Annotated in this window: 79 protein-coding genes and 6 pseudogenes; 36 read left to right on the top strand and 49 right to left on the bottom strand. The window is 56.5% G+C overall.

Translation table 11 applies throughout. From position 1 onward, the window contains the following. The 4 genes from AB1E33_RS07440 to AB1E33_RS07425 all read left to right on the top strand — a co-directional run. The coding region (locus AB1E33_RS07440) for a cadherin-like domain-containing protein (protein WP_372576613.1) at positions 1-1,531 on the top strand (1,531 nt) is incomplete at its 5' end. 476 nt (positions 1,532-2,007) lie between these two features. Beyond that, positions 2,008-3,003: an HlyD family secretion protein gene (locus AB1E33_RS07435; protein ID WP_372576612.1), complete on the top strand. Its 996-nt coding sequence runs from the start codon at positions 2,008-2,010 to the stop codon at positions 3,001-3,003. Then, positions 3,000-5,696 (top strand): ribosome-associated ATPase/putative transporter RbbA, encoded by a 2,697-nt coding sequence (gene rbbA / locus AB1E33_RS07430; RefSeq protein WP_372576611.1) that lies wholly within the window; start codon positions 3,000-3,002, stop codon positions 5,694-5,696. Before AB1E33_RS07435 ends, rbbA begins: the two co-directional genes overlap by 4 nt. Next, positions 5,697-6,821 carry an ABC transporter permease gene (locus tag AB1E33_RS07425; RefSeq protein WP_372576610.1) on the top strand — a complete coding sequence of 375 codons (1,125 nt, stop codon included), beginning with the start codon at positions 5,697-5,699 and terminating at the stop codon, positions 6,819-6,821. It abuts the gene before it with no gap. 64 nt (positions 6,822-6,885) lie between these two features. On the opposite strand, the gene AB1E33_RS07420 is transcribed toward AB1E33_RS07425, so the two are convergent. From AB1E33_RS07420 to AB1E33_RS07380, 9 genes are all read right to left on the bottom strand, one after another. Next, a complete protein-coding gene (locus AB1E33_RS07420) occupies positions 6,886-7,206 on the bottom strand; it encodes a c-type cytochrome (RefSeq protein ID WP_372576609.1) in 321 nt (106 codons plus the stop codon). Between the two features lie 108 nt (positions 7,207-7,314). Continuing rightward, positions 7,315-8,025 (bottom strand): VIT1/CCC1 transporter family protein, encoded by a 711-nt coding sequence (locus AB1E33_RS07415; protein WP_372576636.1) that lies wholly within the window; start codon positions 8,023-8,025, stop codon positions 7,315-7,317. Between the two features lie 618 nt (positions 8,026-8,643). Continuing rightward, positions 8,644-8,910: a DUF2478 domain-containing protein gene (locus AB1E33_RS07410; RefSeq protein ID WP_372576608.1), complete on the bottom strand. Its 267-nt coding sequence runs from the start codon at positions 8,908-8,910 to the stop codon at positions 8,644-8,646. After that, positions 8,876-10,717 (bottom strand): WD40/YVTN/BNR-like repeat-containing protein, encoded by a 1,842-nt coding sequence (locus AB1E33_RS07405; RefSeq protein WP_372576607.1) that lies wholly within the window; start codon positions 10,715-10,717, stop codon positions 8,876-8,878. Before AB1E33_RS07405 ends, AB1E33_RS07410 begins: the two co-directional genes overlap by 35 nt. Next, positions 10,717-11,829, bottom strand: a complete 1,113-nt coding sequence (locus AB1E33_RS07400) for a P-loop NTPase (RefSeq protein WP_372576606.1) — start codon at positions 11,827-11,829, stop codon at positions 10,717-10,719. The genes AB1E33_RS07405 and AB1E33_RS07400 overlap by 1 nt, the downstream gene beginning before the upstream one ends. A gap of 3 nt (positions 11,830-11,832) precedes the next feature. Further along, positions 11,833-12,597, bottom strand: a complete 765-nt coding sequence (locus AB1E33_RS07395) for an ethylbenzene dehydrogenase-related protein (protein WP_372576605.1) — start codon at positions 12,595-12,597, stop codon at positions 11,833-11,835. An 11-nt stretch (positions 12,598-12,608) separates the two neighbouring features. Beyond that, complete coding sequence (locus AB1E33_RS07390; RefSeq protein WP_372576604.1) at positions 12,609-13,334, bottom strand: molecular chaperone TorD family protein; 726 nt, start codon at positions 13,332-13,334, stop codon at positions 12,609-12,611. A gap of 29 nt (positions 13,335-13,363) precedes the next feature. Next, the gene (gene clrB, locus AB1E33_RS07385; RefSeq protein ID WP_372576603.1) at positions 13,364-14,344 is read right to left on the bottom strand and encodes a chlorate reductase subunit beta; all 981 of its coding nucleotides are present in this window, start codon (positions 14,342-14,344) and stop codon (positions 13,364-13,366) included. Positions 14,345-14,369: 25 nt separating this feature from the next. Continuing rightward, entirely contained in the window at positions 14,370-17,102 is a 2,733-nt protein-coding gene (locus AB1E33_RS07380) for a molybdopterin-dependent oxidoreductase (protein ID WP_372576602.1), read from the bottom strand. A gap of 207 nt (positions 17,103-17,309) precedes the next feature. On the opposite strand from AB1E33_RS07380, the gene AB1E33_RS07375 reads away from it, so the two are divergent. After that, complete coding sequence (locus tag AB1E33_RS07375) at positions 17,310-19,691, top strand: ATP-binding protein (RefSeq protein ID WP_372576601.1); 2,382 nt, start codon at positions 17,310-17,312, stop codon at positions 19,689-19,691. Next, positions 19,688-20,425 (top strand): response regulator transcription factor, encoded by a 738-nt coding sequence (locus tag AB1E33_RS07370; protein WP_372576600.1) that lies wholly within the window; start codon positions 19,688-19,690, stop codon positions 20,423-20,425. The genes AB1E33_RS07375 and AB1E33_RS07370 overlap by 4 nt, the downstream gene beginning before the upstream one ends. A gap of 347 nt (positions 20,426-20,772) precedes the next feature. Here the strand turns inward: AB1E33_RS07370 and AB1E33_RS07365 are convergent. Then, positions 20,773-21,411: pseudogene (locus tag AB1E33_RS07365) on the bottom strand (IS6 family transposase). Positions 21,412-21,451: 40 nt separating this feature from the next. Then, positions 21,452-22,402: an alpha/beta hydrolase family protein gene (locus tag AB1E33_RS07360; RefSeq protein ID WP_372576599.1), complete on the bottom strand. Its 951-nt coding sequence runs from the start codon at positions 22,400-22,402 to the stop codon at positions 21,452-21,454. A gap of 209 nt (positions 22,403-22,611) precedes the next feature. On the opposite strand from AB1E33_RS07360, the gene AB1E33_RS07355 reads away from it, so the two are divergent. Beyond that, the gene (locus tag AB1E33_RS07355) at positions 22,612-23,679 is read left to right on the top strand and encodes a helix-turn-helix transcriptional regulator (RefSeq protein WP_372576598.1); all 1,068 of its coding nucleotides are present in this window, start codon (positions 22,612-22,614) and stop codon (positions 23,677-23,679) included. 38 nt (positions 23,680-23,717) lie between these two features. Beyond that, positions 23,718-24,062 carry a transposase gene (locus AB1E33_RS07350; RefSeq protein ID WP_372576597.1) on the top strand — a complete coding sequence of 115 codons (345 nt, stop codon included), beginning with the start codon at positions 23,718-23,720 and terminating at the stop codon, positions 24,060-24,062. Positions 24,063-24,323: 261 nt separating this feature from the next. Here the strand turns inward: AB1E33_RS07350 and AB1E33_RS07345 are convergent, their stop codons facing one another. The 5 genes from AB1E33_RS07345 to AB1E33_RS07325 form a co-directional block, all read right to left on the bottom strand. After that, complete coding sequence (locus AB1E33_RS07345) at positions 24,324-25,316, bottom strand: nuclear transport factor 2 family protein (RefSeq protein WP_372576596.1); 993 nt, start codon at positions 25,314-25,316, stop codon at positions 24,324-24,326. 60 nt (positions 25,317-25,376) lie between these two features. Further along, the gene (locus AB1E33_RS07340) at positions 25,377-26,513 is read right to left on the bottom strand and encodes a nuclear transport factor 2 family protein (protein WP_372576595.1); all 1,137 of its coding nucleotides are present in this window, start codon (positions 26,511-26,513) and stop codon (positions 25,377-25,379) included. A 47-nt stretch (positions 26,514-26,560) separates the two neighbouring features. After that, entirely contained in the window at positions 26,561-27,445 is an 885-nt protein-coding gene (locus AB1E33_RS07335; RefSeq protein WP_372576594.1) for a carbohydrate ABC transporter permease, read from the bottom strand. A gap of 2 nt (positions 27,446-27,447) precedes the next feature. Next, positions 27,448-28,479, bottom strand: coding sequence for a carbohydrate ABC transporter permease (locus AB1E33_RS07330; protein ID WP_372576593.1), 1,032 nt, complete (start codon positions 28,477-28,479; stop codon positions 27,448-27,450). Positions 28,480-28,556: 77 nt separating this feature from the next. Next, positions 28,557-29,789, bottom strand: coding sequence for an ABC transporter substrate-binding protein (locus tag AB1E33_RS07325; RefSeq protein WP_372576592.1), 1,233 nt, complete (start codon positions 29,787-29,789; stop codon positions 28,557-28,559). 284 nt (positions 29,790-30,073) lie between these two features. Here AB1E33_RS07325 and AB1E33_RS07320 point away from each other — a divergent pair, with 284 nt between their 5' ends. From AB1E33_RS07320 to AB1E33_RS07275, 10 genes are all read left to right on the top strand, one after another. Next, positions 30,074-31,120: an ABC transporter ATP-binding protein gene (locus tag AB1E33_RS07320; protein ID WP_372576591.1), complete on the top strand. Its 1,047-nt coding sequence runs from the start codon at positions 30,074-30,076 to the stop codon at positions 31,118-31,120. A 107-nt stretch (positions 31,121-31,227) separates the two neighbouring features. Further along, complete coding sequence (locus tag AB1E33_RS07315; RefSeq protein WP_372576590.1) at positions 31,228-31,764, top strand: ester cyclase; 537 nt, start codon at positions 31,228-31,230, stop codon at positions 31,762-31,764. Further along, positions 31,764-32,711 (top strand): ester cyclase, encoded by a 948-nt coding sequence (locus tag AB1E33_RS07310; protein ID WP_372576589.1) that lies wholly within the window; start codon positions 31,764-31,766, stop codon positions 32,709-32,711. The genes AB1E33_RS07315 and AB1E33_RS07310 overlap by 1 nt, the downstream gene beginning before the upstream one ends. 9 nt (positions 32,712-32,720) lie before the next feature. Next, positions 32,721-34,049, top strand: coding sequence for a histidinol dehydrogenase (hisD, locus tag AB1E33_RS07305; RefSeq protein WP_372576588.1), 1,329 nt, complete (start codon positions 32,721-32,723; stop codon positions 34,047-34,049). 6 nt (positions 34,050-34,055) lie between these two features. Beyond that, positions 34,056-35,108, top strand: coding sequence for an ester cyclase (locus AB1E33_RS07300; protein ID WP_372576587.1), 1,053 nt, complete (start codon positions 34,056-34,058; stop codon positions 35,106-35,108). Then, positions 35,108-35,872, top strand: coding sequence for an SDR family NAD(P)-dependent oxidoreductase (locus tag AB1E33_RS07295; protein WP_372576586.1), 765 nt, complete (start codon positions 35,108-35,110; stop codon positions 35,870-35,872). The genes AB1E33_RS07300 and AB1E33_RS07295 overlap by 1 nt, the downstream gene beginning before the upstream one ends. Beyond that, positions 35,869-36,885 carry a LacI family DNA-binding transcriptional regulator gene (locus AB1E33_RS07290; protein ID WP_372576635.1) on the top strand — a complete coding sequence of 339 codons (1,017 nt, stop codon included), beginning with the start codon at positions 35,869-35,871 and terminating at the stop codon, positions 36,883-36,885. The genes AB1E33_RS07295 and AB1E33_RS07290 overlap by 4 nt, the downstream gene beginning before the upstream one ends. Further along, positions 36,882-37,853, top strand: coding sequence for an ester cyclase (locus AB1E33_RS07285; RefSeq protein WP_372576585.1), 972 nt, complete (start codon positions 36,882-36,884; stop codon positions 37,851-37,853). The genes AB1E33_RS07290 and AB1E33_RS07285 overlap by 4 nt, the downstream gene beginning before the upstream one ends. 152 nt (positions 37,854-38,005) lie before the next feature. Continuing rightward, a complete protein-coding gene (locus AB1E33_RS07280) occupies positions 38,006-38,968 on the top strand; it encodes a cupin domain-containing protein (protein ID WP_372576584.1) in 963 nt (320 codons plus the stop codon). Positions 38,969-39,039: 71 nt separating this feature from the next. Beyond that, positions 39,040-40,170, top strand: a complete 1,131-nt coding sequence (locus AB1E33_RS07275; protein WP_372576583.1) for a cobalamin-independent methionine synthase II family protein — start codon at positions 39,040-39,042, stop codon at positions 40,168-40,170. Between the two features lie 147 nt (positions 40,171-40,317). Here the strand turns inward: AB1E33_RS07275 and AB1E33_RS07270 are convergent. The 10 genes and pseudogenes from AB1E33_RS07270 to AB1E33_RS07225 all read right to left on the bottom strand — a co-directional run. After that, positions 40,318-40,841 (bottom strand): annotated as a pseudogene (locus AB1E33_RS07270) (ATP-binding protein); the annotation flags it as partial. A gap of 279 nt (positions 40,842-41,120) precedes the next feature. After that, on the bottom strand, positions 41,121-41,321 hold the full coding sequence (gene rpsU, locus AB1E33_RS07265) for a 30S ribosomal protein S21 (protein WP_040700433.1): 201 nt from the start codon (positions 41,319-41,321) through the stop codon (positions 41,121-41,123). Positions 41,322-41,625: 304 nt separating this feature from the next. Next, positions 41,626-42,333 carry a methyltransferase gene (locus AB1E33_RS07260; protein ID WP_372576582.1) on the bottom strand — a complete coding sequence of 236 codons (708 nt, stop codon included), beginning with the start codon at positions 42,331-42,333 and terminating at the stop codon, positions 41,626-41,628. Between the two features lie 278 nt (positions 42,334-42,611). Then, positions 42,612-43,451 (bottom strand): SDR family NAD(P)-dependent oxidoreductase, encoded by an 840-nt coding sequence (locus tag AB1E33_RS07255; RefSeq protein WP_372576581.1) that lies wholly within the window; start codon positions 43,449-43,451, stop codon positions 42,612-42,614. A 218-nt stretch (positions 43,452-43,669) separates the two neighbouring features. Beyond that, a pseudogene (locus AB1E33_RS07250) lies at positions 43,670-43,903 on the bottom strand (SDR family oxidoreductase); the annotation flags it as partial. Between the two features lie 248 nt (positions 43,904-44,151). Then, positions 44,152-45,144 (bottom strand): aldo/keto reductase, encoded by a 993-nt coding sequence (locus tag AB1E33_RS07245; protein WP_372576580.1) that lies wholly within the window; start codon positions 45,142-45,144, stop codon positions 44,152-44,154. A 612-nt stretch (positions 45,145-45,756) separates the two neighbouring features. Continuing rightward, positions 45,757-46,461 (bottom strand): SDR family NAD(P)-dependent oxidoreductase, encoded by a 705-nt coding sequence (locus AB1E33_RS07240; protein ID WP_372576579.1) that lies wholly within the window; start codon positions 46,459-46,461, stop codon positions 45,757-45,759. Between the two features lie 42 nt (positions 46,462-46,503). Then, the gene (locus AB1E33_RS07235; RefSeq protein WP_372576578.1) at positions 46,504-47,898 is read right to left on the bottom strand and encodes a dihydrolipoyl dehydrogenase family protein; all 1,395 of its coding nucleotides are present in this window, start codon (positions 47,896-47,898) and stop codon (positions 46,504-46,506) included. 6 nt (positions 47,899-47,904) lie between these two features. Next, entirely contained in the window at positions 47,905-49,560 is a 1,656-nt protein-coding gene (locus AB1E33_RS07230; protein WP_372576577.1) for an FAD-binding oxidoreductase, read from the bottom strand. Between the two features lie 88 nt (positions 49,561-49,648). Then, positions 49,649-50,269 (bottom strand): glutathione S-transferase family protein, encoded by a 621-nt coding sequence (locus AB1E33_RS07225; protein WP_372576576.1) that lies wholly within the window; start codon positions 50,267-50,269, stop codon positions 49,649-49,651. Between the two features lie 169 nt (positions 50,270-50,438). On the opposite strand from AB1E33_RS07225, the gene AB1E33_RS07220 reads away from it, so the two are divergent. Next, entirely contained in the window at positions 50,439-51,326 is an 888-nt protein-coding gene (locus AB1E33_RS07220) for a LysR family transcriptional regulator (RefSeq protein WP_372576575.1), read from the top strand. 302 nt (positions 51,327-51,628) lie between these two features. Here the strand turns inward: AB1E33_RS07220 and AB1E33_RS07215 are convergent, their stop codons facing one another. After that, a complete protein-coding gene (locus AB1E33_RS07215) occupies positions 51,629-52,045 on the bottom strand; it encodes a DUF4345 family protein (protein ID WP_372576574.1) in 417 nt (138 codons plus the stop codon). A gap of 140 nt (positions 52,046-52,185) precedes the next feature. Here AB1E33_RS07215 and AB1E33_RS07210 point away from each other — a divergent pair, with 140 nt between their 5' ends. Next, a complete protein-coding gene (locus AB1E33_RS07210) occupies positions 52,186-52,821 on the top strand; it encodes a TetR/AcrR family transcriptional regulator (protein ID WP_372576573.1) in 636 nt (211 codons plus the stop codon). A 322-nt stretch (positions 52,822-53,143) separates the two neighbouring features. Here the strand turns inward: AB1E33_RS07210 and AB1E33_RS07205 are convergent, their stop codons facing one another. Then, entirely contained in the window at positions 53,144-54,112 is a 969-nt protein-coding gene (locus AB1E33_RS07205) for a LysR family transcriptional regulator (protein ID WP_372576572.1), read from the bottom strand. Between the two features lie 128 nt (positions 54,113-54,240). Here AB1E33_RS07205 and AB1E33_RS07200 point away from each other — a divergent pair, with 128 nt between their 5' ends. The 6 genes from AB1E33_RS07200 to AB1E33_RS07175 all read left to right on the top strand — a co-directional run bounded on the left by AB1E33_RS07200 (position 54,241) and on the right by AB1E33_RS07175 (position 61,492). After that, a complete protein-coding gene (locus AB1E33_RS07200; protein WP_372576571.1) occupies positions 54,241-55,248 on the top strand; it encodes a TAXI family TRAP transporter solute-binding subunit in 1,008 nt (335 codons plus the stop codon). Positions 55,249-55,329: 81 nt separating this feature from the next. Then, on the top strand, positions 55,330-57,543 hold the full coding sequence (locus AB1E33_RS07195; RefSeq protein WP_372576570.1) for a TRAP transporter permease: 2,214 nt from the start codon (positions 55,330-55,332) through the stop codon (positions 57,541-57,543). 4 nt (positions 57,544-57,547) lie between these two features. Next, complete coding sequence (locus AB1E33_RS07190) at positions 57,548-58,786, top strand: NAD(P)/FAD-dependent oxidoreductase (RefSeq protein WP_372576569.1); 1,239 nt, start codon at positions 57,548-57,550, stop codon at positions 58,784-58,786. Between the two features lie 48 nt (positions 58,787-58,834). Next, positions 58,835-59,575 (top strand): aspartate/glutamate racemase family protein, encoded by a 741-nt coding sequence (locus tag AB1E33_RS07185; protein WP_372576568.1) that lies wholly within the window; start codon positions 58,835-58,837, stop codon positions 59,573-59,575. A gap of 131 nt (positions 59,576-59,706) precedes the next feature. After that, positions 59,707-60,429: a hypothetical protein gene (locus AB1E33_RS07180; RefSeq protein ID WP_372576567.1), complete on the top strand. Its 723-nt coding sequence runs from the start codon at positions 59,707-59,709 to the stop codon at positions 60,427-60,429. A gap of 16 nt (positions 60,430-60,445) precedes the next feature. Next, positions 60,446-61,492, top strand: a complete 1,047-nt coding sequence (locus AB1E33_RS07175; RefSeq protein ID WP_372576566.1) for a D-cysteine desulfhydrase family protein — start codon at positions 60,446-60,448, stop codon at positions 61,490-61,492. 343 nt (positions 61,493-61,835) lie between these two features. Here the strand turns inward: AB1E33_RS07175 and AB1E33_RS07170 are convergent, their stop codons facing one another. From AB1E33_RS07170 to AB1E33_RS07130, 9 genes are all read right to left on the bottom strand, one after another. Continuing rightward, a complete protein-coding gene (locus tag AB1E33_RS07170) occupies positions 61,836-62,954 on the bottom strand; it encodes a Gfo/Idh/MocA family protein (RefSeq protein WP_372576565.1) in 1,119 nt (372 codons plus the stop codon). Next, complete coding sequence (locus tag AB1E33_RS07165) at positions 62,951-64,027, bottom strand: Gfo/Idh/MocA family protein (RefSeq protein WP_372576564.1); 1,077 nt, start codon at positions 64,025-64,027, stop codon at positions 62,951-62,953. Before AB1E33_RS07165 ends, AB1E33_RS07170 begins: the two co-directional genes overlap by 4 nt. Positions 64,028-64,039: 12 nt before the next feature. After that, entirely contained in the window at positions 64,040-65,047 is a 1,008-nt protein-coding gene (locus AB1E33_RS07160) for an ABC transporter permease (protein WP_372576563.1), read from the bottom strand. Then, the gene (locus AB1E33_RS07155) at positions 65,044-65,985 is read right to left on the bottom strand and encodes an ABC transporter permease (protein ID WP_372576562.1); all 942 of its coding nucleotides are present in this window, start codon (positions 65,983-65,985) and stop codon (positions 65,044-65,046) included. Before AB1E33_RS07155 ends, AB1E33_RS07160 begins: the two co-directional genes overlap by 4 nt. Continuing rightward, complete coding sequence (locus AB1E33_RS07150; RefSeq protein ID WP_372576561.1) at positions 65,982-67,466, bottom strand: sugar ABC transporter ATP-binding protein; 1,485 nt, start codon at positions 67,464-67,466, stop codon at positions 65,982-65,984. Before AB1E33_RS07150 ends, AB1E33_RS07155 begins: the two co-directional genes overlap by 4 nt. Before the next feature lie 71 nt (positions 67,467-67,537). Then, positions 67,538-68,575, bottom strand: a complete 1,038-nt coding sequence (locus AB1E33_RS07145; protein ID WP_372576560.1) for an ABC transporter substrate-binding protein — start codon at positions 68,573-68,575, stop codon at positions 67,538-67,540. 51 nt (positions 68,576-68,626) lie between these two features. Continuing rightward, positions 68,627-69,541, bottom strand: coding sequence for a sugar phosphate isomerase/epimerase family protein (locus tag AB1E33_RS07140; RefSeq protein ID WP_372576559.1), 915 nt, complete (start codon positions 69,539-69,541; stop codon positions 68,627-68,629). Further along, entirely contained in the window at positions 69,538-70,701 is a 1,164-nt protein-coding gene (locus AB1E33_RS07135) for a Gfo/Idh/MocA family protein (RefSeq protein ID WP_372576558.1), read from the bottom strand. Before AB1E33_RS07135 ends, AB1E33_RS07140 begins: the two co-directional genes overlap by 4 nt. 12 nt (positions 70,702-70,713) lie before the next feature. Beyond that, positions 70,714-71,442, bottom strand: a complete 729-nt coding sequence (locus AB1E33_RS07130) for an SDR family NAD(P)-dependent oxidoreductase (RefSeq protein ID WP_372576557.1) — start codon at positions 71,440-71,442, stop codon at positions 70,714-70,716. Between the two features lie 185 nt (positions 71,443-71,627). Here AB1E33_RS07130 and AB1E33_RS07125 point away from each other — a divergent pair, with 185 nt between their 5' ends. Then, on the top strand, positions 71,628-72,653 hold the full coding sequence (locus AB1E33_RS07125) for a LacI family DNA-binding transcriptional regulator (protein WP_372576556.1): 1,026 nt from the start codon (positions 71,628-71,630) through the stop codon (positions 72,651-72,653). Here the strand turns inward: AB1E33_RS07125 and AB1E33_RS07120 are convergent. From AB1E33_RS07120 to AB1E33_RS07080, 9 genes are all read right to left on the bottom strand, one after another. Beyond that, on the bottom strand, positions 72,650-72,859 hold the full coding sequence (locus AB1E33_RS07120; RefSeq protein ID WP_372576555.1) for an SDR family oxidoreductase: 210 nt from the start codon (positions 72,857-72,859) through the stop codon (positions 72,650-72,652). The genes AB1E33_RS07125 and AB1E33_RS07120 overlap by 4 nt on opposite strands. A gap of 55 nt (positions 72,860-72,914) precedes the next feature. Beyond that, positions 72,915-73,682, bottom strand: a complete 768-nt coding sequence (locus AB1E33_RS07115; protein WP_372576634.1) for an NAD(P)-dependent oxidoreductase — start codon at positions 73,680-73,682, stop codon at positions 72,915-72,917. Positions 73,683-73,942: 260 nt separating this feature from the next. Continuing rightward, positions 73,943-75,001 carry a hypothetical protein gene (locus AB1E33_RS07110; RefSeq protein WP_372576554.1) on the bottom strand — a complete coding sequence of 353 codons (1,059 nt, stop codon included), beginning with the start codon at positions 74,999-75,001 and terminating at the stop codon, positions 73,943-73,945. Then, positions 75,001-75,765 (bottom strand): ATP-binding cassette domain-containing protein, encoded by a 765-nt coding sequence (locus tag AB1E33_RS07105; protein ID WP_372576553.1) that lies wholly within the window; start codon positions 75,763-75,765, stop codon positions 75,001-75,003. Before AB1E33_RS07105 ends, AB1E33_RS07110 begins: the two co-directional genes overlap by 1 nt. A gap of 1 nt (position 75,766) precedes the next feature. Then, the gene (locus AB1E33_RS07100; protein ID WP_372576552.1) at positions 75,767-76,792 is read right to left on the bottom strand and encodes an ABC transporter permease; all 1,026 of its coding nucleotides are present in this window, start codon (positions 76,790-76,792) and stop codon (positions 75,767-75,769) included. A gap of 66 nt (positions 76,793-76,858) precedes the next feature. Next, a complete protein-coding gene (locus AB1E33_RS07095; RefSeq protein ID WP_372576551.1) occupies positions 76,859-77,794 on the bottom strand; it encodes a substrate-binding domain-containing protein in 936 nt (311 codons plus the stop codon). Between the two features lie 84 nt (positions 77,795-77,878). After that, positions 77,879-78,697, bottom strand: a complete 819-nt coding sequence (locus AB1E33_RS07090) for a 3-methyl-2-oxobutanoate hydroxymethyltransferase (protein ID WP_372576550.1) — start codon at positions 78,695-78,697, stop codon at positions 77,879-77,881. Further along, entirely contained in the window at positions 78,694-79,005 is a 312-nt protein-coding gene (locus AB1E33_RS07085; protein WP_372576549.1) for a MocE family 2Fe-2S type ferredoxin, read from the bottom strand. Before AB1E33_RS07085 ends, AB1E33_RS07090 begins: the two co-directional genes overlap by 4 nt. Before the next feature lie 40 nt (positions 79,006-79,045). Next, positions 79,046-80,182: a fatty acid desaturase family protein gene (locus AB1E33_RS07080; RefSeq protein WP_372576548.1), complete on the bottom strand. Its 1,137-nt coding sequence runs from the start codon at positions 80,180-80,182 to the stop codon at positions 79,046-79,048. Between the two features lie 323 nt (positions 80,183-80,505). On the opposite strand from AB1E33_RS07080, the gene AB1E33_RS07075 reads away from it, so the two are divergent. Further along, the gene (locus AB1E33_RS07075; protein ID WP_372576547.1) at positions 80,506-81,543 is read left to right on the top strand and encodes a LacI family DNA-binding transcriptional regulator; all 1,038 of its coding nucleotides are present in this window, start codon (positions 80,506-80,508) and stop codon (positions 81,541-81,543) included. Positions 81,544-81,584: 41 nt separating this feature from the next. Here the strand turns inward: AB1E33_RS07075 and AB1E33_RS07070 are convergent. Further along, positions 81,585-82,657, bottom strand: a pseudogene (locus tag AB1E33_RS07070) (IS110 family RNA-guided transposase). 265 nt (positions 82,658-82,922) lie between these two features. Between AB1E33_RS07070 and AB1E33_RS07065 the strand changes: the two are divergent. The 8 genes from AB1E33_RS07065 (at position 82,923) to AB1E33_RS07030 (ending at position 91,547) form a co-directional block, all read left to right on the top strand. After that, positions 82,923-84,200 carry a flavin-containing monooxygenase gene (locus AB1E33_RS07065; protein ID WP_372576546.1) on the top strand — a complete coding sequence of 426 codons (1,278 nt, stop codon included), beginning with the start codon at positions 82,923-82,925 and terminating at the stop codon, positions 84,198-84,200. 23 nt (positions 84,201-84,223) lie between these two features. Continuing rightward, entirely contained in the window at positions 84,224-84,640 is a 417-nt protein-coding gene (locus AB1E33_RS07060) for a RidA family protein (protein ID WP_372576545.1), read from the top strand. Between the two features lie 84 nt (positions 84,641-84,724). Then, positions 84,725-85,399 (top strand): DUF1028 domain-containing protein, encoded by a 675-nt coding sequence (locus AB1E33_RS07055; RefSeq protein ID WP_372576544.1) that lies wholly within the window; start codon positions 84,725-84,727, stop codon positions 85,397-85,399. Positions 85,400-85,416: 17 nt separating this feature from the next. Continuing rightward, positions 85,417-86,913 (top strand): aldehyde dehydrogenase, encoded by a 1,497-nt coding sequence (locus tag AB1E33_RS07050; protein WP_372576543.1) that lies wholly within the window; start codon positions 85,417-85,419, stop codon positions 86,911-86,913. A gap of 26 nt (positions 86,914-86,939) precedes the next feature. Further along, complete coding sequence (locus tag AB1E33_RS07045; RefSeq protein ID WP_372576542.1) at positions 86,940-87,875, top strand: LysR substrate-binding domain-containing protein; 936 nt, start codon at positions 86,940-86,942, stop codon at positions 87,873-87,875. Between the two features lie 108 nt (positions 87,876-87,983). After that, positions 87,984-90,053: an oxidoreductase gene (locus AB1E33_RS07040; RefSeq protein WP_372576541.1), complete on the top strand. Its 2,070-nt coding sequence runs from the start codon at positions 87,984-87,986 to the stop codon at positions 90,051-90,053. Next, positions 90,007-91,206 carry an acetylornithine deacetylase gene (argE, locus tag AB1E33_RS07035; RefSeq protein ID WP_372576540.1) on the top strand — a complete coding sequence of 400 codons (1,200 nt, stop codon included), beginning with the start codon at positions 90,007-90,009 and terminating at the stop codon, positions 91,204-91,206. The genes AB1E33_RS07040 and argE overlap by 47 nt, the downstream gene beginning before the upstream one ends. Before the next feature lie 110 nt (positions 91,207-91,316). Beyond that, a complete protein-coding gene (locus AB1E33_RS07030; protein ID WP_372576539.1) occupies positions 91,317-91,547 on the top strand; it encodes a cupin domain-containing protein in 231 nt (76 codons plus the stop codon). Between the two features lie 199 nt (positions 91,548-91,746). On the opposite strand, the pseudogene AB1E33_RS07025 reads toward AB1E33_RS07030, so the two are convergent. Together AB1E33_RS07025 and AB1E33_RS07020 are read right to left on the bottom strand one after the other, a co-directional pair. Then, positions 91,747-92,834 (bottom strand): annotated as a pseudogene (locus tag AB1E33_RS07025) (IS3 family transposase); the annotation flags it as partial. Positions 92,835-93,129: 295 nt separating this feature from the next. After that, positions 93,130-93,309 (bottom strand): annotated as a pseudogene (locus AB1E33_RS07020) (electron transfer flavoprotein subunit alpha/FixB family protein); the annotation flags it as partial. Between the last annotated feature and the right edge of the window lie 43 nt (positions 93,310-93,352).

Raw genomic sequence — 93,352 nt, 5'->3', positions numbered from 1 at the left:
GTTCAAGGATTCAGAACTGCAGCAATACAAGGTCGCAGGCTTCACGCCTCCGTCCAACGAGATCAAACATTATTACCAGGGCGGGATCGACTCCATCGACCAGGACTTCGGCACCGGTGGCACAGGCCACGGCGGAGATGACAGCGATGGCGATGGGCACGGCGATGGCGACGGGCACGGCGGAGAGGACACACCCCCGGTTATCTCGGCAATTACGGCGGGCTTTGGCGAGGATCAAACCGGCCGAACGGTCGATCTTCTGGCAACAGCAAATGACCCGGATGGCGACGACCTCGATGTTGAGAACGTCACCGTCACCACGGCCGATGGCCGCGTCCTGACTAGCTCTACCGATCCTGAGACCGGGCTGTTTTCGCTCGGCGACGGCCAGTTCGAAGACCTAGCTGCCGGCGTGCCTCTCGATGTGACGATCAAATACGAGGTCACTGACGGGATCGTCTTGGTCGCTAATACGGCGACCGTGACCATCACTGGAGCAAACGACGTGCCTGTCGCGGGTGACGATTTTGGGGCTGGGTTCGAGACCAGCGAGGACACCGCCTTCACCACGGCAAATGTGCTAGGCAACGACACGGATGTAGATGGCGACACTCTCATCGTCTCGGCGCTCGACACCGCGGGTACACTGGGCCTGGTCACCGATAACGGCGACGGCACCTTCGACTACGATCCGAACGGGGCTTTCGAGAGCCTGGGCGTCGGTGAGAATTCGTCCGACAGCTTCAGCTACACCGTCTCGGACGGCAAGGGCGGCACCGATACCGCGACCGTTACCCTGATCGTCAACGGAGTGAACGACGATCTTGAAGATCCGACGGATCCCGTCGATTATGCCGTTATTGGTTTGTGGCAATTCTCTTCAACCGCACCGAGCACCGACGAAGCATCAGGAACCGACAATCCAGCTCAGTTCCGAAACGGCGCAGCTGCGGCTGATGGCGTTGTTAAACTGGATGGCGGCAACGATTATGTCTTGATCGACAACATTCCCGATTATGAGGTTGCTGAAGGTGGTGTGCGAATGTCGTTCTCTGTGAATGAGCTTTCTGGCAGATCATCCGGTAGCAACTTTTCATCAAAAAATCTGCAGGCCCTGTTCTCGCGCGATTCCTCTGGTTTTGATGACGGTGGGCATGTCACGGCTTTTGTCGACGGGGATGGCTCCATTGTTTTGCGTCACCAAACACAAACAGAGAGCTACGTCATCCGCAGCGATGCAAATCTGTTCGCAGCTGGAGATGAAATCGATTTGCAGTATCAGTTTGCTGCGACGGACGGTATGGAACTTTATGTCGGCGTGAACGGTGGCGACCTGGCGCTTGTAGGGGCCAACGCTCGGCCCGTTATTGAGGGAGACGCGGTAGCCTTGGTTGGAAACTCGGAGCCGTGGACGCTAGGCGCGTCCCAAGTCAGAAGCCAGGACGGCACCGCAGATCGGCTGCGTAGTTTCCTCGAGGGCGAAATCGAAAGCTTCGAAGTGTTTAACGGAGATGATGTATTTGGCTTATGATCACCGTGTTGCATGGATCTAGATCGGAAGAAGAGGTCCCCTTTCTCCATGTAGCTATGAACCGCGCGTTTAGACCGCACGACCGAGAGCCGTCATGTGGCGTACGAGCGTGTCTTCTGAAACAAATGGATATGAGGCCAGTCTGTCTCAAACCTGATCCCCGCAACGTGATTGTTCAATCGCTGACCCGTGCAACAATGTGGATCAAGAGTTGATAGACGCACCAGCGGTCAGACGTCCAAGTGTTTGGTCCTGGGGTTTGATAATGTGATCGATTCAGCATCCATTAATCTGCGCTGTTTGCCGTGGCGGGACACAGGGTTTTGACGGCACTCCTGTGGTTTTCTCGACGTTAGTTGTTCTGAACACCTTCAGAACCTCAGCCTATTGAGTGAACCAATTTGATCCAACGCAAGGCGTGTCATCCGTTTTCAGATTAGGCACCGGAACAGTGGCAAACTGCCAGGTTTCGGATCATGACAAAAAGCGTGCGCATATTTATTGCTATGGCGGCGCTCCTGCTCACGGGGGTGGCGGTCTTTCTGCTGACCTCGGAGAATGGTGACGAGTTGCCCGCAGGTTTCGCGCGGGGCAATGGTCGGATTGAGGCGGAGCAGGTAGAGATCGCACCAACCATTGCGGGACGCGTTGCTAAAGTCATGGCAGCCGAAGGTAGCCTTGTTAAAGCAGGCGATGCTCTGGTCGAAATGGACACTGATGAACTCGCCGCAGCACTTGACCGCGCGAAGGCCCAGGTCGCGCTGGCACGCCAAACAAAGGCGGAATCCGAAGCGGTGGTCGTTCAGCGACAAAGCGAACAGCGCCGCGCCGAACACGAATATGACCGCGCGGCGGCGTTGCTGGCTGGTCAGAATATCTCGGAAGCAGTCTTTGAAGAACGCGAAACCAGCCACCAAGTTGCCGAGGCCGTGTTGGGGGCCGCCAAAGCCCGGGTCGCAACTGCTGACAGCCAAATCGCTGCTGCAGAGGCGGGCGTGCGCGTGATTGAAGCGCAGATCGAGGATAGCTCGCTTTTTGCGCCGGTGTCGGGTCGCGTGCTGTATCGACTGGCGGAGCCCGCCGAGGTCGTCGAGGCTGGCGGGCCGATCCTGACGCTGCTCAGCCTCGAGAACGTGTATATGGAAGTTTTCCTCCCGGCGCGCGAGGCCGGGCTACTGCCCATCGGTGCCGAGGCGCGTATCGTACTCGATGCGCTGCCGGACTATGCCATCCCTGCCACCGTTACGTTTATTTCGCCAGAAGCACAGTTCACTCCGAAGCAGGTCGAGACCATGGATGAACGGGAGCAACTGGTCTTTCGCGTCCGAGTCCGCATCCCTGAAGAACTGATCGCGAGCCGGATAGAGCACGTGAAGACCGGTTTGCGCGGTATCGCTGTGATCCGAATTAACGCAAGCACCGAATGGCCAGAAGCGCTGGAACGCCGCATTCCACCCGAGTTGTTCGAATGATTGCCGATGCGACCGCGCCTGCCCTCCGTATAGCAGGCGTCACGCATCGATATCGTAAGCACATCGCGTTGGATAACGTTTCGCTGGATTTGCCAACCGGCCAGCTCATTGGGTTCATAGGGCCAGATGGTGTTGGCAAGTCGACGCTGCTAAGTCTGATCACCGGTGCAAAGAAACTGCAATCCGGATCGATAGATGTACTTGGCGGGTTAATCGACAACCCCGCTCATCGACACCGCATATGTCCTGCCATCGCGTTCATGCCGCAGGGGTTGGGTCGGAATCTCTATGCGGAACTTTCGGTTCGTGAAAACCTTGAGTTCTTCTCTCGCCTCTTTGGACAGGGTCGGGAAGAACGCCAAATTCGGATTGCAGCCTTGCTGGCGGCAACGGGGCTCCTGCCCTTTGAAGACCGTCTCATGGGCAAGCTCTCTGGCGGAATGAAGCAGAAGCTTGGGCTGTGCTGTGCGCTGATCCATGATCCTAAGTTCTTAGTCTTGGATGAACCCACAACCGGCGTTGACCCACTGTCACGCCGTCAGTTCTGGGCGCTGATCGATGGGATTCGACAAGACAACCCTAAGCTATCCGTCCTCGTTTCGACCGCTTACATGGAAGAGGCGCAAAGTTTCGACCGGATCGTTGCGATGGATGCTGGCCGGGTGATTTTCGTGGGCAAGCCAGTTGAGTTGAGGGGCGAAGACATCGACCTCGAAACCGCCTACAGGCGGCTCCGAAAACATGAAGAACCGCGGCCAAGGCTAAACCAAGCAGCAGCTCGGCAGATCGATGCATCACCTGTCATCGTCGCGCGCGAACTGACCCGCCGATTTGGCGACTTCACGGCTGTCGACAGCGTCGATTTTGCAATCAATCGCGGAGAGATCTTCGGTTTCCTAGGGTCGAATGGCTGCGGCAAATCGACAACCATGAAGATGCTGACGGGACTTCTTCCCGTGAGCTCCGGAGAGGCGTTGCTGTTTGGCAATCCAGTGGACGCTCACAACCGCGAGATGCGGCGTGAGATCGGGTATATGAGCCAGGCATTCTCGCTCTACGAAGAGCTGACGGTTCAGCAAAACCTCCAACTGCATGCCCGAATATTTGCGATCGCTGACCCTGAGGCGCGGATCGAGGAACTAAAGGAACGCTTTGGCCTAAAAGCCCATAGCAAGAAGCTGGCCGTCGCGCTGCCACTGGGCATCAAGCAGCGCTTGTCTTTGGCTGTTGCAGTGATCCACCGGCCGCGCGTGCTGATTTTGGACGAGCCAACTTCGGGCGTGGACCCCGAGGCGCGCGACTCGTTCTGGGCCCTTTTGCTCGAGCTATCGCGCAAGGAAAGTGTGACGATTTTTGTTTCAACCCATTTCATGGCCGAAGCAGAGCGCTGCGACCGAGTTTCACTCATGCATGCTGGCCGTGTTCTGGCTGAAGGCAAGCCAGACGAATTGATTGCAGTCGAAAATGCAGACTGCCTGGAAGAGGCCTTTATTTCGATTCTTGAAGCTGCAGAACAACCAACACCCGTTGAGACGCCCGAAGTGGATTTGCCTGCGACCAGCAATGGGTCTGGCGGCAGTGTCGAACGCGCTTTGGCTTATGCGCGGCGCGAGACAGTCGAGGTGTTGCGCGATCCTGTTAGGCTTGCCTTCGCCTTCCTCGGGTCGGCAATTCTGATGCTCGTCTTCTGTTTCGGGATTACTCTCGATATCGATGAGCTTGAATTCGCGGTGCTGGACTTGTCGCAAGGACCAGAAAGCCGCGCATTTATTGCCGAGATATCAGGTTCGCGATACTTTGAGCCAACAGCACCTTTGGCCAGCGCGGTTGAGGGCCGTAATCGATTGATCGCGGGCGACGTCTCACTGGTGGTCGAACTGCCGTCTGATTTCGGGCGCAAGCTGCGTGCGGGCGAGTCGACTGAAGTGCTAGCGACGGTGGATGGCGCGATTCCATTCAAGGGGGAGACGGTCGAGGGGTATGTCGCGGGCCTGCACCAGACATTTATGGATGCAATAGCGCGCGACAGCGGGTCCCGTCAGGCCGAGATAGCTCGGATCGAACCCCGGTTTCGCTACAACCAGAGCTTCGAGAGCATTGCTGCGATGGCTCCGGCCATGCCCGCGATCCTGCTGATCATGCTGCCCGCGGTTCTAACGGCTGTCAGCGTCGCCCGGGAAAGAGAATTGGGGTCGATCATCAATTTCTACGTGACCCCGACGACACGGCTGGAGTTTCTGATCGGTAAGCAAGTTCCATATATCGTGATTGCCTACGCGAACTTCCTGTTGCTGGCCTGGATGACAATCGTTGTCTTCGGAGTACCGCTCAAGGGCAATCCTGTGCCCCTTGCGATCGGCGCACTTTTGTATGTTTGGGCGACCACCTCCTACGGGCTGCTGATAGCGACGATGACATCCAGTCAGGTTGCCGCCACCTTCGCAACCGCCATCGCCTCGGTTGTTCCGACGATCCAGTTTTCGGGCCTGTTACAGCCAGTCTCGACATTGGAAGGCGGCGCGCAGACAATTGGCTCACTCTGGCCGTCCTCCTACTTTTTGCACCTGAACGTCGGCGCATTCACCAAGGGGCTGAGTTGGGAGGCGCTCGCACCTGACCTTCTGGCACTTGCCTGTTTCGGGCCGGTTCTGACTGTGATCGCCGCACTCTCGCTCCGTTCGCAGGAGAAGTGAATGCAACGGCTGTCATGCATCTTCTGGCTCGGTCTTAAGGAAATGATGAGCCTGCGCCGCGACTGGGTGATGATGGCGCTGCTGGTGTGGTCTTTCACTTTGGCTCCGATCATGGAGGCCACCGGAGTCGCAAGTTCGGTGAACAATGCGTCCATTGCATTTGCGGATGAAGACAACTCGCCGCTATCTCGCGCACTGGCCACCGCATTCTTTCCGCCAGAGTTCCAGCCCGTTGTCCAGATCGTGCCGGGGTCCGGCGCTGCCCATATGGACGCGGGGCGGTTCCTTTTCGTCATCGCTGTACCGCCCGGCTTTGAAAAGGACGTGCGTGGGGGGCGCACGCCGGAAATCCAGGTTCTGATCGACGCGACGGCGATGGAGCAGGCCGGAATCGGTGCAAGCTATATCACCAACATTCTGGGCAGCGAGATCCGGCGCTTTGCAATCGGGGCAGATCTGCTGGACGCATCCACAGTCGACATCATCTTGCGCAGCGCATTCAACCCGAACCGCGACACCGTGCGATTTGCCGGCATTGTCGCGCTAATTGGCCAGATCATGTGGCTGACAACAATTCTCACCGGGGCGGCCATGATCCGGGAACGTGAGCACGGCACGATTGAGCACCTGCTGGCCATGCCGATTGCCCCTTTCGACATCGCGATAGCCAAGATATGGGCGAATGCAGCAGTGGTGCTGGTTGCCGCAGGCCTGTCCTTAACCTTCGTGATGCAGGGCTCGTTGGGGATCAGCATCGCGGGGTCCAAGGCGCTGTTTCTGTTTGGTACCGCGCTCTTTCTCTTTACCGCGACGGCGCTCGGGGTTTTTCTGGCAACGCTCGCGCGCTCTATGGCACAATTCGCGCTATTGGTGATGCTCGTCGTTTTGCCGATGCTGATGCTGTCGGGAGGTGAAACACCCATCGAGAGCCAGCCCGATTGGTTGCAGGCAGGAACGCTCATCCTTCCGTCACGCCACTATATGTCTGCCAGCCAGGCGATTGTCTTCAAAGGCGCGGGCGTTGAGACAGTTTGGCCGGAATTCGTATGGATGACATTTCTGGGCATCGCCCTACTGGCCACCAGCCTAATGCTTTTCAGACGATCTGTTGTGCACTCTGCGTAGATCAAGAAGAGAATGATCTCGTAAGGCAAACAGCTTTGTTCCAAGCTATCAACGTCGGTCCAAATCATTCTTCCAATGAAATGATATATGCCACCATGTCGCCGATGTTTCCGCCAATCATGTAGTCGGAATACCGGGGCATGTCAGAGTGTACAGGCATTTCAATTCGCTGCATGATCTGCATTCTCGACCGGAATTTTGCGATCGCTGCAAAGCTGGGTGGGTCCATTTTGAATGACCCACTTTCACTTATGTCATGGCATTGAACGCAGTATTCCTCTGCAATATCGCGCCCCATCTCGACGTTACCGTCTTCGGCGGCAAGCATGGTGGAGCTAGACCACCAAAAAACAAATGGCAAAGCCAGATAGTACAAGATTTTCATGCTACTTTTTCCTCCTGACAACACGAGGTTTTGGTTCGACGAGATTTCGGCATTGGAAATGCAATTCCTCAGAGAAAAGCCGCTCAAGCCACTTGCTGGGCTTGGCCTTCAGATATGGAACATGGTGCCAACTCCAAATGCAATTGCGGCAGCCGTCCCACCTATGAGCGATGTCTCAAGCCCCGATCGCCACCAGGCACTGAGCGACCATAAGCTTTTGAGCGCACCAATGAGGAAGAAGGTTGCCATGGTCATCCACGCGGATATCACGAACGCATTTGGCCCACCGATGAGAAACGGTAGTAATGGGACCATTCCCGCAACGAGGAACGATAGAAATGTGACAGCGGCGGCGCGCAGCGGACGCGGTTCAATCCCACCCAACCCGTACTCGCCTTCCATCATCAGCGCGATCCAATTGTTTTGATTCCTGGTTATGGCCTCAGTTGCCTGATCCAGAACGTGCCCCTCTAGTCCTTTTCGCGATAGGATTTCCCGAACCTCAAGCCTCTCTCCGTCGGGATAATTCCGAATGTGACGCTCTTCGATCTTTCGGATGCGTAAAGTGTTGTCATGCTCGGCTTTGACACCCGAGTAATTGGCCGCCGCCATTGAAAATCCGTCGGCCAGCACGTTTGCCAGGCCCAGTACAACGATGACATAGGGTGACAGACCCGCCCCTGTGACGCCCGCGACAATGGCGAATGTCGTAACCGTCCCATCAATCGCGCCATACACCGCATCACGCAGTACGCCCCTTCCAGGTGGCGTTCCAATGCGCGCGGCGATCTCCGCCGGGGTATGACCGTGATCGGATATAACCATTCTCCCCTACGGCGCTAAACTAAAAGCCCTACCGAATTTCGCCTTGAGCCAGATCAAACGAACATTGCTGACATCGAATGGGGGGGTGCGGCGAAAGGTTCAACCGACCGGCTGGCGATTTGGAGGCCCGCGCCCCAATGGCCGGACCACTCAAGGCTACTGACTCGCTGTGCAGAAAAAGGTCTTCGGCTCAAGCAAAAGGCCGACGCCTAACGATCAAGGCTTTTCAGAAAACAGCGCCAGTGAAACGCTTTGCCCATAGACACCGCCCAAACCCCCGCGGCTTTCTCCTTGTCGGCGTTTTCGAGCGCGGGCCACACTCAGTGCCCGCTGAAATCTTGCTCCATGGCCGGCATCGAAAATCCTTAAACTTTGTGGGCATTCGCCAATTCGAACACATAGTCCGCTTTGCAGCGCGGAGTTCCGGTAAAGCGATCTGGCGTAGACAGTCGGTTCTCGTTGTTGGCCCTCGTAATTTCGGACGTTGCGCATTTTCTGCGTTCAGTTCTTTCAGTTTGGTTTCGAACTGAGCGCGGCCACCCGGTCGGTCTTTTTTCTGGTGTCCCAGAACAAGTCAGTCAGCAAGCTCTCTCATGCTTTCAGCCGCATTTTCTATCCGGCTGAGAGCTGGCAAAAGGCCTCAAGATTGAGGACGCTCACGCCTGTAAGAACGAGAACAACAAGTGTGGTTGCCTCGCCAATCAGGGCACGAACGCAGGCGTTGTACGCTTCTTGTTTTCCGAATTTGTTGGCGGTCAGCAGATCCGCATGTGGACCAAACGACGCCGCGACGATGCCCAATTGGCAACCGCGCGCGCGAGCTCTGGCCTTTTCCGCAGCGCGTTTATTTGGATTCGCGGTAAAAAATCGCTCCACCATCTCCCGAAGCGAAATATTGGCCCGCACCATCCACAGTGATCGCCCGCAGGCCGGCAGTTGTGCCAGTTGGGTCCATATGCCAGCGATGACCGTCGTATCTGACTGCGGCACCTGCGGCACCAACCGCCACGACGTCGTCCTTCGTTCCGACAAGCGCAAGCAGGTCGTTTCGCGCTCGGGCCGGTGTGATGTTCCAACGCGCACCATCAAAATGTCCAATCGTTCCGGACAGTCCGACGACGAAAACATCGTTCAGCGAGCGTCCCCAAACATCGAACAGGAAATGTTCGGTTCCAGCATTGAATTCATCCCAGCGCGACCCGTTCCATCGCATAACTTGGCCAAAGTCACCCACGGCCAGCAAGTGTTCTGCGTCCATGCCCCATAGACCGTAAAGTGCGCTTTTTGTGCCTGAAGGCATGCGCTCCCAGTCAGAACCGCTCCAATGCAATACGAGGCCTTCATCTCCGGCGGCAAAGATCTGACCGGTTCCGTCCGACCAGAGTGACAACAACGTGACATCCATGAAGAGATCGAAGTGCTTGCGCCAGGTTGTGCCGTCAAAATGATGGATTTCGCCCAGCTGCCCGGCGGCCAGCAACCCGCCATCGGGCGCGCGGGCCAGATCGTGGATGCCAAGATCGCCCGCGGGCGGCAAGGCCTGCCATTTGCCGCGGTCGTGGCAAAGAACCGTGCCTTCTTCGCCGCACGCATAAAGCGCGTTCTTCACAGGGTCGTGCCACATACCCCAAAGCTGGCGGTCCGTGCCGCTGTCCATCGCGGCCCAATTCACCGCGTCCTGGCCGGATAAAACTGCGGGTGCAAAGCAAGTCAGCGCGTCGCTGTCGCCCACTAGGATAGTACCAAAGTCTCCAACGGTCATGGCCTCGCCGGACGGCAGGTCTATCAGACCCAGAAGGTCGTGCCCCGTACCGCTTTGAACCCGGTCGATACGGCCACTGCGGATCAGATGGATTTGCCCGGCATCTCCAATGGAGAGCATGCCCTGGGTTGTTCTCCCGACCGCGCGGAACCGGCTGACTTCCATGTCGGAAAAGAACCGCTCGAACCTTTCACCATCCCAAATGGCGAGATCGCCGCGAAACCCGTTCGCGCCGACGAAATAGCGCCCTCCGGCCAGTAGAGCACCATTGCTGCCGATTGCAAGCGAGGCTGTGAAATTGGACGAAACCGGGCAATCGAGCACTTGCCACCGGCCATCGGCGCCCCGCAACAAGACCGTGCTATCGCTGCCCGAGGCCATCACGCACCCGTTGCCCAGAACAATCACGGAACGCAAATGCGCGCGTGTGCCGGCGTCCTCCGCCTCCCAGTCGACGCCATCGTAATGCAGGATCGTTCCGCGGTCGCCTACGGCCCAGACCTGTCCGTCATCGAAGCCGCAAATATCAAAAAGCGGGATGTTTTCAGGAACCGAAGGGTATTTTCCGCCCGCATCGACAACGCAGCCGCGAATCTGGTGCCACGTCTCCCCGTCAAAACGCAGGATCAGGCCCATCCATCCAACAGCCCACAAATTAGTCCGGTCCGAGCCCCAAATCGCGTGGATGGGCACCGGGGCCGGGCACGGCATCCGGTCCCAGTTCTTTCCGTCGAAGTGATTGATCACGCCGTCATCACCGACCACGAAAATGCCAGCATCGTCGGCCCAGCCGTCCCAGAACACGTCACCCGGACCGGCCGAGATGCCGTCGACAGAGAACCACCCCGGCGCGGCCTCGGGCTTGGCTCCGAACTGGCCGCGGAACAATCCGCGGCGTGAAACCGTTTCGGCTGCTATGTTCATTACGGTCCGTCCTTGGTGGTTTGCGATGCCTGTATTAGTCGGGCGATTTCGAGATCCAGCATGTCCGCAACTTCAGCTCTCAGTTCGCCACCCTCGGGCAGTTCCGCCAACGCTTCCAGCATGTCTACGTCGCTCAGGTTCTCGGCAAACACGCCTTGCATCGTTTCGGCTACGGCCTCGTGAAAATCCTCTCGGCCCAGCATGGCAACCGCCTTGATCATTGGCGCAAAGGCACGGGCCACCACGCCGTCGGGCATAGACGTGACAACCGGCGCCCCGTTGTCGGACCCCAACGCAATGTCAGGCGAAAGCGGGATCTCGGCGATTTTCGCGATATCGAGATCGGCCAGCGCCTCTGCGACGCCCGCGTCTGGAAAGAGATGATATTCCTCGTGGCAATTTGGGCACTGCACCCCGGCCATGTTCACGGCGGCTCCGATCACTGGCAGGCCCCGTTCGCGGCAGAAGCGCCCGGCCTTGAGACTGTCCATCTGTGCCACCGCCTGCGGCGAAGTCACAAGAACCGAGGACACGTTGCTGCCCTCAAGCATGTCGCAAAGCGTTATCAACTCGTTCCCGGTGCCTGGTGGCATGTCGACAACCAGAAAGTCCAGAGAGCCCCAATCGAAGCTACCGATCAGGTGGTGGATGAAGTCGTGCTTATAGGCATCACGCCAGACAATCGGAGTGGTGTCGTCTTCCAGCATGAAGGCCAGCGACCCGACATTGACCGGGTGCGTGATACCTTCGGCAACGAACCCGAGGGTTTGCAGCCCCGACCGGGTGGTACGGATCTTGGCACCGGCAAAACCAAAAAAGCGGCTTTGGTTCGGTCCATGTATATCGGCGTCTGCCACACCTACGCGAAACCCGTCTTTGGCCAACCCGGCAGCCAGATTGGCACTGACCGTGCTCTTTCCGACGCCGCCCTTGTTGGCGAGCACGACGATGATCTGGTCGATTTCCTGCAGCCGGTTTTCGATCAGAACCTTGTTGTGGTGCGACTTGTCAAGCGTACAGGCCGATTCCTGCGGGCAGAACTGGCATGCGTGGCCCAGACCGCAATCGGTCTTTTCCACACTTGCCTTTTCCTCGGGGGTCAGGAAATCCATGCGTCAGTTCGGCGTCATGTCAAGCAGGATCCAGCCGTCCGAGACGCTTTTCAGCCCGTCGCGCTGCCGCTCGGATCCCTGCCAGAGCGCAAATGCCATCGGCACCACGTCCTGGCTCAGCGAAACGTTGTGATCGCCTTCGAGCGCAATGGGACGGGACATCACCACCGTCCACTCGTTCGGGTCACCGTCATTGGCCGAATACATGCTGTCGCCGCTGACCGCTTGTTGCTCCAGCGTTGTCGTGCTGCCGGGACCGCCGGCTGCAAGGTTCTGCACCGAATTGCTGTCAGAGCGCCAATACCAGATGTTGACCGCGCTATCGGGTCCGTCGCCCATGATGTAAGATGTATCGTCATCCCCCAGTGAAAACTGCACTGCGGCACCATCGCGGAACTGGTCGAAAGCGGACGCCGTGTTTGGGGTGTCGTCTATCCAGCGCAAACGCACATAGAACCGCTCGGATGTTTTGGCGAGCGTCATGTTGAGAAAGGTCGCCTCGGCGTCGTAGTTGATCCGGAGTTCGACGGAGTCATGCACAGCTGGCGCCGGTGACATGGCCACACGATACTCGGGCAGACGTTCCCAGATGACGTCATCCGGATCGTTGATGCTGCGCAGATAGATCCCGTCGGGAATGGTCGAGACCTGGACAGTGTCAAAGACCTCGATCAGTTTGACATTCGCTTCTGCCAAGGTCTGGGCGGCGGAAAGGGTCGGAGCCGCGAGAATGGCCAGGGCAGTCAGGGTCGCGATCGTTCTTTGCATATTGGATCTCCTTATCCCCAAAGGTTCTGTTCTGCCGGCTCTGCGGGGACGGTGCTGGCTTTGGGCGCATCGGGGTCGCGAAACGGACCGACACGTATCTCTAACTCATTCATTTGGACCTCTGCCCAGGCGCTGATGTCCTGAACAAGATGGGCAATCGTCGGGTCCAGCAATTCGACTGGATGGTGCCGCAACAATCCCGCGACAGTCTCTAACGTTTGCCCAAGATAGCGGCCCAGGAAATCGCGCTGTGCGCGACGATACCCGGATGCATCCTTGTCCTCGGCCAGCGCCCCCGCCTCGAGATGGCAAAGCACCGACATCAATTCCAGCATGCTGGCCAGATGGTCAGGTTCGTCGTTCTTGCCTTCATCCCCGGTGGCGGCTTTCAGCCCGAAATGCCTGTAGAAAGCGGCGATATTCAGCATGAAAACCGGGCGGGTCAGCCCGGCGAGGATGTGATCATGGTCACCGGCCAATAGCGCAGCCGTGGGTTTGCCGCCGCGGCCGTGCAAAAAGGCGCTGATATAACCCGCCTCAAAGCTCTCGTAATCATGCGAGGCCGGCATTCTGGGCCAGGCCGATCCGGTCGCATCTGCCCAGGAATGGTTCAACGCCGCATGAAACTGACCCGAGGCGACGGCCTCAAAAAACTCCTCTGAGGGATATCCAACAGCCAGCGCCGACAATAGCCAGATCGTTTCCTTTGCCCGTGCCCGTTGAGGACTGTCTCCCATAGGCGGCCGTGATGACATTGCGACAGACATCAGCTTAGCTTGAACATCTCGGCGTGGCGGTAGCCGATCAGCGTGTCCATCAATTCACTTGCCTCACCGGCGGCCTTTTTGGCGCGCTCTGCGGTGATGGTATCGAGCGCGGCGCTAACCCCGTCGCCAAAGAGGCTTTCGAGATAATCCAGTGGCACCCGGCTTTCCGCCGTCGCCCCGCCATTGGCGTCGATCTTCGGCGGCGACAGGGGCGGCACATAGAACACGTTCGGTTTGGTACCCATCTCAGGGTGCAACGGCAAAGCAACCTTGTACTTGTCGACCAGAGTATGGATGGGTCCGTCTTCGTCGTCGCGATAACCGATCCAGCGGATCCGGCCGACGCATTGCTTGGCGCAGGCCGTAGGCAGGCCCTTCTCGATGCGCGGGTAGCAGAAGATGCATTTCTCGGACTTCGAGATTTCCTCGTTGAAATAGACCTTCTTATAGGGGCATGCCGAAACGCAGTAGCGATAGCCACGGCAGCGTTCCTGGTCGATCAGAACGATACCGTCTTCCTGCCTTTTATAGATCGCGTTGCGCGAACAGGCAGCTAGGCAGGCGGGATTGTCGCAATGATTACACAGCCGCGGAAGGTAGAAGTAGTATGAGTTTGGGTATTCGCCTTCGCCTTGGTCTTCGTCCCAATTCGCACCCCAGGTCGGTTTGACGTTGGGCCTGAGCCACGGGTCAGTGCCGGTCATCAGCGCTTCTTCGTAGTTGTAATCCCACGGTACTCCGTAGTCCTCGGCGCTGGGTTCGATACCGAGTTTCAGGGCACCATCCGCATCGAACCCGCCACCCATGTCGGCGTAGTTCTTTGGGTAGCCTGTGCCGGGCATCGTCTCGACGTTGTTCCAGTACATGTATTCACGCCCGTTGCGGTTGGTCCACTGCAGCTTGCAGGCGGATGTGCAAGTGTGGCACCCGATGCATTTGTTCAGGTCCAGAACCATGCTTAGCTGACGTTTCACGGCCATGTCTTAACCTCCCTCTCAACTCGGCTCACGCCGGTTCCACGTCGACACCACTTTCATGCGCCAGCTGGTTTGCGTTCCATTTAAAGAGCTTGAAGCCCAGATGACCCCAGCCACCGGCCAGCTCCAATGGCTGGATCAGGGTGGCCATGGCGTTGTTCATCGGCTTCATCTGTTCGTATTGATGCGGTTCCCAGCCGTGTTCCATCATGATTGATGCCTCAGGCATGCTCGGATAAAACTTGGCCTGAGCAAAGAACTCTCCGGCGCTGTTGAAAATCCGCACCTTGGACCCGTCTTTGATGTTCTTTTGCGCGGCAAGCTTCGGGCTGATGTAGATGTTTGGCTCGCCTCGCTGCAGACGCAGCATGAACTTGTTCGAACGCCAGTTCGAGTGAATGCCCCAGCGGGTGTGCGGCGAATAGAACGAAAGCGGATAGTTCGATGCTTCGCTACCGGCGTGATGGCGTGCTGTGGGCACGGTGGCGCCCATCTTCTCAAAGGTCGGATGGTCGCAGTAGAAGGTCACCCGGCCGGTCAGCGTTTCATAGGGCTTCTTGTCCTCGGTCTGTGCCACGAAGGGGTTGTACGGCTCGTCCGGCGGGATCGGCTGATTGTTGCCACCTTCGGCATTCATCACGATAAAGCCCTGTTCCGCCGCCTCTTCCAGTGTGATGCCTCCCATTTCCGGGCTGTTGTCCACGAGCCATTTGGTGGCGTCATAGTCGGTCATCAGCGCGCCGTTCATAGTGAAATCGTCGTAGATCGTGTGCAGGTCGCGGCTCACATCGCCGTCTTCGAAACCTTCCACGCCCCGTGCAACGGCGCGTTCCTGGATCTTCCTGGACAGGAGCACCATGATGTCCCAGTCGGGCTTGGCCTCGCCGATCGGATCAACCGGGCGCGAGAAGACGTTGATGAAACGATGATAACCGACCGAACGCAGATCCCAGGCCTCGTAGTGGCTGGCAGCAGGAAGAAGGTAATCAGCCCATTGCGCAGTGCTGTCCATGCGCACGTTGATGTCGACGAACAGTTCCTCAACCTCGTGCAGAATGCGATCGCGGTACTTGTCGGCAAATTTGTTGCGGCGGAACTTGTTGTCGGCGATCGAGATCAGCCCTTTGACGTCGCCACTATACGGCATCCAGCCTGCCTGGATGCTTTCGTTGATGGCCTCCTCCATCTCGTCGACATTGAATCCGACACGCTCTTTCAGCTTGTCATTGTCAAAGTACTCGCGCGCGTGCTCGATCATATGGCCGCGCTGGAATTCGCCCAACCCGCCCGGCTCGAGTCGCGGAAATTTTTCGAAGCCGAATAGAGCAAGTTGCAGCCACGGGATGTGCTTCCAGTCGATCCACGAGGTATCCAGCCCACCGGTCTTGCCGCCATGGCCGGTCAGCGCCAGCATCAACGCCTGGGCCCAGCCGGTGTAGATGCCGTTGGAATAGCGCCCGACATTGAAGCCCAGCATCAGGATGGCCTTCTTTGCATTTGCGAAGGCCCGCGCCTCGGCGCGAACGGTGTCGGCCGCAATGCCGGTCGTTTCTGCAGAACTCTCGGGCGTGTACTTTGCCGCTTCCCTGCGTACGTTTTCAAAGACCGTGGTGACCTCGATCCCCTCGACCGTGAAAGTGCCCTCGAGCGCCGGGTCAACACCCTCCAGCGCGAGCGTCTTATCCTCGGACCCCATCGTGCCCTTCAGCATCACCGCTGTGCCCGAGTTCAGGTCCCAGTGATAGAAGTTCTGATCGGAACCACCGTCCTTGATATCGGCCTCTCGCAGCATCTTGCCATTGTCGGTGCGCACCAGCACCGGCAGGTCGGTTTGTTCCTTGACGAAATCCGCCTTGTAGAGCCCTTCTTCGATGATCACATTGATCATGGCCATCGCCAAGAACGGATCAGCGCCCTGCTTGATCGGCATCCACAGATCGGCGTGGATCGAAGATGGGTTATAGTCTGGCGCCACCGACACGACGCGCGCGCCGTTCCACTTGGCCTCCCACAGGTAATGCGCGTCCGGGATCCGTGTCGCGTTGGGGTTAAAGAGTGACATCATGATGTAATCGGCGTCGAACCAGGCATCCGACGTAAAGCTTTCCAACGGGTTGCCATAGGCCAGATGCGCGCCAGTGTTCAGGTCGCCCACATCTGTGAAGATATCGAGCTGCACCCCGCCGACCAGCGAGGCGAACCGATAGGGCGCAGCAAACCGGACCATTGAAAGGTTGCCGGATCCGGTATGGGTCATCAGCTTGCCGGGGCCGTGTTTTTCGAAGATGTCGATCACCTTGTCGGCAATCTCTTCGGCGATTTCGTCCCATTCCATGCGCTGCCACTTGCCTTCGCCGCGCTCGCCCACGCGTTTCATCGGGTAACGCAGGCGATCGCCTTCATACATGGCGGCGGAGTGGATCGAACCCTTCTGGCAGCCACGCGGGTTGGCGTCGGGCACATTGGGGTTGATCTGCGGATATTTCGCCAGTTGTTCCTCGCGAATGACGATGCCGTCTTTGACATAGACGTCAAAGGCGCAGTTGCCGACGCAATTGATGCAATGCGCAGCTTTGCCAATTTTGTCCCAAGTGAATTCGCGGCGATAGAGATCCTCCCAATCGCGATAAGGATATTCCTCGTCCAGCGTGTCGGCTATGGGCTCGAGCCGGTTCAAAGACCAGGCTTTGTCCGCAGCCAGAACTCCGGCACCAACAAGTGATGAATTTCGCAGGAACTCACGACGCTTCATGCGCAGCATGTTCTTCCTCCCTATCGCAACGCGCCCAATTCGTTGGGTCGACCCATTGAATCACAAGATAGAGATGAACAGCCGCCCAAAGGCTGCAAAGTTGTTGCGAGATGTAAATGAGTTGTAAACAAACCTGACCCTAGGGTTTGCGTTGGCATGATATGATGGTTTTATTGCGGTTAAGAGATGCTCCGATGGACCACCCAACGGACCGAGATGCAGATGCCAACCGATACAGATCAAGCCAACTCGTCCGCTTTCGGGCGAAATAGCCAGATCAGTGCGCTGACCGATTTTCTGGAGCAGCGCCTTGACCCCTTGGTCGATCAATCAATCGAAATCGCTAAATCAAATGGTTACGCGCCGTTTACCACGACGATCCGCGCCGCCTGGGTCGAGGCGATCGTCAGCGTAACGGATTCACTTGCCAAGTATCTTGGTAGCAGCGATGGCGTGCCGAATGGCCCTCTCGCGACACTTGATTATGCTTCCGATCCGCGGTTCTTGCGCATGCGCCAGATTGCCCGCCAGCACAGATCGCTGGGCATTACACTTCAGATGTATGTGGGTTTGTTCAAGCACTTTCGGAACCTTTACCTGTCTGAACTCGCCCAACTTCCTGGCGGCATAAGCACGGAAGAAGCATCGCGCGTACGCGATTTCTTTGACGAGACCGAGCTCAGCATCGGCGCAGACTGGAACGACAAAAGCGACAACCTTCGCCTTCGCGAGCTGCAAGAAAGATCGCGCGCCATAACGCTGGACAAGGACCGGTATTTTGCGGTTTTCGAAAGCCTTCAGAATGCCGCTTTCCTTCTGGATCGCGGTGGCAACCTGGTGAATGCCAACCAAGCTTCGGCCGAACAGTTTCTGGGGCGCGACGCGCAGGCTGGCGATATCATCTATCTGCGGTCGATGCGACTTCGGAAAAAATCTCTCCAAGCTGTCGTCGACCAGATAATGGAATGCGCGCAGACGTCAGAAGAGCCGATCTGGTTGGACACACTCAACGGCCGTCGCTGTTTCGATATTTGCACCCGTGTCCTACACGACGCGGTGGAAAATATGGCGCTTGGCCATGTGGTCCTACTGAACGATGTGACGGCTCACCAGCTCAGAGCGGACGAAGCCAAACAATCGGAACGAGGCATGTCGCGATTTCTGGCTACCATGAGTCACGAAATCCGAACCCCCCTGCACAGCGTTCTTGGTGCGGCGGAGCTCTTGCGTACCGCCGACCAAGCCAACTCGGAAACGTATCTCGACGTCATCGAGGGGGCAGGCAAAGCATTGTTGCAGACCCTCAGCAATGTGTTGGATTATTCCAAATTAGAAAACGAGCCTCCCGTACCCCGGCCAACAAACACGGACTTGTCCGAAGAGATTCGAGCCTTTGGGCGTATTGCCATCATCGGCCGAAACGTAGCCCGGACACCGCTTGATTTCACTATCGACGCCAGTGTCCCGAAATCGGCGCATATTGACTGGGGTATGACGCAACAGGTTCTGAGCAATCTGGTGTCGAATGCGCAAAAGGCAGACAGCGGTGATGGCGTTTCCGTTTCCATCAAGTGCATCAGTACGCAAGGAGGGTCTCAATCATTGCGCTTTGAAGTGTGTGACCATGGTCCCGGCATCCCCCAAAACGCTGCTGCGGCCCTTTTTTGCCCCTTCGAGCGAACGATAGCGCGGGACACAGGCAATGGCGGATCGGGCCTGGGTCTGGCAATTTCACATTACCTGGTTGAGGCCATGGACGGTCAGATCGGCTATGAGAACCGGGCGACGGGCGCAACGGTTTGGTTCGAGGTTCCGTTGCGGCATCCAAAATTGAAAGATCTGGCGAACCAGAGCATACCGAACCGAACTGCACGCAAATCTCCGGCCGCCCGTTTCTGCCTATTGGTGGACGATGATCCCATTGGTGCCATCGTCACCTACCGACAGTTGGAACGTATTGGCCTCGTGGTCACTCTGGCCGCTTCCGTCGAACAGGCAAGACGGATTTCCCAAGAAGCGGAGTTTGACGTTTATGTAATCGACTACCTGTTGCCTGATGGCGACGGACCAACGCTGGTCAAGGATCTCAAGCAACGATCAGGCAACCGGGCGAAATTCCTGGCTCTGACAGCAAATGTCGATGCCTTGCTCGGCCGGTCTGAAAACTTTGACGAGGTTCTTGCCAAGCCTGCGGGTCAGGTCAGCCTGGCATCTGCTATTTTCGGATCGGGAATACGAGAATTCCCCGTTGCAACGGCGGTCCGGGACGAATTCAAGGGCCTTCAAGGCCTCGCCCCCGAGACTATAGCCGCGATGATCAATACGTTCGCGTCGAACTGGTCTGATTTTCGCAGTCAACTAAGGGACTGGGAGCCTGATACGTCGAGTCACATGCTGGCACTGGCTGCACACCGACTGGCTGGCAGCTGTGCGATCATGGGGTTGTCCGAGCTGGAGCCTGCGCTCCGAAAATTGGAAGCTGAGTGCAACGAAGAAGAACGCCCTGGAAATCTAGCGGCATTCCTGCCAGCGCTTGACAGAGATCTGGCAGAGATTTCGTCCTGGCGCCGCCTGAAAACGGTATGGGCCACGGAATGACCGGGTGGAATCATCAGGCCGCATGTAGATCCGCTTCCAGCAAGAGTAAAGTCCTTTGCATTGAAGATGACCCGATTGTCCAATTGATGCTTGAGGACATCGTAACGGGAGCGGGTGCTGAATACATCATCGTAGGAACCGCACGCGAGGCCGAGGACCAGATTGCTGAAGGCCAGTTCGATCTTGTCCTCCTGGACCGCAGGCTGCCCGATAGCGACGGTCTTTTGCTACTGCAGTCGATAAAGAGCAGAAACGACTGCCCGGTCTGGATCCTCAGCGCAATGGATGAAACCAGAGACAAGCTTCTTGGTATTGGTCTCGGGGCGGCAGAATACGTGACCAAGCCGTTCAATCCCATAGAACTGAGTAGCCGGATACGGCAACTTCTGGGCACCATTTCTGACGTGAACAACCCCGCCGATAGCAACGCATTTGAGGTCGAGGGTATGACGTTCGACCCGCGTAGCCGCCGCCTCGATATGGATGGTCATTTGGTTATTCTGGCGCCTGCCGAAGCGCGACTGTTGCATGTCCTTCTATTGAACGAAGGGGAAGTACAGACAAGGGATCAACTCTCACAATTCGCCTGTGGGCGGGAATGGTCCCCGGGCGACAGAACTGTTGATGTGTTAATAAACCGGCTTCGGGGTCGAATGCGCTCCTTCCCTGTCGAAATCGTGACGGTGCATCGTACGGGTTATCTGCTCGTTCTTGGCGCAAAAGCGAACCCATAGGAGTAACCGAATTTCGGTGAGATCACGCAAGACCAACGCCAGAGCTCAGTCAAAGCGGCCAATTGCGGGTAGCGCAGCATGATGCAACAAGGGCTCGGAGAGTGAGTTCGCCACGACTATTGCGAACGACGGCATCTCCTAAGAGCGTAGAATGTTGTGTCGCTTCGTCCTGCAGATCACTCCTAATTGATGATCCGGCCTGCTTCGGGGTCGTCCGAACTGTAGGGCAGGGCGTAGAGCATGTCCCAAGTAGGTTATTCGCAAACTCTGTCGTGGGGCGAGAGGGAGGCTTCAGGTGGGCACAATTATCCCGTGAACGCTGCAAACTGCTCGGAGCCGAACTTTCCTTACCGGTCGATATGTCCTTTGCGGATCATGTGAGCTACTTCGATGCCAGCCAGGGTGGCTTCTGCTGATTTGAAGGCCTGAATCGGGCGGGTGATCTTCTTTGAGCAACGGTGATCCTGTTCGATTATTTTATTGAGGTATTTCACCTGCGGGACATCGAACAACCAACACCAGTAACGCATCACCAGCAGGCAATTCATGTTGAACAGACCGGCTGCGTTCGATCCGCTCTTGTCGATGACGACCTTATCCGGCCATCCGTTGCCAGCGATGACCTTGGCGAAGAATGGGGTCGCTGCCGCTTCATCACGTCGCTCGGACAGCATGAAATCAAGGGTTATTCCGCATTTGTCTATCGCTCGACAGAGATACGTCCAGCGACCTCTAACCTTCACGTCGGTCTCATCCATCCGCCAAGATTGACCGGTCGGCACTTTCCGACTGGGCGTCTCACTGGCAACGGCGACAAAGTATGTCTCTACCCAACGATTGAGCGTTGAATGATCGACTGCGACACCTCGTTCGGCCATGATCTCTTCGAGATCTCAGTACGAGACACCAAAGCGAACGTAGGATTAGACCGTGTAGAGGATCACAGATTTCGGGTTTCTTAACTGCGCCAGTTGGACAAGGCGGATACCAGGCGCAACAGCAATCAGAAAGTTTGCGACACTACCATCATGAAGTCGAAAAGAAACGCCTGACTCTCTCGATTATCATCTCATGCTTGGCGGCACGCACTGCGCCACCATTTGAACAGATGATCTCATCACCAGGTTCCTCTTTTGCCAGGAGCTCATAACCTCCGGGCTTGCAGCGGCCTAGAAAATCAAAATGCGAAAGTGTTTCCGGCTCGAGATAGTGTGTATTGCTCTCTGGCAGGGCTGCAACCAGCGCCCGGGATTCGATGTCGAGCGTCAGACCCGAATTCATGATCGGTGCCCCAAAGACCAGCACAGGTCGGTCAATTTGACGAAGGCTTGTCTCGGAAAAGCTCTGTGTTCCACCAAGATCAAAAACTGCAAATGCCTTGATCCGGAGATCCGACAGATCAGACTCCATTTGAACGCGATCTTCGGGTGTTTGCGCGATTTTCCAGTCTGAAAGAATACCACAGGCCAGCTCGTCTGGCTGAGTATCACAAAACCGCTTCAGCCCAGCCGTGTCATACCGTGCACCGGCTAGCGCCACAGCCGTGAACCCACCCAATGAATGTCCCGCCATATAGATCCTGTCTGGATCGACATGTCGCGCAAATTCCGACGACCCGACCGCATGATCTATGACACGGGAAATGTCCTTTGGCCGCTCCCACAATTGCCGAGTTTGATCGGGGTCGCGGGACCAGGTTGAAGTTCCAGGGTGGCTGATGGCGGCCACAATGAAGCCGTGCTGCGCCAGCGCACTGGCGAGCCAAGCCTGATTGTATGCATTGCCAAACATACCATGCGATAAGACAACAAGCGGGAACCGGTTCGTTGCCGGAACAGCATCCTTTACAACTTTTGTCCCCACCCACACCTCACTTTCAAAGTCGAAGGTTAATGGCCCGGTCGCATCCGTCGGATACCAAAGAAACCCGGAAAGATCTCGCGTCCCTTCTGCGTCTACAATTTCCAGTTCGGTCATTGCAGGCTGATAAGGCTGGGCTTGGGTCCCAACTCCACACGCGGCTAAGACCCCGGCAAGAAGATATGAAATGTGTCTCATATAAAGCTCCGATCATCGTTCAGAATAGGGTCAAATCTGGGTCATAGGTCCATTTGAAACAACGAGTTGCACTGTCTATATCTGTCCTTGATCTTGATTGAGGACAGGTCGCGAAAAAAAGAGGACAAATGGACAGCCCCGGGTTGATCAGTTTCCCTTTGCCACTGGCGACTGCGTTGCTTTGCGGTGTGCTTGCCCTTCTGGCTTGGCGGTCGAATCTGGGTCTTCGGCGCGCCAGCATATTGTTCTCGGCCTTTTTTGGCTTGGGTGCGGTCTCGTCTCTGTTGGTCGGTTTGCGATTTGGGTATGGAGTCGAGAAATTGATCCCGCTACAACGCACGCTACCCTTGTTCCTCGGCCCGCTAATGTACCTGGGCTTCGCCTCTATGGCCGTCGACAAGCGAGCTATTGCTAGAAACATTCTACTGCATCTGGGCGCGCCTTTCTTTTTGATCGGGTTGTTTCTGCTCTTTGCCACAGATCTGAGAAATCTGGATTGGGTTATCAGTGGCAGCTATCTGTTCTATAGCTTTGCGCTCTATATGCTTTGGCGAAAGGGCCCCGACGCATTGAGTGATGCGCGGGTTGATGCAACCCGTGGCCTCTCCAACTGGCTTCTACGCGGCATTGGATTTCTCATTTTCTTACTGGTTTTGGACAGCGCGATCGCATTCGACTTTGCGATCAATGAGGGAGCCAATGCCTCAAAGCTAATCTCTTATGGTACAGTTCCCTTGATCCTGCTTCTTCTTGTGGCGTTAGTCACGCTCCCGTTGATGTTCTCCAAGGAGCACTTTGTGACAACGACAGTGCCAGAAGCCAACACCGAAGACATCGAAATCACGGCTCGGCTACAGAGATTGATGGATGAGCAGCAGCTTTATCTGGACCCTGATATTACTGTCCAGCGACTTGCCAAACGCCTGAGCCTTCCGGCCCGCAACGTGTCGTCTGCCATCAACAAAACTCAGGGAACCAACATGTCGCAATATGTGAACAGGTTTCGATTGACACATGCAGCACAATTGCTTGCAGACACTGATACAAGTGTTGCAAAAATCGCAGCTAAATCTGGGTTCCTGGCGCGATCAAATTTTTATCGTGAGTTCCAGCGGGTCTACGGGCAATCACCAATCGAGTATCGGACTCAAAGTAAATCGAAGAAGAATTCACCGACAACGATCAAAAAACGCTGAACTTAAAATGGTCCAGTTCAGCGTTAATATCCGTTCCCATGTCAAACATCGGTGACCTCGGACCAAAGGAGACATTCCGCGGGACCGTGTTGCAGAGACCGGTTGCACAAAGTATTCCCGGCGGTTTCAGTGACGCAAGCGGCCGTCGATGTTCCACAAAATTCAACGATGACCGCCGGGACAAGTTTGAAAAAAGCCAGTATCGGGTAACGAATGGAGCAAAGTACATCGAGAGCTTTTGGCAATGTGGTGATTTGACGGTTTGGGTTTCAGATGACGTGGCTAAGAATTGGACATCGCCACGCCGCAAGACTCGCGGTGGTCAGGCGCGATACTCCGATTTTGCAATCGAGATGTGCCTCAATCTGCGGGTCGTATTTTGATTTCCGCTTAGGCAAACTCAGGCCTTCATGCGATCGCTTGCAAGCGGGTGAATTCGACAATCAAATAGCTGAAGCGCAAATTGCCTCACAAGCGCTCAACCGCATGACAGCTCCCGGTCGTGCGGCAAATGAGCGAGTCTCCTGAAACAGAGGGGTATGGGGCAATTCCGTCTCAATCCTGATCCCTGCGACACGGACATCAGATGAGAGATCACGGGTTGTCCATTCCATCACTGCCTGTCCAATTCGTCCGTACCCCTCTTAGCTGCGCAAATGCGGAACGCGTGAAAGCAGATCTACACCTTGTTGGTTCCAGAAATGCAGTAGATCGATAAATATCCAGTTTTCCGTTAGCTTGTCGCCGGAACGCCGATACATATCGATCACCCGCATGTCACTGAGTCTGTCAGTGGCAGGCATACCCATAAATCCCCCTGATGGTCTAAGGGTCAGGTTTGGCCAGCCAAAAAATCCACCGAATTCACCTTCGGCAATGCGCGCGATGTGGCCGTTGAAAGTTCGGTCAGCCAGTCCATCGCGGAAGGGTCCTGAATGCTGCTTGATGTATCGTTCGATCGTATAGGTCGCACCTATTCCGGTGGGCCCCCACCAGATCATGTCGTCATTCCAGCTGCGAGGCAGTTCTTCTTCCAGACCTAGTTCCTCACGGCCTTTCCAGTCACGGATGTCATCGATCATGAACTCGATCGCGGCGAGTGTTTTACGCCCCTCTTCAGAATCTTGAGCATCGAACATGACGCCCGTATGAGTCATCGGGCCGGGTTGCACCAATTGCGCACCTGTCTGCGAGGGAAACAGCTTAAGTCCTGCCTGAGCCATTAGATGCGGAATATCGAAGAACATTGCCGTATCTGTGATCTTGTCTCCTTCTACACGATGAAATTCCGCATAACGCAGCATGGCAATTTTGTTGGTGTGGGGGATGTTCAGCCAAGGTGCGTCGAACAGGCCCATCAGGTGGCCCATCGAAGCAACCCAAACACCACCCGCCTCAAGTTGGTTGTTGCCCGCCATGAAGATATCCAGCCGGCGCTGCATTCTGCGTAGCCCGCTCTGCAGTGGTTTCCAGAACCGTTCAGCTACCTCGACCGGGTCTTGGATTTCATGAAACGGATGATAGCCGCGCCAGATGGCATCCGGGGCGAAATAGTGCTTGGCCGCGGCCACTGGATCGTCGTTGAGCGCCTCAAAGTAAGCCCGCACGAGGTTCTTTGCAGATTGTAAATCCGACATGTATATTCTTTCACGTTTCAGATTATGCCGCCGGTTGCGTCCGCCGGAGCGTGGTGTGTTTCAGACTGTCTCCCGGCGCGCCCTGGCGATCTGCATCATCAGATCCAATTCGTTGAAGAGCTGCCATTCCTGCTCAACCCGCCCATCCTTGACGCGCCATTGAGTGATGCCCCAGATTTGACAGGACGCGCCGCTTGCGGCGCGATATACTTCGGTGTCACCGCAATGCGTGGCCTCGGCGCTCCAACGGGTCGAGACCAGCCATCCGTCGTCGTCATTGCCCATCCAATACACTTCATCTACCTGAAGCGAGAGGTCGAGAAAGGCGCGGCGCAGGCTGTTGATATAGTCCTTGTAGGCAGCGCTGCCGGTGAACCGGCGTTCGGTCGTTCCTTCAAAGGGCAGGTCGGGGACATAGTTAGCATCGACCATGCTCATATCGCCGTTCCAGATATTGTCATGCAATTCCCGCGCAAAGGCATCGGGGTCGAAGCCATCGACCGGTTCAGCAAGAGAGATCAGCTGCGCGGGGGCGGCGGACTGACGCAGGTCGTCCCAGATTTGCGGGCTGCGCGGCCATCCCGGAGGCGGATCGGCCGCAAGCCGGTCGGCCTCGTCCCACAGGTCAATGCCAAGCTGTTGCAACATGGCCGAAGTGTTGTAGAGCACATGTTCGAGGAAGATGTCATTCTCCAGCGCCACGCAATTGGCAATAACCATGACGCTGAGCTTCTTGCCGGTTGCCGACCCATAGCGGCTGTCACCGGTGTTGGTCCCGATGATCCGTGTGAGGTGTGAGGTGTGAAAGCCAACTGTGTCATCCCCGGCCCAGATCACCTCTTCTGCATACAGGATGATATCTGGAAAGGCGCCGGTTGTATGATGGGTATCGGCAATGATCTTCGTGCTACCCGTCTGTAGTCCATAGTCGTCGTAGATCAGAGACGTCGGAGCATAGCAGGCCTTGATATAGTCGACCTCGCGCGCATCGGTTTCCCAGATGCGGTGGGTAATGCGGACGATATAATCGACAATATTGTTGTATTCGGGGTCAAACCCGCGAAGGCTTTGCTTCGGTCCGAAGTCATCGGGAATGCGAATGGTGCGGTTGTTCGTATAGCTGCGCAATGACACATCAAAGCGCGTGGGCATATGTCGGCGCTCAAGCGGTTGCGCCGATCCATAGTCGCGTAACATTTTTTCTCCTGTTCAGAACGAGGGGGTCAAATCAACTCGGCTCGCTGTTACCCTTTTACCGCACCGGCGGTCAGTCCGCTGACAATCTGGCGCTGGAAGAAAAGCACAAGGAAGAACAGCGGGATCAGCGCGCTTACTGCTGCACCGACCGCGAACATGACGTCGCCGGTTTCGCGCACGGTACCGAGGAAGCTGGCAATTTTTGGAACCATTGTCTGGTTTTCCGAATTCAGAAGCACCGCACCGATGGTAAAGTCATTATAGGCCAGCAGGAAGCTGAACAGCCCCGTGGTAATCACACCCGGCCACATCACCGGAATGATTACGTGCCGAAAGGCCTGAAATCGTGTGCAGCCATCGACCATGGCGCTTTCATCCATGTCTTTTGGGATATTCAGGAAAAACGAGTGCAGCATCCAAAGTGTAAAGGGTTGATTTATTGCGACCATTACGATGATTGTCGTTCCCAGTTTGCCCCAAATGTTCCACTCAAAGAACGGTAGCAAATAGCCCGAGACAAGTGTGATATGCGGCATCGCGCGGAACACTAGCGCCAGCATCAACAACCAGAATGCGTAACGATACCCTGACCGCGCAAGAGCGTAGCCGCCCAATGTACCCAAGGTCAGCGAAATGATGACCGTAAAGAACACCACGATTGCTGTGTTTATAGAGTTCCTCCAGAATTCCTGCTCAACCCAAGCGCCGTAGTATCCGGCATTTGTAAAGGCACTGCCGGTTTCGGCTTTCGTCGCGACGCCATAGAGCGCATTGGTCCAGTCCGACTTTGAGAAGAAATCAGGCTGAACCTTGAATGAGCCCCAAACCGTCCAAAAGAATGGCCCGGCAGCGATCAATACCCAAAGGAACACAAAGCTGGTGGTAAACCAGATCAACCCCTTGGAGCGTCTGTTTGCGACGGATGTTGACATGATCAGGCCCTCTTCCGGTTAAAATCGCGCCAGGTACGGATCAGCACCGGAGTCAGCAGGATTGAAATCCCGATAATCGTCAGGATCGACGTAGCTCCGGCGGATCCGAATTGTGGGATGTCGCCGCCGCGTAGGTCGTTATAGATGATCGAAGACAGCGATGTTGCTTTTGCCGAAGCTTGGAAGCTGATGATGGGTTCGAGCACCCGGAAGTTATCCATCAGCTGCATCAAGGTGATGAACACCACCAGCGGCATCATGTAAGGCACTACCACATAACGAATGGCCTGCCATCGCGAGGCGCCGTCGATCTTTGCAGCCTCAAGCGTCTCGGACGGGACGGTCTGCAGCCCTGCATAAAAAACAATGAAGCTAAATGGGGTTGAACTCCAGATGCCGTATACGATCAACATGATCCATGTCAGCGGTGTTGACGCTTTAAGCGACAGGTTGGGATCGTTGAATATTCTTTGCAAAGTCGCGCCAATGATTCCGTCTGCATCAACCATCCAAAACAGGATCAGTGCGCCGATCAGCGGTGTTACGATCATCGGCAGAAGTGATACGAAGATTGTCGGCCCTTTCAGCAAGCGCGGCACCGTATTTACGGCAAGCGCAACACCGAGACCTAACACGATCACGAAGGGCGTAACGACAAAGGTAAATGTCAGGGTGAAGATAAGCGCTTTGTAGAATGGTAGATTCAGCAACTCGGACAGGAACTCGCCAATACTCTCGGTTTCGTTCCAGGTGACACCGACCTGCTCAAACGCAAGGTGTTTACGGTTCGTATATGTCCCCAATCCGTTGAACCGGCCCAGAGGCGCTTCTTCCTGCAGGGCTGCGGTGGCCTCGGTATCGACCTGCAACACCGTTTCACACTTGAACGGCCCGCAGTTTTCAACTTCGACCATGATCTGCTCGTGTTCCACGAACAGCGACTGCAAGGCAACTGACACGATGGGCAGCGCAATGAAAAAGATCATCGCAGCCAGGGACGGCAGGATAAACCAGAAGAAAGTGCGGTGTTTCATTGCCCAATTCCTACGTCAGCTTAGCGATCTGGGTGGAATTCTCCGGGGCGGCGTGTGGGCGACCCCGGAGTTGACCTTTAGAGGTAACCGGCCTCTTGCGCCGCGGCGACATATGCGGCCTCGATGTCTGCAAGAGTCTTCTCTGCGCTTTCATTGCCTTGCAGGAAATCGGGCAATTCCTCAAAGACAGCCTGATGCAACAGCCCCATATAAGGCAACATCGGATAAGGCTCTGCCCCCGCTCCGGCCGTCTGCGCAACGCCTGCTGCCGCCGGTCCCGGAGTGTAGGATTCCATCAACCAGACTGCGGCATCGTTGTTTGCCTCGACCATCTTGTCCGAAATGCCATGCAACATTGCCAGAAAGGTCGCCTCGGCATCCTCATCCGAGATGTTCTTTGCGATGGTGAAACCATCCCACCAAAGCGAAGATGCGGGTGTGGAACCCCCTGCAACCGTCGGGGCGCCGACAAGAACAGTGTTTTCGGCCACGCCCTCTTCTGCGCCTTCACCGCTCAAGAGTTCACCGCCGCTTGACCCCCAAAGTTGCGCGATCGCCAAATCGCCCGATTTCCAGATCGGCACGACGGTCGCTGTGTTGTAGGTCAGGAAGTCCGGGTTGGAGAGCGCCACCAACTCCTTCATCATATTCAGAGTGGCGACGCCCAACTCGTTGTTTATCGCGGGTTCAGCCGTACCCGGTTTGAAGAATTCGCCGCCATGCCCGAGATACATGTTCACGAATTCCTCGCCTAGGTTCCAGTCAGACATGCTGAGGAACGCGAAGGGGTGATCCATGATGCCCGCGTCTTTGATCGCCTGGGCGGTTTCGGCAACCTCTTCCCAGGTCGCAGGCGCTGGCTTCCCGATCTGGTCCAGAATGTCCTGACGGAGGAACAGATGTTGGGCATTGGCCATGAAGGCGATCGCCATGATCTTTCCATCAATGGTGATCAGCTGGTTTTTAGGAATGCTTTGACCGTGCTTGGCAACCAGATCGTCAAGCGGGCGCAGCAGTCCTTCGTTCAGCAACGGAACAATGGAGGAATTCGCGACGATAACGGAGGTGTATTCAGCCGGATTTGGTGTCAGCGCCTGAACGGTGATGTTGCGGAAATCCTTGTTATGGTTGGCCGATACAGTTGCGCCACCACTTGCACATTCGGCGGCAGTTTCCGTGATCGCCTTTAGCGCCGGAAAGTCGTTCGCTAGAACGTTAACATTACCGCTGCTTATTTCGCACTCGGCATAGGCCGCAGTAGCCATAAGCGCCGCAACCGCCCCGGTCGCAAAACATTTTATTAGAGACATATTGGTTTCCTCCGGTTGGACCCTGTTACGCAGGCGTCTGCCTGCACAGTCATGAGAATCGCCGTTTTTGACTTTTTATGCATTCGCAGTCATCATTATGCTGAATTTTCTCATCATGACAAGAAAATCCTAAAAGAGGGACCTGCGCCCATATATTTATGGAAACTAGGCCCCCCCAGTTCGCCCCGCTTGGCTGCCCTCGATTGCAATGAGCATTTTCTTCTTGCCAAATTTTGCATTCACTGACAGTTTTATTGGGAACGCATGCAAAAGGTGGGACTCGGATGGCCGAGATTGAACTGAAGAACATTTCCAAGCGTTGGGGATCGTTTGTCGGGGTCCAGAATTTCGACCTGACGATCGCCGATAAAGAGTTTCTGGTCCTGCTGGGTCCGTCAGGCTGCGGCAAGACCACGACCATGCGCATGATCGCAGGTTTGGAAGACGTCACCGAAGGTGAAATCACCATCGACGGCCAGGTGGTCAATGATTTGGACCCAAAGGACCGGGACGTAGCGATGGTGTTCCAGAGTTATGCGCTTTACCCCAATCTGGACGTCTACGAGAACATCCGCTTTCCGCTGAAGGTGCGCAAATCCGATCCATCTACTCATGACGAACGTGTCAGACGTGCGGCAGAGATGGTTGAGTTGACCGACTTCATGCATCGCCGCCCCGCCGAATTGTCGGGCGGTCAGCGGCAACGCGTTGCACTCGCCCGCGCCATTGTGCGGGAACCCAACGTGTTCCTGATGGACGAGCCGTTGTCGAATCTGGATGCCAAGCTGCGTGTGTCGACGCGACACCAGATCAAGAACCTCAGCCACGAGTTGCAGGTGACCACGATTTACGTGACCCACGACCAGATCGAAGCAATGACGCTCGCGGATCGTGTGGTGGTAATGAGCAAAGGTGTGGTGCAGCAAGTCGGTACCCCGACCGACATCTATGACACCCCCGCCAATACCTTTGTTGCCAGCTTTATCGGCAGCCCTGCCATGAACCTTCTGGAAGGCGAGATTTCGGGTGGCACATTCACTGGCCAGAACGTCTCGATCAGCGGGCTTGCAACAAGGCATGAAGGTGAAATCACCCTCGGTTTTCGAGCGGAAGACGCCGAGCTTGATCCTGATGGAGCATCTTCGGCCCCGCTTTATTCGCTTGAGTTGCTTGGCGATGCCACAATTGCCACGTTGAAAATGGGCGGAACCATAGCCTCAATCCGGGCGGCCAAAGACTACCGGGCTGAAATTGGCGACCACACCGCGGTAAATATCCCTCCCGAGATCTGCCATCTCTTTGACGCCAAGACCGGCGAACGTCTGGGATGACTCATTGCGGCGATATGGTCGACGAATGCGCCCGACTTTTTTGATGGCGAGGCACTGTGCTGACCACGCAGAGCATCAACTGTTTATGTAGGCATGGAGGAAACGGCATGAAAGGGTCCCGACCGGAGCAGGCCGTGCTGAGCCGCGATACAGATCTCGGCAGAACCGAAGATACGCGCAAGGTCATCGAAACCATGGTGGACGGTCTGAACGATCACCGCATCGACGACATCGGCGACTTTTTTGCCGAGGGATTCCGGTGGATGGGCAATTTTGGTTGCGGCACCAAGACGGGACTGAAAGAGTTTCAGGACAATTGGCAACGCCCGTTCCAAGCGGCGTTTTCCGACAAGGTTTGCGTGGATGAGGCGCGGCTTTACATGGGCGAATGGGCCGCCGCTTTTGGCCGTCAAGAGGTCACCCATTCCGGCGAATTCATGGGGCTGGCCCCCACCGGAAAACGCATCGAAATCAGATATATGGACTTCTGGAAAGTGGTCGACGGCAAGATCGCCGACAATTGGGTCATGGTCGATTTCCCGCATGTGCTGTCACAGCTCGGCCATGACGTGTTCAACGGCCAGGGTTGGGAAGCGTTTGATCGCGGCGAGGCCACGCCGCCCATGCCGCAGGAGGTCGCGTGATGGGCGCGGTTCTCGATCTGGTGCAGGACATGGAGCGGGCATTGGGGCGGTCCGAGCCAGACTTGTCGCCCTGGTTCCACGCGGACTTCATATGGGACGGCAATGAAGGCTGTGGCCGCAAGACCAGCCTGCCGGATTTCGAAGAAAATTGGCGGCGGCCCTTCCATGCCGCCTTTGGCGACTGTCGCTTCGACACAAAGCTCTGGCTTGAGGATGGCGACTGGGCAGCCTGCATCGGCACCTGCCATGCGACCCATGCGGGAGAATTCATGGGGATCGCCTCCACCGGCCGGCCGCTTCGTGTTCCCTACATCGACTTCTGGCAAGTCCGCGATGGGCGCATTGCCCATAACAAGGTCAATGTGGATTTGGCCTCGGTCGCAGCCCAGCTCGGTTGGGACGTCTTCGAAGGCCAGGGTTGGGACCGTCTCGATCCGCCCACACCTCGGTTATGGCGTGGCAAGCAGGGGCAGGGCGCTTCTGCCGAGCCACTGGATGTCGTTCACGCAATGGAGGCCGCGTTGCAACGCTCGGATGTTGACGTATCGGAGTATTTTCACGACGACTTCGTCTGGGACGCCAATTATGGCTGTGGGCTAAAACACGGTTTGCAAGAATTCGAGGGGGGTTGGTATTTGCCGTTCCGCGACTTCTTCGGCAATCGGGATTTCCGAACCGAGCACTTCATGCAGGACGGGGATTGGGCCGCCTGTTTCGGGGCGTGCCACGCGACCCTGGAAACCGACTTCATGGGCATCCCGGCCACCGGTCAGACCATCCGTATCCCCTACATCGACTTCTGGCGCATCGAAGACACGAAAATCGCCGAGAACATCGTGCGCGTCGATTTTGCGAGTATTGTTAAGCAATTGGGTGGTGATGTCTTTCGCGGCATGGGTTGGGAAAACGCCATCCCAGCCGATCGAAACGCGCATCCTGCCAATTAGGAGACGAACATGTCGATCCAGTACCTCAAGACCAACAAAACTGCCGAGGCGCGCGCTGAAGACGACGCAAAGGTGCGCAAGGTTGTCGAGGCGACCCTTGCAGATATCGAAATCCGAGGTGACACGGCGGTCCGCGACTTGAGCGAGAAATTCGACGGCTACAGCCCGGCATCGTTTCGCCTCGATGCGTCCGAGATTGAAGCCGCTATGCAAAAGGTCTCGACCCGCGATATGGCAGACATCAAGTTCGCCCAGTCGCAGATCCGCCGCTTCGCCGAAGCGCAGCGCGCCTCGATGACGGATATCGAGACCGAAACAATGCCCGGCGTCCTTCTGGGCCATAAGAACATACCAGTGCAGTCGGTTGGCTGTTACGTGCCCGGTGGCAAGTTTCCGATGGTGGCATCGGCCCATATGTCGGTGCTGACCGCGCAGGTCGCAGGCGTGCCTCGGATCATCGCGTCGGCGCCCCCGATGGACGGCGCTCCACATCCCGCGATTGTTGCTGCGATGCATTTGGGCGGCGCCCATGAGATCTATGCTTTGGGCGGCATTCAGGCCGTTGGCGCAATGGCGATCGGGACCGAAACCATCGACCCCGTTCACATGATCGTCGGGCCCGGCAACGCCTTCGTGGCAGAAGCCAAGCGGCAGCTGTTTGGCCGCGTGGGTATTGACCTGTTCGCGGGTCCGACCGAGACGATGGTCATCGCCGATGACACCGTGGATGCCGAGATGTGTGCAACAGATCTGGTGGGTCAGGCCGAGCATGGGTACAACTCGCCTGCCTGTCTGATCACCAACTCGCACCGCCTCGCCGAAGGCACTTTGTCTGAAATCGACAGGCTGCTCAACATCCTTCCCACGCGCGAAACCGCAGCAGCGTCATGGGAGGATTACGGTGACGTGATCCTGTGTGACACCCATGAAGAGATGCTCGAAATAGCCAATGAGATGGCCTATGAACACGTGCAGATCATGACCGACCGTGACGATTGGTATCTTGAGAACATGCACTCCTACGGCGCGCTGTTCCTGGGCCCGCGCACCAACGTTGCCAATGGCGACAAGGTCATTGGTACCAATCACACGCTGCCGACCAAAAAGGCCGGCCGCTATACCGGCGGTCTTTGGGTTGGGAAATTTCTGAAGACACACAGCTACCAGAAAGTGACGACGGATGAAGCCGCAGCGCTTATCGGCGAATACGGGTCGCGCCTTTGCATGCTTGAGGGTTTTGTGGGCCATGCCGAGCAGTGCAACATTCGCGTGCGGCGCTATGGTGGCCGCAATATCCCCTATGGCGAACGCGCGGTGCCGGCTGAGACCGTCGAGTAACGCAGCATGTCAACGCCTCACGACGCCAATCGCAAATTGCTGACGCCGCTGCGTGCTGCGCTTTACGACTGGGACGAGACAGCGCTTTTGCGCCTGTTCGGGTCGCTTTGCGCCCCTGACGCGGTGTTCCATTGCTGCCACCCCTTTGGGGATCAGATTGGCCCCAAGGCGTTTTTTCAGAACGTACTGACTCCGCTGCGCGCTGCGTGGCCGGACGCGGAACGACGCGACTGGCTGGTTGTGGCCGGACAGGACGAACATGGCGGCGACTGGGTCGGGTGCGGTGGGCATTACGTTGGCGCATTTGCAGGCCCGCTGCTGGATGTTCCTCCGTCCGGGCACCTCGCGCATATGCGTTTCCATGAGTATTACCGGATCGTGGACGGCAAGATTGTTGAGATGCAGATGATCTGGGATCTACCCGAGGTCATGATGCAGGTCGGCGCGTGGCCGATGGCGCCATCTCTCGGGGTCGAGATTTTCGTCCCGGGTCCGGCGTCCAGTGATGGCCTTTCACGCCAGCCGCGCGACGAGGTCCAAAGCGATGCAAGCCGCGATCTGATCGTGGATATGCTTACCCATATGAAGCGGCATCCATCGCAGGGCGGGCCCGAAGTCATGGAGATGTCGCGGTTCTGGCACGAGAACATGAACTGGTACGGGCCAGCGGGTATCGGCACTTGCCGGGGCATTCGCGGGTTCCGCAATTGGCATCAGATCCCATTCTTGTCGGGCATGCCCGACAGGGGGCAATATCTGGATGAAATCACCTATCATTTTTTTGGCGACGGGCCTTATGTGGCGGTTACCGGCTGGCCCGACATGATCCAAACCGTCACGCATGATGGCTGGATGGGTATCGCTCCGTCGAACAAGCGGATCTCAATGCGCAGTCTGGATTTCTGGCGCGTTGTGCAGGGCCGAATTCGAGAGAATTGGGTGATGGTTGATCTTCTGGACGCCTACCGGCAGTTGGGGGTGGACGTCTTCGCCAGACTGCGCGAATTCAACAAGGCCCGTGTCCCGGGACGTGTGCCCTATCCCGTTGGAGATCCCTGATGAACCTGCCTCCTGCTCCATCTTTCCGCCTTGACGGCAAGCGCGCCCTTGTCGCCGGGGCATCCTCGGGGATTGGCCTGGCTTGCGCGACAGCGTTGGCCAGCCACGGGGCCGAGGTTACACTGACCGCACGTTCCGAGGACAAACTGAACGACATTGCCGAAGCTTTTGCGGCAAAGGGCTGGGCGGCTCGGAGTCTAGCAATGAATGTTGCGGACGTTGCTGCGACCGAGGCTGCGGTGGATGCCTGCGATCCGTTCGACATCCTGATCAACTCTGCTGGTATGGCGCGACATTCCCCAGCGCTGGAAACCACAGAGGTTAATTTCGACGCCGTGAGCGATCTCAACTTCAAGGGGGCCTACTTTCTGACGCGCGCCGTTGCGCGCGGCCTGATCACAGCAGGAAAGCCAGGCAGCCTGGTCAACATCACCAGCCAGATGAGTCAGGTCGGCGGTATAGACCGGGCGGTTTATTGCGGGACCAAGCATGCGGTCGAGGGATTCACCAAGTCGATGGCGATTGAATGGGGGCCGCTCGGCATCCGCGTCAACACGATTGCCCCGACCTTCATCCGGACGCCTCTGGCCGAGCAGACCTTGGCCATTCCAGAACGCCGCGCCTGGATTGAAGAGAAGATCAAGCTGGGGCGTGTGGGCGAACTGAGCGATATCACAGGTGCTGCGGTTTACCTTGCCTCGGACGCCGCAAACCTTGTCACCGGCACAGCCTTGCTGGTCGATGGGGGATGGACGGCGGACTGATGGCGGACAAAGTCACATCCTTCGATGTTGCCCGCCGCGCGGGTGTGAGCCAGTCGGCGGTCAGCCGGGTGTTTACGCCAGGCGCGTCGGCCTCAGCGGCCACCCGCGATAAGGTGACCAAGGCCGCCGAAGAACTGGGCTATCGTCCCAACACGCTGGCGCGTGCAATGATCACCGGCAAGAGCCGGGTGATCGGAGTGGTTGTGGCCTATCTGGAAAACCAGTTCTATCCGATGGCGCTGGAATATCTTGACCGCGCATTGAAGGAGCGTGGCTATCACATTCTGCTCTTCATGGCCCAAAATGACGACAATGTCGGCCAGATCGTCGAAGAACTTATGTCCTATCAGGTGGATGGGATCATTACGGCCTCTGTCGACATGTCCAACGACATAGCCAAGCGCTGCGACAATGCGGGCATTCCCGTGGTGATGTTCAATCGGGGGCAGGAAAGCGGCACTCTGGCGCAGGTAACCTCGAACAATATCGAAGGCGGGCGCACGGTTGCACATTTTCTTGCCTCTGGCGGCCATCGGAAAATCGGACATATTTCGGGCTGGCAAGGCTCCTCGACCGGGCTTGATCGCATGCGCGGTTTTGTAGACGGGCTCAAAGATCACGGGATCGAACCCGTCGCGATAGAGGATGGCAGGTACAGTCAGGACGACGCTGCGACGATTACTCGGAAACTATGCGGGGCCTCGGACCGGCCAGACGCGCTTTTTGTGGGAAACGACCACATGGCCTTTGCAGTGATGGACTGCCTACGTTTCGAACTTGGCCTGTCCGTTCCCGAGGATGTCAGTATAGTAGGCTATGACGATGTCCCGATCTCGGCTTGGCCCGCCTATGACCTGACAACCATTCGCCAACCAATCAACAAAATGGTCACCGCCACCGTAGAAATTCTGCTTGCCCGGATCGAACAGGGCGCGGCCTCTGAGCGCATTCAGATACCTGGCCCTCTCAAGATCAGGGGCTCGGCCAGAAAACCAAAGGGCTTCAGCACATGACCTATGCCGAGAAGTGGAAAGACTTCCCTGACTATATCCTCGGGATTACCAAAGAGATCTGGGAGAACCGGGGGACCGAAACGCTTAACCGCTATTACGCAGCCGACATCCCTGTGCGCACCCCGATGGGTGTCAGCCGCGGCAATCAGGGCGTCATCGCGGCGACCATGGCAACTTGCCATGAATTTCCCGACCGGCAGCTTTATGGCGAAGACATTATCTGGTCTCAGTCCGAAGAACATGGGGCTTTGTCCTCTCACCGGCTGCTTACGACGGCCACACATTTGCAGGATGGTCAGTTTGGCAAGGCCAGCGGCAAAAAATGGATAGTGCGCGTCATCGCTGATTGTGCCGCCAGAGGCGAAACGATTTATGACGAGTGGCTGGTTCGCGACTACGGCGGCCTTGTACGCCAGTTGGGATTTGAACCAGAGAGCTATGCCCGAGACCTGATTGGTGCAGAGGGTGGCCCGGAAAAGGCCGGGCGTCCCTTCACGCCCGAAATCGATGTCGATGGCGACTATCACGGCACCGGCAATGACAATGAATGGGGCGCGCGGTTTTCCGAAACGCTCACCCGGATCATGAACAAAGATTTTCATCATATCCTTGCGGATTATGATCGCGCAGTGATTGGCGAGTATGCTGGCGCGAAACAGGCGATCGGGCGCGAGGCAGTCAGCCGGTTCTGGGTCGGTCTGCGGTCATCTTTTCCGAATGCGACGTTCAATGTCCACCACCAGATCGGCATGGACGGCGGCATGATGTCCCCGCGTGCTGCAATCCGCTGGTCTCTGGACGGAACCCATGACGGTTGGGGCACCTTCGGTCGTCCAACCGGCGCGAAAGTGCATGTCATGGGGATGAGCCACGCCGAATTTGGCCCCTGGGGGCTGCGCCGGGAATTCTCGCTATATGACGAGGTGGCCATCTGGAAGCAGATTCTGCTGCAATCCGGAGAAGTATGAGTGACCCGCAAGGTGTCATATCTGGATGCCAGTCAGGCGACGCGGCGGTATCATACGCATCGCGCCTCGCTGCGCGCACGGCGGTTGAACGACCGCCCTCCAGGGGTCGGGGGTTTGATCCGAACACCCCCCAATTCCAAAGAGAGAACACCATGAGCACCATCCAGCAACGCATCGTCCGCTACGGCGAGCTGAAACCCTGCAAAACCGCCTTCATCGACGCCCATACACCCGGCTCGGACCAGAAGGAGAACTTTACAATTGTCGGCGGTGGCGTGTCCGAAAGCCCCGACCAGCATGTCCATATCACCGACAAGATCGGATTCAACATTGGCGCGGCGGGTCAACCGCCGAAATGCCGAAACTCGTTGCACAGCCACACCACGGCTGAGGTCTTTTTTGTCGCCAAGGGCCGCTGGCGCTTTTTCTGGGGTCGCCACGGCACGGATGGCGAGTTCATTGCCGAAGAAGGAGATATCTTTAACATCCCCACCGGTATTTTTCGCGGGTTCGAGAATGTCGGCCAGGACTACGGAATGATCATGGCTATCTTGGGCGGCGACGATGCAGGCGGTGGGGTGACATGGGCGCCTCAGGTTATTGAAGACGCGCAGGCACACGGGCTGATGCTGGGGGACAATGGCGTTTTGTACGACAAAAAGCAGGGTCAGGAACTGCCCCACAACGTGCGCCCGATGCCGCTATTGACTGAGATTCAGCTCAAGGCGTTCCCCGAAGTTCCGGTTGAGGGCGTGATCGGCAAGTTTGTCGCGCGCTACTGGGATCTGATGGCGCTTTCGGCCAGCAAACCGGTCGTGGTGATTGGAGAAAATGGCCTGATCAAGGACAAGCCCGGGTTCGAGGTCGATTTCCTTGCGCGCGGGTCCTGCATTATGGATGCGATAACGGCGGAAAAACCGGTGGTTTTGATGCCCGCAAGCGGTCATTGGCGCGTCACGGTCGATGGATTTGAGACCACGCTGTCCGGCGGTGACACCGCGCTGGTCTTACCGGGTGAAAGCTATAGCGTCGCACCGTCGATGACGGGTCAAGCGGGCCTCTATCGCGTCACCGCGACCGACGATCCGGCCGGTGCGACCTGGACGGGGAACTAGGCAAAAAGAGGCGGCTGCCTGCTGACCTCGAGGTCAAACGCAATATCAAATTGATGACAACGGAGACCAAGATGACTCGAGTTCTTACGACCCATGTAGGCAGCCTGCCACGCACGCAAGACGTTGTGGATTTCATTTTTGCGCGAGAGCGGGAAGAGCCCTTTGATGCTGCGGCGTTTGATGCCTGCATGACGGCGGCGGTCTCTAAAACTGTAAAGCAACAGAAAGAGGCCGGAATCGACATCGTGTCGGACGGCGAGACCTCCAAGATCAGCTACGCAACTTACGTCAAAGACCGCTACACCGGCTTTTCCGGCGACAGCCCTCGGAACGCGCCTGCGGACCTGAAGATGTTCCCAAGCTTCCTTCAACGACTGGCGGACTCGGGCGGCACGCCGCAATACGCGCGCCCAATGTGCACCAGCGAAGTCCGCTCAAAAGGGCAGGAGGAGTTGAACAAAGACATCGCCAACCTGAAGGCGGCAATGGTGGAACATGGGCTTGAGCGCGGCTTTATGAATGCGGCCAGCCCCGGTGTCATCTCACTCTTCTTGCAGAATGATTATTATAAATCGCGCGAGGCATATCTTGCCGCGCTCGCCGACACGATGAAGCAAGAATACGAAACGATTGTGGCCTCCGGACTGGATCTGCAACTGGATTGCCCGGACCTTGCCCTATCGCGGCACATGTTGTTCAGCGAGCTCTCAGATGATGAATTCGTCAAGGTGGCGCAGACGCATGTGGACGCGTTGAACCATGCCTTGTCTGATGTACCGAAGGATCGAGTCAGGGTGCATATCTGCTGGGGCAATTACGAAGGCCCCCATCTTTGCGACATCCCTATGTCCAAGATGTTTGACACGCTTATGGCGACAAAGGCGCGCTATGTCCTGTTCGAAACATCAAACCCTCGTCACGGGCACGAATGGACCGTGTTCCGGGACCGAAAGACTGACATCCCCGATGACAAGGTATTGGTACCGGGTGTTGTCGACACAACGACAAACTTCGTCGAGCATCCCGATCTCGTCGCGCAACGCATCGAACGCTTTACCGATATTGTTGGTACTGATCGGGTTATTGCAGGCAGCGATTGTGGATTTGGCACATTTGCAGGGTTTGGCGCGGTCGATCCGACAATTGCTTATGCCAAACTGGCGGCCTTGTCAGAAGGTGCTGCTGCCGTTTCGGGAAAATAGAGTGTCAATCGGCATCCAATGTTGACCCCCCATCGGTGTCCAAAAGTGACTCTCCCTGTTCTGAACTGGCCCGGTGCTGCGTGGTCTCCAAATAACGCGGCGGCGCCGGGTCACCGTGGAGGTGGTTAAGGATCAGGCTCGGTTTTTTTAGCGCCAGCTTTCGTTGCCGGTTTCCACGATTTCGCAGTGATGCGTGAGCCTGTCGAGCAACGCGGTTGTCATCTTGGCATCACCGAAGACACTGGGCCATTCGCCGAAGGCCAGATTGGTGGTGACGATGATGGAGGTGCGTTCGTAGAGCTTGCTGATCAGATGGAACAGAAGCTGGCCGCCGGTTTGGACAAATGGTAGTTACCCAAATTCGTTCAGGATTAGGAAGTCGAGGCGGGAGATCAGATTGGCAGTTCGCCCTTGGCGTTCCGCGCGGGCTTCAGCATCCAGTTTGTACACCAGATCGAGACGTTGAAGAACCGTCAGCGCCGATCGTTTCGAATGCAGGTGCGGGTGATGCTGACGGCGAGACGTGTTTTGCCGGTGCCTGTGTCGTCAATCAGCACGAGATTGCGCTGGTAATCAAGGAAGTCCCCAGTTGCCAGGTCACGGATCAGAGTCTCGTTGATCTCGGTCGCTTTGAAACTGAACTCCTCCAGTTCCGTGGCCAAGGGTAGCCTTAATCAACTGCTCATACTGCTGCAACCACAGCAAACATTTACCCAGCAATCGCTGGACGTCACGCTGAATCGCCTGCAGTGCTTCGTCCTTTAACACTGCCATAGGGTAATTCGGTCTCTGTTCCACTTACGTCATGCATATGTCAGCGCAAGACGCTAAGGCGCTTCATCCGTGGACACCGTCTGACGCTCTTTGTCCAAATGGCGCTTTGATACGCAAAAACCCCGCTGCCATCGGGCAACGGGGGATGTTTTTTAAGCGTCGAGGAATGACCTACATCATCCTTCGCGTTCCAACTTCTTACGTGCCAGCTTACGGGCGCGCCGGATCGCTTCAGCTTTCTGACGCGCGTTTTTCTCAGACGGCTTCTCGAAATGTTGCTTGAGCTTCATTTCACGGAAAACACCCTCCTTCTGGAGCTTTTTCTTTAGAACCCGGAGGGCCTGATCGACATTGTTGTCGCGAACACTAACCTGCATGTGGTTTACACCACCTTTCTAGTCTGAAATTTGCAATGATTTGCAGGAATTGTCCAAATAGCAATCTTGTCCCAGTTTGTACAGTATAACTGTTGCAGGTTGGGCCGAGGATAATTGTCATGCAGACGGTCTTCGCCGTTTAGGCTAGATGATATTAAAGTCGAGCACGGTCCATTGCTGACTTTGGTCGCTCCGGCGATCACCGCAGCGCAGCATCCCCAACGCGGACACTAATTGATGTAGCAGTATCTTGGGTGTCGAACGGCAACGCCGCGGATCTTTGCTGCCATTGGATCACCACGCCTCAGGAATTCCCGGAACCATAGAGATACTCCATGTCCGGTTTTTCCGTCGCATAGAAATGCACCCAAATGTATGCGTGGCTAAAGGCGGCAGCGACGACGGCTGCAGCCGAATTGAAGCCAATCGCGATGGCCCAAAATAACAGGAAGGCATAAAAATACATCCCGTTGTCAGTGAATCGGAAGATCCCTTCCTTCACTAACGGCATGTAGCGAAAGTTCTGATCGAAATGGTCACCGCCTGCAGCGCGAGACATTCCGAAATACCGTTTCACACTGTACATGGCGTAAAGTCCTGGCAAGAGAAGGAGCAGCGTGAGGAGGGCTACGAGCATAGGAGCGAAACCCAGGCTACCGTGATCCAGAAAGGCCAACCAGGCAAGCGACAAGAAGCGGCCTGCAAACAAAAGAAAGAATACCATGAGATAGCCAGCGAAACCGATGGACCTGCTGACCATCGACGCCTTCAACTCAAGTCGCCAGGCAAGCCATACCCAGACTTGATGCAATACGGGAAATGCCACCGCTATCCAAAATGCCAGTGAGTGCGGTTTACCAAGCGCGTTCCAGGCAAGTGTGACGACCATCAAAAGTGCAAAGAGGCTGCCGAAGTGCAGTAGCTGCCCTTTCCACAAGCCCGGGGATCTTTGGTTCTCTGAAGCTTTTTCCATTTGACGACCCAACACTTTGTCCCAACCATTGTCGAACATTTATTGTTTGTCATTCACGCATTGCGGCAAACGATAATGAGCGCTGAGAAATGCCCGCTTCGGACACTCTGCGGGCCTCGGACTCGACGCTTTGAGCGCGCTAGCTGCAACTCGGGCACCAGCGTCCCATAGGAGACATAGAGCTTATCGGTCCACGCCGCGTTGCAGCTTTACTGAACCGGCCATTCGCCGCAGTTGCAAGCTCAGTGAAACCGACAGCTAAAAACCCTCTCGTCTGCTAGCCTCCAATTTGATCCTCGTTACAAATTGCTCCGGTGCTAAGTTCCCGCAGAAAGATGGGCTGCGAAGGCTTCGGCGTAGTCGGGATGCCATCGACTCAACGGAGGTCGGTTCTCGATGATGTCGCCTACCGCCCAAGCAATGCGTTTTTCATCGAGCGCGCGGGACACGTCATTGTCTGGGCACAGGATGTAGAAGTCTCCTCGGTTCACACTTTCGATAAAGAAGTCGATCGTTTGCTCCGCCGTCCAGGCAGAGGGCGGTTTCTCGGTCGCACCGGTCATGGCGGTATGGACAAATCCCGGCACCAATAGGTGTGTGGTTATCCGCGAACCTTCTTCGTTGCGCAGTTCATGTGCGAGCGCTTCGGTAAAGACCTTAAGACCCGCCTTGGAGACATTGTAGGCCGGGTTTCCGGGGGGAGTCGTGATGCCTTGTTTGGAGCCCGTGTTGATAATCGCGCCTGGCCGTCCGCGCGCGATCATGCCGGGTGCGAATACTTGCGTGCCGTGGACTGCGCCCCAGAGATTAACGCTAAGGATTTTCTCCCAGACCTCCAATGGTCCAAGGCTCGACGTGCGCCCGCCGACGCCCGCGTTGTTCAGCATGATGTCGGCACCTCCGAACTGGGCGTCTACGTCTTTCTTCAGAGCTTCGACTTGGGCGCGATCAGACACATCCGTAGCGGCGGTCATCACATCTGCTGCACCCGCGTTACGCAGGGCTTTCTCTGCTGCCGCAAGTTTGTCGGTATCGCTGTCAGCTGCCACGACACGCATACCCATTGCGGCAAACTTCAACCCGGCGGCAAGGCCGATGCCAGACGCACCACCGGTTACGACAGCTACTGACTCGGGTCTGAAAGCGGGGTGCGTCATAAGATCATCCTTCTCAAAAATTGACTTGGCGATGTGTCTGGCAGATAAGAACAGGCCTTCTACAGCGAGCATGTGATTTCACAGGACCCGAGCTAAGGAGCCAAGTATGCCCCTGCATCTGTAACACTTGTTTAGACCAAGGGCACCTGAACGTCTAAATGCCATTTGTCGTCATCTGGCAGGAGCAGAACGCTTCGCTGCTGTTGCCGTGAGTGGCGCTATTTTGTCGTGTGCCCTCCGTTGACGAGGATCACCTGACCGGTCATCCACCAACCCTCGGAAACCATCATGCGGATGCAGGGCATGATGTCTTCGATATGTGTAAGGCCCGTCGGTGAGAAGGGTGAGAGCGCTGCGGCAGACTTATGGTAAGCAACCGCGTTCTCCCCTGCCGCCGGATAGAAGAACGGCGTATCTATCGGACCCGGGCCAATCGCGTTGACCGAGATGCCCCGCGCGTCAAATTCCTATGACGCAGACCTGGTGAAGTGCTCAACGGGTGTCTTCAATGCCTTATGAGCAAAATAGAAAGGTGCGTATCATTGTGTTTCAGGACTGGGTGGCGGTCATGGCCTGCCGCAGGGATGGGCGGATCGCGCACGTGGATTTCTGGATGGAACAAGTAGTTCCGAATGAGAGGTCCGGTTCTGTGGGCTCGTTCGGCGAATTGCCGAAGCGCCTGATGAGACCCAAACGGCTTTCAGCAATACCTTTCTGGCCCTTCCCATTGCGCGGCGTTGTATCGGTCGCCGTGTGCCCAACCAACGGGAAGAACGTTTTCGATGCGCGCGAGGTCTTCGGCTGAGAGATCGATTTCGGTGCCGCGTATGAGCTCTGAAAGGTGGGCAGTGTTCTTTGTTCCGGGGATCGGTAGCACCTGCTTGCCCCGTGCAATAACCCAAGCGATGGCGATCGAGGCAGCGGGGTGACCCATGTCTGCTGCAAGTGCGCGGAATTGGGTGGCTGCAGCGATATTGGCGCTGTAGTTCGGCTCCATGAACCGCGGATTGTTCTTTGTGAAGGGCATGGACTGACTACGTTCGTAGGTGAACGGATTGTTGGTCAGCAACGCCCGCCCGATTGGTGAAAATGCCACCAGTGTGGTTCCTAGCTCGGCACAGGTCTGAACGAGGCCCAATTCCGGAGCGCGGGTTGAAAGCGAATACTCGGACTGTACCGCTGCAATCAGGCATTCTTTGGATGCTCGGCGCAAGGTGGCTGGTGCAATCTCGGACAAACCCACGGCCCTGGTCTTACCACTCTTGATCAGCCGTTTAAGATTACCGGCGAGTTCTTCAGGGCTGTATGTTCGGTCATAGCGGTGCACGTAGAACAGGTCGACATGGTCGACTCCTAGCCGCCGCAGGCTTGCGTCCAGCTCAGCTTCCAGATGCTCCATGTCGTTGTTGAAACGGCGCTCTGGATCCGTGGTGATACCTGCTTTTGTGGCCAAAACCATTTCAGATCTAGCGCTGGGGTTGCTGGCGAACCACTTCCCAATGATTTCCTCAGAGCGCCCATTGCCATAGACATTTGCCGTGTCGATATGGCTCACCCCGGCTGTTCGACAAGCATTCAGCACTGCATGGCTTTCCTCAACAGTTGCTTCGCCATAGATGCCGGCAAATGACATTGCCCCAATACCGAATTGCGAAATATCAGGACCGCTTGCCCCTAAACGCGTCATTTTCATCCAAGCTTCCCCAGCGTTTCAAAGCAACCTCGCAGAGTCATCGCGGTGCGTCAGCGACGAAATGCAAGGTTGCAGATAAGAGAGCGGTCTTGTGTGAGAGGCGCAAGCAAATAAAACCGACGCAATTGTGGCAACGCGGATGGGTGTCGCGAATTATTGTTTGCTATATCCGAGATCTCGGCGCCTACCAGCCATTGACCAAGTGACCTGATGACGCGGTGCAGCTTTCGCATTGCGGCCGTTCGTGCAAGTCGCCGCATATTCCAAAACCAAGTGACGGCAGTGCGGACGAAACCAACCTTCGCTGCAATCACACCGAAGTCTGGTTTTGGCGCTTACCGTTCCAGCCAATCGAGATCGCGTGGCGGCTCCATAAATTAGGTTCTGGGCTGTCTCTGGCCGGTAGAATTATAAGTTTCGGGTTTACCTTGAGGCATATCCGGCGGCGTTGAAATAGCTCCGACATTCTTAAGGGTCGTGTAGGTCGCAAAACCGTCCGATAGCCTCAAACGGCGCCGTAAACTCTAATTGTGCGAGCCAGCGAACTCCATCGAACTTGCGGTTAGGTTGCTGGGTGTTTGATCCCATGGTTTGCTGCCACTAGAGTTTGTGTCACCACTTTTCCCCATAGGGCCGCAGTTCCACGTCAAATGACCAGGTTGATCGGTCTTGATGTGCAATATGGAAGATCTCTTCAGCGATGGCATCTGGCTTGCTGAAGAACTCTTCAGGTTCGTCCTGATTGAAGGGCACCCGGGTCCACGGCGTATCAATAGCGGCGTCGATCACAACGTAGGCGACGTGAATGCCTTTGGGCCCCAATTCACGGGCGAGCGATTGGGCAAAAATCCTTTGGGCGGCTTTAGTCGGGGCAAAGAGGGCATATTTTGGAACACCGCGTAGCGCGGCTGTATTGCCTGTGACGATGATGGCACCGCTGCCCCGCGCTAACATGGCTGGTGTCAGTTCTCGAGCCATGTAGAGCAGGCTGGTAGTGTTGACCCGGAAATTGCGTTCCAGCTCCTCCGGGTCGGCCTCCATGAAGAGTTTGAACGTGGCGCGGACGGCGTTGTGAACGATCACCTCGGGCGTGCCCATTTCGTCCTGTACCTGACGACATACGCTGACGAGTTGGTCGAGATCCTCGAGGTCAAAAGCAAAGGACCGTGCGCCTGGTAATTCCTTCTCCAATGCTGCCAAGCGTTTGGTGTTCCGGGCCAGCAGGGCGACGCGGTAACCGTCCCGCGCAAACCGGCGGGCAACTGATGCCCCGGTCCCATCGCCTACACCTGTAATCAGACAGACTTTATCATTCATGACGGCACTCCTTCTGGAAAGGCCAGCTTTATTTAAGCTGCTCTAGATCAAGGATTTCATATCCGCAGCGAAGGTCGGAAACGCATAGAGCGAGGATTTGAGATCGCTGGCCGAAATGCCGTGACGCATGGCCAAGGCAAAGAGATGGATCAGTTCGTCACCATGATGGCCCAGAATGTGGGCACCCACGATTTGATCGTTGTTCTTGTCGACCAGAACCTTGGACCAGGCCGCTGTTTCCGCATAGGTCTTGGTGGAAAACCATCCGGACATATCAGAAACAGTAACTGAAACATCGAGTCCATTTTCTTTCGCTTCGGCTTCGGTCAATCCAACGGTGCTGAGCGCTGGAACCGTGTAGATGGCGCTGGGAATCACGCTGTAATCCGCCCGTTTTGCCCGCCCATGTACTATGTTGTTGCCGACGATCTGGCCCTCATAAGTTGCGATAGGGGATAGCTGCACAGAGTGCGCCACCGCATCGCCTGCAACCCAAACAGAAGAGTTGGAAATGGACTGCATCGTGTCGTTGATCAGAATGCGAAGCCCGTCATGTTCTACGTTAGCTGCATCGAGGTTTAATCCGTCGATATTGGCAATGCGGCCCGCGCCGTTGACGACCCGCTCAGCCAAAACACTTTGACTGCGGCCATCATGCTCGAATTGAACACCCAAACCTTCGAGAGTTTTCTCGATCGCCATCACAGATACCCCTGTTTTGACAACAACGCCCAGACGTTCGGTTTCCGCCTTTAGGGCTGCAACGGCATCACCGTCCATTCGAGGCAGCAACTGAGGCAGAGCTTCGAGTATCGTTACCTGAACTCCGGCGCGCGCATAGACGTGACTGAATTCCATCGCGATGACGCCGCCACCTATGAAGACAACTTCTTTCGGCAAGGTCGCATCGGACAATACTTCGTCCGAAGTGATCATGTGTTCGGCACCGGGAATAGGCAGCGGCCTTGGCTTCGAACCCGTTGCAATAACGATGTCCTTGCCATGAATAACGTGATCGTTGATCTCAATGTCGTTCGGTCCGACAAAACGCGCTGTGCCGCGCAATACGTCGCCGCGTTTTCTGGCCAGCTCAAGCATGGCATCAGGGATGAAACCGATCAGGTCTTTCTCTCGTTCGATCAGCTTCGCCCAATTCAGTTTTGGCTTGCTGACTTCAATCCCGTGGACTGGGGCCTGTTCGATCTCGTGCATCGCGTGAGCGGCGGCCACCAGAACTTTCTTTGGCGTGCAGCCGCGATTGGGGCAAGTTCCGCCAAATTCACGCGCTTCGATAAAGGCGATGGATTTTCCGGCTTCATGAGCCACGGCTGACACGCCAAACCCTGCATTACCTCCGCCGACGATGATCACATCATAAGATTCGCGCACATCGTTACTCCTTTCGTTTAAAAGCCAGGTCGCCCCATGCGGGATCAATGCAGATCACCCGGTGGGACCGAAAATTTCGGTATGAATTTGCTCCGGGGGAAGGCCCTGACTTTCCAGAGCGGCCTGTACTTCGCCCATGAAACTGACTGGTCCGCACAAAAAGTAGTGAGCGTCAGAGTTATTGACCAGTTGCGACAACAGCGCTCCGTCGACGCGCCCCCGAGAAGCGTAATCGCTGCCAACCTCATCATCTGCCAAAGGCCGACTATAGGCCACATGCACGGATATACCTGCCCGTTTGGCAGCCAGTTCGCGAACCTCCCGGGCTAGTGGATGATGTTGGCTATCCCGCGCGCCGTGAACGAACCAGACAGGACGGTTACTTCGCTCACGCGCAACCCTATTCAGAATGCTCAACATTGGCGTGACGCCGACACCGGCGCTGACCAGAACCAGCGGGCATTTGCTACAGGTCATCACGAAATCCCCGGACGGCCGGCGGCTGTTGATGATCGCCCCCGGTTCAAAGTGATCGTGCAGGTACCGCGACGCAAGCCCATTTGGTTCCCGTTTCACCGATATCCGATAGCGGTGTTCATCTGGCCCGCTGGACAGGGAATAGGTCCGGCGGACGGGGGTGCTGATTCCTGGGATATCCAACTCAATCGGCAAGTGCTGGCCGGGTTCAAATCCAGGCAGCGGGCCGCCGTCGCGCGCTTCGAACACAAATGAAGTGACATCGGCGCTTTCAAGTATCTTCTCGACCAGCCGGAGTGACCGAACCGAGTCCGCGTCAGAATCCCACCTGAGGCTGACCGCGGAGCACGTTTCAACGACCTCGTCGATCTCCAAGGTCACCAGACGCCGCGCGCCGGGGAATTTTGCAATTTCATCGCTATCCCAGTCTATCGAAGCTGTGCCGGTCAACTGCAGAAGGCTGCCACTTTCAAAGTCGACAAACAGGTAACCGGCCCTGGGGTCGAGCAGCAGATTGCCGATCGTGTTGAAGTGGTTGTTTCCAGAGTAATCGGGAAACCGCACCCTCCTGTCGTCCAAAACTTGCAAGAAACCGCGAGCACCGCCGCGATGGGATGCGTCCATTCCGTAGGTTGAGCTTGCACCGTCACCACGGAATCCGCTCGCGATAAAGAAGGTGTCGGCGGATGAAATCCGGTTGGCTTGATTGTCCGTCAACTCCCGCCCTCGGGTCGTCAACCCGGGCTCAGAGTTTTCTTCACGGCGCCATGCACGCTCGCGAATATATTGCGGACAGTTGCCGAAAGTCTGGTCAACGTGAAACTCAAAGCCTGAGGATGTGACGGTGCCCGCACGACCATTTACGCGATTGCGTCGCCGGGTTGCCAGTTCGATACCGAGAATGCCGATATCGCTTTCGGGTCGTATTGCCTCGTACAATGCGTCGCCCTGCATAGGCAATGCAGTGACGGAAAGAGTCTTGTTGTCCGGGGAAGTGACAAACCCATCAGTCCCTCCCACCAAGGTGGCCCAGGGCCGGCCGGCCCCATCTCGGGCCGCGATCACCAGGAACGGCATTGCAGTGTGAAAGTTACGATGCTGTTCAGGCAGGTGATCACGGACAACCTTCTGTGCCCAGTGTTCGACATCGCGAACACCCTGCCGCGACTGAGCCATGTGTTCACCCCGATGAAACGGCGAGGCACTTTTATCACGCAGATTCTTGTCAAGCATTGGGCTTCTCCAGGGAATAGCACGCCGTTCTTAGGCGAACGAAGCTGTGGGGAACGTACGCCCGGCCACAAGACCGGGCGCCGTTCAATCAGGCGGCCAACCCGACTTTGGTGCTTTGCATCGGCACGAAGCCCGGCAAGGTTTCGACACGGCCCAACAACAGGCGCAAGTTGGGATAGTCTTCAAGCGAGATGTTCCCTTCGGGGGCATGCGCTGTGTAGCTGTAAATCGCGACATCGGCGATGGACGGGTAGGTGCCAACCAGCCAGTCGCGTCCAGCCATATGCATCTCGAGCCGGTCAAAAGCAGTTTTGGCGACGGCCTTGGCGCGCTCGGCGTCCAGATGGGCGCCAAAGACAGTGACGAGCCGAGCAGTTGCCGGGCCGTGGGCGATTTCCCCAGCGGCAAGTGATAGAAATTTCTGCACCTCGGCCTCTTGCACCTGGTCGGTCGGCAACCAGCCGGGCGCATATTTGCGGGCGAGGTAGACCAGTATCGCATTTGAGTCTGCGATCACCGTATCCCCGTCTTCGACTACCGGCACCTGTCCGGCTGGGTTCAAGGACAAGAAAGGTTCCTTCTTATGCTCGCCAGCCAACAGATCGACATCAACCAGTTCGTGATTGATGCCGCCTAGTTTGGCAAAAAGCTCGACCCGATGAGAGTGACCGGAAAGGGGGTGACGGTGAATGCGGATGGCGTTTGGCATGGCTGTTTCCTTTCGGAGAATGTTCTTGGGAGTGAGCTGATGTTGCTCATCAGGATCACGAGTCTAAACATGACAAAAGTCGTTCTCGGTTATAATCCCAAGTTTTGTTCAGTGACTATGAACAGAATGGGTATAATAGAGGGCGCCAGAACGACGAAGGAGTGCCGCGATGGATACGATAGAGGCGATGCGCGCGTTCATGGCCGTAGCTCATGAAGGCTCGTTTACTGCGGCGGGAAAGCGTCTTGGATTCTCGACAAAGCTGGTCAGCAAATATGTGGTGCAGTTGGAGGGCAAGCTCTCGACCCAGCTTTTTAACCGGACCACCAGAAGCGTTTCTTTGACAGATGTCGGGCTCGCCTACCTCGAACGTTGCCGACCGATTGTGGAACAAATCGACGAGTTGGAAGATCTGGTTCAGGAAAAGCAATCTTCGTTGGCCGGGCTGATCCGGATTGCCGCTCCGACCGGGTTCGGCAGCAACAACCTGACCCAGGCCCTGGCGCCATTTTTGCAGGCTCACCCAAGCGTGGACATTGACCTCAGGCTCTCGGACTCCAGAGTGGCCTTGGTGGAGGAGGGGTTCGACCTTGCCGTCAGAGTCGGTGTGCTGAGAGATTCAACCTTGATCGCGAGAAAACTGGCGGACATGCCGCTTATCGTGTGTGCATCTCCAGACTATTTGACCGTCTGGGGCCGTCCCGGTGACCCAATGGCGCTCGCCACCCATAATTGCCTGATCGACGAGAATCCGGCCGACGCAACCGCGTGGAGGTTCCGAACCGGCGCCCGGGATTTCGTGGTGAAAGTCACCGGGCCCTTCCATGCCAATGCCCCGGCCGCAATTGCAAATATGGCGATTGCAGGCCTCGGTATAGGGCGTTGCCCTCTCTACGCCGTCGCCCGCAGCCTGGGAAATGGGAGCCTGGAGCAACTTTTTCCGGACTATGACACAGAGAAGTTTGGGCTTTATGCGCTGTACCCGCCCAATCGTCACCTAACCGCCCGGGTGCGAGCGCTGATTGATCACCTGGCGAAGTACTTCTCGTCTAAATGAAATTACCAAATACGTCACCTGAAACTGCGAAGTGTTGTGGGAGCGTTTATCGAGCACCTTGGCGATCGCGGCTCCTCCAGATTGCTTCCAACGGTTATATGAAAGCGGTTACCGCGCTAACCACCATTGCGGTCTTTCGATGGATCGAAATGTCGCAAGATGCGCAGAAGTCCGTTTTGGTGGTGCTGCATTGCGGAGCACAGGATTTGAATCAGTGTCAACTCGGGCCCGTCTGCGATGATGTTTGCGGTATCCCACGATGCAGAAGCTGCGCCCCATCTGAGGTCGGCTGAGAGCCGCTTTTATTCAATGCTGCGCGGGGTCGCGGCGAAGACCCACAACCCCAACAAGGGAAACAAAACAAGTTCGGCGATAAGCGACGGAGCGATCTCTATGCTGGATAGCAACGCGACGTCCGCTGAAGACAGTCGCATCAAGCCGCCCACAAAAACCATTGCCATCAACGACATCAAGACAGACCGCATCTGCTTCAGCATCATCGCGCCAAGGATCATCAACAATCCGACTGTCAACCAGACACCGGCAATGAACCTAATATGGTTGTCGCGAACTGCGAATATATTCGCGTCGGTTACGGCAAAAAAGCGATCTGGCCCCTGCCAGCCCAGTGTCTGTATCCCGCCTAGGCCAATATTCAGACCAAGCCAAACGATGACACATCCAGTAAGGAACAGAACCGTTCTCAAGACGTAGCGCACTTTTTCCTCCCTCTCTTGTTTGAGACGCGAAGCCGGAAGTATCAGCCGCTTACACTATACGCGTATAATTAAATGACGCTCTTGGCAAGATATAAATATACGCGTACATTTAAATGCGAACAAAGAAGAATGGATACCGGATGATTGGTGACCCAGAAAAGCAGAAATCAATGCCCAAAAGGGGCCGCCCTGCATTGTCCGAGGATGAGTTTTCGGGTCGCCGCGCGGAGATCGCAGCGGTCGCGCTGCAGCTATTCAAAGAGGAAGGTTTCGCATCGGTCTCCATGCGTCGTCTCGGCAAAGAGGTAGGGCTGACGCCCATGGCGCTTTACCGATATTTCCCAAGCAAACTCGAGATTCTGTCAATACTGTGGAGTTATATTTTGGGCGAGGCGTTCAATGACGTGGCAATCGCCGTTTATCTGGTCCAAGGGCCAGAGGATAAATTGCGCAGCGCAAGCAATGCCTACGTCGGTTACTGGTTCCGCAGCGTTGAGCATTATCAACTTGTCTTCATGAACTCGGGCATCACCAACACCGATGTCACTTCTTTCGTTTCGCAAGGATCCGTAGTCGATGCATACGAAGTTTTTTTTGAGAATATGGCGCAAGCCCTTAAACTCCCCCGCAGCCATGAGCAGGTGAAAACTTCAACAGATAGCCTGGTCTGCCATCTCCATGGGATCATGCACTCGCTCATCACCATGCAGGGGTATGATTGGACGGCGCGCGAAAGCCTCGTCGAACTAGCTGTAGCTAACGCGATTGGCCACTAAGTTGGATGTTCCTCAACTATTGTTTGCAAATGTCCGCTTCGGGGAAATCGGTTTGTCGAATACCCAGCACCTCGGATGTCCAGTATGGCCGCGAAAAGCGCTGAATGGAGGCGCCACTGCCGCACATACTGCACCGCCTCCGAGGTCAGTTGAGACCCCAAACGGTTGAGTGCTGCATATGGTTTGAAAGGCTGCTATCCGCAGGAAGCAGACTTTGAAATAACTGGCGGACGGCACATTGCGGTCGTTTGTTGTCCCACAGCTAGTAAACCAAAACGGCCATTCGTTCGGATCGGTTTTTGGATTGGTATATTGAAAGTCGTCAGTTCTGCTCGCCTCCTTCTTGACCATACCATTCTGTACAAGGGTTGGCCTTCAGTTCCTTCAGCATCTTTAATACTTCAGCTTTCCATCCTGCCTTTATCTTTAGAGCCAGTTGAGACGGAGGCCGGTGGTCAGGTTCGAGGATCGCGTATTCATACCTTAGTGGGTTATCGAAAGGCATGAACACGACCTTTCCATTGGACAAGTTTAGTTCGCGTTCGGTTGCGACGGTCAATGGATCAACGATGGTGCAGCACTGGCCCGAACTGACAAAGGGAATGAGTGGCAGAAAGTACTGACAGGTCACGGTCGGGTTGTAGTTGGCGGACATGTCCTGAAACTCTCGATGAACCTTGCGCTGGAAAGGGTGGGTTGCGTGCAACCCACCCATAGGTGTCTTGTCCAGATCGGAGATAGTAATGCTTCCCTGAGACGCAAGTGGATGTTCACAATCTATAGCGCAGAAGCAGTCTGCTCGGATGAGCTCTGCTGAATACTGAGGTTTTCTTCCGAAAGAGTATTCGAAATCAGCAAAGCCGAAGTCGATATTCTGTGTTCCCGCAAGTTCCATGATCTGGGGCGAGCTGCGTGAGGACAAAGTGATGCGAATTTCAGGGTTCTCACCAACTGACTGGCTGATGAAGCGAGGGAACAAGAAGGCCGAAGGGCCGGGCATCGTGGCAATATTCAAACTGCCCGAATGCCCTTTGATCAGCCCTTCCATTGTGGTTGAGATCGTTGAGAGCCGATCCAGAATTCCAGCGGTTTCCGCCAGAAGGTAATGCGCTTCCGGAACCGGAACTAACCGACGCCCTTTGCGTTCGAACAACGCAAGACCCAATGCTTTTTCTAGGTTTTTTAGCGCAAGACTGATCGCTGGTTGCGTGCGATTCAGTTTTTTTGCTGTTTGAGAGATGGAGCCGGTCTCCATGACCTCGCGAAAAACGGTGAGTTGAGTCAGATTCATGTCTAATGTATAAGCTAAACCTTAGTTTTGTGAAATATAACAAATTTGTATTTATGTGAATTACCTCTAGGCTTTCAGGATCGAAATTCGGACGAACCGAATCCAACGACATAATTTGGGAGATGACAATGATGTTCATGAAAAGCCTAACGAGTCTTGCATTAGCTGGCGCCCTTGCGGTGCCTGCTTTGGCGCAGGATCCAACTTTCTTTCGCATCGGGACGGGAGGCGCTGGTGGAACCTATTTCCCGATCGGTGGAACCATCGCCAACGGAATTTCGGCCCCTCCGGGGTCACGCCCGTGCGAGGAAGGCGGACAATGCGGTGTACCTGGTCTGATCGCGATTGCGCAATCTACTACCGCATCGGTCTTCAACAACGCAGCCGTACAAAACGGTGAGCTTGAGGCGGGTCTTGCCGCGGCGGACGTTACCCGGTCGATGTATCTGGGCGAAGGAAAATTTGACGGCAAACCGCATCCCAAGCTGCGGGTCGTCGCAAATCTGTTTCCCGAAGACCTGCACCTTGTGCTGCCTGCCGGTTCGACGATCAATGATCTCAGCGACCTAGAAGGTAAGCGAGTTGGTATCGCCCAAGCGGGTTCTGGTACGCAGGTAGCCGTATTGCAGATGCTGGACGCCTGGGGTGTCAACCGTGACAACATGGACGAAGCCGAGCTGAACAACAGTCAGAGCGCAGAGCGTTTGGCAGATGGTCAGTTGGACGCCTATTTCTATGCCGCAGGCTGGCCAGTCGCTGCGATGGTTCAACTTTCATCAACCAAAGGGATGAACCTGCATTCCTTCTCGGACGAGGATCTGGCGAAGATCAACGAGATCATCCCGGCTTATATCCCCTCGGCAATTCCCGGCGGTGTTTATGAAGGTCTCGATAGTGAGACCAAGACCCCGGCGGTCAGTGCCATGCTGGTTGTTTCCTCGGATCTGTCGGATGATCTTGTCTATCAGCTGACCAAAGCCATGTGGAACGATAACACCCGCAAGCTGTTGGACAATGGCCATGCCAAGGGCAAACAAATCACACCTGACACAGCGCTGGACGGTGTCGAGGCCCTGGGCGTTCCGCTGCATCCGGGCGCTGAAAAGTTCTACAAAGAAGCCGGTCTTCTTCAGTAATCAGATCTTAAGCTGAACTAGACACTCGGTGCCCCTGCAGGGGCACCGTACTCTCCAAACATGTGTATTCAGGGGGCCGTCATGTCCGAGACTCAGAAACTTGATGACCATGAACTGACAGCCGAAGAGCTGGCCGCTATCGAAGAACAATTCGATGAAGGCGCCGCAGTCCGACAAGTGACACCAACCGCGGGTAAGGTGCTGCGCTCTGTCGCCCTGATCTTTGCGTTTTATGAATTTTTCACGGCTGGTTTTGGCTTGCCTGCCGATCACTGGCATATGGGCTTTTACCTGAGTGGCCTATTCATACTAGTCTACGCGACGATCCCGATTGTCGGTTCAAAAAACTTGTACGCTTTGAAAGTCAGCCGATTCCGCATCGGAAACATCCCGCTTTATGATTTGATTTTCATGGCATTTGGTATTGTTGCAGCGCTTTATGTCGGCGTTGCTTGGCGGGGGATTCCGTTTCTGGGGATCGAAGAACAGACGTTCCGAATGGGGAATCCAAACGGTTATGACGTTTTCCTGGGTGTTGTAATCATATTGCTGGTGCTCGATATCGCGCGACGCACGCTGGGTTGGGTGCTGCCGCTGATCATCTGCGTCTTTATCTCCTACGCCTTGTTGGGCCCATATTTCCCCGGCTTGTTGCAACACCCCGGAGTAAATTTCAAAACCTTCGTTTCGTCGATGTATTTTCCACAGGAAGGCATCTATGGCGTCACGCTATGGGTCGTTTCGACCATCGTGTTCCACTTCGTACTTTTCGGTGTGATCGCTCAGCGCACGGGCCTGGGGCAACTTTTCATCGACAATGCGACGATCCTTGCCGGGCGCTATACGGGCGGCCCGGCCAAAGTATCAGTCGTCTCGTCCGCGTTCTTCGGCACCATTTCGGGCTCCTCTGTTGCAAACACCGTCTCGACAGGTGCTCTGACCATTCCGAACATGAAGCGCCTTGGCTATCCCGGTCACTTCGCCGGCGGGGTTGAGGCCGCGTCTTCTGCCGGCGGCCAGATCACACCGCCGATCATGGGGGCCGCCGCCTTCATCATGGCCGAGTTCCTCGAAGTGCCTTACACCACGATCGTGATCGCCGCGATCTTCCCTGCTCTCCTGCACTATGTCGGCGTCTTCGCCGTGGTGCACCTTATGGCGCGCAAACTGAACCTCAAGGGTCTGACCAAGGAACAACTGCCGCAACTCAAGGCTGTCTGGACCGAAGGCTGGGCCAATATCGTACCCCTGATTGGCCTGCTGGTAGTCCTGTTCACCGGTTACACACCCTTTATGTCAGCATTCTGTGGCATTTCACTGGCGGTTATCGCGGGCATGTCGCGTCTGAGACAACCCCCGACACTGATCTACGCAGCGGCGTTTCTGGTTTTTGTGCTGTGGAAATTCTCAGACGGCGGGTTCGACCTGACCATGACGGCGATTCTGTGCGGATTGTCGGTGATCGCCACGCTGAACCCGCAGAAACGGATCGAGGTCCCCGAGATGCTACAAGCGGTCGAGCTGGGCGTTAAATACTCGCTGGCAGTTGGCGCGGCTGCAGCAGCCGTCGGCATCGTGGTAGGCGTGATCAACACCACTGGCATCGGCTTCCGCATCGGCTTCATGGTGACGCAAGGGGCGGGCAACCTTGCTTCGGACCTGTACAACATGATCTCGTTTGGCAGCTTCCAGCTGTTTGCAATGGAAGACCTGCAACTGTTCATTTCGCTGGTCTTCATTGCTATCGTCTGCATCCTGATGGGTGCCGGTATTCCAACAACCGCGCTGTATATCATGCTGGTCTCGGTCGCGCAGCCCGCATTGGCGCAATTGGGCGTACCACCGATCGCAAGCCATCTGTTCGTACTCTACTACGGAGTCGTGTCCGAGATTACGCCACCGGTTTGCACCTCAGCCTATGCGGCGGCGGCCATTGCCAACTCAAACCCATTCAAAACCGGTTTGTCTGCCTTCACGCTTGGTTTGGGTAAAGTCATCGCGCCCATGGCTTTTGTATACGCCCCTGTTCTGTTGTTTGTCTCCTCCACCGGCTTTAACCTGTGGGAGTTCACATACACCGCAACCAGCTGTATCGCAGGGGTCATCGCGTTGTCGGCAGCAGTGGTCGGGTACTGGCTGACACCGCTGAACGTGGCCTCCCGGATTTTGATGGCCATCGCCGGGGTGGTTTTTGTAGCGCCCTCGCTGACCGCGGATCTGATTGCGTTGGTTGTCGCATCGCCGGTGATCGTCACCCAGTTGATCGCCCGCAATCGCAGTCACTCGACGGCCTGACAAGATGACAGATCAGGTCACCATCATCGGCGCCGGTATCGTTGGCATCTGCTGCGCCTTGTCGCTGCAGGAACGAGGCATATCGGTCCGATTATTAGATCGGGGGGAACCCGGCCAGGAAACCTCGTTTGGAAATGCCGGGGTGGTGTCGCCCTGGTCGTTCATTCCGCAAGCCGTGCCGGGCATTTGGAAAAAACTTCCTCAAATGCTGCTGGACCCGAAAAGCGCACTGTCGGTTCGGTTCTCATTCTGGCCGAAAATGGTTCCATGGGGTCTGCGGTTTCTCGGAAATTCCGGCGAAAAGACCGTTCGCGAGGTCGCGGACGCAATGGAGTTGCTGTGCCGACCGTCAATCGAATTGTACCGTCGACATCTGCAGGGAACAGGCCAAGAAGATCTGATCACGGACAGTTATTATGTGCACGCCTTCCGCCATCCGGAGCAGGCCAATCTGAATGGACTGGACTATCTGATCCGCAAAGAAAAAGGCGGTCTACTGGAGCGAATTGACGGTGACGAGCTAAGCCGCCTTGAGCCAGCACTGACGCGCGACTTCAAAGCGGCAGTTCTGATAAAGGGACAGGCACGTATTACGTCGCCTGGACGCGTAGGAGCGGTGTTGGCGAACAAAGCCCGCAGTCAGGGTGCCGATATTTTGAGGACCGAAATCACGGAGCTGACCCGGGCGGAAAGCGGGGGCTGGGATCTTGCCACGTCAAACGAAACACTCCACGCGAAACATGTCGTGCTCGCCGCCGGCGTTTGGTCTGCGGACCTTCTGAAACCACTTGGTTTGTCTGTACCGCTGGTGGCTGAGCGCGGATATCACGTTGAATTCCCCAATCCATCCACCCGCCTTAACAATTCCATCATGGATGTGGATGCCAAGGTTGTGGCAAGTTCGATGCAGGAGGGTTTGCGCGTCGCGGGTACCGCCGAATTTGCGAGCATCGACGCCCCTGTCGATCCGCGGAAACAAGCGATCCTTACGGATCAGGCCAAACGCCTGGTGCCAGATCTCGACACCAGCCAAGCGCGATTCTGGATGGGACGGCGTCCCTCTTTCCCGGACAGCCTTCCTGCGATCGGGCAGCTCTCTGGGGATTCAGGACTTTATGGCGCCTTCGGACATTCCCATTACGGGCTAATGATGGCGCCGAAAACGGGAGAACTTGTGGCTGATCTTGTGTCCGGGCGCCGCAATAACATCGATCTCGCACCATTTTCCCTGACCCGGTTCTGAGCGACATCAGCCAATTCGGCCCAATCTCATCGGAAGGACGCACCCAAAATGCCGGTTTACAATGGTGGACAGAATATCTGTGGAGCTTCGATTGGTGTACTTTGCCTGGAAAGCTATTTTCCAAAACCTCCCGGTCACATCAAAAACCCCTCGAGCCTGCCGTTTCCGGTACTCTATGAGATGATCGATGGCGTTACGGTTCCAACTCTTCTGAACAACCCGACGCCTGACTTATTGGCGCCGTTTATCAAAGGCGCGCAACGGCTGGAGGCAGAAGGCGTGCGGGCAATTACCGGTAGTTGCGGTTTTTTGGCTTTGTTTCAAAAGGAACTGGCCGCAGCCGTTTCAGTGCCCGTATTCGCATCCAGCCTAATTCAGGTACCCTTGGCATTTCACATGACCGGCGCCAGCGCCCCTGTCGGGATTTTGACGGCCGACGCATCGGCACTGACCCCGCGACATTTTGAAGGTGTCGGCGCAGAGGGAATTCCGGTGGCCGTGAAAGGTTTGGAAGAGACACGGGAATTTGCCGAAGTGATCCTGCGGAACATACGGACAAGAATGGACACGGACCTGATCGAAACAGAGGTTCTGGATGCCGCCCGCAATCTGAAACGCGAAGCGCCCGAAATTCGTTCGCTGGTTTTAGAATGCACCGATTTGCCGCCCTATGCCGCGGGGATACAGCAAGAGTTGAACCTGCCCGTTTTCGACCTCACAACGCTGGCTCAAATGGCGCATAGCGTAGGGGTGCGCGCACCTTACCCAGGCATCATGCCCTGGGGTTGATGGCCAATCGGAACCACGCCAGCCACTGGGTGGTTTCGGGAGTATTCAAAACAGGTTAAACCAAAGTCCGGTCCGCCACGTTCTTTAAACCCGGGCGGGTGCAAAAGCGCCGATCGAGGTCTGAGGTGCCTGTGGAATTATTCATCTTAATGCTTGCCATTTGCCTGGGCGCCATCCTTCAGGTTGGCATCGGTATAGGTTTCAGCATCGTTGCAGGTCCGCCTATGATGATCTTATTGGGCACCTCGACCGCAGTTCCAGTCCTCTTACTTTTGAACACCATCGTTTCAGTTGTGGCAACGGATTGGCGTATTCTCACCGACGAGCGCAGAACGATAAATACGGCAATCTCCGGATGTCTGATTGGTTTGGTTGTTGGGTTGGCAATCTATCCGTTGCTGAGTGAACCCTTCGTACTCGCATTGACCGGGTGCCTGTTGCTGATCGGAGTGTTGACAACACTGGTTCCGGCTCACACTGCTATCGGCACTCCTGTCTTTGCCGTAGTCTCGGGGCTATCTGGATTGGCTACTATCTGGGCCGCGACCCCTGGCCCCCTTATGGTGTTTGGATTGATTGCCAAAGGCCGCTCCGCTCGGTCTGTTGCAAGGTTGGTCCAGCCAATTGCACTTGTTGCCTACGGTGTCGCGTTTCTATTGCACAGCCTGTCTGACTGGCAATCAATCACATTAAGTTCACAGCTATGGTCCTTTGTGGGTGTCACAACGATCGGCAGTCTGTGTGGTCGGGCCGCCCGTCCTTACCTGCCACAATCTCTAATCAAAACCGCAATCCGGGTAATTTCCCTTGTGGCTTGTTATGTTCTCTTTCAACGCGCTTACGTGATGACGTAATTCCGATAGGTAGACGATGACGCAGAAAAATGATCTTCTCGCTGGATTTCCAAGGGCGCAACTCATGTTCGGTACAACGCCGCTGGAGCGTCTCGACCGGTTGTCGGAGGAACTGAAGATCGATCTCTGGCTGAAACGCGATGACCTGACGGGGCTTGGATTTGGTGGCAACAAGACACGGCAGCTCGAGTTTTACTTTGGCGATGCGCTGGCACAGGGGGCTGATACAATCCTGATAACAGGTGCGGTTCAGTCTAACTATGTTCGATCTGCAGCGGCCGCGGCGGCGCGGCTAGGTATGAAGTCTGTATTGCAGTTGGAAGAACGCGTGCCAAACATGGGGCCGGACTATTACAAATCCGGGAATGTGTTGCTGTCCAAAATTCTTGGCGCCGAGCATATGAGCTATCCTGTTGGTGAGGACGAGGCAGGCGCGGACGCCGCGCTGCATGCGCGCGCGGAAGAACTGAAGGCGCAGGGGCGTAAACCCTATGTCATTCATCTAGGGCTTAACCATCCTCCGCTTGGTGCGCTTGGTTATGTCGCTGCGGGGCAGGAGTTATGTGAGCAGATGCAGGACTTCGACGCAGTAGTCGTCCCATCCGGCAGCGGCGCGACACATGGCGGATTGTTGACTGGAATAGTTCTCTCAGGGGTACCTGCTCGAGTGTACGGAGTATGCGTACGTCGAAACGGTGAAAAGCAGCGGGATCGTATCAGCATTGTTTTGCAGAAGCTTGCAAACCTGCTAGGCATTGATGCCGCTTGTTTATTAGCGAAGATTGATGTCTGGGATGGGGCACTGGCTCCAGGGTACGGTAAACTTGGAACAAAAACACAATCTGCCCTGAAAAGGATGGCGCAATCCGAAGGTATTTTTCTTGATCCTGTTTACTCAGCAAAAACTTTCGCTGGATTGCTGGATCTCATTTCCGAAGAGCAAATCACATCAGGCCAAAAAATAGTCATGGTCCATACCGGTGGATTGCCTGCTTTGTTCGGCTATGAAAGCGAGCTTGCAGAGAACTTCCGCTTTTCTTCCCCAATAACAGATATCGATTGATTTCTTCGGGCTACTTACATTGTTGGGTCCTGTCAGCCCTTCTGTGCCTGTCCCAAAGATGCCCGCAAAGAGCCAACTGCGGACCTCGTGGCTGTAAGTATAAGGAGCAGGTAAGTCCGCTCTGGGGACCTTGTTCCATGTCGCTTCCTTCCATCCCTGAGAAAGGATCACAGCATCAAACCTTGGGATCAAACATCGAGGTTTCGCATATGATCCGCAAAGGCCAATTCGCGCCAGGACCCTGTCCATTTCGACACTTCGCAGAACTGGCTGCCTAACTCCCAAGGTTAGATGTATCCTTTCAAGCTGCTGGAATCTTCACAACGGAACCCCAAAAAACCACTCATCTTGTCGGCAATTTCCTAACGCTCCCGATCTCTACTTCTCGGCACGACATTCGAGATTGAACCGCGGCAAACGCCATTTCTAGGGACAACAGGTTCTCGCTGGCGGAGTTAGTCGGATCGCGGTTTTCTTCGATGGCGCAAAGAAGCTCGCCCATGGCACCGCGAAAACCGTCATTAAACCACTCACCCGTGAGGTTTGGATAGGCAACGCTTTCGCCTGTTTTCAGAGTGACTATCTGCTTCCCAAGGTCCGGCCCGTCCGACTGAAGGCTGCCTTTTGATCCCGCTATGTAGGTTGTATCGCGCGGGCCAAACGGGGCACCGCCATCAAAAACCAGACTTGCCTGACCCTCATTCAGCCGGACAATCGCCTGAGCCAGAAGGGGCGTCATGTTGGATTGGCCTCGCGTTGGCGAGGCCGTAGCAAAAACGCTTTCCGCGCGAGCACCGACCATAGACGCAAGGAAGTCGAACCAATGCACGCCGAAATCCCACAAGATAAGGTCGTCGATTTGGTCAAAGGGCGTTCCGGCGGTCCATCCGTGGTTCCAGTGAAGCGAGGCATGCACCGACAGCACATCCCCGATGTGCCCGGCCCGCACTGCTTCGCGCATCCAGGCCATGTGCGGCGCCCAGCGACCGTTCTGGTTGATCGCCAGTTTGACGCCTTGGTCATCGGCCAGGGCGACAAGATGATCGCCAATATCCAGGTCTGTCACGAAGGGTTTCTGGCTGAGAACGTGCTTTTTCGCCTTCAAAGCCGCTTCAATGATAGGTGCGCGGTGTTCAGGGTGCAGTGTGATGTCCACTACGTCGATGTCGCCACTGTCGAGAATGGCGTACCAGTCGTCTTCGATCCGCGCGTCAGGACAGAACTCTGCAGCCTTGGCTTCGGCCTTCGAACGGGTTCGGTTCCACATCGCGGCCACGTCCCAGCCTGCTGTGCGGTACGCGTCCAGGTGGCTGGCAGAAATGCCGCCGGTGCCGATCACTCCGATCCTCGGGCGATAGGTTTTTGGCATGGGCGGTCGGTACGAAACGCCGGGTGCGGTAACTTCGGCAAGCGTTTCGGATTTCAGGGCATAGATGTCCGTGTCTGCTGCATCTTCTGTCATGGGACCAGATCCAGAGTACGCTTTTCGGCGGCTGACTGCACGGCGGTATCCACGATCCGCTGCGCCGTCAGGCAAAGCGCAGGATCAAGCGGGCCCTCGACGGGCTTGCCATTGGCTATGCAGCTCAGGGCGTACTCAATCGCGTTGCTTTCCCCTTCGGGCAGCGGGTCAACACGAATGGTGTGAACGTCAGGCTGCGCGCGGGTTTGAACAGTGACTTCGCTGGCATAGTCGGGCGAGGCAATCGTTCCTTCGGTGCCGACAAATGTGAACCCGCATGTTGGTTGCGGCTGAATAGTCCAGGGGTCCGTGAAAGTTCCCCAGCGGGTTTCCATCTTCGACAGGCCGCGGGCATAGCGGCAAACCGCGATGGCGTGCTGGTCAACTTCTATGTCGGGAGTTTGATCGACGGTGCATGTGACCTCAAGCGGAGCTTCGCCGCCCATGTACCATGTCCCCAGTGTTGCACCGTATCCGAGGTAGTCGAGCAACGCGCCGCCGCCGGAGGATTTTTTGTACCACCAGGATGTCGGTTTTTTTCGTTCAACTTCTTCCAGGCTGACTTCGACCTTGTCGGAAAGGTGGTAAAGCGGTCCCCGATTGCCATCGTAGAAATGGACTTCGATCAAGTCTCCGATCATGCCTTCGTCGATCAGGCGCTTTGCCGTCAGATGGCTTTCAACCCATCGCAGTGGCCAATTGATGACCAGCTGCTTTCCTGTCCCCTCCATCGCCGCCATCATGCGTTGGGCATCACCGACAGAGGCGGCGAACGGTTTTTCGACAAAGACATGCAAGTCGTGAGCGGCCAGTCGTTCAGTCATTGCGGCGTGCTCCGCCGTTGCCGAACAGAGAATTGCCATTTCGTAGGGACCAGCGGCCAAGCAGCTGTCAAAATCGGTAAACAGGCGCTCTGCGGGAACCCCAAACTTTGCCGCGGCATTCTCCAATTTTGACCCGTCCGGGTCATAAAGCCCGGCAATTTCGGCATCGGGATGCTCGTGCACCATGCGCAATAGATCACCCATGTGCATGTGATCGAAACTAATTCCGACGATTCGAAACTTGGCCATGGGAATTCCTTTCTAACGGACCCCGGTGATTCGGACATAAAGCGCCGTCACGGCGAGGATGATAAGACCGAAGAGCGCCGTGCGCGCGCCTTCGGGCATCTGCAATAGCGTCAGCATCGTGTCTAGCACCCGCAGGATCAGCGCGCCGATGATGGCGCCCGCGAAACTGCCGCTACCGCCAAAGATCGATGTCCCACCAATGACCGCCGCGGCGACCGAAGGCAGCAAAAGCGGGTTGGCTAGGCTGAGTGAAGTCTGGCGGATCATGCCGAGGTAGAGCAGCCCGGTAAGGGCCGCGATGAAACCGGCCAGGGCGTAAAGCGTCAGATAGACCTGCCAGGCGCGGACGCCCGAGAGCATTGCCGCCTGTTCGTTTGAGCCGAGCGCAAACAACAGGCGGCCAAACCCACTGTAGCGCATCAACCAAAGGACGAAGATGGCGAAAGGGACGAACAGGAACAGCCCGTTCGGCATGCCAAGAGTGCGTCCGGTACCAAGCCAGACCAGGATCGCAGGTATCTCGGTTCCAGCGTTGATGAACAGGCGCTGATAGACCTGCAGGCATCCGGTGGCGATCAGTCCGGTGCCAAGCGTCATGATAAGCGGATGAACCCGGATTATGCCGACACCGATGCCATTCACGAGCCCGACCAGCAGGCCGGAAGCAAGAGCGATCAGCACGGCTGGTGCCACACCCCATGTTGCGCTTAGGGTGGCGCAGACAAAGGCGGCCACTGTCGCCACGACGCCAACCGACAAGTCGATTCCCGCTGTCAGCATGGTCAGCACCTGACAGGCGGCAAGCATGGCCAGGGGAATGGCGAACTTGATAAGGTTGCCGACCCAAAAGGTCGAAATCCACCCGTCGCGCCCCGAGCGGAAGGGCAGGACAATCCCGGGCCGCATGAATTCGAGGGCCGCGATCAGGAGGAACAGAAAGACCAATAGAGGGATCATCGGATTGTCGCGCAGAAAGCGACCGGCGCGGACAAGCGGTGGATCGATGACAGTCTCGCTCATGCGCGTCTTCCCTTCAATGTCGCCGCCGTTCCCAGCATCACGACGCCGACCATGATGGTGCCCTCGATGATGGTCGTCACGTTGGGGTCGACCGCCATGAGCGTCAGGATCGTGCGGATGATCCTGAGAATAAACACTGCGATGATCGGACCAAGCAACCCGCCTTTGCCGCCACCAAGCACTACTCCGCCCAGTACCACCGCCGCCACCGAGGCCATCAGATAAGGTCCGGGCACAGGCTCGCCGATCCCGGTCAGCGCGGCGAGGCTGAGGCCACCGAGGGCACAGAACAACCCGCAAATGCCGTATGCCACGATCTTGGTACGCCCGATGTTCACACCAGAGCGGAAGGCGGCTCGTTCGTCGGACCCCGTGGCATAGATGGACAACCCCAGTTTCGAGCGTCGGATCGGAAACCAGATCACCGCGGCACAAAGGGCAATGACCAGAAGCGCTTTGGGCACGGCTTCAACCACGGCTCCGCCGCGGATGATCTGCTGCAACCAACCCGCCGCCGTCCCGCCAGGCGATTCAAGGATCAAAAGCGCCGTGCCTTCCCAGACAAAGAGCATCGCCAGAGTGACGACGATGTCAGGCACGCGGGACACAACGATCAGCGCGCCATTTATCAGTCCCATGGCGAGGCCCACGCCCAGAACGATAAGCAACGCAGGCACACCTGCCATCCGTTCCATCAACACCGCAGCCGTCACCGCACAGACGGCCATCATCGAGGCAACCGACAAGTCGATCCCCCCCACGATTACCACAACCGCCATGCCAGCCGTCGCAAAGGCAAACGGCAATGCCGCCCGCGCAACGCTTTCAAGGCCCGAGGCACCGAAGGATGGCTGGATCAGTTTGGTTATACCCAAAAGGCAGATCAGCAATGCGACAAGACCCATGACCCAGGCATTTTTCCGAAGAACCACAATCACGTTGATGCATCCAACAGTGTCAGACCGTAGGCGGCGCGCATCAATGTCTGTTCGTCGGCATCAGCTGCGTCGATCACGTCGACAACTCGACCGTTGAAGATGACGACAGCACGGTCACAAGCCAACGGAATCTCCTCAAGCTCAGAGGTATAAAGCAGCACCGCAGCCCCCTGTTCGGCCAGTTCGCGTACCAGGGGATAGATCTGACGCTTGGTCCGGACGTCGATGCCGCGTGTCGGATCAAAAAGCAGAAGTGTTTCGACACCGGTGGCTAGCCACCGCCCGATCGTCACCTTTTGTTGGTTGCCCCCGGACAGCCGCTGAACCTCGCCTTGTGCGCGGGTATCTATCTGCAGCCTTTTGATTGCATGCCCGACGCGTTCGCTCTCGCGGCGCAGGTTCAGAGGCCCCCAAGCGCTAGGTCTGGCAGAGAACGGAAGTGCGATGTTCTCTCGCACGGAACGTTGCGCCAAAAGCGCGTTCGCCCGGTTGCCGGGGACAAATGTCAATCCTGCGGCGATAGCCTCTGCCGGATGTGAGAAAACGACGGGCTGGCCGTCAACTTCGATCATACCTGCACTTGGCTTGGCAAAACCGGCGAGTACGTCAAACAATTCGTCCTGGCCCTGACCTTCCAACGCCACAACCCCAAGCACCTCGCCTGCGAACAGATCGAATGACACATCCAGAACCTTCGGTGCCGAGGCCAGTGATTTGACGCGTACCCTTGGCATTGCGCCCGTCGCGCTGTGCTGCCGTGCTATGTCGCGCTGAGCAAGATCTAGTTTCTGACCCAGCATCAATTCGACCACCCGGTCTTCGACGCCAGTTTCTATCTGAAGGTCGCCCACTGTATATCCGTCCCGTAGCACCGAGGCGCGGTCGCATAGTTCAGAGATTTCGGTGAACCGATGCGAGACATAAATCACCCCCATACCCTCGTCGGCCTTGGCCCGGACAACCGCTAGCACCCTTTCGACAAGATCTGTGGGCAGAGCGGCGGTCATTTCGTCAAGCAGTAGAACATCGGGTTCGGCGGCCAGTGCGCGCGCCAGATCGACAATGCGTAACGTCGCGAGCGGCAGGTCTTCGATCATCGTCGAAAGGCTAAGGCCTTCCATACCAAGCTGTTCGACCCAGTGACGGAACGGCTTAACAGGTGTGTCGCCAAGCCGAAGATTGTCCGCCACGTTAAGATCGGGAATAAGCGAGGGTTCTTGATAGACCGGGACAAGACCCGAACGCCGCGCCTCGGCCGGGTTACCGACACGGGCTTGCTTTCCCCGGATCAGGACCTGGCCGGTGTCTGGTTTCAAGGCGCCTGTGATGATCTTTACAAAGGTTGACTTGCCAGCACCGTTTGCACCCATCAAGGCGACGATTTCACCTTTTTCAACGCGCAGATGCGCGTTCGTCAGCGCACGTACCGCGCCAAAGCTTTTCGCGACGCCAGATGTGTCCAGAAGAGCGGTGTCACTCATGAATTTCACTGATTGTCCTGTGGAGAATGAATTGGCCCCGCCATTTGATGCGGGGCCCAATGTCATTGCCATCAGCCTTCTGATGGGCCTTCGCAGGCGATGATTTCATCCATCGAATAGTCGGTCCAACCCGGGATGGTAACCGAAACAGGCCATTCCGGATCGAGGTTCGGATTCTGCGCGGCTGCAATCGTTGCGCGTCCGTCTTCGCTGGCATTTTCCCAGAGCACCGGATCGACCAGCACAGTATTGCTGTTCGGCGCTTCGCCATTCAAGATATCAACCGCTAGCGCGATGCCTGCGCCACCAACAGAACCGGGGTTGGTTACGGCAGCCCCTTCCAATCCGTCGACTTCGCTCAGATACTGAACAAAACCCGCGTTGTCCGCGCCGACAATCGGCACGAGCGGCGCACCGGATTCGACAAAAGCGTCGACGATCACGTTGTCGATACCGCTTGTCCAGACACCATCAAAGGGAATGCCCGTTGCCAGAAAATCGAACATCTGTTGCTTGCCCTGGTCCTGCTGCCAACCCGTGAAGACCTCGTGAGCAACCTTCACATCCGGGAACTCGGCCAGGGCACGTTTGAATCCGTTGTCCCGGTCAGTGTCGGCCGAAACACCCGCGATACCGCGCATGTAGACCACATCGCCCGAGCCGCCGATCTTTTCGAACAGCCATTTGGCACCGAGGTAGGCGTATTCTTCCTGGTTATTGGACAGGATATACGCGCCTTCTGCCGTTACGCCTGCGTCAACGGCCACTACGACGATGTCCTGCGCCATCGCCTTATCGAGTGCAGAGTTCAGAGCATCGGGGTTCGAGGGGTTAAGAACAATGGCATCCACACCGGCTTCGATCAGGTTATTGATATCCTCTAGCTGGCCTGCCGAGTCGGTGTTGCGGTGCGCGACGATCAAATTCTTGACGTCCCCTTCGACAAGAGCCTGAGCGCGCATGGCGCAGATCATCTGTTCGCGCCAGCCATTGCCCTGCACGGTGTTCGACACGCCGATCGTATAGCTCTTGTGGTCCCCCGCGAATGCGGCGGGGGCCAGAGCGATGGCGATGGCCAGCGTGGCTGCGCCGGTTATAAATTTCTTCATTTGGGTTTCCTCCCGGTTTGGTGTTGTCGAAAATCGGGGCTTGGTGCCCTTCTATTTGATGAACGGTTGCAGGACGTCTCTGGCCAGCAGGAAGCCCCGCTTGACCTTTTCGTCGGTCCCTTCAAACAGCCTGTCTTCGTGCTCAATGATGATCGGGCCATCGTACTCCGCGCGATAAAGGCCCGAAAAGAAGTTCGACCAATCCACATCGCCAAGGCCGCAAAGCCTTGGAACCTGCCAGCCCATTCCGACCGACATGATGCCATTATCGTAAAGCCCGTCGCGATCGACCATCAGGTCTTTTGCATGGACATGGGCCATGTGCGGTCCAAATTCTTTAATGAACCGCGTCTGGTCGATGAATTGCCAGATCAGGTGTGACGGATCGAAATTCATGCCGACGGCGTCGCCCCACTCATCAAAAATGCGTCGCCATAACTTTGGCGAATAGGCGATGTTGTGGCCGCCCGGCCATTCGTCTTGGCTGAAGATCATCGGGCAGTTTTCAAAACACAGCCGAACGCCTGAAGCCTGTGCGTGCTTAATGATGGGTGCGAAAATCTCGGTTGCGCGGGCCCAGTTGTCGTCCACGCTGAACGACCGGTCCCCCCCAACAAAGGTGTTGACGACTTTGATACCCATAACGCTGGCTGCGGTTATCACCTTCATCAGGTGGCCTATCACCTCTTCCCGGTGGTCGCGATCTGCGTGCAGCGGATTGGGATAATAGCCAAGGCCCGAGATTTCGATGCCCTGTTCGCCCAGGGCGGTTTTAATGTCGCCCCCTTCGTCAGCGGTAAGGCCATCCACATCAATGTGGCTGGTCCCCGCGTATCGGCGCTTTTCCCCACCGGATGCGGGCCAGCAAGCGACCTCAAGCGCGGCAAACCCGTTTCCACCGGCCCAGGCGGCGACGTCCTTCAGGTTGGAGGCTTCAAAGGGCGCGGTCAAAAGTCCCAGTTTCATCTGCGTTCCACCTCACTTAGTTCAACCCAGCGTCCTTCGCGCGCCGATTGCAGGACGGCGTCGCAAAAGCACATTTCGTAATGGCCATCATCAAAGGTGGCCCACGTGCTATCGGCCTGTCGGCCACCTGCTGCGACATCCGAATAGACGGCGCGGAAAAAGTTGAAGAAACTGTCGGCAAATCCTTCCACATGACCTGGCGGCAGTGTTGCCGCCCTGGTGCCTGCCACGTTCATCAGCGTGAAATCACGCATCAGGGTCTGGTTTGGTGCATCGCGGTGGCCAATGAACAGATGATCCGGAGTCTCGCTGTACCAGGCTGCGCTGGCCCTGGATCCGGCGACATCCCACTGTAGCGAATTCTTCCGGCCAAAGTTGATCTGCGAGGTACTCATCACCCCCCTCGCACCGCCGTCATAGCGGATCATGATCGTCGCGGCGTCGTCAGTCTCGATTGTTTTGGGCTCGGTCGCTCCAGACCCGCTTGCGAAGCTCTGTACTGGGCCCAAAGGCTTTTGGCGCTTGGGTAGAAAGGTGGTCAGCTCAGCCATCACTGCTTTGGCTTTCAACCCCGTGACAAAACTTGTGAGATCGATCCAATGGGTGCCGATATCTCCGACTGAACGGAGCGCGCCGCCAATCTCGGTCTCTAGCCGCCAGTTCCAATCTGTCGGTTTTGCCAGCCAGTCCTGATGATAATGCCCGGTGACAAACCGGATATCGCCGAGATCATCGGCTTTTACCATCCCATGGGCCTGCTGATTCAGAGGGTAGAACCTGATATTGTAGCACACCGCACAGACCCTGCCCGACGCGCGTGCAAGGTCCACCATCTCAGCTGATTCCGCGCTAGTCATCGCCAACGGTTTTTCACAGATGACGTTCTTTCCGGCGGCAAGTATCGCCTTTACCTGCGGATAATGGGCGTGGTTGGGTGAGGTTACATGGACTACGTCAACGCAGTCATCTGCCAAAAGTTCATCAAGCGAGGCATAGGCCCTGGCGGCACCCATTTCAGCGGCCCGTGCTGTGCCGCGTTCAGGCGATGATCCCAAGACACCAAGGACCTCCACCCCAAGGCGGCGCAGCGCCTGAACATGCACCGTTCCGATGAAACCCGTGCCAATGACAGCCGCACCGATTTTGTTCATTTCAATCATAGTATGCACCTGTCAGACAACCGAGTATCCTCCATCCACTGGAAGGCAAGCCCCGGTCACGAAACTTGCCGCGTCCGAGGCCAGAAACAGCGCCGTGCCTGCGATATCGTCAGGCTGCCCCCAACGGGCCATTGGCGTACGGGCTTCTACGTTTGACGTGAACACCGCATCCCGGCGCGCCCGTTCCGATTGGGCCGTTACAATAAAACCGGGGGCGATGGCGTTAACGCGGATACCATCCGACGCCCAAGCAATGGAGAGCGATTTAGTCAACTGCTCGACCCCAGCTTTCGACGCGCCATATGCCGGGTTTTTCGGGGAACCGAAACGTGCATACATTGATGCGATATTGATGACCCGGCCCTTTGCTGCGGACAACGCCGGATGGAATGCCTCGGCGCAGCGCAGTGATCCGGTCAGGTTCACATCCAGCACGTGCGAGAAGAACTCGGGTTTCATTTCTTCGCCCCGCTGCGTGATTGCTGCACAATTGACCAGAACATCAACATGTGCACGATCTTGGGCAAAGGCGTACACGGCGCTCGTGTCGGTGACATCAAGTTGGGTATAGGAAAACCGTGCGACATCTTCGGGTGCGCAACTTGGTTCGACACCCGTGATTACGACTTCGGCTCCTGCATCCTGAAAGGCGCGCGCGATTGCGGCACCGATGCCTGCCTTGCTGGCGCCGATCACGACGACACACGCACCTGCGAAGTCAAACTGTACAGAAGCACTCACAAAAAACACCGCGCTTCAAAAGATGCAACGTCGACTGACACCGAAATCCCCCTGGTCCCTCCAATTTTCCCTACTGACGCCCCAGCTCATGCAATTTTGCTTTTCAACCAGTGCAATCGATTACATACTCGCAATGACACCAGTTTCATGTCAAGTCGGGAAGACCGGAAAAGCGCGCAAAATCCATGATTCAGAAGACTGCAACCATCCAAGACGTCGCGCGAATGGCGCAGGTCTCGACTGCAACGGTCAGCCGCGTGCTTTCGAACCCCGATCTTGTTTCCGAGCGGACCCGCAACACGGTGCTTGAGGCGATACGGGCCGCTGGTTATCGCGTCAATCAGACCGCCCGGAACCTTCGGATGAAGCGAGCCGGTGCCGTGCTGGTGCTTGTGCCCAATCTAGGTAAGCCGTTCTACTCGGGGATTCTGGCCGGCATCAGCGAGGGTTTTGCCGGTTCGGACTATGCGATTCTGATCACCGACACCGAGGCGCAACCGCTACAGGATTCGGCTTTGTCCGGCTACTTTCTGGATGGTCGCATCGATGGCGCCATTGCACTTGATGGCAGGCTTTCGCCCGACGCCTTGCGGCAATGCGCGGATCTTGGAGTGGCGAACCGGATCGTCTTTCTTTGCGAATGGGTTGAAGGCGGGAAGTTTCCGGTGATTTCCAGCGACAACGTCGAGGGCGCGCGCCTTGCCATCGGGCATCTGCACGCGCTAGGACATCGAAAGATCGCACATGTGACCGGGCCAGATGGCAACGTTCTGACAATCGCACGTCGCGAAGGCATGGTGGCGGAACGTGCGCGACTTGGCTTGCCGGCGCGTCCCGACTGGATCATCCGGGGGGATTTTTCACTGGAATCGGGTCGCGATGCTGCGCGGCGTATTTTGAACATGAGCGACCGACCAACCGCCGTCTTCTGTTCGGCCGACATGGTAGCCTTCGGTTTGATTTCTGGCCTGCTTGAGGGTGGCCTGCGCGTGCCCGAGGACATTTCGGTTGTTGGATTCGACGATATCGAGATGTCACAGTTCTATGTTCCTGCGCTTACAACAATCAGACAGGATCGCGCGCTACTTGGTCGCCGCGCGGCCGAGCTTTTGCTGGGTGAGCTTACCAAATCCAGCAGCGAGGATGTGCAGCCAGCGCAAATAGGTGTCGATCTTATCGTGCGCGCAAGCACGCAAGCGCCATCGCCCTAACCGGGGGCGCCAACTACAGATTGCTCCAGGTCAAGCAAAACCCCAGTCATCGGCGCAGACGCGGGGCTCAAGAGATAAACGGCCAACCTTGCCGCGTCTTCGGGCAGTATGAGCCGCCCCAGCGGCAGGTCCTTCGCCGCACGCGTTACCCAATCCGATCCTCCGCCCAAAGTGTTGGCCCCCAGTTCATCTTCGGCTCCGGTCACGACCAGAACCTGGTTTTCAAGCTCTACTTTCGTGGTCTCTTCAATTAGACCACATTCAATTCACTTCGACTGGACGCGATTGCAGCCTTTCGACTGTCTCGCGTTCGGCCCTTTTGCATCTCAAGGGTGGGAGGTTTTGATCCAGAAGGCTCAGGTCTTCCAAAACGAAATCCCCCATCTTCAGGAAAGCAGATCTCAGCGCACCCGCGCGGTGCGCCGACCGAATAAAGCCCGGACGGCGGCGGACGGGATGATCGCTTGGCATTGGTTCTTCGGGAAAAACGTCGCTGGCGGCCCTGATATGGCCGCTGTGGACCGCGTCTACCATCGCGTCGAAATCCACCACATCTGCGCGACTAAGCAAAATGAAGGCGGCCCCTTTTCGCATGGATGCGAAGCTTTCGGCTCCGAGGAACTTCTGGTTTTCGGACGTGACACCGGCCAAGACAAAAACAACGTCGCTGTTTTGCATGACTGTTGCCAGGTCCGCCGGTTCCGCACCCGCGTCTATGATGTGCGAGGGTGGTATCCAGGGATCAAAGATCCGCAACTGCGGCCGAAATGGAACCAGCAGGTGATGAAGCGCCCGACCGATCCCGCCGTAGCCAACGATCCCGACATCTGCCCCGAAAAGAAGCCGCGCGCCGGCATTGCCGTCACCGCCCCATTTCTCGCGACCTTCACGGAAATCAAAATCGGCGTCGATGATGCCTCGCAGCAGATTCAAGGCCAACGCAAGGCCCAGCTCAGCAACAGGTTGTGCGAAGACCTCCGTCGTTGTGACAACATGGATGCCCCGTTCGAACACCCTTGAGTACGGCATGTTGTTTATCAGGTTGCCTTCGACGTTGAACACACAACGTAGTGATTTCAGGCGGTGAAGCAGGGCGACGTCGATGGCGGGTTGGCCAATGATATATCGCGCATTTGCCAAGACATCGTCAGACAAGGCAGGCAGATTGGCTTCGTCTGTCTCGATAACCTCGTAGCGTGATCTTAGCAGGCGCAGGGCGTCGGGTGAGAATATCAGGTTAAGCGTTCGGGGTGCAGGCACGCTTAGGATGATCGGGCGATCTGGATGCATTACTGTCCGTCCTCCAATTGCAGGAAATCGGGGTCAATGGGAACGGTTCGCTTGGCGCCGGCTTCGCCACTGACGATCAGGCTTTCGCCTTCGATCTGAATGTCGGCGACCGGCTGAGCCGTTGGCCAGGCCATGGCACCAATAACATGACGGACCTCGGCGATTCCGCCGGGTTCAAGCGTCAAGGCACCTGGGCCGGTCAGCGACTCTTCACCCGAGAGACCCAGCATGTGCTTGGCGGCACCTTCCTCAACCCCAAGACATCCGACGTGACGCCCCGACCACGGTGCGTAGTCACGCCCGCCATTGGAATGCCAGAACATCGACATAGGCACCGACATGGGGTTTTTGAGCGACAGGTAAAGATCGCACTCAACCGTGCGCGTCACCGCGACCCATCCAAGAGCGTGGCATTGGGCTTCGATCCCAACCACGAAATCTTCGTGACGCGGGTTCCATGGGTATTCCGTCAGATCGACCGCGCCATCGACACCTGGGAAATTGCGCGGATCATCAGCCTGCGCGGGGTACACGAGCCCGGAACGTCCACGCTCTGAGTCGCTTTCCTGTGGCGTCACCGGCGTTTCCCATCGCAGCTTGGGCGAGGTTCGAATCAATGCGCCATTCTTGACCGAGACATTCGCGTGGTTTGCAACCGTCACGCATCCTCGGCCGCCATGGAATATATGGCGCTGATAGACAAAGGGGTGCCCGTCGCGCAGCGTCAACTCCTTGATCAGCCGGGCGCCATGAACGCTTTGGCGAAGCTCGGCGCGGACCCGATGCCTGTCTTTGTCCAGAACCGACCAAGCCGAATTCGGCGGCCAGCCGTGAAGCGGGCTGTCGCCTTCGCTTTCGGCAAAAGGCGCGCAGAAGAAATCACCGCCCAGCCTGGCCATGAAGGGGGCCGCATCTGCGGGCATCGCCTCGCCGGATCCGACCCAGGGCGCGCGATGAAGGGGCGCGATCCCAATTCCTCCGTCCGTGACGATAAACCCTTCAAGCAGACCGAGATCAGGGCGGAAATCTGCGCGAATACCTTTGGCGGCAAGCTTCATCACACCGCCACATATTCGCCGGTAATGACGTCTTCGACATCCTGAATGCTGCAGGTTTTGGGGTTAAGATCGTCCGCAACAATCTCGCCCCTACGCATCACGACCATACGGTCCACGACCTGAAACACATGGTGGATATTGTGGGCAATGAATATGCAGGAATGACCGCTGTCTCGCGCGTCGCGCACGAACTGCAGTACACCCTGCGTTTCGGCCACGCCAAGATTGTTCGTGGGTTCGTCCAAAATGATGATGTCGCTGTCAAAGTACATCGCGCGGGCGATGGCGACGGCCTGCCGTTCGCCACCCGAAAGCGATCCGATCGGCGTTGTGGGTGGAATGTTCTTGGTGATGCCCACGCGCAATAGCAATTCGCTGGCAACCCGGTTCATCTCTTCCTGGTCCATCCAATCGAGAAACTTCGATCCTTTGCGAAGCTCACGGCCTAGAAACAGATTGCGGGCAATCGAAAGCTGCGGCACCAGCGCCGAGTCCTGATAAATAGTTTCGATCCCGGCATTGATCGCGTCGTTCGTTGTTTTCAGCTTTACCGGGCGACCCTTGATCGAAATCTCGCCCGAAGTATATGGCACAGCGCCCGATAACACTTTGATAAGGGTTGATTTGCCCGCTCCGTTGTCTCCAAGAAGGCCAACGATTTCGCCTTTCTTGATCGACAGGTTCACGCCACGAAGCGCGTGGATCCGGCCATAGAACTTTTCGATGTTCCGCATCTCCACCAGCGGGGCTTCAGCATTTGCCATGTCACACCCCCTCGTTGTGGCGGCGTTCTAGTGCCGCATGCAATGCCATCATGCCAAGGATGATCGCCCCGATAAAAATGTTGTAGGCAAGGCCCGGCACACCGATCAGAACGATGCCGTTTCGCATCAGCCTGAGAATGAGAACGCCCAGCACCGTCCCGATGATCGTTCCGCGCCCGCCGGTCAGAACCGTGCCGCCAATGACGACCATGGCAATAACTTCCAGTTCGTAGCCCATGCCAGAGTTCGGGTTTGCCGCCGACACCCGGATCGACGAAATGACGCCCGCCAGCCCGGCCATCGCCGAGCAGAGCATAAACAGGATCAACTTGACCCGTTTGATCGGCACCCCACGGTTGCGTGCCGCACCGGCGTTTCCGCCAGTGGCTTGTATCCAATTACCAAAACGCGATTTGTTCAGGAGCAGGTGAAAGATCACGGCAATCAGGATGAACCAGATCAGGCTCATGTAAATGCGCAAACCTCCGAGATAGAAATCACCGACCAAAAGTTCGGCCAGCCATTGCTCGCCCGCATTCCAGGTCCGTTGCGGGAACCCACTGGTCAGCCACAAAGCACTGCCGCGCACCACAAGCAGCATGCCCAAGGTGACCAGGAAAGACGGGATGTTCAGCCGGGTGACAAAGATACCGCTGAACATGCCAATTCCAAGTGCCACCAAGATCGCCAGAACGAATGCGGGAAAGAGCGGCATGGTCCCGGTATTGAACAGGGTCCACATCACAACGGGCGTGAACCCGAAGACCGAGCCGACCGACAGATCGAACTCGCCACTTGTCATCAGAAGCGTCATGGCCAGGGCGATCAAGCCAAGCTCGACTGTGAAGGTCAGGGCGTTCGAGATATTAGTCAGCGACATGAAGGCCGGGTTGATCGACGTGAAAACCACCAGCATGACCAGCAATAGGATCAGAGGGCCAAATTCCGGCATCGCAATCAACAGCTTCACCATGCCCGGGCTCTCGGGAGCCTCTGCCTTGGAAGCGGTAATGTTCTCATCGGCCATGTTTGTCTCAATGCGTAAGGGAAAGGTGCCCGTGGCCACGGTCGCCACGGGCGGGATCAGGGCAGATCAGTTGCCGCCCATGATGCCATGGTAAAGCGGCGCGTGCTCTGCCTCGTAAAGCGCACCGGTTATAACGTTGAATCCGATCGGAATACCGCTTTTTTCCATCATCAGCGCCGACAGGCACATGTAGGAGGTCGCCTGCGGGTCCTGCCACATGGCTGCTGATACAAAGCCATCCATCACGCCTTGTGTTGTATCAAGCGAGTTGCCCCAACCGACGACCGGAATGTCCCCCGGTGCCAAGCCGGCCTGGTTCCAGACCCTCACAACCGACCCTGTCACCATGTCACCAAGCCCGATCATGGCGCTGATCCGGTCCCGATTGGCCGTGATATAGTCGGTCATCCGCTGGATCACTTCGGCCTGATCAAGCGTGGCGTCAGTGACTTCCCAGGTGATGCCAAGCGGTTCGAACACTTGCGCAATGCCCTTTTCTTCCTCGACGCCGTAAGACGCGCCCGGCACTTCGACGGGCATCCAAACGAAGTCACCTTCTTTCACATGGCCGTTGTCGACAAGGTATTGCGCCCATGACCGTCCAACGGAAATCAGGTCGCCCCCTACATAAGCATTCCAGTCGGGGGCGCTGTCGGGGGTGTTGAAGTTTACGACCGGGATGCCCGCCGCACGGGCTTCGGCCACAACGTCAACCATAGATCCCGGGTCAGGGCTGGTTGAACAGATGCCATCAGCACCTGCCGCGATGGCAGCGCGTACCGCTTCCTGCTGGCTTGGAACGTCGCCGGAATGGAACGAGGTGTTCACCCGGTGACCAGTGTCCTCAGCCCAGTCTTCGGCGCCCTGCAAAAAGTAAGTCCAGACCGGGTCAGCCGGGCCACCGTGCGAGACCCAATAGAAGGTTTGGCCTTCCTGAGCGAAGCTGGTGCTCGCAGTCAGTGCTAGCGTCGTAAAGACACCTAGAAATGTTCTTCTCAGCATTGTCGGTTCTCCTCCATTGACGCCCCTTGTTTTGGTCTTGTCAGCGGGGCAATGTAATGTCTTCTTCCTGTTCCCTCTCTGGCTTCAGGCTGGTGGCAGCCTGCTTTTGAAATCCTCCAGTTCTGCTTTATCCATGCGCACAAGCTGTTCATCTTCGGGGAAGACCCCGCTTTCGACGTCGGCAACAAACTCGCGGAATGCTGCAATGCGCTCCGTTTGCAGCCGGTCATATTCGGCGCGGAAATCGCGGTAGATCTTTGAGTGGCGCGGGATATGGCCCTCGGCGTATCCGAGGATGTCACTGGAAAAGAGATACTGCGCATCGCATCCCGCACCTGCGCCCATCGACCATATCAGAATGTTCACGCGTTTGCTGATTTCCGTCGCAACGTCGACTGGTACAACTTCAAGCTCTACCGCGAAAGCGCCCACGCTCTCATAGGCTTTCACCTCTTTAAAGAGCCGCATGGCGCTGTCGGCCGTTTTGCCGACGGCGCGAAATCCACCGGTCCAAGTCGCACGCGCCGGAACAAGACCGACATGGCCGACGATCGGGATATATTCAGCGGCCAGAAATTCCACCGTTTCAAGCGAGCCGGAGCAATAGAGCGCGTCAGCACCTCGCTCGACCGCATCGCCACACCAACGCAGGTAGTCCTCTTTGGTGCCGGCCTCCAGGTGGGTCCGGCCAGTCATCGAAAAGATGCTTGGGGCAACTTCGCGGTATCGGGGATCGAATAGGACATCGGGGGGAACTGATGCAATGTCGACCCCTGCCGATTCTGCCGCCGCTGCTTCATCCAGCGAAAAGTAACGCAGCATAGTCAGTTGCTTTTGTCCTTTTAGCGCCCGCAATTCGGCGACCGTGGGCAGACGCCGCCGTGGCTCTTCTGGCGCACTCATGAAAGGTCCACCAGAACGCGGCCCGTTTCAACCTTTGTTGGATAGGTTACTAGATCGACGCAGACTGGTGCCCGCTTGGCCTTTCCTGTGCGATAGTCGAACAGACCATTGTGCTTGGGGCATTCGATTTCAAAATCCAGCACCAACCCTTCGGAAAGATGGGCGTGTTCATGAGTGCAGATTCCGTCGGTGCAATAGAACTCCCCGTCTACACCATGATAGATCGCATAGCTTTTCGCGCCGTGGTCGAAGCGGATCACGTCTTCTTCGTCGATATCATCGGTCGCACAGGCGTCGATCCAGGGCATTGATATTCTTTCCTTCCTGTCGATTGATTGCGCACCCGCCTCAAGCAAGCACGCGGTCTGGAACGATGTCGTGAAGGCTTTCCCGATAGGGTTTTGCCGTTTCGGGCAGCACCTTCTTGACGTAATAGTTCGGATCGTTCTTCTGGCGCAGGACGGCGGCGAACATCTCGCGGTAGGCATCGTATAGGCAGGTATTCGCGGGCGGCAGGTCACCTTTGATAATCGCGTGCAATTCAGGCAGCGCGTAATAGGGCACCATGGGAAACATGTGGTGCTCGATATGATAGTTCATGTTCAGATAGATGAAGCGCCCGACCGGGTTCAGGTAGAATGTCCGCGAATTCAGACGATGATCGATCACGTCTTCGGCCAGACCCCCATGTTGCAACAAACCGGTCATGACCATGTGCCAGCAGCCATAAATCCGTGGCCCGCCGATCAGAAGGATCGGTATGGCGGACTTCCAACCATACCCGCCGATCAACATCCAGATCGTGGCCAGCAGCGTGGCCAAATATATGGCAACGTGAACTCTGGCCCAGAACACGGCCACTGGGATTTCGGTTTCGGGAATGTAGTCAAGCTCGTCCGAGGACAGGCGACCAAGGGCATTCCGGAAGATCACCTTCAGCGACTCCCATGCATCCATAATACCAATATATTTCAGCGACATCAGACTCATCTTCAACGGATGCATCCAGGCAATTTCGGGGTCGCGGCCTACAATAATCGTATCGGTATGGTGGCGCGCGTGGCTCCACCGCCAGTTGACAGGGTTCCGCATGACCTGAAACGAGGCGATGTGATACACCACGTCGTTTAGCCAGCGCGTGCGAAACGCAGTGCCGTGCCCGCACTCGTGCCAGCGAGAGTCACAGGCCGAGCCATAGATCACGCCATAGGCCAGCCAGAACGGAACGGCGAGCCAAGATCCCCAGAAATAAATGCCACCCGCCGCGAAAAGTATATGCAGGACAACCCAGATGGCCGTGTCCCGAGCTGCCGGACCGTCACGGCGCTTCATCAATCGCTTCATCGTCTTGCGCGGGACGTCGGAATGATACCATTTGGCGGCGGCCAGACCGGCTTCCACCGCGCGTTTCGATTCCGGCCCGGTCAGTGAGTAGTTTCTGTTCACGGCTCTCGACATCTCGCCGTCGATAGTCAACGCATCCATATCAGCGTGTGCTCCTAGGTGCGGCGGCCCGAAAAACCCTAGACCGCATGTCGTCACTTGGCGAAAACACTCAAGAAACGATAGTTCTGCTGGAACAGTTTCAATTCGCAAGATACGGCTCAAGCCAACATTACATCAGATCACATCATCAAATGGTCGCAAAATACAGGTTTCGTGCCTCTAATATGCTGAAATAGGGTACGATTTAGGGCGCGAAAAGAAATTCGATTGACGAAATCCGAGGTTCTTTTTGAACAGACAGTCAAAACGAACACGGCAAGGTTTGCCTTGCCAGCGTGAATCTAGGAGGCGGCGAAGGCGCCATGGGGAAAACGACAATCGTCGACATCGGCAGAAAAGCTGGTGTGTCAGCTGCCACTGTTGATCGTGCGCTGAACGGACGACCGGGCGTCAGCCCTGCCAACCGGCAACGTGTTCTGCAAGCCGCGAAAGAGCTTGGGTACCTGCCATCGGAAGGTACGGTTCTTTTGCCCTCACGCCCGGCTCATCTGGAGTTTCTAATTCCCTTTGGACAGAATGCATTCATGCGCGATGTTACCAACAGCATCACGGAATTTGCGGCACGATCTCCGCTGGTTTCGACCTGCAATATCATCCCACTTGGCGGGATCGATCAAGAAGATCTTGTCCGGGGCCTTGAAGCGGTATCGCTGCGCACCGAAGGCATCGGCCTTATCGCCATCGACCACCCCAAAGTACGCCATGCAATACGACGTGTGGTCGAGTCCGGGGTGCGGGTCGTGACCATTGCCTCGGATGTGCTGTCCACGACGCGATCGGCCTATGTAGGTGTGGACAACCGAATTGCAGGCCGGACTGCCGCCCAACTGATGAGCATGACAACCGCGTCAACCAGAGGGTCGGTTGCGTTGTTTGTCGGCTCGCGCGCCTTTGACGGCCATCAGGAACGCGAAAACGGATTCAGGGCACTATTGGAAGAACAGGCCCCACACCTTACAGTTCTTTCGATCGTCGAAACCGGCGAGAACCGGAAGCGGTCGCGCGCTTTGGCGTCTGAAATTTTGAACGCGACCGAGGACCTTGTGGGGATCTATTGTGTCGGTGCTGGCCGCAAGGGCATTGTTGAGGCGGTGCAAGACAGGGATGGCAGTCGCCGCCCGTTCATCGTCATGCACGATCTGACCGATAGTTCGCGGCATTGGTTAGCCAATGATCTAATTGATGTCGTCATCGATCAGAATGCACGGCTTGTCGGCGAACAGGCGGTGATTCATCTCCTTGGCTCGATTGCCACAAGCTCACAAGTTCTTCCGTTCAAGGCCATCGAGCCAAGGATCATCCTTAAAGAAAACATCCCGAGCGGACTGCCATCGTCCTGAATTTGGGTTATTCAGGGGATGTCCATTCCATCAGAACCCCTTTAGCTACTACGAGGCGTTAGGGCGATATCCGGCGAAGCACGGCCGCTCCGTTGCTTTCTACAGTGAAAAGCATTCGGTGTTTCGGGTGCACACACCAAGTGAGCACATGACCGGCATGACCCAGTGCGGACGTCCGATGGCGGAACTACAGGCGTACGCTTTATGCGCGGGCAGCTGGAGCCCGGTAGACTTCTCCTTTTGCCATAAGAGCCCAGGCGCTTCTCGCTGTTGGCGCCGATAATCAGCAACCGCCTGAGCGAACGTTCTCCCATCTTTGTCGTCGCCTCGAGGCGCTGCTTGCCGCCGGTAGAATGTTGCCTGGGAACCAATCCAAGCAAGGCCGCGAAATCCCGGCCACGACGGAGTGTTTTCGGCGGCGGCGCAAGAGCTACCAGCGCAGTTGCTATAAGTGGGCCAATCCCAGGCACGGTCATCAAGCGACGCGCTGTTTCGTTTGCCCGCGCGCGGCACGCAATCTCGGCATCCAGCTCTTTGATCTGACCGTTCAGATGGCTCAGCATACTTATCAGCCTTTCAAGGCATCTTCGCCCCTCATCCGGGATCGCGTTATTGCGAGAGTCCACCAATGCAACCAGCTTGCGAATGTTGGTGGCTCCTTGAGGGACCACCTGTCCGAGTTCTCCAAGATCACCTCGCAGGGCATTCATCAATTGCGGTCGCAGCCGAACCAACAGCTCCCGGGCCCGAAGAACCAGCGCTGACGCCCGGGTCTCTTCGCTTTTAACGCAACAAAACGCATATTGGGTCGGCTTGCAGCTTCACAGATCGCTTCTGCATCGGCCATATCGTTCATTTGACGTTTGGCGAATGGTTTCACGTAGGCGGAGGGATCAGCCTGACATCATGACCCAACCCACCGATCTCGCGCCCCCAATAATGCGCACTGGCACCGGCTTCCATCGCCACCAAGCACCTCGGTAACCTGGCATAAACTCAAGGAGTGACCTCTGCGTAGTTTCTTCCGTAAGACAGCGTGACCTGATTGACCTGCTCAGTGCAGCCGGAAAACGCTCTTCGCCAAATCCAGGCCCCTAATGCTAATCTCTCCCACAGACGCCTCCATCCAGGTTGTTTGCAATCCCAACATGGCACACCGAGCCCGGCGGAGGCGTCCACACCTTCAGAGCCCGTGCGTCCAAGGTTCGGCATTCTGAGAATTAGTGCGTCGACGCCCCAGCAGTTGCGGACCTTAGCCAAAGCCCAAGCAATGCTTAATGAGATCATATTTCTCAACACCTATTCTGATTTCTAAGATTGCGGCAAGGCCCCCTAATCTTGGGTGGCGACCCTCGAAGTGCTCAAAAAAGGATCTCAACATGGCAATTGAACAAATCGACACATTGGTCGTTGGCGGAGGTCAGGCTGGCATCGCGCTGAGTGAGCATCTGGGAAACAACAACGTCCCGCATATTATTTTGGAAAAGAGCCGGACAGCCGAGGCATGGCGGACTGGCCGCTGGGACGCACTGGTTGCCAACGGCCCGGCGTGGCACGATCGTTTCCCCAGCCTGCTGTTCAAGGGCGATGATCCGGATGCGTTTGTGTCGAAGAAACGTGTTGCCGAATATCTGGTTGAGTATGCCAGGACGGTTAGGGCGCCGATCCGCGAAGGCGTGGAAGCGCTGAAGGCTGAGCGTCTGCCGGGCGAAGGCGGCTTCAAGGTGGAAACTTCGGCGGGTGAGGTTCACGCTAAGCGCATTGTTGCGGCCACCGGCGCGTTCCAGCATCCGGTCATTCCGCCGATTGTGCCCGAGACTGCGGGTGTGGATCAGATCCACTCGTTCTACTACAAGAACCCCGATCAGCTGGCCGAAGGCGCAGTAATGGTTGTGGGCGCGGGGTCTTCAGGCGCGCAGATCGCGGATGAGCTGAACCGCGCGGGTCGCAAGGTGTTCCTGTCGGTTGGTCCGCATGACCGCCCACCGCGCCGGTATCGTGGCCGTGATTTTGTCTGGTGGTTGGGCGTTCTTGGCTTGTGGGATATGGCCGCTATGAAGCCGGGCACCGAACATGTGACCATCTCGGTCAGCGGCGCTTATGGCGGGCACACGATGGATTTCCGCCGTCTGGGCAATGAAGGTGTTACCCTGGTTGGCCTGACCCGGAGCTTTGACAAAGGGGTTCTAAACTTTGCGGACGACCTGCAGCGCAACGTGGCCGCGGGCGACGCCAACTATCTGGAAATGCTGGATCTGGCGGATGCCTATGTAGAACGCACAGGTCTTGACCTGCCAGAAGAGCCGGAAGCGCGCGAGGCCTATGCCGATCCCGACAGCCTGGCAAACCCGCTCGGCTCGGTCGATCTTGCCGCAGAAGGCATCAACACGATCATCTGGGCCACGGGGTTCCGTCAGGACTTCAGCTGGATCAAGGCGGACGCATTTGACGACAAGGGCGCGCCGATCCATCAACGAGGTGTTTCAGTCGAACCGGATGTCTACTTTCTGGGTCTGCCCTGGCAGTCGCGCCGTGGGTCAACCTTTCTGTGGGGTGTCTGGCACGACGCGAAATACATCGCCGACCAGATCGCAATCCAGCGTGCTTACGCGGAATATAACGGCGAAGCAGCCATCATAAAATCCGCAGCAGAATAAAACGAACAAAGCAGGATATCAAAATGGCGCATACCCGTATTCGAAAATTTAACACCTCGGACACTTACCCCGAGCAAAATCTGGACAACGACCTGTGTCAGGCTGTTGTCACTCAGGGAGGCAAAACCGTCTATCTGCGCGGCCAGTGCCCGCAGAACCTGGACGATGCCGTCAATATCGAAAGCCATGATCCGGTCGAACAGACCCACAAGGTTATGCAGAACATTAAGCAATTGATCGAAGAAGCCGGCGGTTCGATGGAGCATCTGGTCAAAGTGGTGGTCTATATCACTGATGTGCGTCACCGCGAGGCGGTCTATCGCACCATGGGTGAATACATCAAAGGTGTGTATCCCTGCTCGACCGGGCTTGTCGTGCAGGCGCTTGCGCGCCCTGACTGGCTGGTCGAAATCGACGGAACCGCAGTAATACCAGACTAATTCGGGACGACCGGACTTCGCAGGCGCCTTTCTCCCTTCGCCAAATGCGGTCCGGTCAAATTTTTGTTTACACAGGAGGCCACAATGACTTTTTCGCTGGTTGCGCGCTGCCCGGACACAGGAATGTTTGGGCTGGCCATATCGTCTTCCTCGCCCGCGGTTGCGGCCCGTTGTTCGTTCGCCCGGGCCGGTGTCGGGGCGGTGGCCTCGCAGAACGTGACTGATCCCAGCCTTGGCCCACTCACCCTGGATTTTCTGCAGCAGGGCCTGTCTGCCGCAAGTGCCGTGGCCGAGGTCACGAAGCGTGGGAGTTTCATTGAATACAGGCAGGTTCTTGCGGTCGACGTAAATGGGTCGACGGCGATCCATTCGGGCCCGAAATCGCTGGGCATATGGACCCAGGCGCAGGGCGAAAATGTCGCTTCGGGCGGTAACCTATTAGCCAACGATCGAGTGCCACAGGCCATCGTCGATGAGTTCCGGTCGTCTTCCGGGCATATTGGTGATCGGTTGATTGCAGCAATGCGCGCGGGCCTTGCCGCAGGCGGCGAGGCCGGGCCAATTCACTCTGCCGGGATGAAGATCGTCGACAAGGTCAGCTGGCCCGTGGCCGATCTGCGCTGCGACTGGACCGAGGATTGCCCGATCGAGAATATCGCGACGGCTTGGGACATCTACAAACCGCAACTTGACGCCTATGTCCAGCGCGCGCTGGATCCACGCGAAGCACCGTCCTACGGCGTTCCGGGCGACGATTAAGACAGGGAAACTCTGATATGCTGGACTACACACACGCCGACTGGAAAACGCGTGCTGAGAACCTGAAAATACAAGGTCAGGCATTCATCGACGGCAAGTTCGTAGATGCGGTTTCTGAAAAAACGTTCGAGTGCATTAACCCCGCCACCAGCGCGGTTCTGGCACATGTGGCAGAAGGGGACGCGGCCGATATTGACCGCGCGGTCAAGGCTGGCCGCGCCGCGTTCGAAGATGGCCGTTGGTCGCGCATGGCACCCGGCGCCCGCAAGGCAGTAATGCTGAAACTGGCTGACCTGATCCGTGCCAATCTGGAAGAAATGGCGCTGTTGGACAGCCTGGACATGGGTAAACTGGTCAAGGATGCAGCAACTGTTGATGCGCCGGGTTCGGCGCATTTCTTCCAATGGTACGCAGAAGCGATCGACAAGATTTATGACGAGGTTGCGCCGACCGGTCCCGGTGATCTGGCGCTGGTGTCCCGCGTGCCTCTGGGGGTTGTTGGCGCGGTAACACCGTGGAATTTCCCGCTGGATATGGCGACATGGAAAGGGGCTGCCGCTTTGGCTGCGGGCAATTCAGTCGTTCTGAAACCGGCTGAGCAATCGCCTCTGTCAGCGCTGCGTCTGGCCGAACTGGCCGCCGAGGCTGGTGTGCCCGATGGGGTGTTCAACGTAGTGCCGGGCTTTGGTGTCACGGCGGGCAAGGCATTGGGTCTGCATTTTGATGTTGATTGCCTGGCCTTCACCGGCTCGACCGGGATAGGCAAGATGTTCATGCAGTATTCCGGTCAATCGAACCTGAAACAGGTTTGGCCGGAAACTGGGGGTAAAAGCCCGAACCTTGTTTTTGCCGACTGTGAAGATCTTGAGGCGGCAGCGGACATGGCGGCCTTCGGTATCTTCTTCAACCAGGGCGAGGTCTGTTCCGCCAATTCGCGCCTATATGTCGAACGCTCGATCAAGGACGCATTTGTCGATAAGCTGATAGCGCGTGCCAACAAAATGCAACCAGGCGATCCGCTGGACCCGGCCTCGAAGATGGGGGCGATCGTCGACGAAAAGCAAACCCAGGGCATCATGCGTTTTTTGGATGAAGGCAAGAAGTCCGCCAATCTGGTTGCCGGTGGCGAGCGGGTTACAATCGATGGCAAAGGGTGCTTCGTGCAGCCGACAATCTTTGACGATGTCTCGCATGACGACCCGTTGGCACGGGACGAAATTTTCGGACCTGTTCTTTCGGTCATCCCGTTTGACACCGAGGACGATGCGGTGGCCATGGCCAATGACTCGATCTACGGGCTGGCGGCGTCGGTTTGGACGGACAATTTAAGCCGGGCTTGCCGCGTTTCGGATAAGCTGATGGTGGGAACGGTTTCCGTGAACACGGTTGATGCGTTGTCGGCGCAAACTCCCTTCGGCGGGATGAAACAATCGGGATTTGGCCGAGACTTGTCCTTGCACTCGCTTGAAAAATATACTGCCCTGAAAACAACTTGGATCAAGTACAAGGTTTGATCCTTCTTTGAAGGGAGAACTCGCCTTTGCCAATCAGATACACGCTGCGCCAATTGGAGTATTTCGTAGCGGTGGGCGAGGCGGGTTCCATCGCGGTCGCTTCGGAAAAGGTAAACGTGTCGTCGCCATCAATTTCGGCGGCGATTTCGCAATTGGAAAAAGAATTTGGTTTGCCACTATTTGTGCGCCAGCATGCACAGGGGCTTTCTCTCACCCAGGCCGGACGAGCCATGTTGGAACAGGCTCATGTTGTGTTACGCGAGGCCGAGGGCTTGATGGATCTGGCAGGCAATATTGTAGGCGTGGCACGGGGACCGTTGAATGTCGGTTGCTTGTCGACATTCGCCCAGATGATATTGCCAAGCATCCGGCGCAAGTTTGAAGACTCATTTCCCGAAGTTCGTGTTCGTCAGTTTGAGCTGAACCAAGCGGACATCTTCAGCAAGATTCGTAGGGCCGAAATTGATATAGCGCTGACCTATAACCTGGATATACCTGCCGATCTCCGATTTGTCTCATTGGCCGAATTGCCACCCTATGCACTGGTTTGCGAGGACCATCGATTGGCCAAACTGCCTTTTGTTTCGGTTGATATGTTAGCTGATCACCCAATGGTTTTGCTCGATCTCCCCTTCAGTTCGGAGTACTTTTTGTCTTTTTTTCAGAAGATAGGAAAAAAGCCATATATCGCCGAAAAAACGAAAGACATGGCCGTCATGCGAAGCCTTGTCGCAAACGGATACGGATTTGGACTTGCTAACATTAAGCCCCTGAACAATCTGTCGCCGGATGGAAAACCGCTCCGAACGATCCCGTTGCTTGGCGACGAGCGCCCTATGCGCCTTGGTTTACTTATGGCAACGGATGCGGACAACACGATTTCAGTCAAGTCGTTCATCGACTATTGCGTTGAATTGGTGAAGGAAAACGCCTTGCCGGGGATTGAAATCAAAAGCAAATAATTGCGCCCTCCATTAGCGGAAACCTAATCGTTGGTTTCGCAAGCCCAACTTTAGGGCCACGCAATTTGCTGTATCCTATTCGGTAAATTTGGAGCGAAGGAGGCGGAATTGCGCGACCCACGTTACGATATCTTATTCGAACCGGTAAAAATTGGACCACTCACGGCCAAGAACCGCTTTTATCAGGTTCCGCACTGCAACGGCGGTGGTTACCGCGACCCGTCCGCCGCTGCGGAAATGCGCGGCATCAAGGCCGAAGGCGGCTGGGGAGTGATTTTTACCGAACAGTGCGAAATGCACCACACCTCGGAAATCACGCCATTCATCGAGCTGCGCCTGTGGGAAGATAAAGACATCCCGCAACTGCGAAAGATGTCGGAAAAAATGAAAACCCATGGCGCGCTTGCGGGCATCCAACTGGCTTACTCCGGTATCAACGGCCCGAACCTCTATTCCAAAGAGGTGCCGCTGGCGCCGTCGGCGCTGCCGATCCGGACATTCACGAACGATCCGGTTCAGGCACGTGCGCTGTCGAAATCGGACATTCGTGATTTGCGTCGCTGGTTCGTGAATGCTGCAAAACGCTCAAAGGAGGCAGGCTTTGACCTCATCAACCTCTATGGCGCCCATGGGTTCGGCATCTTCCAGCACTTCCTGAGCCGCGCCACCAATCAGCGCTCAGATGAGTATGGAGGCAGCTTGGAGAACCGCGCCCGATTCAGTCAGGAAGTTATTGCTGACATCAAGGATGCCGTTGGCGACACGATGGGGATCGCGCTGCGCGTCAGCCTGGATGAGGCCATCGGCGAGCTTGGCTTTTCCAATGCTGAAGTTCGTGATTACATTGAGATGAACAGGGATCTGCCCGATCTTTGGGATCTGGCGCAGGGCACATGGGAAGATTGCTCGGGCCCGTCGCGGTTCAAGGATGAATCAGCGCAGGAGAACTTGGTGCGGGGCATTCAGGAACTGACCGATAAGCCGATCGTGGGCGTGGGCCGCTTTACTTCGGCCGACACGATGGTCAAGCAGATCAGATCGGGCGTTCTGAACATGATCGGTTGTGCCCGCCCGTCTATTGCCGACCCGTTCCTGCCAAAAAAGATCGAAGAAGGTCGGATCGACGACATTCGCGAATGTATCGGCTGTAACATCTGTATCACCGGCGACATGACCATGTCGATTAGCCGTTGTACGCAAAACCCCACCTTCATGGAAGAGTGGCGCAAAGGCTGGCACCCTGAGCGGATGAACGAAAAAGGCGATAGCGAAAACGTGTTGGTTGTCGGGTCTGGCCCGGCCGGTCTCGAAGCCGCGCGGGCCCTGGCCGAGCGCGGCTATGACGTCGCGATTGCCGAAGCCACAACCACGCTGGGTGGTCGTGTTGCCAAGGAACGTAAGCTGCCGGGTCTGAGCGCCTGGGGCCGGGTTCTGGAATATCGCGAATACCAGATCAGCCAGAAACCGAATGTTGAGACATATTTCGAAAGCGAACTGGATGCCGAGAGCATTCTGGAATTCGGCTTCGAAAATATCTGCCTGGCCACCGGGTCCACTTGGCGTCGTGACGGTGTCTCACGCCAACACATTGTTCCTATGCCAATCGCGGAGGGGGCCAAGATCTATACCCCTGACGATCTGATGGATGGGACGATCCCCGAAGGTCGCGTTGTGGTTTACGATGACGATCACTATTACATGGGTGGTGTTCTGGCCGAGTTGCTGGCTAAGAATGGGGCTCAGGTCACGCTGGTTACACCGTCGGCTTATGTCAGCGACTGGACCAACAACACCTTGGAACAGATCGCGATACATCCGCGTCTGGTCGAGGCCGGTGTTGAGATCGTCCTGAACCAAGGGGTAACGGAAATTCATCCTGATCACGTCGTGTCCAACTGCACTTATACCGACCGCACATGGAAAATCGAGGCTGATGCCGTCGTCATGGTTGCCTCGCGCGTTGGCAATGATCGGATCTTCGAGGATCTGATGGTACGCGAAAGCGACTGGGCCGATGCCGGGATCAAGACCGTCAAGCTGATCGGCGACTCCAACGCGCCGGGACCGATTGCCTGGGCCACCTATGCCGGTCACCGCTATGCCCGCGAGTTGGACACGCCGGATATCGGCGATGACCTGCCATTCCGCCGCGAAATCACGGAACTGGCTGTCGACTGATATGACGCAAACGCTGGACATACTTGATCGACTTATTGGTTTTGACACGGTCAGCGCCAAATCGAACCTTGAGCTGATCGACTATGTCACGGACTACCTTGCGGCGCGCGGATATTCCGTGCGCCGCATCACAGACCCTTCCGGTGCCAAAGCGGGTATTTACGCCGAGACCGGCCCCGACGGCCCCGGTGTCTTGTTGTCGGCCCATACCGATGTTGTTCCGGTCGAGGGGCAGCCATGGACCCGCGACCCGTTCCGTCTGACCCGTGAGGGCGACAAGGTTTACGGGCGTGGCACCACCGACATGAAAGGCTATGTCGCGTCGATACTGTCGCTTGCAGATCGCGCCGCACAAGCAGACTTGCGCGAACCACTGAAGATTACGCTGTCTTATGACGAAGAGATAGGCTGCCTCGGAATTCAGCAGATGCTTGACCGACTTGCCCCGATGATTGGAAAACCACGTGCGTGTTTCGTGGGCGAGCCAACTGGGATGCAGGTGGCTGTCGGCCATAAAGGCAAGGCTGCATTGCGCGCCACTTGCCATGGGCAAAACGGCCATTCCGCGATGGCCCCTCAATTTGTCAATGCCCTGCATCTTGCAGCGGATTTCATCACCGGTCTGCGCGCAATTCAGGATGATTTTGCCTATAATGGTTCGCGGGACATGGCCTACGCGGTGCCATACACGACGGTTCATGTCGGCAAACTGGCCGGCGGCATGGCCTTAAACATCGTGCCTGATCAGGCAGAGATAATCTTTGAATACCGTCACCTGGCTGTCGACCGGGCCGAGGATATCCTGCCGCGCCTTCAAAAGGCGGCAGACCGTGCTGCCAGACCCTATCAAACTGCCTGGCGCGGGGCTCGGATCGATGTTGAACAGTATAACGCTTATCCTGGACTCGACGTTCAAGACGGTAACCCCATTATCGCGTATGCCAAAAGGCTGGCGCAACGCAATGACACTACCAAAGTGCCCTTTGGGACTGAGGCGGGGTTCTTTGACGGGCTGGGTATTCCGACGATCGTATGTGGCCCGGGTTCAATGGAAGGGCAAGGACATAAACCTGACGAATACCTGTCGCTTCAGCAATTGGGCGATTGCGATGCGATGATGGACCGCATTCTGGACGACCTAAAAGCACAATGACAAAAAAATGTGTCTATGACCCCCTATCTTCAGAACATGAAACGAGACGCGCTGGACCTGTGCGGCAGCCCCGAAACCATCGGTTCGGAAACCGTCGAAGGCGATATCAAATGCGCTGCCAGTACAGCGTCACCCGTGGAAAGTATCGGGTTACTTATGGATTTCACGAACACGCCACATTGCAGGGTGTTGAAGTTGTCCTCACGAATGAGGCCACCGGCGAAACGGTGGTGAATGGTCTCGGCGACAGCAGGATCATTGCCAAAGGAACTGCTGTTCTGCGGGACATCCGGTCGGATGAGGCACGCAAGTCCTACATTGCTGTCACGAAGGAAATCTGAAGCCGCTAGCCATGCATCTTAGGCCGCGCGCCGATGAATTGTCGACGCCCGTAAAATCAAAGATGGTGTTTTTGCTGCCGATGGCACCGACGAATGGCCACTTGGACTTTGTGACGGCATTAAACTGAGTAGTGCTATCCGGCGGGTCCAATTTGATTATTCGTGCAGTGTCGGCCCTGTTCCCATTGGGATAGTGGTTTTGCGGGGCTGGCGGACGGTAGCCCAATGCACTGTGTGGCCTCTTGGTATTGTAGCGTTTCCTACATCCTTCGATGATGATTTGGGCTTTTCTTAGCGCGTAGAAGACTTCCTCGTTTAACAGCTCATCCCTCATGCGGCTGTTGAAGGCCTCGCAGCATCCTTTTTTCCCAAGGCGAGCCTGGTTCGATATCTGCGGTTCTGGCGCCGACTGCTGCAATCCAGTTCCGAACCACCAGAGCAACGAACTCAGGACCGGTGTCTGATCGTCAGACGCGAGGGGCTCCACGCAGGATGAACGGATCCGTCAGAGCGTCGATGACGTCGGTGGAGTTCGGTTTTCTCTTCACCCTGATCGCCAGGCATTCACGGCTGAACGCGTCAGGGATGTTCAGTGTGCGAGAGGCCCTTCCGTCATAAGTGCGGCAATGAACGAAGTCATAAGACCACAGGGGGTTGCGATGCTCTGGTCGCAGTCGAACACAGGAGCCGTCGTTCAGCCAGAGCCGTCCTTTCTTCGGTTGCTTATGCGGAGCCTTCAGCCCCTCTCGCTTCCATGACCGTTCGATACGACCATCCCTGACCGACCATCCGGCCTCTCTCAACAATACCGCGACCTGGCGATGGCCGTATCTGCCATATTGCCTGGCCAACTCGATCATGTCGGCCACCAGTTGTTCTTCATCTGGTCAGCCCCGCGGAACACGTCTTTGCGTGGATCGGTGCTGTCCCAAAACTCGGCAAACTCGGCGCTCTGAGACTTTGAACCGGCTACGAACATGATCGATACGGGCACGGCGACGAGCGGGGCTCAGAAGTTTCCCCTCGATGCTTCCGTCAGGATAAGTTTGTCGAGCGTCAGGTCTGAAAACGTACGCCTCAGCCGCTCATTTTCTGTTTGTAGCCGGTTCAGCTCTTTCAATCGATCTACGCCCATCCCAACGTATTGCTTGCGCCAGCGGTAATACGTTTGTTCAACAACGCCAATCTGTCTGATCGCATCCAACGCGGCAGACCTTGCCCCATCAGAACTTCAACCTGCCGTAACTTCGAGACAATCTCCTCCGGCTTCGGTCGCTTGTTTGCTATCCTCTGGTCCTCCGTTTCCTAAACATAACGGTGGATCCGTTCAAATCGGGACGCTCAGGGCGCTGATTGCGTTGAAGTTTCGGGTCATGTTTCCGGGCAGTCTGAAAAGTTTGAAGACATGTTGTTCGGGACACTTCAACAACCGCTGGCGGAGCTTTTTGATTGGCCTTGCGGCGCGCAGATCTATTGCGGAAGCCCTTTTCGGGCTTGTTCGGGACTTGAACTGAAAAAGGCCCGCCAGATTGGCGGGCCTTGGTGTGTTCTGCGCCGGAAGGGGTCTTGCGCCGTCGCCTGCTTAACCCAGTTTTTCGGTCAGCTCGGGCACGGCCTGGAACAGGTCGGCAACCAGTCCGAAGTCCGCCACCTGGAAGATCGGCGCCTCTTCGTCCTTGTTGATCGCGACGATGATTTTGCTGTCCTTCATGCCGGCCAGATGCTGGATCGCGCCCGAGATGCCGACGGCGACATACAGATCGCGTGGACTAGACATACAGCGGCAGCCGTAGAGCCCGCGCTAG

The sequence above is a fragment of the Ruegeria hyattellae genome (assembly GCF_041537925.1).
Lineage (GTDB): Bacteria > Pseudomonadota > Alphaproteobacteria > Rhodobacterales > Rhodobacteraceae > Ruegeria_C.
This window is presented reverse-complemented; position numbering and strand designations above follow the sequence as displayed.

What these genes read in the sequence shown, in the direction of transcription:
- AB1E33_RS07435 (WP_372576612.1), top strand. Translation starts at nt 2,008, where the DNA reads ATGACAAAAAGCGTGCGCATATTTATTGCTATGGCGGCGCTCCTGCTC.
- rbbA (WP_372576611.1), top strand. Translation starts at nt 3,000, where the DNA reads ATGATTGCCGATGCGACCGCGCCTGCCCTCCGTATAGCAGGCGTCACG.
- AB1E33_RS07425 (WP_372576610.1), top strand. Translation starts at nt 5,697, where the DNA reads ATGCAACGGCTGTCATGCATCTTCTGGCTCGGTCTTAAGGAAATGATG.
- AB1E33_RS07420 (WP_372576609.1), bottom strand. Translation starts at nt 7,206, where the DNA reads ATGAAAATCTTGTACTATCTGGCTTTGCCATTTGTTTTTTGGTGGTCT.
- AB1E33_RS07410 (WP_372576608.1), bottom strand. Translation starts at nt 8,910, where the DNA reads ATGGTGGAGCGATTTTTTACCGCGAATCCAAATAAACGCGCTGCGGAA.
- AB1E33_RS07405 (WP_372576607.1), bottom strand. Translation starts at nt 10,717, where the DNA reads ATGAACATAGCAGCCGAAACGGTTTCACGCCGCGGATTGTTCCGCGGC.
- AB1E33_RS07400 (WP_372576606.1), bottom strand. Translation starts at nt 11,829, where the DNA reads ATGGATTTCCTGACCCCCGAGGAAAAGGCAAGTGTGGAAAAGACCGAT.
- AB1E33_RS07395 (WP_372576605.1), bottom strand. Translation starts at nt 12,597, where the DNA reads ATGCAAAGAACGATCGCGACCCTGACTGCCCTGGCCATTCTCGCGGCT.
- AB1E33_RS07390 (WP_372576604.1), bottom strand. Translation starts at nt 13,334, where the DNA reads ATGGGAGACAGTCCTCAACGGGCACGGGCAAAGGAAACGATCTGGCTA.
- clrB (WP_372576603.1), bottom strand. Translation starts at nt 14,344, where the DNA reads ATGGCCGTGAAACGTCAGCTAAGCATGGTTCTGGACCTGAACAAATGC.
- AB1E33_RS07380 (WP_372576602.1), bottom strand. Translation starts at nt 17,102, where the DNA reads ATGCTGCGCATGAAGCGTCGTGAGTTCCTGCGAAATTCATCACTTGTT.
- AB1E33_RS07375 (WP_372576601.1), top strand. Translation starts at nt 17,310, where the DNA reads ATGCAGATGCCAACCGATACAGATCAAGCCAACTCGTCCGCTTTCGGG.
- AB1E33_RS07370 (WP_372576600.1), top strand. Translation starts at nt 19,688, where the DNA reads ATGACCGGGTGGAATCATCAGGCCGCATGTAGATCCGCTTCCAGCAAG.
- AB1E33_RS07360 (WP_372576599.1), bottom strand. Translation starts at nt 22,402, where the DNA reads ATGACCGAACTGGAAATTGTAGACGCAGAAGGGACGCGAGATCTTTCC.
- AB1E33_RS07355 (WP_372576598.1), top strand. Translation starts at nt 22,612, where the DNA reads ATGGACAGCCCCGGGTTGATCAGTTTCCCTTTGCCACTGGCGACTGCG.
- AB1E33_RS07350 (WP_372576597.1), top strand. Translation starts at nt 23,718, where the DNA reads ATGTCAAACATCGGTGACCTCGGACCAAAGGAGACATTCCGCGGGACC.
- AB1E33_RS07345 (WP_372576596.1), bottom strand. Translation starts at nt 25,316, where the DNA reads ATGTCGGATTTACAATCTGCAAAGAACCTCGTGCGGGCTTACTTTGAG.
- AB1E33_RS07340 (WP_372576595.1), bottom strand. Translation starts at nt 26,513, where the DNA reads ATGTTACGCGACTATGGATCGGCGCAACCGCTTGAGCGCCGACATATG.
- AB1E33_RS07335 (WP_372576594.1), bottom strand. Translation starts at nt 27,445, where the DNA reads ATGTCAACATCCGTCGCAAACAGACGCTCCAAGGGGTTGATCTGGTTT.
- AB1E33_RS07330 (WP_372576593.1), bottom strand. Translation starts at nt 28,479, where the DNA reads ATGAAACACCGCACTTTCTTCTGGTTTATCCTGCCGTCCCTGGCTGCG.
- AB1E33_RS07325 (WP_372576592.1), bottom strand. Translation starts at nt 29,789, where the DNA reads ATGTCTCTAATAAAATGTTTTGCGACCGGGGCGGTTGCGGCGCTTATG.
- AB1E33_RS07320 (WP_372576591.1), top strand. Translation starts at nt 30,074, where the DNA reads ATGGCCGAGATTGAACTGAAGAACATTTCCAAGCGTTGGGGATCGTTT.
- AB1E33_RS07315 (WP_372576590.1), top strand. Translation starts at nt 31,228, where the DNA reads ATGAAAGGGTCCCGACCGGAGCAGGCCGTGCTGAGCCGCGATACAGAT.
- AB1E33_RS07310 (WP_372576589.1), top strand. Translation starts at nt 31,764, where the DNA reads ATGGGCGCGGTTCTCGATCTGGTGCAGGACATGGAGCGGGCATTGGGG.
- hisD (WP_372576588.1), top strand. Translation starts at nt 32,721, where the DNA reads ATGTCGATCCAGTACCTCAAGACCAACAAAACTGCCGAGGCGCGCGCT.
- AB1E33_RS07300 (WP_372576587.1), top strand. Translation starts at nt 34,056, where the DNA reads ATGTCAACGCCTCACGACGCCAATCGCAAATTGCTGACGCCGCTGCGT.
- AB1E33_RS07295 (WP_372576586.1), top strand. Translation starts at nt 35,108, where the DNA reads ATGAACCTGCCTCCTGCTCCATCTTTCCGCCTTGACGGCAAGCGCGCC.
- AB1E33_RS07285 (WP_372576585.1), top strand. Translation starts at nt 36,882, where the DNA reads ATGACCTATGCCGAGAAGTGGAAAGACTTCCCTGACTATATCCTCGGG.
- AB1E33_RS07280 (WP_372576584.1), top strand. Translation starts at nt 38,006, where the DNA reads ATGAGCACCATCCAGCAACGCATCGTCCGCTACGGCGAGCTGAAACCC.
- AB1E33_RS07275 (WP_372576583.1), top strand. Translation starts at nt 39,040, where the DNA reads ATGACTCGAGTTCTTACGACCCATGTAGGCAGCCTGCCACGCACGCAA.
- rpsU (WP_040700433.1), bottom strand. Translation starts at nt 41,321, where the DNA reads ATGCAGGTTAGTGTTCGCGACAACAATGTCGATCAGGCCCTCCGGGTT.
- AB1E33_RS07260 (WP_372576582.1), bottom strand. Translation starts at nt 42,333, where the DNA reads ATGTTCGACAATGGTTGGGACAAAGTGTTGGGTCGTCAAATGGAAAAA.
- AB1E33_RS07255 (WP_372576581.1), bottom strand. Translation starts at nt 43,451, where the DNA reads ATGACGCACCCCGCTTTCAGACCCGAGTCAGTAGCTGTCGTAACCGGT.
- AB1E33_RS07245 (WP_372576580.1), bottom strand. Translation starts at nt 45,144, where the DNA reads ATGAAAATGACGCGTTTAGGGGCAAGCGGTCCTGATATTTCGCAATTC.
- AB1E33_RS07240 (WP_372576579.1), bottom strand. Translation starts at nt 46,461, where the DNA reads ATGAATGATAAAGTCTGTCTGATTACAGGTGTAGGCGATGGGACCGGG.
- AB1E33_RS07230 (WP_372576577.1), bottom strand. Translation starts at nt 49,560, where the DNA reads ATGCTTGACAAGAATCTGCGTGATAAAAGTGCCTCGCCGTTTCATCGG.
- AB1E33_RS07225 (WP_372576576.1), bottom strand. Translation starts at nt 50,269, where the DNA reads ATGCCAAACGCCATCCGCATTCACCGTCACCCCCTTTCCGGTCACTCT.
- AB1E33_RS07220 (WP_372576575.1), top strand. Translation starts at nt 50,439, where the DNA reads ATGGATACGATAGAGGCGATGCGCGCGTTCATGGCCGTAGCTCATGAA.
- AB1E33_RS07210 (WP_372576573.1), top strand. Translation starts at nt 52,186, where the DNA reads ATGATTGGTGACCCAGAAAAGCAGAAATCAATGCCCAAAAGGGGCCGC.
- AB1E33_RS07205 (WP_372576572.1), bottom strand. Translation starts at nt 54,112, where the DNA reads ATGAATCTGACTCAACTCACCGTTTTTCGCGAGGTCATGGAGACCGGC.
- AB1E33_RS07200 (WP_372576571.1), top strand. Translation starts at nt 54,241, where the DNA reads ATGATGTTCATGAAAAGCCTAACGAGTCTTGCATTAGCTGGCGCCCTT.
- AB1E33_RS07195 (WP_372576570.1), top strand. Translation starts at nt 55,330, where the DNA reads ATGTCCGAGACTCAGAAACTTGATGACCATGAACTGACAGCCGAAGAG.
- AB1E33_RS07190 (WP_372576569.1), top strand. Translation starts at nt 57,548, where the DNA reads ATGACAGATCAGGTCACCATCATCGGCGCCGGTATCGTTGGCATCTGC.
- AB1E33_RS07185 (WP_372576568.1), top strand. Translation starts at nt 58,835, where the DNA reads ATGCCGGTTTACAATGGTGGACAGAATATCTGTGGAGCTTCGATTGGT.
- AB1E33_RS07175 (WP_372576566.1), top strand. Translation starts at nt 60,446, where the DNA reads ATGACGCAGAAAAATGATCTTCTCGCTGGATTTCCAAGGGCGCAACTC.
- AB1E33_RS07170 (WP_372576565.1), bottom strand. Translation starts at nt 62,954, where the DNA reads ATGACAGAAGATGCAGCAGACACGGACATCTATGCCCTGAAATCCGAA.
- AB1E33_RS07165 (WP_372576564.1), bottom strand. Translation starts at nt 64,027, where the DNA reads ATGGCCAAGTTTCGAATCGTCGGAATTAGTTTCGATCACATGCACATG.
- AB1E33_RS07160 (WP_372576563.1), bottom strand. Translation starts at nt 65,047, where the DNA reads ATGAGCGAGACTGTCATCGATCCACCGCTTGTCCGCGCCGGTCGCTTT.
- AB1E33_RS07150 (WP_372576561.1), bottom strand. Translation starts at nt 67,466, where the DNA reads ATGAGTGACACCGCTCTTCTGGACACATCTGGCGTCGCGAAAAGCTTT.
- AB1E33_RS07145 (WP_372576560.1), bottom strand. Translation starts at nt 68,575, where the DNA reads ATGAAGAAATTTATAACCGGCGCAGCCACGCTGGCCATCGCCATCGCT.
- AB1E33_RS07140 (WP_372576559.1), bottom strand. Translation starts at nt 69,541, where the DNA reads ATGAAACTGGGACTTTTGACCGCGCCCTTTGAAGCCTCCAACCTGAAG.
- AB1E33_RS07135 (WP_372576558.1), bottom strand. Translation starts at nt 70,701, where the DNA reads ATGATTGAAATGAACAAAATCGGTGCGGCTGTCATTGGCACGGGTTTC.
- AB1E33_RS07125 (WP_372576556.1), top strand. Translation starts at nt 71,628, where the DNA reads ATGATTCAGAAGACTGCAACCATCCAAGACGTCGCGCGAATGGCGCAG.
- AB1E33_RS07115 (WP_372576634.1), bottom strand. Translation starts at nt 73,682, where the DNA reads ATGCCGTACTCAAGGGTGTTCGAACGGGGCATCCATGTTGTCACAACG.
- AB1E33_RS07110 (WP_372576554.1), bottom strand. Translation starts at nt 75,001, where the DNA reads ATGAAGCTTGCCGCCAAAGGTATTCGCGCAGATTTCCGCCCTGATCTC.
- AB1E33_RS07105 (WP_372576553.1), bottom strand. Translation starts at nt 75,765, where the DNA reads ATGGCAAATGCTGAAGCCCCGCTGGTGGAGATGCGGAACATCGAAAAG.
- AB1E33_RS07100 (WP_372576552.1), bottom strand. Translation starts at nt 76,792, where the DNA reads ATGGCCGATGAGAACATTACCGCTTCCAAGGCAGAGGCTCCCGAGAGC.
- AB1E33_RS07095 (WP_372576551.1), bottom strand. Translation starts at nt 77,794, where the DNA reads ATGCTGAGAAGAACATTTCTAGGTGTCTTTACGACGCTAGCACTGACT.
- AB1E33_RS07090 (WP_372576550.1), bottom strand. Translation starts at nt 78,697, where the DNA reads ATGAGTGCGCCAGAAGAGCCACGGCGGCGTCTGCCCACGGTCGCCGAA.
- AB1E33_RS07085 (WP_372576549.1), bottom strand. Translation starts at nt 79,005, where the DNA reads ATGCCCTGGATCGACGCCTGTGCGACCGATGATATCGACGAAGAAGAC.
- AB1E33_RS07080 (WP_372576548.1), bottom strand. Translation starts at nt 80,182, where the DNA reads ATGGATGCGTTGACTATCGACGGCGAGATGTCGAGAGCCGTGAACAGA.
- AB1E33_RS07075 (WP_372576547.1), top strand. Translation starts at nt 80,506, where the DNA reads ATGGGGAAAACGACAATCGTCGACATCGGCAGAAAAGCTGGTGTGTCA.
- AB1E33_RS07065 (WP_372576546.1), top strand. Translation starts at nt 82,923, where the DNA reads ATGGCAATTGAACAAATCGACACATTGGTCGTTGGCGGAGGTCAGGCT.
- AB1E33_RS07060 (WP_372576545.1), top strand. Translation starts at nt 84,224, where the DNA reads ATGGCGCATACCCGTATTCGAAAATTTAACACCTCGGACACTTACCCC.
- AB1E33_RS07055 (WP_372576544.1), top strand. Translation starts at nt 84,725, where the DNA reads ATGACTTTTTCGCTGGTTGCGCGCTGCCCGGACACAGGAATGTTTGGG.
- AB1E33_RS07050 (WP_372576543.1), top strand. Translation starts at nt 85,417, where the DNA reads ATGCTGGACTACACACACGCCGACTGGAAAACGCGTGCTGAGAACCTG.
- argE (WP_372576540.1), top strand. Translation starts at nt 90,007, where the DNA reads ATGACCTGCCATTCCGCCGCGAAATCACGGAACTGGCTGTCGACTGAT.
- AB1E33_RS07030 (WP_372576539.1), top strand. Translation starts at nt 91,317, where the DNA reads ATGCGCTGCCAGTACAGCGTCACCCGTGGAAAGTATCGGGTTACTTAT.